Origin of the sequence: Rhizobium sp. YS-1r (assembly GCF_000757525.1) — a bacterium.
Classification (GTDB): Bacteria; Pseudomonadota; Alphaproteobacteria; order Rhizobiales; family Rhizobiaceae; genus Neorhizobium; species Neorhizobium petrolearium.
The window spans coordinates 54519-167239 of the sequence record NZ_JPYQ01000032.1 but is presented as its reverse complement, the minus strand read 5'-3'; the positions used below and the strand labels follow the sequence as shown (position 1 = coordinate 167239).

General features: G+C 61.8%; 112 protein-coding genes (2 of these 112 cut by a window edge). 42 read left to right on the top strand and 70 right to left on the bottom strand.

Annotation, left to right across the window (positions count from 1 at the left end; all coding sequences use genetic code 11):
• Window positions 1–1335, bottom strand: the 5' portion of a protein-coding gene (locus JL39_RS20975) for a methyl-accepting chemotaxis protein (protein ID WP_037155249.1). It extends 1227 nt beyond the left edge of the window; the window shows 1335 of its 2562 coding nt (coding positions 1–1335); the start codon lies at window positions 1333–1335; its stop codon lies beyond the left edge, outside the window.
• Window positions 1336–1616: 281 nt separating this feature from the next.
• Between JL39_RS20975 and JL39_RS20970 the strand changes: the two genes are divergently transcribed.
• From JL39_RS20970 to mobB, 4 genes are read left to right on the top strand one after another with little or no spacing between them, the layout of a single operon-like run.
• On the top strand, window positions 1617–2522 hold the full coding sequence (locus tag JL39_RS20970; protein WP_037155247.1) for a DMT family transporter: 906 nt from the start codon (window positions 1617–1619) through the stop codon (window positions 2520–2522).
• Window positions 2523–2560: 38 nt separating this feature from the next.
• A complete protein-coding gene (locus JL39_RS20965) occupies window positions 2561–3790 on the top strand; it encodes a multidrug effflux MFS transporter (protein WP_037155245.1) in 1230 nt (409 codons plus the stop codon).
• Complete coding sequence (gene mobA, locus JL39_RS20960) at window positions 3787–4413, top strand: molybdenum cofactor guanylyltransferase MobA (RefSeq protein WP_037155242.1); 627 nt, start codon at window positions 3787–3789, stop codon at window positions 4411–4413. The genes JL39_RS20965 and mobA overlap by 4 nt, the downstream gene beginning before the upstream one ends.
• Window positions 4410–4925: a molybdopterin-guanine dinucleotide biosynthesis protein B gene (mobB, locus tag JL39_RS20955; RefSeq protein WP_037155238.1), complete on the top strand. Its 516-nt coding sequence runs from the start codon at window positions 4410–4412 to the stop codon at window positions 4923–4925. Before mobA ends, mobB begins: the two co-directional genes overlap by 4 nt.
• A gap of 116 nt (window positions 4926–5041) precedes the next feature.
• Here the strand turns inward: mobB and JL39_RS20950 are convergent, their stop codons facing one another.
• Window positions 5042–7219, bottom strand: a complete 2178-nt coding sequence (locus JL39_RS20950; RefSeq protein ID WP_037155234.1) for an OmpA family protein — start codon at window positions 7217–7219, stop codon at window positions 5042–5044.
• 306 nt (window positions 7220–7525) lie between these two features.
• Here JL39_RS20950 and JL39_RS20945 point away from each other — a divergent pair, with 306 nt between their 5' ends.
• The 4 genes from JL39_RS20945 (at window position 7526) to JL39_RS20930 (ending at window position 10442) form a co-directional block, all read left to right on the top strand.
• Complete coding sequence (locus tag JL39_RS20945) at window positions 7526–8302, top strand: ABC transporter substrate-binding protein (protein ID WP_037155401.1); 777 nt, start codon at window positions 7526–7528, stop codon at window positions 8300–8302.
• 115 nt (window positions 8303–8417) lie between these two features.
• Complete coding sequence (locus tag JL39_RS20940; protein ID WP_037155231.1) at window positions 8418–9200, top strand: ABC transporter permease; 783 nt, start codon at window positions 8418–8420, stop codon at window positions 9198–9200.
• Window positions 9197–10027: an ABC transporter permease gene (locus tag JL39_RS20935; RefSeq protein WP_037155228.1), complete on the top strand. Its 831-nt coding sequence runs from the start codon at window positions 9197–9199 to the stop codon at window positions 10025–10027. Before JL39_RS20940 ends, JL39_RS20935 begins: the two co-directional genes overlap by 4 nt.
• Before the next feature lie 148 nt (window positions 10028–10175).
• Entirely contained in the window at window positions 10176–10442 is a 267-nt protein-coding gene (locus tag JL39_RS20930) for an aspartate-semialdehyde dehydrogenase (RefSeq protein ID WP_152601208.1), read from the top strand.
• 21 nt (window positions 10443–10463) lie between these two features.
• Here the strand turns inward: JL39_RS20930 and JL39_RS20925 are convergent, their stop codons facing one another.
• A complete protein-coding gene (locus JL39_RS20925; RefSeq protein WP_037155222.1) occupies window positions 10464–11186 on the bottom strand; it encodes a DUF2270 domain-containing protein in 723 nt (240 codons plus the stop codon).
• A gap of 122 nt (window positions 11187–11308) precedes the next feature.
• On the opposite strand from JL39_RS20925, the gene JL39_RS20920 reads away from it, so the two are divergent.
• Genes JL39_RS20920 through JL39_RS20905 form a run of 4 tightly spaced genes read left to right on the top strand, consistent with a single transcriptional unit; the run spans window position 11309 to window position 13657 of the window.
• Window positions 11309–12118 (top strand): methyltransferase domain-containing protein, encoded by an 810-nt coding sequence (locus tag JL39_RS20920; protein WP_037155218.1) that lies wholly within the window; start codon window positions 11309–11311, stop codon window positions 12116–12118.
• Window positions 12119–12147: 29 nt separating this feature from the next.
• Complete coding sequence (locus JL39_RS20915; RefSeq protein WP_037155215.1) at window positions 12148–12702, top strand: DinB family protein; 555 nt, start codon at window positions 12148–12150, stop codon at window positions 12700–12702.
• An 8-nt stretch (window positions 12703–12710) separates the two neighbouring features.
• Window positions 12711–13121 (top strand): CopD family protein, encoded by a 411-nt coding sequence (locus JL39_RS20910; protein WP_052183020.1) that lies wholly within the window; start codon window positions 12711–12713, stop codon window positions 13119–13121.
• Between the two features lie 8 nt (window positions 13122–13129).
• Window positions 13130–13657 carry a GNAT family N-acetyltransferase gene (locus tag JL39_RS20905; RefSeq protein ID WP_081952921.1) on the top strand — a complete coding sequence of 176 codons (528 nt, stop codon included), beginning with the start codon at window positions 13130–13132 and terminating at the stop codon, window positions 13655–13657.
• Window positions 13658–13660: 3 nt separating this feature from the next.
• Here the strand turns inward: JL39_RS20905 and JL39_RS20900 are convergent, their stop codons facing one another.
• Window positions 13661–15619 carry a cation:proton antiporter gene (locus tag JL39_RS20900; RefSeq protein WP_081952920.1) on the bottom strand — a complete coding sequence of 653 codons (1959 nt, stop codon included), beginning with the start codon at window positions 15617–15619 and terminating at the stop codon, window positions 13661–13663.
• Between the two features lie 77 nt (window positions 15620–15696).
• Between JL39_RS20900 and JL39_RS20895 the strand changes: the two genes are divergently transcribed.
• The 3 genes from JL39_RS20895 (at window position 15697) to JL39_RS20885 (ending at window position 17625) form a co-directional block, all read left to right on the top strand.
• Window positions 15697–15966 carry a helix-turn-helix transcriptional regulator gene (locus tag JL39_RS20895; RefSeq protein ID WP_037155213.1) on the top strand — a complete coding sequence of 90 codons (270 nt, stop codon included), beginning with the start codon at window positions 15697–15699 and terminating at the stop codon, window positions 15964–15966.
• Between the two features lie 103 nt (window positions 15967–16069).
• Entirely contained in the window at window positions 16070–16939 is an 870-nt protein-coding gene (locus JL39_RS20890; RefSeq protein WP_037155210.1) for an NAD(P)-dependent oxidoreductase, read from the top strand.
• On the top strand, window positions 16936–17625 hold the full coding sequence (locus JL39_RS20885) for a DNA alkylation repair protein (RefSeq protein WP_037155207.1): 690 nt from the start codon (window positions 16936–16938) through the stop codon (window positions 17623–17625). Before JL39_RS20890 ends, JL39_RS20885 begins: the two co-directional genes overlap by 4 nt.
• A 3-nt stretch (window positions 17626–17628) precedes the next feature.
• Here the strand turns inward: JL39_RS20885 and JL39_RS20880 are convergent, their stop codons facing one another.
• The 3 genes from JL39_RS20880 to JL39_RS20870 form a co-directional block, all read right to left on the bottom strand.
• On the bottom strand, window positions 17629–18117 hold the full coding sequence (locus tag JL39_RS20880; RefSeq protein WP_037155205.1) for an Lrp/AsnC family transcriptional regulator: 489 nt from the start codon (window positions 18115–18117) through the stop codon (window positions 17629–17631).
• A gap of 65 nt (window positions 18118–18182) precedes the next feature.
• The gene (locus JL39_RS20875) at window positions 18183–18827 is read right to left on the bottom strand and encodes a uracil-DNA glycosylase family protein (RefSeq protein ID WP_037155202.1); all 645 of its coding nucleotides are present in this window, start codon (window positions 18825–18827) and stop codon (window positions 18183–18185) included.
• Window positions 18828–18829: 2 nt separating this feature from the next.
• Window positions 18830–19396: a thermonuclease family protein gene (locus tag JL39_RS20870; protein WP_037155200.1), complete on the bottom strand. Its 567-nt coding sequence runs from the start codon at window positions 19394–19396 to the stop codon at window positions 18830–18832.
• Window positions 19397–19517: 121 nt separating this feature from the next.
• Between JL39_RS20870 and JL39_RS20865 the strand changes: the two genes are divergently transcribed.
• Both JL39_RS20865 and JL39_RS20860 read left to right on the top strand, forming a co-directional pair.
• Window positions 19518–21053, top strand: coding sequence for a HAMP domain-containing sensor histidine kinase (locus JL39_RS20865; protein WP_037155197.1), 1536 nt, complete (start codon window positions 19518–19520; stop codon window positions 21051–21053).
• Window positions 21054–21108: 55 nt separating this feature from the next.
• Window positions 21109–21336, top strand: a complete 228-nt coding sequence (locus tag JL39_RS20860; RefSeq protein WP_037155194.1) for a hypothetical protein — start codon at window positions 21109–21111, stop codon at window positions 21334–21336.
• Window positions 21337–21620: 284 nt separating this feature from the next.
• On the opposite strand, the gene JL39_RS20855 is transcribed toward JL39_RS20860, so the two are convergent.
• Both JL39_RS20855 and cobT read right to left on the bottom strand, forming a co-directional pair.
• A complete protein-coding gene (locus tag JL39_RS20855) occupies window positions 21621–22013 on the bottom strand; it encodes a diacylglycerol kinase (protein ID WP_037155192.1) in 393 nt (130 codons plus the stop codon).
• 5 nt (window positions 22014–22018) lie between these two features.
• Entirely contained in the window at window positions 22019–23038 is a 1020-nt protein-coding gene (cobT, locus tag JL39_RS20850; protein ID WP_037155188.1) for a nicotinate-nucleotide--dimethylbenzimidazole phosphoribosyltransferase, read from the bottom strand.
• Window positions 23039–23122: 84 nt separating this feature from the next.
• Between cobT and JL39_RS20845 the strand changes: the two genes are divergently transcribed.
• From JL39_RS20845 to JL39_RS20835, 3 genes are read left to right on the top strand one after another with little or no spacing between them, the layout of a single operon-like run.
• Entirely contained in the window at window positions 23123–23911 is a 789-nt protein-coding gene (locus JL39_RS20845) for an adenosylcobinamide-GDP ribazoletransferase (protein WP_037155186.1), read from the top strand.
• 19 nt (window positions 23912–23930) lie between these two features.
• Window positions 23931–24152, top strand: a complete 222-nt coding sequence (locus JL39_RS20840; protein ID WP_037155183.1) for a DUF1289 domain-containing protein — start codon at window positions 23931–23933, stop codon at window positions 24150–24152.
• Window positions 24149–24853, top strand: a complete 705-nt coding sequence (locus JL39_RS20835) for a TIGR02281 family clan AA aspartic protease (RefSeq protein WP_037155181.1) — start codon at window positions 24149–24151, stop codon at window positions 24851–24853. Before JL39_RS20840 ends, JL39_RS20835 begins: the two co-directional genes overlap by 4 nt.
• A gap of 2 nt (window positions 24854–24855) precedes the next feature.
• On the opposite strand, the gene JL39_RS20830 is transcribed toward JL39_RS20835, so the two are convergent.
• Window positions 24856–25833: an AraC family transcriptional regulator gene (locus tag JL39_RS20830; RefSeq protein ID WP_052183019.1), complete on the bottom strand. Its 978-nt coding sequence runs from the start codon at window positions 25831–25833 to the stop codon at window positions 24856–24858.
• A gap of 87 nt (window positions 25834–25920) precedes the next feature.
• On the opposite strand from JL39_RS20830, the gene JL39_RS20825 reads away from it, so the two are divergent.
• Window positions 25921–27129, top strand: coding sequence for an MFS transporter (locus JL39_RS20825; protein ID WP_037155178.1), 1209 nt, complete (start codon window positions 25921–25923; stop codon window positions 27127–27129).
• Window positions 27130–27166: 37 nt separating this feature from the next.
• On the opposite strand, the gene JL39_RS20820 is transcribed toward JL39_RS20825, so the two are convergent.
• From JL39_RS20820 to JL39_RS20795, 6 genes are all read right to left on the bottom strand, one after another.
• On the bottom strand, window positions 27167–27928 hold the full coding sequence (locus JL39_RS20820) for an ABC transporter permease (protein WP_037155175.1): 762 nt from the start codon (window positions 27926–27928) through the stop codon (window positions 27167–27169).
• Window positions 27925–28851 (bottom strand): ABC transporter ATP-binding protein, encoded by a 927-nt coding sequence (locus tag JL39_RS20815; protein WP_037155171.1) that lies wholly within the window; start codon window positions 28849–28851, stop codon window positions 27925–27927. Before JL39_RS20815 ends, JL39_RS20820 begins: the two co-directional genes overlap by 4 nt.
• Window positions 28852–28968: 117 nt before the next feature.
• Window positions 28969–29790, bottom strand: a complete 822-nt coding sequence (locus JL39_RS20810) for a sulfite exporter TauE/SafE family protein (protein ID WP_037155388.1) — start codon at window positions 29788–29790, stop codon at window positions 28969–28971.
• A gap of 575 nt (window positions 29791–30365) precedes the next feature.
• Window positions 30366–30689, bottom strand: a complete 324-nt coding sequence (locus tag JL39_RS20805) for an MmcQ/YjbR family DNA-binding protein (RefSeq protein ID WP_037155168.1) — start codon at window positions 30687–30689, stop codon at window positions 30366–30368.
• 9 nt (window positions 30690–30698) lie between these two features.
• Complete coding sequence (locus tag JL39_RS20800; RefSeq protein WP_037155166.1) at window positions 30699–32099, bottom strand: extensin family protein; 1401 nt, start codon at window positions 32097–32099, stop codon at window positions 30699–30701.
• Window positions 32100–32388: 289 nt separating this feature from the next.
• Window positions 32389–34221: a methyl-accepting chemotaxis protein gene (locus tag JL39_RS20795; protein ID WP_037155164.1), complete on the bottom strand. Its 1833-nt coding sequence runs from the start codon at window positions 34219–34221 to the stop codon at window positions 32389–32391.
• A gap of 245 nt (window positions 34222–34466) precedes the next feature.
• On the opposite strand from JL39_RS20795, the gene JL39_RS20790 reads away from it, so the two are divergent.
• Both JL39_RS20790 and JL39_RS20785 read left to right on the top strand, forming a co-directional pair.
• Entirely contained in the window at window positions 34467–34856 is a 390-nt protein-coding gene (locus tag JL39_RS20790) for an acyl-CoA thioesterase (protein WP_037155161.1), read from the top strand.
• A gap of 5 nt (window positions 34857–34861) precedes the next feature.
• A complete protein-coding gene (locus tag JL39_RS20785; protein WP_037155158.1) occupies window positions 34862–35449 on the top strand; it encodes a hypothetical protein in 588 nt (195 codons plus the stop codon).
• 15 nt (window positions 35450–35464) lie between these two features.
• Here the strand turns inward: JL39_RS20785 and JL39_RS20780 are convergent, their stop codons facing one another.
• The 3 genes from JL39_RS20780 to JL39_RS20770 all read right to left on the bottom strand — a co-directional run bounded on the left by JL39_RS20780 (window position 35465) and on the right by JL39_RS20770 (window position 39022).
• Complete coding sequence (locus JL39_RS20780) at window positions 35465–36643, bottom strand: DUF1501 domain-containing protein (RefSeq protein ID WP_037155155.1); 1179 nt, start codon at window positions 36641–36643, stop codon at window positions 35465–35467.
• A 2-nt stretch (window positions 36644–36645) separates the two neighbouring features.
• Window positions 36646–38115, bottom strand: a complete 1470-nt coding sequence (locus tag JL39_RS20775; RefSeq protein WP_037155152.1) for a DUF1800 domain-containing protein — start codon at window positions 38113–38115, stop codon at window positions 36646–36648.
• A gap of 205 nt (window positions 38116–38320) precedes the next feature.
• Window positions 38321–39022, bottom strand: a complete 702-nt coding sequence (locus JL39_RS20770) for an IMP cyclohydrolase (protein ID WP_244446934.1) — start codon at window positions 39020–39022, stop codon at window positions 38321–38323.
• Between the two features lie 270 nt (window positions 39023–39292).
• On the opposite strand from JL39_RS20770, the gene JL39_RS20765 reads away from it, so the two are divergent.
• The 3 genes from JL39_RS20765 to JL39_RS20755 all read left to right on the top strand — a co-directional run bounded on the left by JL39_RS20765 (window position 39293) and on the right by JL39_RS20755 (window position 45038).
• Window positions 39293–41287, top strand: a complete 1995-nt coding sequence (locus JL39_RS20765) for an EAL domain-containing protein (protein WP_052183018.1) — start codon at window positions 39293–39295, stop codon at window positions 41285–41287.
• A gap of 104 nt (window positions 41288–41391) precedes the next feature.
• Entirely contained in the window at window positions 41392–44586 is a 3195-nt protein-coding gene (uvrB, locus tag JL39_RS20760) for an excinuclease ABC subunit UvrB (protein WP_037155149.1), read from the top strand.
• On the top strand, window positions 44586–45038 hold the full coding sequence (locus JL39_RS20755; protein ID WP_052183017.1) for a hypothetical protein: 453 nt from the start codon (window positions 44586–44588) through the stop codon (window positions 45036–45038). Before uvrB ends, JL39_RS20755 begins: the two co-directional genes overlap by 1 nt.
• 4 nt (window positions 45039–45042) lie before the next feature.
• Here JL39_RS20755 and JL39_RS20750 read toward each other — a convergent pair whose 3' ends face one another.
• Window positions 45043–45354, bottom strand: coding sequence for an antibiotic biosynthesis monooxygenase family protein (locus JL39_RS20750; protein WP_037155146.1), 312 nt, complete (start codon window positions 45352–45354; stop codon window positions 45043–45045).
• Window positions 45355–45554: 200 nt separating this feature from the next.
• Between JL39_RS20750 and JL39_RS20745 the strand changes: the two genes are divergently transcribed.
• The 4 genes from JL39_RS20745 to JL39_RS20730 all read left to right on the top strand — a co-directional run bounded on the left by JL39_RS20745 (window position 45555) and on the right by JL39_RS20730 (window position 49207).
• Entirely contained in the window at window positions 45555–46058 is a 504-nt protein-coding gene (locus JL39_RS20745; RefSeq protein WP_037155144.1) for an SLATT domain-containing protein, read from the top strand.
• A gap of 20 nt (window positions 46059–46078) precedes the next feature.
• Window positions 46079–47791 carry an RNA-directed DNA polymerase gene (locus JL39_RS20740; protein WP_152601207.1) on the top strand — a complete coding sequence of 571 codons (1713 nt, stop codon included), beginning with the start codon at window positions 46079–46081 and terminating at the stop codon, window positions 47789–47791.
• A 245-nt stretch (window positions 47792–48036) separates the two neighbouring features.
• Complete coding sequence (locus JL39_RS20735) at window positions 48037–48240, top strand: hypothetical protein (RefSeq protein WP_037155139.1); 204 nt, start codon at window positions 48037–48039, stop codon at window positions 48238–48240.
• Window positions 48241–48817: 577 nt separating this feature from the next.
• Window positions 48818–49207: a hypothetical protein gene (locus tag JL39_RS20730; protein WP_037155135.1), complete on the top strand. Its 390-nt coding sequence runs from the start codon at window positions 48818–48820 to the stop codon at window positions 49205–49207.
• Window positions 49208–49349: 142 nt separating this feature from the next.
• Here the strand turns inward: JL39_RS20730 and JL39_RS20725 are convergent, their stop codons facing one another.
• The 5 genes from JL39_RS20725 to cysG all read right to left on the bottom strand — a co-directional run bounded on the left by JL39_RS20725 (window position 49350) and on the right by cysG (window position 54246).
• On the bottom strand, window positions 49350–50162 hold the full coding sequence (locus JL39_RS20725; RefSeq protein WP_037155132.1) for a ferredoxin--NADP reductase: 813 nt from the start codon (window positions 50160–50162) through the stop codon (window positions 49350–49352).
• Window positions 50163–50301: 139 nt separating this feature from the next.
• On the bottom strand, window positions 50302–50811 hold the full coding sequence (locus JL39_RS20720; protein ID WP_037155129.1) for a DUF934 domain-containing protein: 510 nt from the start codon (window positions 50809–50811) through the stop codon (window positions 50302–50304).
• On the bottom strand, window positions 50812–52485 hold the full coding sequence (locus JL39_RS20715; protein WP_037155126.1) for a nitrite/sulfite reductase: 1674 nt from the start codon (window positions 52483–52485) through the stop codon (window positions 50812–50814).
• Window positions 52486–52492: 7 nt separating this feature from the next.
• Window positions 52493–52807, bottom strand: coding sequence for a DUF2849 domain-containing protein (locus JL39_RS20710; RefSeq protein ID WP_037155124.1), 315 nt, complete (start codon window positions 52805–52807; stop codon window positions 52493–52495).
• Window positions 52804–54246, bottom strand: coding sequence for a siroheme synthase CysG (gene cysG / locus JL39_RS20705; protein WP_037155376.1), 1443 nt, complete (start codon window positions 54244–54246; stop codon window positions 52804–52806). Before cysG ends, JL39_RS20710 begins: the two co-directional genes overlap by 4 nt.
• 364 nt (window positions 54247–54610) lie before the next feature.
• Here cysG and JL39_RS20700 point away from each other — a divergent pair, with 364 nt between their 5' ends.
• From JL39_RS20700 to mazG, 3 genes are all read left to right on the top strand, one after another.
• Window positions 54611–55972: a GGDEF domain-containing protein gene (locus JL39_RS20700; RefSeq protein ID WP_037155373.1), complete on the top strand. Its 1362-nt coding sequence runs from the start codon at window positions 54611–54613 to the stop codon at window positions 55970–55972.
• A 104-nt stretch (window positions 55973–56076) separates the two neighbouring features.
• The gene (locus tag JL39_RS20695; protein WP_037155122.1) at window positions 56077–56664 is read left to right on the top strand and encodes a nucleoside deaminase; all 588 of its coding nucleotides are present in this window, start codon (window positions 56077–56079) and stop codon (window positions 56662–56664) included.
• Window positions 56665–56679: 15 nt separating this feature from the next.
• Entirely contained in the window at window positions 56680–57531 is an 852-nt protein-coding gene (gene mazG, locus JL39_RS20690; protein ID WP_037155119.1) for a nucleoside triphosphate pyrophosphohydrolase, read from the top strand.
• Window positions 57532–57814: 283 nt separating this feature from the next.
• On the opposite strand, the gene hflX is transcribed toward mazG, so the two are convergent.
• The 9 genes from hflX to dusB all read right to left on the bottom strand — a co-directional run bounded on the left by hflX (window position 57815) and on the right by dusB (window position 69495).
• The gene (gene hflX / locus JL39_RS20685; RefSeq protein WP_037155115.1) at window positions 57815–59167 is read right to left on the bottom strand and encodes a GTPase HflX; all 1353 of its coding nucleotides are present in this window, start codon (window positions 59165–59167) and stop codon (window positions 57815–57817) included.
• 74 nt (window positions 59168–59241) lie between these two features.
• A complete protein-coding gene (hfq, locus tag JL39_RS20680; protein ID WP_037155370.1) occupies window positions 59242–59484 on the bottom strand; it encodes an RNA chaperone Hfq in 243 nt (80 codons plus the stop codon).
• A gap of 105 nt (window positions 59485–59589) precedes the next feature.
• Window positions 59590–60453, bottom strand: a complete 864-nt coding sequence (locus tag JL39_RS20675; protein WP_037155112.1) for a D-amino-acid transaminase — start codon at window positions 60451–60453, stop codon at window positions 59590–59592.
• Window positions 60454–60483: 30 nt separating this feature from the next.
• Window positions 60484–61860 carry a Trk system potassium transporter TrkA gene (trkA, locus tag JL39_RS20670; RefSeq protein ID WP_037155109.1) on the bottom strand — a complete coding sequence of 459 codons (1377 nt, stop codon included), beginning with the start codon at window positions 61858–61860 and terminating at the stop codon, window positions 60484–60486.
• 35 nt (window positions 61861–61895) lie between these two features.
• Complete coding sequence (locus JL39_RS20665; protein ID WP_037155107.1) at window positions 61896–63260, bottom strand: sigma-54 dependent transcriptional regulator; 1365 nt, start codon at window positions 63258–63260, stop codon at window positions 61896–61898.
• Window positions 63250–65538: a PAS domain-containing sensor histidine kinase gene (locus JL39_RS20660; RefSeq protein ID WP_081952922.1), complete on the bottom strand. Its 2289-nt coding sequence runs from the start codon at window positions 65536–65538 to the stop codon at window positions 63250–63252. Before JL39_RS20660 ends, JL39_RS20665 begins: the two co-directional genes overlap by 11 nt.
• A gap of 332 nt (window positions 65539–65870) precedes the next feature.
• Complete coding sequence (gene ntrC, locus JL39_RS20655; protein WP_037155105.1) at window positions 65871–67322, bottom strand: nitrogen regulation protein NR(I); 1452 nt, start codon at window positions 67320–67322, stop codon at window positions 65871–65873.
• Window positions 67319–68479 (bottom strand): nitrogen regulation protein NR(II), encoded by a 1161-nt coding sequence (locus JL39_RS20650; RefSeq protein ID WP_037155103.1) that lies wholly within the window; start codon window positions 68477–68479, stop codon window positions 67319–67321. Before JL39_RS20650 ends, ntrC begins: the two co-directional genes overlap by 4 nt.
• Window positions 68476–69495 (bottom strand): tRNA dihydrouridine synthase DusB, encoded by a 1020-nt coding sequence (gene dusB / locus JL39_RS20645; RefSeq protein ID WP_037155100.1) that lies wholly within the window; start codon window positions 69493–69495, stop codon window positions 68476–68478. Before dusB ends, JL39_RS20650 begins: the two co-directional genes overlap by 4 nt.
• A gap of 154 nt (window positions 69496–69649) precedes the next feature.
• Here dusB and JL39_RS20640 point away from each other — a divergent pair, with 154 nt between their 5' ends.
• The gene (locus JL39_RS20640) at window positions 69650–70873 is read left to right on the top strand and encodes a bifunctional 2-C-methyl-D-erythritol 4-phosphate cytidylyltransferase/2-C-methyl-D-erythritol 2,4-cyclodiphosphate synthase (RefSeq protein WP_037155097.1); all 1224 of its coding nucleotides are present in this window, start codon (window positions 69650–69652) and stop codon (window positions 70871–70873) included.
• On the top strand, window positions 70870–71388 hold the full coding sequence (locus JL39_RS20635) for a CinA family protein (RefSeq protein WP_037155095.1): 519 nt from the start codon (window positions 70870–70872) through the stop codon (window positions 71386–71388). Before JL39_RS20640 ends, JL39_RS20635 begins: the two co-directional genes overlap by 4 nt.
• Here the strand turns inward: JL39_RS20635 and JL39_RS20630 are convergent.
• Both JL39_RS20630 and JL39_RS20625 read right to left on the bottom strand, forming a co-directional pair.
• Window positions 71379–71834, bottom strand: coding sequence for a type II toxin-antitoxin system RatA family toxin (locus JL39_RS20630; RefSeq protein ID WP_037155092.1), 456 nt, complete (start codon window positions 71832–71834; stop codon window positions 71379–71381). The two genes, JL39_RS20635 and JL39_RS20630, sit on opposite strands and share 10 nt — an antisense overlap.
• Window positions 71835–71843: 9 nt before the next feature.
• Window positions 71844–72428 (bottom strand): AAA family ATPase, encoded by a 585-nt coding sequence (locus JL39_RS20625; protein ID WP_244446936.1) that lies wholly within the window; start codon window positions 72426–72428, stop codon window positions 71844–71846.
• Window positions 72429–72714: 286 nt separating this feature from the next.
• On the opposite strand from JL39_RS20625, the gene JL39_RS20620 reads away from it, so the two are divergent.
• A complete protein-coding gene (locus tag JL39_RS20620; RefSeq protein WP_037155363.1) occupies window positions 72715–72900 on the top strand; it encodes a hypothetical protein in 186 nt (61 codons plus the stop codon).
• Window positions 72901–72923: 23 nt separating this feature from the next.
• Here the strand turns inward: JL39_RS20620 and lipA are convergent, their stop codons facing one another.
• The 12 genes from lipA to JL39_RS20560 form a co-directional block, all read right to left on the bottom strand.
• Window positions 72924–73898, bottom strand: coding sequence for a lipoyl synthase (gene lipA, locus JL39_RS20615; protein ID WP_037155086.1), 975 nt, complete (start codon window positions 73896–73898; stop codon window positions 72924–72926).
• A 28-nt stretch (window positions 73899–73926) separates the two neighbouring features.
• Window positions 73927–74172, bottom strand: coding sequence for a GlsB/YeaQ/YmgE family stress response membrane protein (locus JL39_RS20610; RefSeq protein WP_037155085.1), 246 nt, complete (start codon window positions 74170–74172; stop codon window positions 73927–73929).
• 285 nt (window positions 74173–74457) lie between these two features.
• Complete coding sequence (gene lpdA, locus JL39_RS20605; RefSeq protein WP_037155059.1) at window positions 74458–75903, bottom strand: dihydrolipoyl dehydrogenase; 1446 nt, start codon at window positions 75901–75903, stop codon at window positions 74458–74460.
• Between the two features lie 80 nt (window positions 75904–75983).
• The gene (locus tag JL39_RS20600; protein ID WP_037155035.1) at window positions 75984–76250 is read right to left on the bottom strand and encodes a DUF465 domain-containing protein; all 267 of its coding nucleotides are present in this window, start codon (window positions 76248–76250) and stop codon (window positions 75984–75986) included.
• Between the two features lie 86 nt (window positions 76251–76336).
• A complete protein-coding gene (locus tag JL39_RS20595) occupies window positions 76337–76975 on the bottom strand; it encodes an SGNH/GDSL hydrolase family protein (protein ID WP_037155032.1) in 639 nt (212 codons plus the stop codon).
• Window positions 76976–77035: 60 nt separating this feature from the next.
• Entirely contained in the window at window positions 77036–78412 is a 1377-nt protein-coding gene (locus tag JL39_RS20590; RefSeq protein ID WP_037155030.1) for a pyruvate dehydrogenase complex dihydrolipoamide acetyltransferase, read from the bottom strand.
• 15 nt (window positions 78413–78427) lie between these two features.
• Window positions 78428–79822 carry a pyruvate dehydrogenase complex E1 component subunit beta gene (locus JL39_RS20585; RefSeq protein ID WP_037155027.1) on the bottom strand — a complete coding sequence of 465 codons (1395 nt, stop codon included), beginning with the start codon at window positions 79820–79822 and terminating at the stop codon, window positions 78428–78430.
• Window positions 79823–79840: 18 nt separating this feature from the next.
• Window positions 79841–80926, bottom strand: coding sequence for a pyruvate dehydrogenase (acetyl-transferring) E1 component subunit alpha (pdhA, locus tag JL39_RS20580; RefSeq protein ID WP_037155014.1), 1086 nt, complete (start codon window positions 80924–80926; stop codon window positions 79841–79843).
• Window positions 80927–81120: 194 nt separating this feature from the next.
• The gene (locus tag JL39_RS20575) at window positions 81121–81438 is read right to left on the bottom strand and encodes a septum formation initiator family protein (RefSeq protein WP_037154994.1); all 318 of its coding nucleotides are present in this window, start codon (window positions 81436–81438) and stop codon (window positions 81121–81123) included.
• Window positions 81439–81692: 254 nt separating this feature from the next.
• Window positions 81693–82967, bottom strand: a complete 1275-nt coding sequence (gene eno / locus JL39_RS20570) for a phosphopyruvate hydratase (protein ID WP_037154991.1) — start codon at window positions 82965–82967, stop codon at window positions 81693–81695.
• A gap of 119 nt (window positions 82968–83086) precedes the next feature.
• Window positions 83087–83935, bottom strand: coding sequence for a 3-deoxy-8-phosphooctulonate synthase (gene kdsA, locus JL39_RS20565; RefSeq protein ID WP_037154987.1), 849 nt, complete (start codon window positions 83933–83935; stop codon window positions 83087–83089).
• A gap of 4 nt (window positions 83936–83939) precedes the next feature.
• Window positions 83940–84812 carry a VOC family protein gene (locus JL39_RS20560; RefSeq protein ID WP_037154984.1) on the bottom strand — a complete coding sequence of 291 codons (873 nt, stop codon included), beginning with the start codon at window positions 84810–84812 and terminating at the stop codon, window positions 83940–83942.
• A 199-nt stretch (window positions 84813–85011) separates the two neighbouring features.
• On the opposite strand from JL39_RS20560, the gene lexA reads away from it, so the two are divergent.
• Window positions 85012–85734: a transcriptional repressor LexA gene (lexA, locus tag JL39_RS20555; protein ID WP_037155360.1), complete on the top strand. Its 723-nt coding sequence runs from the start codon at window positions 85012–85014 to the stop codon at window positions 85732–85734.
• On the opposite strand, the gene JL39_RS20550 is transcribed toward lexA, so the two are convergent.
• The gene (locus tag JL39_RS20550; protein ID WP_037155358.1) at window positions 85715–87988 is read right to left on the bottom strand and encodes a ComEC/Rec2 family competence protein; all 2274 of its coding nucleotides are present in this window, start codon (window positions 87986–87988) and stop codon (window positions 85715–85717) included. The two genes, lexA and JL39_RS20550, sit on opposite strands and share 20 nt — an antisense overlap.
• Before the next feature lie 511 nt (window positions 87989–88499).
• Between JL39_RS20550 and gltA the strand changes: the two genes are divergently transcribed.
• Window positions 88500–89789, top strand: coding sequence for a citrate synthase (gltA, locus tag JL39_RS20545; RefSeq protein ID WP_037154982.1), 1290 nt, complete (start codon window positions 88500–88502; stop codon window positions 89787–89789).
• Between the two features lie 30 nt (window positions 89790–89819).
• Here gltA and lpxB read toward each other — a convergent pair whose 3' ends face one another.
• The 15 genes from lpxB to JL39_RS20470 all read right to left on the bottom strand — a co-directional run bounded on the left by lpxB (window position 89820) and on the right by JL39_RS20470 (window position 104750).
• The gene (gene lpxB / locus JL39_RS20540) at window positions 89820–90998 is read right to left on the bottom strand and encodes a lipid-A-disaccharide synthase (RefSeq protein ID WP_037154980.1); all 1179 of its coding nucleotides are present in this window, start codon (window positions 90996–90998) and stop codon (window positions 89820–89822) included.
• Entirely contained in the window at window positions 90995–91885 is an 891-nt protein-coding gene (locus JL39_RS20535) for an LpxI family protein (RefSeq protein ID WP_037154978.1), read from the bottom strand. The genes lpxB and JL39_RS20535 overlap by 4 nt, the downstream gene beginning before the upstream one ends.
• 6 nt (window positions 91886–91891) lie before the next feature.
• Window positions 91892–92707, bottom strand: coding sequence for an acyl-ACP--UDP-N-acetylglucosamine O-acyltransferase (gene lpxA, locus JL39_RS20530; RefSeq protein ID WP_037154976.1), 816 nt, complete (start codon window positions 92705–92707; stop codon window positions 91892–91894).
• On the bottom strand, window positions 92704–93168 hold the full coding sequence (fabZ, locus tag JL39_RS20525; RefSeq protein WP_037154974.1) for a 3-hydroxyacyl-ACP dehydratase FabZ: 465 nt from the start codon (window positions 93166–93168) through the stop codon (window positions 92704–92706). The genes lpxA and fabZ overlap by 4 nt, the downstream gene beginning before the upstream one ends.
• Window positions 93161–94228, bottom strand: a complete 1068-nt coding sequence (gene lpxD / locus JL39_RS20520; RefSeq protein WP_037154972.1) for a UDP-3-O-(3-hydroxymyristoyl)glucosamine N-acyltransferase — start codon at window positions 94226–94228, stop codon at window positions 93161–93163. The genes fabZ and lpxD overlap by 8 nt, the downstream gene beginning before the upstream one ends.
• 51 nt (window positions 94229–94279) lie before the next feature.
• Window positions 94280–96643, bottom strand: a complete 2364-nt coding sequence (bamA, locus tag JL39_RS20515) for an outer membrane protein assembly factor BamA (protein WP_037154970.1) — start codon at window positions 96641–96643, stop codon at window positions 94280–94282.
• Window positions 96644–96842: 199 nt separating this feature from the next.
• Window positions 96843–97964, bottom strand: coding sequence for an RIP metalloprotease RseP (rseP, locus tag JL39_RS20510; RefSeq protein ID WP_037154968.1), 1122 nt, complete (start codon window positions 97962–97964; stop codon window positions 96843–96845).
• Window positions 97965–98003: 39 nt separating this feature from the next.
• Entirely contained in the window at window positions 98004–98837 is an 834-nt protein-coding gene (locus JL39_RS20505; RefSeq protein WP_037154965.1) for a phosphatidate cytidylyltransferase, read from the bottom strand.
• Window positions 98837–99580, bottom strand: a complete 744-nt coding sequence (locus JL39_RS20500) for an isoprenyl transferase (protein WP_037154963.1) — start codon at window positions 99578–99580, stop codon at window positions 98837–98839. The genes JL39_RS20505 and JL39_RS20500 overlap by 1 nt, the downstream gene beginning before the upstream one ends.
• 36 nt (window positions 99581–99616) lie before the next feature.
• The gene (gene frr, locus JL39_RS20495) at window positions 99617–100177 is read right to left on the bottom strand and encodes a ribosome recycling factor (protein WP_037154961.1); all 561 of its coding nucleotides are present in this window, start codon (window positions 100175–100177) and stop codon (window positions 99617–99619) included.
• Window positions 100178–100225: 48 nt separating this feature from the next.
• A complete protein-coding gene (pyrH, locus tag JL39_RS20490) occupies window positions 100226–100948 on the bottom strand; it encodes a UMP kinase (protein WP_037154958.1) in 723 nt (240 codons plus the stop codon).
• A gap of 116 nt (window positions 100949–101064) precedes the next feature.
• Window positions 101065–101991, bottom strand: coding sequence for a translation elongation factor Ts (gene tsf / locus JL39_RS20485; RefSeq protein WP_037154955.1), 927 nt, complete (start codon window positions 101989–101991; stop codon window positions 101065–101067).
• Between the two features lie 168 nt (window positions 101992–102159).
• Window positions 102160–102927 carry a 30S ribosomal protein S2 gene (gene rpsB / locus JL39_RS20480; protein WP_037154952.1) on the bottom strand — a complete coding sequence of 256 codons (768 nt, stop codon included), beginning with the start codon at window positions 102925–102927 and terminating at the stop codon, window positions 102160–102162.
• Between the two features lie 214 nt (window positions 102928–103141).
• The gene (locus JL39_RS20475; RefSeq protein ID WP_244446932.1) at window positions 103142–103834 is read right to left on the bottom strand and encodes a pentapeptide repeat-containing protein; all 693 of its coding nucleotides are present in this window, start codon (window positions 103832–103834) and stop codon (window positions 103142–103144) included.
• Between the two features lie 130 nt (window positions 103835–103964).
• Window positions 103965–104750: a cell envelope integrity EipB family protein gene (locus JL39_RS20470; RefSeq protein ID WP_244446935.1), complete on the bottom strand. Its 786-nt coding sequence runs from the start codon at window positions 104748–104750 to the stop codon at window positions 103965–103967.
• Between the two features lie 157 nt (window positions 104751–104907).
• Here JL39_RS20470 and JL39_RS20465 point away from each other — a divergent pair, with 157 nt between their 5' ends.
• From JL39_RS20465 to JL39_RS20450, 4 genes are read left to right on the top strand one after another with little or no spacing between them, the layout of a single operon-like run.
• Entirely contained in the window at window positions 104908–105378 is a 471-nt protein-coding gene (locus JL39_RS20465) for a RidA family protein (protein ID WP_037154946.1), read from the top strand.
• Entirely contained in the window at window positions 105375–106112 is a 738-nt protein-coding gene (locus tag JL39_RS20460; RefSeq protein WP_037154944.1) for a glycerophosphodiester phosphodiesterase, read from the top strand. Before JL39_RS20465 ends, JL39_RS20460 begins: the two co-directional genes overlap by 4 nt.
• A 7-nt stretch (window positions 106113–106119) precedes the next feature.
• Window positions 106120–107313 (top strand): GNAT family N-acetyltransferase, encoded by a 1194-nt coding sequence (locus JL39_RS20455; protein ID WP_037154941.1) that lies wholly within the window; start codon window positions 106120–106122, stop codon window positions 107311–107313.
• 27 nt (window positions 107314–107340) lie between these two features.
• The gene (locus JL39_RS20450) at window positions 107341–107772 is read left to right on the top strand and encodes an HIT family protein (RefSeq protein ID WP_037154939.1); all 432 of its coding nucleotides are present in this window, start codon (window positions 107341–107343) and stop codon (window positions 107770–107772) included.
• Here the strand turns inward: JL39_RS20450 and JL39_RS20445 are convergent.
• From JL39_RS20445 to JL39_RS20420, 6 genes are all read right to left on the bottom strand, one after another.
• Window positions 107769–108107: an AzlD domain-containing protein gene (locus JL39_RS20445; protein ID WP_037154936.1), complete on the bottom strand. Its 339-nt coding sequence runs from the start codon at window positions 108105–108107 to the stop codon at window positions 107769–107771. The two genes, JL39_RS20450 and JL39_RS20445, sit on opposite strands and share 4 nt — an antisense overlap.
• Window positions 108104–108850, bottom strand: a complete 747-nt coding sequence (locus JL39_RS20440) for an AzlC family ABC transporter permease (RefSeq protein ID WP_037154933.1) — start codon at window positions 108848–108850, stop codon at window positions 108104–108106. The genes JL39_RS20445 and JL39_RS20440 overlap by 4 nt, the downstream gene beginning before the upstream one ends.
• Window positions 108851–108933: 83 nt before the next feature.
• Window positions 108934–111462, bottom strand: a complete 2529-nt coding sequence (clpA, locus tag JL39_RS20435) for an ATP-dependent Clp protease ATP-binding subunit ClpA (RefSeq protein ID WP_037154931.1) — start codon at window positions 111460–111462, stop codon at window positions 108934–108936.
• 10 nt (window positions 111463–111472) lie between these two features.
• Entirely contained in the window at window positions 111473–111826 is a 354-nt protein-coding gene (gene clpS / locus JL39_RS20430; RefSeq protein ID WP_037155352.1) for an ATP-dependent Clp protease adapter ClpS, read from the bottom strand.
• A gap of 255 nt (window positions 111827–112081) precedes the next feature.
• The gene (locus tag JL39_RS20425) at window positions 112082–112432 is read right to left on the bottom strand and encodes a phasin family protein (RefSeq protein WP_037154928.1); all 351 of its coding nucleotides are present in this window, start codon (window positions 112430–112432) and stop codon (window positions 112082–112084) included.
• A 277-nt stretch (window positions 112433–112709) separates the two neighbouring features.
• Window positions 112710–112721 carry the 3' end of a DUF3126 family protein gene (locus JL39_RS20420; protein ID WP_037154925.1) on the bottom strand. 192 nt of this gene lie beyond the right edge of the window, so 12 of the gene's 204 nt are visible here — the last part of the coding sequence; its start codon lies beyond the right edge, outside the window; it ends in the stop codon at window positions 112710–112712.

Below are 112721 nucleotides of genomic sequence, written 5' to 3'. Positions count from 1 at the left end.
CAGCATCAGGCCGCCGGCGATCGCAAGCAGCGTGCCAACCACCATGGCGACGACAGAAAGCTGGGCTGAACGTTCGCTGTCCTCCTTGCCGACTTCCTGGGCCTGTGCGACGAAGTTCTTGAGGCCCGCCATGCCGGCCGTCAGGGTTTCCGTCGCCGTGGCGCGGGCCTTGCTCCATTCGGCGGCGATCGCCAGAAGCTGGGCCGTCTCGTCCTCCATAGACTTCAGCCGCGGCTGCAGCATGGGCGCAAACTCGCGCATGGCGGGATTGCGGGCGAGTTCGGAAACCTCGGCGCTTGCCTGGCTCAGCTTCTCCATGACATCCAGGACGGTCTGCCGTGCCTCTTCGGTCTGGGTGGTGCGCAGACGCTCGACGTAGAGCTCCATGGCGTCGATGAGGCGCAGCGATTCTGCGCTGCGATCGAGGAGCGTGCGCAAGCTGGCAACTTCTCCCTCGATGCTGGCGAAGCGCGAAGCCGCATTGCCGGCCTTGTTCGTAACCTCGGCCTCCATCTCCGACTGATACTTCATGAATGCGCTTGCGGCGAGCCTGATCGCCTGCGCCTTCTGCGGCACTGGCTGGTCGCTCTTGAGAAGCGCGGTCATTTCGTCGATCGCGCCACGGATCGGCTTCAGCTGCTTCACGCCGTTCGGCGTCAGCATGGGCTGCACTTCCTCGAAGGTCTTGGCCAGGATGCCGAGATACATGTCGGCGGTACCGATCGTGCCGTCATCCGTGCCGGTCCCGCGAACATTGTTGCGAAGCTCGCCGATCTGTTCGGCGATCGCCTTGTAGGCATAGGCTTCGAGCACCATGCCCTTGGCGAACTTTTCCTTGCCTTCGAACTGCTTGCGGACGTTGGCAACCTGATCGGCAACCCCGGTCGCGATGGTGCGGATATCTTCGACGTTGTAATCCAGTGCCGCCGCATTCTGATCGCGTTTCTGCTTGATGGCCCAGAGAGCCTCCGTATCGGCACGCAGCTTCGGGGCAAGGCCGGACACGACGGCGACGCGCTCGCGATCGCCATCGGTGACAAGCAGGCCTTCCAGCACGTCCACGCCGCTCGCCTGCCTGTCGATGCCAGCCTGCACGGCAGCCAGGGATGCGTCGTCAGGCTTGCTTGTGAAATCCTGGAGCACTGCCTGGAGGTTTTCGAAATCGCCGATATTGTCGATTGTCGCGCGCGTCACGGTCATGTGTCCGTTCAGCATGTTCGCGGTGTAGTAACCGGCAAGCCCGATGCCGGCGATCAACAGGACCAGCGGTACCACAAAAAGAAGGACCTTGGTGACAATCCTTCGGCTCTGAAGAAGACGATCGATGAAAGACATTTTTCCCCCACGGCAACCTGGCGCCGGTTTCGCGCCAGCGGCATTCGCGAAACGGTAACGGCATGATTCCAGCCTCATGCGGGAATGATTTCGCCTACAGTCGACAAATTCAGTTGAACAAGGGTTAATTCGGCACCCTTACAAATCGCTTTGCCACATCCCATTGCATATTAGATCCCCCTCCAACTCTACTCAAAAGAGTACCGCCCGGTGCATGATCGGGCTGGCGACAGGTAAGCCGTTGCTTTAAGAGAAGCGCTCGATACCGGAGGGAATCGGGAATGGCATCGTCGGAAAACTCGCGGGGAGCGCTCTTCATGGCGCTCGCCATGGCGGCTTTCACCTGTAACGATGCCATAGTCAAATCGATCACGTCCGAACTCGGCGTCGCCCAGATCATGGCGGTACGCGGTGTCATGGCGACTGCGCTCATCTACTGTGTCGCGCGTTACCTCGGCGTCACCCTGTCTCTCAAGATGGTCATGCATCCGCTGGTGCTGCTGCGCACCTTTTTCGAGATTGGGGCCACTCTCACCTTCCTCTCGGCGCTGGCTCATATCGAATTCGCCGCCGCATCCTCAATCATGCAGTCGCTGCCGCTTGCCGTGACGTTGGGAGCGGCCCTTTTCCTGGGTGAACCGGTCGGCTGGCGGCGCTGGACGGCGATCTCCGTCGGTTTCCTCGGTGTCCTCCTGATCATTCGGCCAGGGCCGGAAGGCTTCACACCGGCTGCCCTGCTCGCCGTCGCCGCCTGCTTCTTCACGGCAAGCCGCGATCTCACGACAAGGCGGATCACCGCGGATATTCCGACACTCACCGTTACACTCTTCACGTCGTTTGCCAACACCGTCGTCGGCGTGATCCTGATCGCGCCGATGGGCGGCTGGCAGCCGATCAGCACCCCCACGCTCGGTTATCTGGCGCTTGCCTCCGTCCTCGTCTTCGCCGGATATCAGGCGGTCATCAAAGCCATGCGCGTCGGCGAAATCTCCTTCATCGCACCCTTCCGTTATACCGGCCTGCTCTGGGCATTGGTGATCGGCATCTTCCTGTTCGGAGAGCATCCCAATGCCTATATGCTCACAGGTGCTGCCATCGTCATCGGCTCCGGCCTCTACACCTTCTACCGTGAACGCAAGCGGCGGAGTCGTGTAGCGGAAAAGGCAAGCGTGGCACCGCCGGTCTGACGGACGCCGGAAAGCAGTTTGACGAGAGGAAGGACGACGTGCAGCAAAGCCGATTTCTGGACAGACAGACCCCGCCCCATATCCTGACGCTGGTCGTCTGCGCGGGCCTTGGAGCGCTATCGCTCAATGTCTTCCTTCCGTCTCTTTCGGCCATGGCGATCCATTTCGGCACAGACTATGCCGTCATGCAGCTTGCCGTTTCCGGCTATATCGCCGGCACAGCACTGCTCCAGCTCGTGCTCGGGCCGCTTTCCGATATTTTCGGCCGCCGTCGCGTGATGATCGGCAGCATCCTCATCCTGCTCGTCGGCACGCTGATCTGCCTCGCCGCACCGAATGTCACCGTCTTCATGTTCGGGAGAATGCTGCAAACGGCGGTCGTCGCCGGTTTCGTGCTGCCGCGCGCCATCATCCGCGACACGGTCCCGATGGAGAGCGCCGCCTCGATGATCGCCTATGTCACCATGGGCATGTCGCTGGTGCCGATGATCGCGCCGACGATCGGCGGTACGCTCAGCGACCTGTTCGGCTGGGAAGCGAATTTCGTCCTCATATTGGGACTCGGGCTCATCACCCTGATACTGGTCTCCGTCGACCTCGGCGAGACGAACCGCACGCCGGCGGCGAGTTTCACGGCGCAGTTTAGAAGCTGGCCGGACCTTTTCCGGTCGCGCCGCTTCTGGGGTTATACGCTCACCTCGACCTTCTCCTCCGGCGTCTTCTTCTCCTTCCTCGGCGGCGCGCCCTTCGTCGGCACGGCGATCTACCATCTCACGCCTACCATGCTCGGCGTGCAGTTCTTCCTCATTGCCGCCGGTTACATGGTCGGCAATTTCATCTCGGGACGTTACACCCGGCGCTTCGGCACAATGACCATGATGATCTCCGGCAGCGTCGTCAGCCTGATCGGCGTCTGCATTACCACCGCCATTCTTCTCGGAGATGTCGCGTCGGCAACCGCCTTCTTCGCGCCGCTGGCGCTGACCGGCGTCGGCAACGGGTTGACGCTTCCGAGCTCGAATGCCGGCATCGTCAGCGTGAGACCGCATCTTGCCGGGTCCGCCTCGGGCCTCGGCGGCGCGATCACGGTCGGCGGCGGCGCCGCTCTTTCGACGCTTGCCGCGGCGGTGCTGAAAGAGGAAGGCGGGGCGATACCGCTCCTCGTGGTAATGGGCATCTCGACACTGCTCGCGCTCGCCGCGACCGCCTATGTTCGTCGGATCGACCTTCGTGAAGGTGCGATCGAAACCCGGGATGCCGACCGATGACCGGTCCCGCGCTCCCCCCCGGCCTGATCCTCGCCGGCGGCAAATCGAGCCGCATGGGTTCCGTCAAGGCGCTTCTGGAGGTCGGCGGCGACACCATTCTCAGCCATATCGTGCGGCGCCTCTCACCCCAGGTTTCGGGGATCACGCTCAATGCGTCCGACGATTTTCCCAACCCGCTCGGGCTACGTCTCCTTCCGGACAAGCTCGCCGGCCAACTGGGACCGCTTGCAGGCGTGCTCGCCGGCCTGCGTGACCTGGAAACCCGCAGCATCCCTGCAACCCATCTCCTGAGCGTGCCGTCGGACAGCCCTTTCGTGCCGACTGATCTCGTCAGCCGCCTTCAAACCGGAACCGACGATCCGGATGCGATCGTCATCACCGCTTCGGACGGACGCAGTCACCCGGTTTTCGGGCTCTGGCCGATATCGATCGCCGAGGATCTCGAAACCTGGCTCGCCGATCCGGAAAACCGACGCATCAAGGCTTTCCTGCAGCGTCACCGGGTGGCGACCGTCGAATTTCCGCGGATCGAGACATCTCACGGCCTGCTCGATCCTTTCTTCAACATCAACACGCCTGAAGATCTCGAAGAGGCCCGGCGTTTCGCGGAGGTTCTTCAATGAGCTCTCCCCGTGTCTTCGGCATTTCCGGCTGGAAGAATTCTGGCAAGACCGGATTGACAGTGCGGCTCGTCGCCGAACTTACCCGCCGTGGCTACCGGATCTCGACGATCAAGCATGCCCACCATGATTTCGACATCGACAAGCCGGGCGCCGATTCATTCCGTCATCGCGAGGCCGGTGCGTGCGAGGTGGCGATCGTCTCCGACAGGCGCTTTGCCATCATGCACGAGCTGCGCGAGGAGTCGGAGCCGCGTCTTGACGATATCCTGGCCCGGCTGGAGCCTTGCGATCTGGTCCTGATCGAAGGCTACAAGCGGGAACCGGTTCCGAAAATCGAGACCCGGCGCCTCGAATCGAAAAGCCGCGAACCGCTTTCGTCAAACGATCCGCATATCGTCGCCATTGCCGCCGACCATGCCGTGACGGACACGGCTGTGCCGGTCTTCGACCTCGACGACACGGCGGCAATCTCCGATTTCATCGTGAAGGTGACGGGACTTCCCAGACAATGAAAAGCCTGCGTGCCGACCGCTCACTCGTCATCCTCGTCCTCGGATTGAACCCGAGGATGAGGACAAGCTGAGCCGCCGGATCGCTCCGGCGGCTTTGTCTTGGGCAGCAGAAACCCTTACTGGTTCGAGGCGACCGGCTTCACCAGCGGCGTGATGCGGCGGATGGTGACGCGGCGGTTTTCCTGGTTCGGGCCGTCGGTCCGAACCTTGAGGTAACGTTCGCCATACCCCTGGGTCGCCAGGTTTTCCGGAGGAATGCCGAAGGCATCGGTCAGCACCCGGGCGACCGATTCCGCTCGCTCGTCGGAGAGGATGAGATTGCTCTCGTCCGAGCCGACCGCATCCGTATGGCCTTCGATAAAGAACGTCTCGGACGGATCTTCCTCCAGGACCCGGTTCATCGCCTCGGCGACCCGGCGCAGCGAACTCGCCTGGTTCATCGGGATCTCGGCGCTTCCGGTCGCGAAGGTGATCGTATCGAGGTCGATGCGCGGCACCTTGTCACGGATACGGGCCGAATAGCGGACTTCATCCAGCGAATAGACGCGCTCGACCTGTTCGACCGGCGGCTGTTCGAGGAACTCGTAATAATCCCGGTCCGGCTCGCTCGAGGTGTCGATGATATAGTTCTCGATCGGCACCGTGAGCCGCATCGGCGGCAGGTCATAGCCCGGATCGCGCCAGACATAGTCGCGGTCGCGGCGCTCGTCCATCAGTTCCGGCGCATAATAGAGAACGTATTCATCCCCGCCCCGGACGATGCGCGACCGCTGGACGATCTCGCCGTAACGGTTGCGGATCGTGACGATGCGGGTGCCGTCGTCACGGATGAAGACTTCGCGTACCCGGCCGTCGCGCAGGCGCTCATATTCCGGCTCCCGGCCGTCGACGTAGAAGCGACGGCTGTCGTCATGGCGGACGAAGGTCTGGTTGTCGATCGAAATGATCGTTCGCCCGCCGTCGCGATCCCGATCGCGGTCTTCGTCGCGGCTGACGTCCTCGCGGAACTCCCAGCCGCGCGGCCGGTCGAATCGCGGACGCCGGTCGAGCCGTTCGCCGCGTTCCTCGATCATGGCGCGAACCTGCTCCTCCTGCTCACGGCTGAACTGGGTATTGGCCTGGGCTTCGGCGTCGGACTTGGGCGGGGCGAGTTGCTGCTCGGTCTGCTGAGCTGGCCGGCGGCGCGGCCGCTCGCCTTCACGGGGCGGTCGCGGCTCTTCCTTGGCGCTGTCGAGCACCGCAGCACCGTTCTCGACGGGCAGCAGGACCTGCTCGCCCTCGCGGGCCGAAGACGGGTCGCGGGCGATCTGACGGGCCCGTTCGATCTGCTCGGGTGTGCGCGGCGGTTCGGGCCGGGCCTGCTGCTGATCTTCCAGCGGCTCGCCGGGAGCGGGTCGGGCCGGGCTGGCCTGGTCGCGCGGGGTCTCTCCCCGGGGCGGCAGCAGCGGCTGGCCTTCCGTTGTCTGACGGCGCGGCTGTTCGCCCCGGGCAGGTTGCCCCTCGGTGGTCTGGCCTTCCCTTGCCGGCGGCCGGGGACGCGTGTCCTGCGCAGTACCTCTGCCGGAATCCTGATCCCGGGCATTGCGGCGGGTCGGCGCCTCCGGGGCAGCTTCAGGCGCCGCCGCACGGTCTTTCGCGCGCGGCCGGGGTGTCGGGGTTTCAGCCTGATTTTCCGTAGGGGCCGCGTTGCGATCCTGGGCATTGCGGCGCTGCTGGCGGTCACCGCCTTCCGGTGCAATCTCGCGCTGCGGCTGGGCTTCTCTCGTTGTCGGCCGCTCGGTCTCCGGAGCCGCCTGTTCACGCTGGCGGTCCCGGCGCTGCGGGCGCTCGCCGCCCTCGCCCTGTCCGGTCTGCTGTTGCTGACGACGCAGCAGACGTTCTGCGCCACCCTGGTCCTGGTCGGCCTGCTGCTGGCGGCGCTGCGGACGCTCTGCCGGTGCTTCCGCAGCCGGCCGTTCCGCCTGAGGTTCGCGGCGCGGTGCGGCTTCGCGCGGAGCTTCCGGCTCCGCCTGACGCTGGGCGCGCGGCGCCTGTCGCCGTTCGGCACCACCCTGCTCGCGGTCACCGCCCTGCTCGCGCCGCGGCCGCTGCTGTTCTCCGCCGCCTTCGCCCTCCTGCTGCTGCCGCCGCTTCCTCAACAGCAGCGGATCTTCTTCCTGGATCTTGATGATACCCGGCATCTGGCCGGCCTCGATCATGGGTTTCGGCGGCATGGCCGCCGCCGGCTGCATCATCAGCGGCAGCGAAACGAAGGGCGCTGCGACGCTGGCGAACAGTCTGAATTTCCTCGACATGGACATTTCCTCTTCTCGGGGTGCTATCCCTTTCACGCGTCCTTTATTGCCTTTTTTCAGGCGGACTTACGCTTCGGCTGAATGCTATCCAGCCGGAGATGGTTCCGTTCAAGGCTGTGCCAGCCGGTCTGAACCTCGCGTGAATGTGTTGTTCATGTTTCAGCGGCAAGTGAACGTGCACGTAAAATGCCGTTGCAATTTCGTCCGAGCCGGTATCTATAAAATCCAGAGGGGGCGAAGCGCCCCGCTCCTGACGGCAAAACAAGATGAACCATGCCGTCGGCGCTGCCAACAGAGAGGATCATCATGAATATCTCCACCCGCTTCTTCGCCGCCGCTTCGATCGCCGCGCTGTCGCTCTTCGCCGGCTCGGCGATCGCTCAGGAAAAGCTCGTGATCGGCACGGAAGGCGCCTATCCCCCCTTCAACAATCTCGAAGCCAATGGCGAGCTCACCGGCTTCGACGTCGATATCGCCAAGGCGCTCTGCGAGGAGATGAAGGTCACCTGTACTTTCGTCACCAACGACTGGGACGGCATCATTCCGGCACTGCAGTCGAAGAAATTCGACGCGATCATCGCCTCCATGTCGATCACGCCGGAGCGCGAGGAACAGGTCACCTTCTCCAAGAAATATTACAACACGCCGCCGGCGATCGCCGTGCCGAAGGATTCGCCGATCAAGGACGTGGCCGGCCTCAAGGGCAAGACGATCGGCGCACAAGGGTCGACCACCCACTCCAACTATGCCGAAAAGCACATGCCGGATTCCGAGCTGAAGCTCTATCCGACGGCTGACGAATACAAGCTCGACATTGCCAACGGCCGTATCGACGCCGTCATCGACGACATCGTCGTGCTCTCCGAATGGCTTAAGTCGGATGCCGGCAACTGCTGCAAGATCCTTTCGCCCCTGCCGATCGATCCGGAGATCAACGGCGCAGGCGCAGGCGTCGCGGTGCGCAAGGGCGAAACCGCGCTGGCCGACAAGTTCACGACTGCGATCGCCGCGATCCGCGCCAACGGCAAGTACAAGGAAATCAACGACAAATATTTCGACTTCGACGTTTACGGCGACAAGTAATCGTCTGAATAGCCCTGACAATCCGGCGGAAGGCTTGCCCTTCCGCCGTTTTTCTTTTTAATGAGACCAACATAACATCAGCGGCGCGACAGAAGCCGCGGGGGAAAACGACCTTATGAGCGGATTCTTTTCCGCCCTCTTTGGCGCGCTCGATCCGCTTTGCGGTCCTATCGGCCTTTTTTCACTGTTCGGTTCGGGCACGCTTGTCGCCTGTGGTGAAGCCGGCTGGGGCGACGAAATCGCTTTTGGCGTAAAAGTGACTATCTCATTGGCGCTTGCCACGCTTCCTGTCGGGCTCGTGATCGGCTTTCTGATCGCGCTTGCGGCGCAATCCGAGGAAAAGCTGCTGAGGCTTGCCGCCGGCATCTACACGACGATCTTCCGCGGTCTGCCGGAACTCCTCACCCTCTTCATCGTCTATTACGGCCTGCAGATCCTCATCCAGTCGGTGCTTTCCTCCCTCGGCTACGAAGGGCGTATCGAGATCAACGCCTTCCTGGCCGGCATGGCGGCGCTGGCGGTCGTCTTCTCCTCCTATTCGTCCGAGGTGCTGCTGTCGGCCTTCCGGGCGATCCCGCGCGGACAGTACGAGGCGGGCGACGCTCTCGGCCTGCGGCGCTGGCGCACCATGCGGCTTATCATCCTGCCGCAGCTCATCCGCATCGCCCTTCCGGGCCTCACAAATCTCTGGCTGATCCTTTTGAAGGATACGTCCTACGTCTCGGTCATCGGGCTTGCCGATATCCTGCGCCAGACCGGCATCGCCGCGCGCGTCAGCAAGGAGGCCTTCTTCTTCTATCTCATCGCCTGCATGCTTTACCTGATTCTGGCGATGATTTCGTCCTTTGGCCTCGGTTTCATCGAGCGCTGGGCCAAACGTTCGGAGGTCAGCCGATGACCGCCGTTACGGAACTCATCCCGCCTCAGCCTGCCCCCGCGGCCGTGAAACGAAAACTCGGCGCCGCCAGGATCGCCGGCATGGCGGTTCTTGCCGTTTGGGTGCTGCTGGCCATCGCACTCGCCGGCATGGTCATCGGCGGCTGGGATCAGGCCAAATTCCTGCGCTACGGGCCGCGCTATCTCCATGGCCTATGGGTGACCATCTCGCTGGTCGGGCTTGCCGTCATCCTCGGCGCGATCCTGTCGTTGCCGATCGCTTTTGCACGCATGTCGAAGAACCGTTTCCTGAACGGCATCGCCTATGCCTATGTCTATGTCTTCCGCAGCACGCCGCTGCTTGCCCAGCTCTTCCTGATCTATTACGGGCTCGGCAGTTTCCGCCCGCAACTGGAGGCCGTCGGTCTCTGGTGGTTCTTCCGCGAGGCCTGGTATTGCGGCCTCTTCTCGTTCGTGCTCAACACCGCCGCCTATCAGGCGGAAATCCTGCGCGGCGCGATCGAGAGCGTGCCCCGTGGCCAGCATGAGGGTGCGGCGGCACTCGGCATTTCGAAATATATCACCTTCCGCAAGATCATCCTGCCGCAGGCGCTCATCGTGGCACTCCGCCCCTATGGCAACGAGATCGTGCTGATGATGAAAGGCTCGGCGGTTGTCGCCATCGTCACCGTCTACGACCTGATGGGCGAGACGCGTTATGCCTTCTCGCGCACCTTCGACTACCAGGCCTATCTCTGGGCGGCGATCTTCTATCTTGCCATCGTCGAGGCGTTGCGGCACGTGTGGGCCTTCCTCGAAGCCCGCCTGACACGCCATCTGAAGCGTTAGCAGCACTCGCCGAAATTCGCTGCTAACATACTGAATATTTTCACGAATACCTCCTTATGAAGCAATTGTAAAGCCTCGGTTAACCGTGGCATGCTCCCCTTGTCGGGTGACGTGAAAGCGTCATCCGGAAAACAAGAAATGGGAACTGCTGATGTCTGAAATGGAAATGATGCTGAAGGGCTACGGCCTCACCACGGCGCAGATTTTCTACCGCCTGCCCGATCCCCCCGTGCTGCTGCAAAGCTATGTCTGGCAGGACTACGATCTCGCGCCCGATTTTCCCGCCATGAAGGATTTCCTGAAGTTCTGGCAGGAGAAGCTCGACGGACCGCTGCATTCGGTCCATTACGTCCACCGCAAGCTGATCTCGGCCAGCGAGTGGCGCTCGGTCAAGGGAGAGATCGTGGTCCACTGACGGAGCGTGGACGCCTACGGCCTAGACATGCACCTCGCCGTGGGCGAATTCGCCCTCATCGGGTTCGCGATGCATGGCGGCATATAGGATGGCGCCGTAGAAAAGTGCGACGACCATTGTCACGCTCCACCCCGGCAGCGGCCCAAGCGCCGCGTTCTGCACCGCCTCGGAAATCGTAGAGACGCCATCTGTCGCCGGTTGATCAGGCAGGAGCTTGGGCGTCGATATCTTCAGGAACCATGCAAACAGCAGGATGAGGTACATCCAGACGTAGTTGCGCCGGATACGCCGGAACAACGCCTCGCGATAGCTGATGATGAAGCGGGGATTGCGCAGGCTTCCGGCAATGCCCGCCGCCCAATCCGGCCTGAGATCGGCCTGCGGATCGAGCGCCTGCGCGAAATAGTGCCGCTCCAGCTTGCGCACCCTGGCGCGGTAGACATCGAAGAAGCGGTAGCGCCGCGCCTCGATCAGCAGAAGCAGCGATACCAGCAGCATGGCGAAGATCACCACGCCGTGATGCGAAGTCGGCGTCGACAGCGAGATCGACAAGAGTGCCGCCACCATTGTGATCGCCCAGTTGGAGGTGCGGTCGATGCGGTCGCGCCAGCTCGTCATCCGGCCCAGCTCGCCGCGGTAGTAGTGGATGATCATATTGGCCTTCTCACCGGACGTGATCGGCAGCATGGGCGCCCGCCGCTCGACATTCTTCTCCAGTACACTCGGCTCCTCGACCGCGGCCATGATCCTTTCCTCCCAAGGTTTTATTTGCTTTATCTTTCAACGAACGAACCGGCACGGCGTTCCGTCTCATGGACAAACGCCGGCCGGCGGCTTAAAGCCGCTGCCAAACGAGGAATGCGACCATGAAGAAGATCGACGAGGAAGCGCTGGCAGAGGCCTATAACCGGGCGCTCGCGCTGGAAAAGGCGGGCGACGTCGACGCCGCCGTGAACGCCTACAGACAGGTGCTGGAGATCGATCCGGAAGACCACGGCGGGGCTGCCGTTCGCATCGCCGCCATGGGCCGTGGCGAGACGCCGCCAAAGGCGCCGGACGCCTATGTCGAAACCCTCTTCGACCAGCATGCAGGAAGCTTCGAGGACATCCTGGTCGAACAGCTCGGTTACGCCGTGCCGGTCATGGTGCGCCAGCGCCTGCAGGCATTGGAGCTCGGGCCTTTCAAACGCATGCTCGATCTCGGCTGCGGCACGGGCTTGACCGGCGGCACGCTGCGGGACATGGTCGACGATATCACCGGCATCGACCTTTCCGAGAACATGGTCGAGATCGCCCATGAGAAGGATCTCTACGAAACGCTCTACGTCGCGGAAGTCGAGGATTTTCTCGAAGATAACGACGACGAACCGTTCGATCTCGTAACCGCCACGGACGTACTTCCCTATCTCGGCGCACTCGAACCGCTCTTCTTCGGCGCGGCGGAGAACATGGTTCCCGGCGGCATCTTCGTCTTCTCGTCCGAAACCCTGCCGGCATCCGACGGTCGGCCCTATGTCGTCGGGCCGCACCAGCGCTTCCTTCATTCGGAAGCCTATATCCGCACGCGGCTCGCCGACACCGGCTTCGAGATCGTCGAGATTTCGGAGATCAACGTACGCATGCAGGACGGGCATCCGAGCCCGGGCCATCTGGTCATTGCGCGGTTGAGGGGTTAGTTTTCCCGCCGACAGAGGGAGGAATCGCGATGAGCCCGCAGCGCTATCTTCTCGCGCAGGCCTATAACAATGCCTGGGCCAATCACCGGCTCCTGAAAGCCTGTGGCCGGCTTTCGCCGGAAGAAGTCGCCGCAAAGCGTGTCAGCTTCTTTCCGTCGATCATCCATACGCTGAACCATATCCTGACGGTCGACTGGCTTTATATCAGTGCACTCGAAGGCAACTGCATAGGTGCGGCGGCCTTCGATCCGGAAATCCCTTTCCCCTTCTTCGCTGATTTGGAACGCGAGCAGCGGGCCGCCGACCGACGCCTCATCGATCACTGTCGTGGCCTCGATACCGAGACGCTCACACAAGAGGTTCGCATCCCGCGCCAGACCCATGTGCAGGTGGAGAACACCGATCGCGTGTTGCTGCATCTCTTCCAGCACCAGATTCATCACCGCGGCCAGGTTCACGCCATGCTGTCGGGAACATCCGTCCCTCCGCCGCAGCTCGATGAATTCTTTGCCGCCGACGAGGAACAATTGCGAAAACAGGATTTTGCCGAACTCGGTTTCACCGAAGCCATGATCTGGAGTTGATCTGAACCATGCTTTATTTCGTCATCAAGGCCCTGCATCTCCTTTCCGACTTCCTGCTGATCGGCGGCATGCTGATCAATGCCTTCGTCATCGGCATGGTCCCGCCGGCGATCCGCGTGGGCGTCATCTCGGCGCTGCGCAGGTATGACCGCATCGTGACCACCGCAGCGCTGGGCGGCGCATGGATCTTCGGCCTCTGGCTCGCCTTCGGTTACGGTTTCTACACAAGCGGCTGGTTCGGCTTCAAATTCCTCATCGTCGTCGTGCTGTCGGCCCTGCACGGCATGCAGGGTGGCTGGATGCGTCGCATGGAGGCCGATCCGAAACTCGATCCGCCGGCCTTCGTACGCGCCGGCATGCCGATCATTCTCATCTCGGTCGTGCTGATCGTGGCACTGGCAGTGATCAAGCCGTTCTGATCCCGGCGATGTCTCCGCCCCGCACCGCGATCAGGACAGATCGCCTGGTCCTTCGTCCGACCTTTGCCACCGACGCGGAACGCGCATTCGAAATCCAGTCGGACTGGGAGGTCACGCGCATGTTGCGCATGGCCTCCTTTCCACCCGACCGGCAAGCAACCTTCGACTGGTTCGCCGACCATGAACGGGAATGGTCGGCCGGTGAGGCCTACCGTTTCGCCGTCGAACTTGGCGGTCGCATGGTGGGCCTTGTCGATGTCGATGAGATCAAAGATGGCGAGGGCGACCTCGGTTACTGGCTGGATCGAGCTGCCTGGGGGCGTGGCTATGCATTCGAGGCCGCGAACGCGGTGGTCCGCTTCGCCTTCGGCGAGACCGGTCTTTCGACGCTGAAATCCGGGCATGCAGCGGACAATCCCGCCTCCGGGCGTGTCCTGGCCAAGCTCGGCTTCGTCCCGGTCGACATCGTGGAACGCTTTTCCCGGCCGCGCGGCGAAACCATCCAACAATGCCGGTATGTGCTCGCGTGCCGCTAGAGGTCAGGTTTTCGGCAGTTCGGCCGGCGGTTCGACATCGGAGGGCGCTGCCGGCTCATCATGAGCCTTGTTCAGTTCAACTCCGCTCAGCTCTGAAGACACCGCAGGCTGCTCGCCTGCGCTCTCCTCGGCGGCGACCTTCTCCAGTATCTCCGCTTCCTCTGTCCGGTAATGCACTTGGTCGAGGCTGCCGAGCATGCCGTTGGCGATCTCCCGCTCGCCCATGATCGTCCTGTCGGCGCCGAGTTTTTCCAGATACTCGATCTCGGCATCGGAATTCGCGCGGCAGAGGATGAGCAGCGCCGGGTTTACCTGCCGCGCCTGCATGACCACGTTACCCGCTTCGAAGGCGTTCGGGATCGCCACGACAAGGCTTTTGGCCGCACCGAGATTGGCAAGCTCCAGCACCTTGGGTGAAGCGGCATTGCCGACGATCACCTCGATGCCCTTTTTCAACAGTTCCTGGACGCGGTTTTCGGAATCCTCGATCACCAGGAACGGAATGCCGGAGGATTTCAGGTTGGCGACGACGATGCTGCCGACCCGTCCGTAGCCGACCACGACGGCATGGCCGCTCAGTCGCGTTGCGGCCACCTCGCCATCCTCGCCGGCCGTCGTCAATACGGGCTCACTCTCCTCCAGCCTGGCGGAAGCCTCCGCCTCGGTCATCGGACCGCTCCCTTCCATAGCTACCTCGGCATCGCTCGGAGTCTCGGCCGGCGCGCGATAGATGCGCGCCTCAAGCCCCGGCCTGATCTTGTCGCAAAGATAGAACATGACCGGGTTCAGGATGATCGAGATGATCGCGCCGGCCAGGATCAGGTCGCGCCCCTCTTCCGGCAGCATGTTCAGGCCGACGCCGAGTTCTGCAAGAATGAAGGAGAATTCGCCGATCTGCGCGAGGCTTGCTGAAATCGTCAGCGCAGTGCCCGCCTTGTGGCCGAATGCCATCACGATCAGGAAAGCGGCGATCGACTTGCCGATAACGATGATGAACACCGTGCCGAGCAGGGTCAGCGGGCTGTTGAGCACGATCGACGGATCGAACAGCATGCCCACCGACACGAAGAAAAGCACCGCGAAGGCATCCCGCAAGGGCAGGCTTTCCTGTGCGGCCCGGTGCGACAGCTCGCTTTCAGACAGGATCATGCCGGCGAAGAACGCGCCGAGCGCCAGCGACACGCCGAAAAGTTTTGCCGCGCCGAAGGCAACGCCGAGCGCGATCGCCAGCACGCCCAGCCGGAAGAGTTCGCGCGAGCCGCTATGGGCGATGCGATGCAGGATCGCCGGGATGACCCGTCTTCCGACCACCAGCATCAGGCCGAGGAAGGCAGCGACCTTCAACAGCGTCACGCCGATGATGCCCGTGATCCCGAGGTCGATGTTGAGGAGTTGCGCGACGGCGATCGCCACCGGGTCCGAATGCGTCGCCTCGCCGCCGATGCTCGCCAACGCCGGGATCAGCACCAGTGCCAGAACCATGGCGAGATCCTCGACGATCAGCCAGCCGACGGCGATCTTGCCACGATCTGTCTCGACCAGGCGGCACTCCTGGAGCGCCTTCAGAAGCACCACGGTGGAGGCGACGGACAGGGCAAGGCCGAAGACGAGGCTGCCGCCGAGCGGCCACCCCAGCAGCGTTCCCATGCCCCAGCCGAGCAGCGTGGCAAAGCCGATCTGCACGATCGCCCCGGGCACGGCGATACCGCGCACGGACAAGAGGTCCTTGAGCGAAAAATGCAGGCCGACGCCGAACATCAGCAGGATGACACCGATTTCAGCCAATTCCGGCGCAAGGCTCTGGTCCGCCACGAAACCGGGCGTATGCGGACCGACAAGGATGCCCGCGAAGAGATAACCGACCAGCGGCGGCAAGCGGAAACGATTGGCGATGGCGCCGAAGATGAACGCAAGCACAAGACCGCCGACGATCGTGGAAATCAATGGCGTCTCATGCGGCATCGACGTCTCCCTCTGGAAATCTCCTGACAAACCTGCCATATATGGCTTATGTTGACCAATATGGGCAGCTTTGACACATGGGTCAAGACGCAAGGCAGATGATTTTGACGCCGGCTTTGTGCCGCGCGGCCAGAGGCCTTCTCGATTGGACGCAAAGCGATCTCGCGGAGCGTTCGGAAGTCTCCCGCAGCACGATCCGCGACTTCGAAGGCAGCCGCCACGACATTCACCGCGCGACCGCTGCGCAGCTTCGTCGCGCCTTCGAAGAAGGCGGCGTGATCTTCATGGACGTGGATGGCTGCGGCATGGGCGTCTGCCAGAGGAATGGCAGCCTGCCGCAAGCCTGATATCTCCCGGCAGCGGGCAAAAAGACAGGACTGCCGGCAGACTCTGCTTTTCGAGACGGTCGCATTGCTCTAATCCTCCCTACCGCACACAAGGAGATTCAGCATGGCGAAGGTGGCATTCATCGGTCTTGGGGTCATGGGGTTCCCGATGGCGGGGCATCTTAAGGAAAAAGGCGGCCATGACGTCACCGTCTATAACCGCACCGCGTCCAAGGCTGCCGAATGGGTCAAGAGATATGGCGGCAAGGCTGGCGCCACGCCCGCCGAAGCGGCGAAGGATGCCGATTTCGTCTTCACCTGCGTCGGCAATGACGAAGATCTCCGCTCGGTGACATTGACCGAAACGGGTGTGCTTGCCGGCATGAAGCCAGGCTCGATCCTGATCGACAATACGACCGCCAGCGCCGAAGTCGCCCGCGAACTGGAAGCCGCCGCCGGGGAAAAAGGCATCGGCTTCATCGACGCCCCCGTCTCCGGCGGCCAGGCGGGCGCAGAGAACGGCGTGCTCACCGTTATGTGCGGCGGCGATCCGGCGACCTTCGACAAGACAAAGCCGGTCATCGACGCCTACGCCCGCATGGTTGGTCTGATGGGGCCGGCAGGCAGCGGCCAGCTCACCAAGATGATGAACCAGATCTGCATTGCGGGCATCGTCCAGGGGCTGGCGGAAGCCGTCCATTTCGGCAAGCAGTCCGGCCTCGATATCGAGAAGGTCATCGAGGTGATTTCCAAGGGAGCCGCCGGCTCGTGGCAGATGGAAAACCGCTACAAGACGATGATCGCCGGCAAATATGATTTCGGCTTTGCCGTCGACTGGATGCGCAAGGATCTCGACATCGTGCTCACCGAGGCCCGCCGCAACGGCGCGAAGCTGCCGCTGACGGCGCTTGTCGACCAGTTCTACGGCGACGTACAGGCGATGGGCGGCAATCGCTGGGACACGTCCTCGCTGCTGGCAAGGCTTGAAAAATGAAGCTGGCGCCGGATTCTCCTGCCGAGGATATCGTTGCGCATCTTCAGACGCTGCGCAACGAGGCCAATATCGCCGGCATGAGCCGCTTCGGCATCGATACCGCCACTGCGCTCGGCATCACCACGCCGCAGATGAAGGCGATCGTTCGCCAGGTCAAGAAAGATCACGCCCGCGCGCTGAAGCTCTGGAATACGGGGCTTCGCGACCCCCGTATGGCTGCCATCCTCACAGCCGATCCGAAAATGCTGACCAGGGCGGAGGCCAAGCTCTGGGCGGACGATTTCAATTCGTGGGAGATCGTCGATACCGCCGCCGACCTCTTCACCAAAACGCCGTTCTGGAAGGAACTCGTCGCTGAATTCGCGGAGGACGAGCGGGAATTCGTGCGCCGCACCGCTTTTGCGATGATCGCCGGCGCGGTCGTGCACAACAAGAATGAGCCGGACGAGACGTTCATCACCTACCTGCCGCTGATCGAGGCCCATTCCGCCGATCCGCGCAATTTCGTGAAGAAGGCGGTCAACTGGGCGCTGCGCAATATCGGCAAGCGCAACCGGACCTGTCACACCCCTGCGCTTGCCTTGTCACAGAAGCTCGCCGCGGCTGCCGACAAGACTGCCCGCTGGATCGGCAAGGATGCCGTGAGAGAGCTGTCGAACGAAAAGATTCTGGCGCGGCTGAAGTAGCCTTTAATCCTCTCCCGACTTCTGGTTGTCGAGCACCATATAGTCGAGCGGCAGTTCGGTCGTGTATTTGATCTGCTCCATGGCAAACGCCGAGGAAACGTCGCGGATCTCGATCTTGGCGATCAGCCGCTTGTAGAAGGCGTCATAGGAGCCGATATCCGGCACGACGACCCGCAGAAGATAATCGACGTCGCCGCTCATGCGGTAGAATTCAACGACTTCCGGGAAATCCACGACGACTTCGGAAAAGCGCTTCAGCCATTCGATCGAGTGGCTGGCAGTGCGGATCGACACGAAGACGGTGACCTTGGTGTTGACCTTGACCGGATCGAGCAGCGCGACGCGGCGGCGGATGACGCCGTCCTCTTCCATCTTCTGAATGCGCCGCCAGCAGGGCGTGGTCGACAAGCCCACCTTCTTCGCGAGGTCCGCGACGGCGAGAGTGGAATCTTCCTGCAGAATGCGCAGGATCTTGCGGTCCAGGCGGTCCATTGACAGTCCTTTCGAAATGATTTTTCGTTATACACATAAATCATAGCAGTTAACCGAATTTTGTTTCAACGGATCAGGCTATCCACATTCTGTCGCAGAACCGGCAGCACCTCGGCCTCGAACCAGGAATTCTTCTTCAGCCAGCCGGTGTTGCGCCAGCTCGGATGCGGCAGCGGCAGAACGCGCGGCGCCTCGTTCACGAAGAAATGTTCGCGCCAGTTCCGGACCGTTTCCGTCATGCCCTTCTTTGTGCGGCTGCCGAGATGCCAGCCATGCGCATAACCGCCGACGGCGAGCACGAGCTCGATCTGCGGCATGGCGGCGATTGCTCTTTGCCTCCACAATGGCGCGCATTCCCGCCTCGGCGGCAGGTCGCTGCCCTTGTCGTCGTAGCCGGGAAAACAGAAACCCATCGGCACGATCGCGAACCGGTCGGGATCGTAGAACTCCTCGCGGCTGACGGCCATCCAGTCGCGCAGCCGATTGCCGGAGGCATCGTTGAAGGGAAGCCCGCTTTCGTGCACGCGCAGGCCCGGCGCCTGCCCGGCGATCAGCACCCGGGCCGTTCGCGAAAGCACGGCCACCGGCCGCGGCTCGTGGGCCAGGCGGTCGCCCTCGCCTTTCGCCGGCGTGTCCCGACAGACGCGGCACGCGGCGATCGCGGCCCGCAGCGTCTCGATCTCCTCATCACGATCGACAATCCGGTCCATGCCTATTCCCAATAGATCACCTGCTTCACCCAGTCCATGAACGTCTCCAAAAGGTTCGGGTCGTCCATCATGCCGCGGGATGTGCGCCAGTCCCGCGGGTCTTCGAATTGTCCGGCCCAGAGCCCCCGCCGTTCCCGCCGGGCGGCCGCCTGTTCCTCGGCATAGCGGCCGGAGGCGATCGCCAGCCCCTGCCGCACCAGCGCGGCGTTGATATTCGACGTGCCCGCATGGCAGCGCACGAGAAGCCGGCGATAACGGTCGCGCTCGCGTCCGAGGCATTCCGTCCCGGGATCGGCCGCGAGCCTCGCCAGAAGCCGCCTCGCCTCGTCTCCGCACGCCCATGTCATGCCGCGGCCGTCCTCGCAGGTCTGACGGAGTTCCGGTGCGTCGATGCCGTTCAGCCGCAGGCGTTCACTACCCGCAGACAGCGTGTCGCCGTCTATGGCGTAGAAAGGTCCGCGGACCACGCTGTCGGCCGCCTCATCCAGCTTCGTAATGATCAGCATTAGAAGGATGAAGAAGCATGCGAGCACCACGCCGTCGCGAAGAAACCTGAATATACGCGCCACAATCCGGCCTTATTGGAAAACGGAAACTTCAGAGAAATGGCAAACAAAACCTTTCCCGGCAGGACTCTCTTAAGGATTTGCCCCTAGTCTCTCAAGCACCCGGGTAAGTAGTTCAGTAGCCATGAGTAACGGCGTCAGCACCTCGACCGACAAGATCATCGTGGATCGATCGCGCAGCCATCGCAACAAGGCTGTGTCGAAAGCCGTACGCGCCACCCGGGAACGCCTGCAGTCCAGCGCCAAGGGCAACCAGATTTTCGACCGCGACATGCTCGCCATGCATGTCAACGCAGTGCTGCAGAGCGCATCCATCATGCCGCTCTTCATCGTTCTGGTGACGGCAATCGGCGTATACCTCAATCCGGATACAGGTCTTTTCGCGTGGGCGCTCCTGATGCTGAGCGTCCACGCCATCAACGTACTTCTGGCGCGGCGCGCGAGCCGCAAGGAAATCACTGCGATCGAGACCAGGAAATGGCGCAACAGGCTGCTTGCCGCGCAGGTGCTGGTCGGTTTCGGCTGGGCGCTTTTTTCGTTTCAGAGCTGCAATACCTGCGCCGGTGACAGCTATTATTTCTACAAGGGGGCTGTTCTTCTCTTCGCGATCTCGATCACGGCGATGAGCGGCTTCATGCTGCGGCTCGGCGTGCTGTTCGGCTTCCTGCCGATGATCGCGGCCCTGCTTGCCACTGCCATTCTCTCGCGACACGTGCTCGATATCGGCCTGACGGCCATATGCGCCGTCGCTGTCGTCTTCTTCCATTACATTGCCGACCGGCTCTATCGCTCCAATCTCACGCTGATGTCCTACCAGTCGGAGAAGGACGACCTGATCGCCGAGCTCGAAGTGGCAAAGTCGATGTCGGACGAGGCGCGCCGACGCGCCGAAGAGGCGAACCTCGCCAAATCCCGCTTCCTCGCCTCCATGTCGCATGAGCTGCGCACGCCGCTCAACGCCATCCTCGGTTTTTCGGAGGTGATGAATTCGGAAGTCCTCGGCCCGCTCGCCAATCCGACCTACAAGGAATATGCGGGCGACATCCACCGCTCCGGCCAGCATCTCCTGAACCTGATCAACGAGATCCTCGATCTTTCGCGCATCGAAGCCGGCCGTTACGAGCTGAGCGAGGAGGCGCTTTCGCTTCTGGAGATTGCCGAGGACTGCATCGGCATGGTGCAGCTTCGCGCCCGCGCCAAGAACATCACCATCCGCGAACAGTTCGAGCAGCAGTTGCCGCAGGTCTGGGCCGATGAGAAGGCCCTGCGCCAGGTGCTCCTGAACCTCCTCTCCAACGCGGTCAAGTTCACGCCGCAGGGGGGCGAGGTAACCGTCAAGGTCGGCTGGACAGCCGGCGGTGGCCAGTATATGGCGATCAAGGACAATGGGCCCGGCATTCCGGAAGACGAGATTCCGGTCGTTCTCTCGGCCTTCGGCCAGGGTTCGATCACGATCAAGAGCGCCGAACAGGGCACCGGTCTCGGCTTGCCGATCGTGCAGGCGATCCTCGCCAAGCACGACGGCCAGTTCATCCTGCGCTCCAAGCTGCGCGAAGGGACCGAAGCGATCGCCATCCTCCCCGCGACCCGCGTGTTGCAAAGCGTCCCCGCCGTCGCCGATGCGCCTGCGGTCGAACGGCGGCGCCGGAGCTTTGCGTGAGGTTTGAACGCAGCCGGGCCTTTTGCATGTGCACCGATTGGTGCACAATGCACACATGACAAAACTTCTCGACCGTGCCCTGAAAATCGTTAGCCAGCTTCCTGCTGAGCGGCAGGATGAGATCGCTCGCGTTGTGCTCACCCTAGCAAGCGAGGAGGAGCTGCTTTATCAGCTTACGCCTGAGGAAGAGGCTTCCTTCGCGAAATCGCTTGATCAAGCTGCAAGACGTGAGTTCGCCAGCGAGGAACAGGTCCACGCCGTCTTTTCAAAATACGCGTCGTGAAGATCCGTTTCACGCCTGAAGCGCTCGATGAACTCCAAAAAGTCCTAGACTATATTGGAGATCGATCACCACAAGGCGCTCGGAACGTAAATGCGCGTATTCAAAGAGTCTTGGCCAATCTCTCTAGCCACCCCCTCACCGGAGCGCCAACCCAGTCTTGAGGGAATGCGGCGTGTCGCGGTGCCGCCGTATTATCTGTCTCAAGATGAAGAGATTGTCGTCGTCGGCATCCGCCACGCGGTGCGAAATCCGTCGTCCATGCCGGATCAGGAGTGACGGCAAAGTCACCCCCACACGCTGCGTACCACCACATAAAGCGTAAACAGCCCGTTGGCGCAGAGCAGGCAGAAGACGGCAAAGGAGCCGAGATCCTTGGCATGCCGGCCGACGGTGGAGATTTCCGGCGAGATGCGGTCGACCAGTTCCTCGACCGCTGTGTTGAGCGATTCGACGCTGAACAGCACCAGCATCAGGACGAGATAAACGAGATAGTCGGTCAACGTGGCGCCGACGATCGCGAAAAGCACGAGACCGGCGACGAAGGCGATCACCTCATGGCGGAAGGCCTCCTCGCGCCAGAGCCGTCTCAGCCCCTGCATCGAATAGCGCGTCGCCGCGATCAGCCGGCGGATGCCGCTCGCCCTTTCGATATCGCTGTCGAGCGGCGTCTTTTCCATGAGGCTCAGTTGCCCTTGTTGCTGACGCCGGCCTGCTCGAAGGTCGCCATGCCGGAATGGCAGGCTGCTGCGGCCTTGACGATGCTCGCAGCCAGCGCCGCGCCCGTCCCCTCACCGAGCCGCATGCCGAGCGCCAGAAGCGGCGTCTTGCCGAGCCTCTCGATTGCTCTCAGATGCCCCGGTTCGCCGGAGACATGGCCGATCAGGCAATGATCGAGCGCGGAGGGATTGGCGGCCTTGAGGATCGATGCCGCCGCCGTCACCACATAACCGTCGAGCAGCACAGGAATCTTCTCGACACGGGCGGCTAGGATTGCGCCGGCGATCGCCGCGATTTCGCGGCCGCCCAGCCGCCGCAGCACTTCCAGGGGATCGGAGAGATGATCCTTGTGAAGCTCGACGGCCTGTTTCACTACGGCGATCTTGCGTTCCAGAAGCTCCCCATGCGAACCGGTGCCGGGGCCGACCCAGTCTTCCGCCTCGCCGCCATAGAGCGCAAGGTTGATCGCGGCGGCGATCGTCGTGTTGCCGATGCCCATCTCGCCGATGCAGAGAAGATCGGTGCCGCCGGCGATCGCCTCCATGCCGAAAGCCATGGTCGCCGCGCAATCGCGCTCGGAAAGTGCGGCTTCGGTGGCGATGTCACCGGTCGGGTAGTCGAGCGCCAGGTCGAAGATCTTCAGGCCGAGATCGTAGGTCACGCAGATCTGGTTGATCGCCGCGCCACCGGCCGCGAAATTCTCGACCATCTGCTGTGTCACCGACGAGGGATAGGGCGTAATTCCGTGTTTCGTCACGCCATGATTGCCCGCGAAGATCGCCACCAGCGGCCGGTTGACTGCCGGTGCTCTTCCCGTCCAGGCTGCGAGCCAGAAGGCAATCTCTTCAAGCCGTCCGAGCGAACCCGGCGGCTTCGTGAGTTGGGCGTCGCGCTCGCGGGCGGCCGCAAGCACCCGCGCATCCGGTCCCGGAAGGTTGGCCAGCAGGGTACGGAAGTCGTCGAAGGGAAGGCCGGTCACGCTCATCTGCAGTCTCTCTCGTCTTTACGCCGGTCTGCTTGTCTTTCCCGGCAAATCGCGCTTCTGTGCGCTTCTCATAGTCGGGGACTCATGGAGGGACAACTGCCAAACGCAAGCGAATTCGTCGCAGACCTCGCCCGGTCCGTGGGTTTTTTAAGCCGCCTGCCGGTGCCGGACCGTTTTTTCCGCGGCCACGACGGCTCGATTTCTCGCGCCGTGCGTGCCTTTCCGGTCGCCGGCCTCGTCATCGCGGCACTCCCCGCATTCATCCTTTTGTTCCTGGCGTCCGGTGATGCTCTGCTCGCTGCGCTGATCGCGCTTGCCCTCATGAGCTTGATGACCGGCGCTCTGCACGAGGATGGATTGGCAGATACTGCCGATGGGCTCGGCGGCGGGCGCGACAGGGACCAAGCGCTTGCGATCATGAAGGACAGCCGCACCGGCGCCTATGGTGTCGTAGCGCTGATCCTTTCCTTCGGGCTCAGGGCCGCCGCGCTTGCCGCCCTCGCCCGCCATGCCCCCCCAGCCGCCGCCCTGGCCTTGCTTGCCGCAGCCGCCGTCAGCCGCGCGGTTATGGTCGCCCATTGGCAGGCGCTTCCGCCCGCCCGCGAGAATGGCGTCGCAGCCGGCGCCGGCCTGCCGGAGGAGAGCGCCCGCAACCTCGCGCTCCTTATCGGCGGTGTCGTGGCGCTTCTCCTGCTGGTGCCGGCGCTAGGCCTGCCCAAAACGCTCCTGGCGCTGATCGTGGCGGCGCTTGCAGCGTTCGGTTTCACCCGTCTTGTCCGCAGGAAGCTTGGCGGTCACACGGGTGACACGATCGGTGCCACGCAACAGTTCTCCGAAATCGCCATGCTGGCCACCCTTGCTCTCGTCATCTGAACCCACGATATAGAACGTCATGATATCGCCCTGCATCCTCGTCTGCTCCATCGACATGAAGACCGGCTATTGTTTCGGATGCGGACGTACGCGCGACGAGATCGCCGCCTGGATGGACTATACCGACATGGAGCGCCGTATGCTGATGGAGATCCTGCCCGCCCGCCTCGATACCGTCGAACGCAGGCCGCGGCGGGAAACACGGCGCCGGCGTCTCGCCCAGGAGCGGGACAACGCATGAATCCGCTGACGATCATCCTCCTCATCCTCGGCATCGGCCTGGCGCTCCTCATCTTCAATCACGATAACGGCCAGACGTTCGGCATTGCCAACGAAGACTTCGGCCAGATCATCTATCTCCTGCCGATCGCCGGCCTGCTCTCGGTCGGCATCCTCGCCGGCCGGCGCGGCAATTCCGGCCAGGTGCTGCGCAATCTTGCCATCTGGCTGCTGATCGTGCTCGGCCTCGTTGCCGTCTATCTCTATCGCGACGACGCCCGCGGCGTCGGCGCACGCATGGTCGCAGGCCTGCTGCCCGGCACCGCCGTCGTCGTGACGACGAGCGAGGGCCGCAACGAGGTCATCATCCATAAGACGAACGGCGGCCATTTCCAGACCAATGTCCGCGTCGAGGGCCAGGTCCTGCCGATGCTGGTCGATACCGGCGCAAGCACCGTCGTGCTCTCCTATGACGACGCCCGTGCCATTGGTCTCGATCCCAAGAATCTCGCCTACACGGTCAGCGTGATGACGGCCAACGGCCGGGCCCTGGCGGCGCCTGTGCGGCTCGACGAGATCGCCATCGGCCCGATCGTGCGAAACAATATCCGGGCGATGGTGGCCGAAGACGGCCGCCTCCATGAAAGCCTGCTCGGCATGAGCTTCCTCTCCACCCTTGGTTCGCTGCAGATGCAGACGGACGAGCTCAGGCTGAGGGACTGAGATCAGCCGAAATCCTGCGCCGCCTCGCCGTCGCCCTTCTTGCGGAACTGACTGGGCGGTGCGCCGATGATGCGTTTGAAGGCGCGGCTGAAGGAGGCCTCCGCATCATAGCCCAGCCGGTCGGCGACGACGGATACCCGCATCCCGTCCTTCAGCCATTGCCGCGCCTGGTGCATGCGCACCCGCGCCACGTAGCGTGCCGGCGTCTCGCCCACCACCTTCAGGAAGCGCTCGGCAAAGCCGGACCGTGAAACCCCCATGATCCGCGCCAACGCCGCCACGCTCCAGTCCCTGTCCGGCTGCAGGTGAATGGCGGCAAGCACCCGGCCCACCTCGGGATTGCGCACCGCGGCGATCCAGCCGGTCGTGTCGCCGCAGCCGTGCTCCACCCAGGTGCGGATCAGCGTGGCGGTCAGCACGTCGGCGAGCCGGGCCAGAATGCCGCCGGCGCCGACCCGGTCCATCTCCACTTCGCGCGCCATCGCGTCGAGAAGATGCGGGATGGCCGGTTCGTTCTTCGCGAGCGCGCTGGTCAGCATCGCTTCCGGCATCATCTGCAAAAGCGGATGCAGTCTGTCGAGGTTGAAGCGCATGGAAGCGGTAAACGCCAATGTGCTGCCGGGAGCATCGGCGCATTGCACGTCGAAGACCCCCTGACAGACTTCCTTGCGGCCGAACCGATCGAAGGGCTTCGGGTCCACCCCTTGCGCGCTTGCCAGCACATGCGCATTGCCGCGCGGCAGAAGCACCGCGTCGCCCGCCTGCAGCGGCAGCCATTCGCCGCACGGCGTCTGGAGCCAGCAACTGCCGCAGCCGATGAAATGGAACCGCGCCGCCTCCTGCGCGGGAAAGAATGTCGCCCAGGGCTCGGCGAGCCGGCAGCGCCCGTATTCGACGCCGTCAAGCCTCAGCCCGCGCAGCATTTCGCTGAGCGGGTCGCTGAAAGCTTCAGATTCTTTTCTGGACGATCTGTCAAGCATATCGGATTTTCTAGCATAGAAACGACAGCCTGTCACGCCTAACTCTAAGACGATCTCCCAAGATTCCTCCCAACATAGGAAACGACCATGACAGATTACACCTTGGAACGGGACAATCCGTCGTCAGGGGCCCGCGGCAAGGCCGCGTGGGACGCGGTATTTTCGCTGTCGCTCGGCGTCTTCGGTCTCGTGACTGCGGAATTTCTGCCGGCGAGCCTGCTCACCCCCATTTCGGCCGACCTCGGCATCAGCTCGGGCACAGCGGGGCAAACCGTCACCGTGACCGCCGTGGTCGGCGCGATTGCCGGCCCTGCCGTCGTAATCGGCACGCGGAGCTTCAACCGGCGCTGGACGCTGTTCGTGCTTACGGCATTGCTCGTTATTTCCAGTGCTCTTGCGGCACTTGCGAACGGCCTCCCTCTCCTTCTCCTGTCGCGCGTCCTGCTCGGCATCGGGCTCGGCGGCTTCTGGGCCATGTCCGCGGCGCTTGCCATGCGCCTCGTGCCGATGGACCTCCTGCCGCGGGCAATGGCCGTCATCTTCACCGGCGTTTCGGTGGCGACCGTCTGCGCCGCACCGCTCGGGGCCTATATCGGCTCCACGCTCGGCTGGCGGGCGGCCTTTGTGCTGACCGCCGCGGTCGGCCTCCTGGCGCTCCTCGTCCAGGTCGTCACAATGCCCTCGCTGCCGCCCACGGGAAGCGCCGGTTTGGGCACGATGGCTGCGGTGCTGAGGAGACCGAAGGTCCGCATCGGCCTTTTCACCACGCTCCTCATCGTCGCAGGACATTTTGCGGGCTTCACCTATATCCGCCCCTATCTGGAGGAAATCCCGCGTCTTGACGTGGAAATGATCTCGCTTGTCCTGCTCGCCTACGGTATTGCCGGCTTTTTCGGAAACATCGTCGGCGGAATGATTGCCGAGCGCAGTGCGAAACTCGGCGTCGTCTTCGCATCCAGCCTGGTCGCGGTTACCGCCGTCATCCTCGTCTCCACCGGCCAGTCGTTCGCAGCCTCGGCCGTCGCCGTCACCATCTGGGGCTTTGCTTTCGGCGCACTCCCCGTCAGCATCCAGAGCTATGTGACGCGGGCCGCATCGGACGAGGCGGAAAGCGTCGGCGCCCTTTTGCTGACAACCTTCCAGATCGCGATTTCCAGCGGAGCTGTGCTCGGCGGCCTCCTGGTCGACCTGCAGGGGCCGCTCGGCGTCATGTCCTTCCTCGGCGTGGCCGCGCTGCTTGGCGGCTCGGTCATCCTCGCCCGCGGCGGCAGGCAGATGCAGCTGAGCGAAGGCTGACCGCCTTCCTGCTCCGACAATCGTACCCCGGCTGCGGTCAGCTCCGCAGCCGGTATCCCGTCTTGAAGATCCAGGCGAGAACCGACAGGCAGATCGCCAGGAACAGCCCGATCATGCCGAGGCTGATCAGCGGGTTGACGTCAGCGATCTCATAGAAGCTCCAGCGGAAGCCTGAGACAAGGTAGAGCACCGGATTGAAATGGCTGACCGCCTGCCAGAAGGGCGGCAACATGTCGATCGAATAGAAGCTGCCGCCCAGGAAGGTCAGCGGCGGCACGACCAGCATCGGCACGATGTTGAGCTGTTCGAAATTCTTCGCCCAGATGCCGATGATGAAGCCGAACAGGCTGAAGGTCACCGCCGTCAGCACCAGGAAGACGACCATCATCACCGGATGGGCGATCGAGATGTCGACGAAGAAGGAGGCCGTCGCCAATATGATCAGGCCGATGATCAGCCCCTTGGTCGCCGCGGCGCCCACATAACCGATCAGGATTTCCGTCATCGCCACCGGCGCCGACAGGATCTCGTAGATCGTGCCGGTGAATTTCGGGAAATAGATGCCGATCGAACCGTTGCCGATGCATTGCGTCAGGAGCGTCAGCATGATCAGGCCCGGCGTGATGAAGGAGCCGTAGGAAACGCCCTCGATCGTCTGGATGCGCGAGCCGATCGCGGTGCCGAAGACGATGAAATAGAGCGATGTTGTTATGACGGGCGAGATGACGCTCTGCAGAAGCGTGCGCTGCATGCGGGCCATCTCGAAGATGTAGATCGACTTGATCGCCTCGAAATTCATGCCTTTTCCCCCACCAATGCAACGAAAATGTCCTCCAACGAACTCTGCCGTGTGGAAAGATCGCGGAAATGGATGTCCTCGGCGGCGAGCGTCGCCAGAAGCGAGGCGATACTGCCCTGCCCTTCCTCGCTCTGGTATTCGTGGACCAGCGCCGCGCCGCCGTCCGCAAGCGTCAGGTTGTAGAGCGCCAGGCTGTCCGGCAGCGCCGTCAGCGGCTCGGATAGTTCAAGCCTGAGCTGTTTGCGGCCGAGCTTCTGCATCAGCGCCTTCTTCTCTTCGACCAGCAGCAGCCTGCCGCCATTGATGACGCCCACCCGGTCGGCGATCTCCTCCGCCTCCTCGATATAATGCGTCGTGAGGATGATGGTGACGCCGTTTTCGCGCAGCCTTTCCACCACCTGCCACATCTCGCGGCGCAGGTTGACGTCGACGCCGGCCGTCGGCTCGTCGAGAAAGAGAATTTTGGGCTCGTGCGCCAGCGCCTTGGCGATCAGCACGCGACGCTTCATGCCGCCCGAAAGCTCGCGCAGCGTGTTGTCCTTCTTTTCCCAGAGCGACAGGTCCTTCAAAATGCTCTCGATCAGGGCCGGGTCCGGTTTCTTGCCGTGCACGCCGCGGGAAAAGCTCACGGTGTTCCAGACCGTCTCGAACATGTCGGTCGTCAGTTCCTGCGGCACCAGCCCGATCAGCGCCCGTGTCGCGCGGAAATCCTTCACCACGTCATGACCGGCCACCATCACCTTGCCGGAACCGGGATTGACCAACCCGCAGATAATCGAGATCAGCGTCGTCTTGCCGGCGCCGTTCGGCCCGAGCAGAGCCAGTATTTCGCCCTCCTCGATGTCGAGGTCGATGCCTTTCAGGGCCTCGAACCCGTTGCCGTAGGTCTTGGTGAGTCTGTGTATGGAAACGATAGGTGCCATGTGGAAGCGGGTCTTTGCGAAATCGATTTTCGGAATTTGCCGCGAATATAGGTATCGAGGCCTGTGAAACTATCCCCGCTGGAAGAATATTGCGTTCGCTTTTTGCGACCAATCGCGTCAGATCAGGATCGTCAGGAAGAACTGCAGCGAGATGACGATGAGAAAAATGCCGAAACCGGCTTCGAGCTGGCGCTTCGACATGGCATGTGCGAGCCGGGCGCCGATCGGCGCCATGTAGAGCGTGACCGGGATCAGCAGGGCCATCGCCAGCCAGTTGATATAGCCGGTGGAAAACGGCGGCAGGCCGGGAACACTCCAGCCGCCCCAGACATAGCCCGCAAGCCCCGGCAGCGAGATCAGCACGCCGACGCCGGAAGATGTCGCGACCGCCTGGTGGATCGAACGGCCATAGAGCGTCATGAAGGTATTGTTCAACACGCCGCCGCCGATACCCATCAGGCCCGAGAGCACGCCGATGCCCGTTCCCACCATGAATTTCAGCGGATTGCCGGGCAGGTCGTCGCCGAGTTTCCAACTCGCGCGGTTGAAGATCATCCGGAAGGCGAGCGCCAGCGCGATTACCGCGAAGATCAGACGCAGCTCGACGCTGGAGGCCTTGGCGGCGATCACGGTGGCGATGAGCGTGCCGAGCGGCACGGCGACGATCCAGCCCCTGAGCAGCGCGGTATCGACCGATCCCCTCTGCCTGTGCGCCATGAAGGAACGGATCGACGTCGGCACGATGATCGCCAGCGACGTGCCGAGCGCGAGCTGCATGCGCACGTCCTCGGCAATGCCGAGCAGTCCGAAGACATGGAAGAAGATCGGCACCAGGATGGCGCCGCCGCCGATGCCGAACATGCCGGCCAGCAATCCGGCAACCATGCCGCCGGCGACAAGCGCCAGGATGAAGGGAAGAATCTCAGCGGCGAAATGCAATCTGCTCTCCACTCCGACACCGGGTCTGAAGAAGGAGAATTCATCCACTACCGCTGTCATTTTTCCGTGACGTTCTTACAGCATTGTTCCCGCCAGGCAAGCAACGGTCCCGCCTCTACGCCGCACGTAACCTTCGCGCGACCGTCATCACCAAAGCGTTTCAGCTTCTCTTATTTCCGCTTGCCTCGCATGGACTGCTTTTGAGTATGAGTTTCTCGTTTCGGAGGCCCTGGCTTCTCCCCGCGAGCCCCGCCCCCGCCCTCGCCGGCCGCAGCGCCGGCTTTCTTTTTTTCAAATCGGGCATCATATGCATGAAAACGGCCAACCCGTTCCGTCGCTGGGATGATGAACCTTCGTCAAAGCACACCTGTAGCGGAGAGCCATGCCCTTTAGAGTAAAGGTATGCGCCTTTTTTTGCCATTGCCGCATGACGCGCTTTTTGTTTTCCTTTCTGGTGAGGCGTGTGTCGTCCCTCGCCCCGCCTATCCCAACGACGATGCAGCTTCAGCGGCCGGGTCCCCTGCCCGGCCGCCTCGCGTTGATGCGGGGAGGGGCGGGCATTCGGCGACCAGCCGCTATTGCCGTCGCGTTCCAGGCTGCGCATGTTTCCAGGCCATTTCCAGCGCGTCACGAAGATCGGCCCGGTCGAGCTTCGACAGGATGCCCGTCGTCCAACCCTGCCGGCCCCAGGCGTTCTGAACAGGCGAGAAGGCTTCCGGAAGCATCATGCACTTGAACTGCTGCTCGTCGGGCGTGAACTTGAAGTTCGCCGTCAGACCGTCGGCGGCAAGTGTCACGTAGGTGCGCCTGACCTTGAAGGCCGCACGGTCGAAATGCGGCGCTTCAACTGTTCCCTCGAGGGAAAGGGCCAGGCTGCGCAGCATCTCACCTGTCGCCATCGTCAGACCTCAATCGCAGTAACGCCTGCCGCTCTTGCGCGAGCGAAGGTCGAAGTGGAAATGGTTCCAGTGTTCCGCATTGCTGCCGGGGCCGAGAACCGTGCTGAAATACTTGCAGCTATCGTTGCGCACCGATTTCAGGAGCCCGCCCTCGCGGAAGGAGAAAAGCCCCTTCTTGCGCACATCGATATCGTGGCCGTTCTTCAGCACGATCCGGCCGATATCGATCGCATTGCCGCGCGCGTGTTCCGACATCGGATTGTAGCGCTGGCGGCTGTTGTTCATGCGGCGGCAGGAATAGCCGCCCATCGGCACGATCCTGCGGACCCCGGTGAGATAGCGGGTGCGCGCCGAAACGGCGAGTTCGTTCTTGACCCATTTGGCGAAAGCGAGCGTCGTCTGGCAGTTGAGCGTAACGGCCGGTTTGACGTCGATATTGCCCGACAGGCCGGAAAGCTTGACCGGATAATCGATGCCGCAGCTCGGACCTTGGGAAATGCGCGGCCGGTCCTCGAACTCGACGCCGAGGCGGCGCAGTTCGGCGCGGCAGCTTGCTTCCGACCGGGGCATGGCGCCCCTGAGCGAGGGCTGTTCACGCTCGCTCATCGGCCCCCTGTTGTTCGCCGGATTGTCCGGACGGATCATCGCCACCTGCTGCGCGCCGGCAGCGGGCGCGCGGCCTGGCGGGATGACGCGTGATCCGTCACTCCAGGTCATGCCCTGGCCGGCCATGCTTCCGTTCGTCAGGTCCCCCTGCAGGCCGGCGCCCTGGCGCTTCGGCGGAACGATTACACGATCGTCGGAGATCGGCTGGCGGCGCGGCTGCAATGCGACGGGATTGTCGGTGCCGATGCCGTCGACCACCGGCTGGTCGCCGACACCTTCGGCGATATCGCTGTCTTCTTCCTCGGCAAGGCCGGTAACGTCGCTCTCGTCGGGACCGAAGCCGAATTCGGAATCCATGTTGACGCCCTCTTCGGGAATGGCCGTCGGCCCGGCGCCTGCCGCAGGCTGCCCCAACGACATCTGCTGCATCGCCTCGTCGCTGTCGATCATCGGCAGGCGGCCCTGGCGCGCGGCGGCAGGGGCAGTCCCGCCGAGCGGCGCGGACTGTACCGATCCCGGCGCCCTCAGATACTGCCCGGCATGACCTGCTGTGTCGGTCCCTGCAGGATTCGCGGTATTCCTGTAATCGACGGCGCTCGCCTGCGAAACGGGCGCGGGGCCGACCGGATAGGCCTGTTGGGATACCGGCTCGCGCGGCAGGGAGCGCATCGGTTCGATCGCGCCGACGCGCGTGCCGCTGTCGATCGGCGCAGGCGGAACGAGGTCCACCGCGGAACAGGCAACCAGCATTGTCGAAATCATCAGCGAGGTTACCGCCCGCCGAGAAAGGGAAGCATACGCCATACCAGTTGCCACTCTTCCGGTGCCGAAATGGCACACACGGAAAGTTTAGGCAAAGCCGGTAAACGAAAGCTTGAAGAAACAAGGCCATTTCGGGGCGTTATGGGCCTCTGATCCCGGGTTTTGCGGCTTGGGAGCCGTTGACACCGCCGATACGACAATGCCGATCAATGGAGCACGCCCGGCAAACCGGCGAGAATGACTGATCCGTGCGAATGAGGACGGGAGCGTCCGATAGAAAAGCCGCCGGGCTTGTGAAATCCGGCGGCTTTTTCCTGATGGGCGTCGATCGTTACGCGGCGCGGGAACGCGACGGAGCGCCGTACCCCGCCTGCCTGCCGCTGCCGGCGAGCTGGAACGCCGAAAGCAGGGCCTGCAGGTGCACGCTCTGTTCGGCGAGCGTCTGGCTTGCCGCCGTGGTTTCCTCCACCATCGCCGCATTCTGCTGGGTCATCTGGTCCATCTGGTTGACGGACTGGTTGATTTCCTGAAGGCCCGTCGCCTGCTCGCGGGCGGCGGTGGCAATCGTTTCCACATGCGCGTTGACCCGCTCGACCAGCGTGGCGATCTCCACCAGCGCGTCGCCGGTGGAACGCACCAGCGTGACGCCGCCTTCGACCTCACGGGCGGAATTGCCGATCAGCGTCTTGATCTCCTTGGCCGCATTGGCGGAGCGTTGCGCCAGCTCGCGCACCTCCTGCGCCACAACCGCAAAGCCGCGGCCCGCCTCTCCGGCCCGTGCCGCCTCGACGCCGGCATTCAGCGCCAGCAGGTTGGTCTGGAAGGCGATCTCGTCGATCACCGAGATGATCTGACCGATACGGTTGGACGATTCCTCAATGCGGCCCATGGCGTCGATCGCATTGCGGACGATCTCGCCCGAGCGGCTGGCGCTGTCCTTGGTTTCGTTCACCATGGCGCGCGCCTCGTGCGCCCGCTCCGATGCGGTGCGGACCGTGGCGGTGATCTCGTCGAGCGCGGCAGCCGTCTCTTCGAGGGAGGCCGCCTGCTGTTCGGTGCGCTTGGAAAGGTTGTTCGTCGCGCCGGAGATGTCGGCAGCGCTGTCGCGGACCACGAGGCCCGTTTCGGCGATCGCCTCGACCGCCCGATGCAGCGAGCCGACGGCCGCGTTGAAATCGTCGCGCAGCTTGGCGTAGTCCTCGCCGATATCGCCGAGCGAGACGGAAAGGTCGCCGCCCGCCAGCGCCTCCAGCGCCAGCCCGAGCTCGCCCATCGCCCGGGTCTGGCGTTCGGCAGCGGCGGCCATCGTCCGTTCGTTGCCGGAGCGCTCGTCGGCAAGCGCACGCGCCTGATCGGCCTCGCGGGCCTGCAAGGCGGCGCGTTCCTCGACCGAATCCCTCAGCACGGCCACCGCGCGGGCGATATCGCCGATCTCGTTCTTCTCGTCGGTGCAGGGGACGGCGCCGCCCGTCTCGCCGGCGGCGATCGACTGCAGCACCTGATTGACCTTGCCGATCGGCCCCGTGACGGTTCTCACCACGAAGGCCGCCCCGCCGACCAGCACCAGCGCGCCGATGCCGAAGATCGAGGCGAAGTTGATCAGGTTACGCCGGAACATGGCATGCAGGTCGTCCACATAGACGCCGGTGCCGATGATCCAGCCCCAGGGTGCAAAGCCGGCCACATGCGAATATTTCTCGACCGGCTCCTCGAAACCCGGCTTCGGCCAGTAGTAGTCGACGAAACCCTTGCCTTTGGCCTTCACGACATCGGCGAATTCCACGAACAGGAACTTGCCGTTGGGATCCTTGTCATTGGAAAGATCCTTGCCGTTCATCTCCGGCTTGATCGGGTGCATGACCATCCGCGGGGTCATGTCGTTGATCCAGAAATAGCCGGTCCCGTCGCCGTAGCGCATGACGGAAATGGTCGCCTTTGCCTCGGTCTGCGCCTCATCGCGGGTCATGGCGCCCGAGGCTTCGAGCGCCTGGTATTTCTTCAGCACCGTCAGTGCGGCGTCATTCATCTGCGCGAGGCCCGCCTTGCGCTCCACCTCGGACGACCGGTAGCTCTGGAACAGGCTGAAGGTCATTGCGCCGCCGAGAATGATGAGCGACAAAAGCACAAGACAATAAAGCCGCCAGGAAATGGTAAGACGTTTCATGACCCCCTCCGTTTGAAATTCGTCAAACTCTAACCGTGGATAGTTACCAGGTAGTGAAACGCCCACCCATCGCGCACAGCGCGAATTAGAACCGTCTAATTCCTTGATCGAACGACTGTTTCGGCAGCCGAGGCATGAAATTCCAGCATGAAAGCATGACGAGAACGGCATGGGCTTTTTCGGTCTTTGGCTCTAATTTCCCGTTGGGAGGAGAATCGATCCCCGGATGCAAAGGAACCCATGCGATGACCGACGAGACCAGGCCGACCGGTGAACTGACGCTGCGCACACTCGCCATGCCTGCGGATGCCAATGCCGCCGGCGACATCTTTGGCGGCTGGGTCATGGCGCAGATGGATCTTGCGAGCGGTATCCGCGCTGCCGAGCGCGCCCGCGGCCGGGTGGTCACCGCAGCGGTCAAGGAAATGGCCTTCCAACTGCCGGTAAAGATCGGCGATACGCTCAACGTCTATACGGAGATCACCCGCGTCGGGCGCACGTCGATCACGCTCTCAGTCGAAGCCTGGGCGCACCGAGCCCGACACCGGATGCTGGAAAAGGTCACGGCCGCGACCTTCATCATGGTGGCGCTGGACGAGGACGGCAAGCCGACGCCGGTTCCAGCAGAGGAGTAAGACCTGTGGAAGCCGTGACCAGTGCCGAAGCGTTTACCCATATCCGCATCGTGATGGGCATGGTGGTCAGCCTCGGCCTTGCGCGGCTGCTCAATGGCCTTGCCGGCATCGTCCAGCATCCGCAGTCGGTCCGCATTTACGCCGTCCATCTCGGTTGGGTGGCGTTCATGTTCCTCTTCCTCGTGCATTTCTGGTGGTGGGAACACCGGCTGCACGCCGTGCCGGTCATCAGTTTTGTCGCTTTCCTGTTCCTGATCGTCTTTTGTGCGCAGTTCTTTTTCCTCTGCGCCCTGCTCTTCCCCACCTCGATGCAGGATTACGATGGCTACGAGCACTATTTCCTGTCGCGGAAGACGTGGTTCTTCGGCTTTCTCGCCGGACTGCTGGTCACCGATATCGTCGATACGGCGCTGAAGGGCCGGGACTATTTCCTGTCGCTCGGCATCGAATATCCGGTGCGCACCGTACTTTATATCGTGCTCAGTCTCATCGCCGCGGTGACCACGAACCGGCGCTACCATGTGGCGCTGGTGATCTTCGCGCTCGCCTATCAGTTCTACTGGATCTTCCGCATCTACGATTTCATGACCTAGACGCTTCGGTCCCGATCATCCTTTGAGATAAACCGACGATTCGTCGAAGGTAAGCCCCGGAAAGACCTTGGCGCTCAGGTTGCCTGGCTTGATGCCGAACTGCCTGTAGAGCATGGCGGCGGCGACCTCGCGCACATCGCCGGTCGGCATCAGGTCGCGCTGCTCGAGCAGCTTGTCGTCGGCCAGCCCCGGCCATTGTCCCAGCACCTTGCCGCCGGAGATGGCGCCGCCGGCGACAATCGCAAGCCCGCCGGTTCCGTGGTCGGTGCCGTTGGTGCCGTTCTCACACGCCGTGCGGCCGAACTCCGTCATTGCCAGCACGACGGTCTTCTTCCAGGCCTCGTCGCCCAGCGCTTCCTTCAGCGTGGTGAACGCGGTCGAAAGATCGCCGACGGCCTTCCTGAACTGCGTCCGCTGGCCTACATGCGTATCCCAGCCGTTGATCGAGAAGCTGGCGATCCGGTATTCCTCGCGCAGCATGCCGCCGGCAAGCCGCGCCATGTCGGCGATGCCTGCGCCGCGCCTGGCGTCGCCATAGAGGGAATCGGCCGCCATGTCCGTCATCTTCGCCTCCTGCATCGCCTTCGCGAAGGTTTCGTCGCCGGCATAGAGCCGGTCCAGAAAGGCGATCTCGTCTTCGGCGAGCGCGAAATTGCTCTGGCTCGACCAGGAATCCGCCTCGTTCGGGCCCGTCAGGATCAGTTCCATCGACGTGTTGATATCGATCGCCTTGCGGGAGGCCGAACGCGGAATGACCGCCAGCGCCCGGTTCAGCCAGCCGGTACGCTCGCTCTTGTCGTTGCCGCCGGTCTCCAGCATGTCCTGCCCGTCGAAATGGCTGCGCTGGTTGCGATAGGGGGTCGAGACGGCATGCACGAAGGACAGTTCCCCCGCCTGCCAGAGCGGCATCAGCGCGGAGGCGGCGGGATTGAGGCCGAAGAAGCCGTCGAGATCGAGAAGACCGGTGTCTGGCATCAACGCCAGCTTGGGCCGGAGTGCCTGATAGGCCGGGTCGGCGTAAGGCTGCACGAGATCAAGCCCGTCCATGGCGCCGCGCAGGATGATCGTCACGAATCGATTGTCCCCCGGCATGGCGGCAAAAGTTACGGGGGTCAAAACCGGTGCGGCGGCTGCGCAGCAGGCCCCGGCCAGAAAACCGCGGCGCGATAACAGGATGCTTTCTGGAAAGGTCATCGTTATCTCCTGTTGAATTCGGGGGATGCGAGCACCATTGTGATGCCGTGCACCTTGTTGGGCGCCTGCGAAATGATCTGCCGTGTCTCCGGGCGGGCGGCATCGCCGAGCGCCGCCTCCAGAAATTCCGAGGGTCCCATCTTCTGCCCGAAGATCCGGGCGATCAGGCGCGACCAGGCAATCCGCTCGCTGAGCTGGCCCGGAGCCAGCCAGACCCGCGCTTCGTCGGCGAAACCGGCCGGGCTCGGCGGCCGCCAGATCGGCTCTCCCATGCGCTGCAGAGCGCCAAGCGTGATAGCATTGGCCCGCCCTGCTCTGCGTCTTGCATTCTCCCGGGCCGCAGCGCCGCCGGCCATTTCCATGGCCTTGCCGATCGGGCTTTCGTCCTCATTATCCATGTCGCTGACGAGGGTTGCGAAGCTTTTCTCCGGCAGGTCGAGCGCGCGAAAACCGGAAACCACGAATTCGAAGGGCTTCTTGATCTTCTGCCCCGGATCCGACCAGGCGCGCGGATGTTGCAGCATGGCGCGATAGACGTCCGAAAGATTGCCCTGGCTCTTCGTCCAGGCGTCCACCATCGTCTGGACGACCTCGTCCGGTGGATCGTCCGCGATGAAATGGCGGACGAGCTTGCGCGAGACATGCTGGGCGGTCTTGGGATTGGCTGCGAGATCCTCCAGCATCAGGATGTGATCCTGACCGTCGCCTTCGTCATCCTGATATGTTCGGCCTAGAAGGCTGATCGGCCCGGCCTCCGCCAGGCGCGGCCGATAGACCACCTCGAGGGCCCGGTTATCGACCGCAAGACCGGTCAGGACGAGGGCTGCGGCGCGCACGTCGTCCTGCGTGTAGCCGCTGCCGGCACCGAGTGTATGGAGTTCCAGAAGTTCGCGGCCGAGATTCTCGTTCAGTCCGCGACCGCTTCTGCGCGCAGCAATCGAATCCGGCCCGACACTCTGGTTCTGGTCGAGATAGATCAGCATGGCTGGATGCAGGATTGCAGCCTGAAGCAGCTTCGAAAAAGACCCGCCGAGATTCGGCCGTATCGCCTGCGCTTCGTAAAGCGGAACGATCGCCCGCATGGGCAACGTTTTCAGCACGCTGGTCGAAAAATGATCGACCCAGAAGCTCGCCAGCCTTTCATAGAAACCCGCCGGAGAATGCAATGCCTGAGCGATGCGCGCCATGGCATCCTGACGGTAGATGCGCTGCGCCTCGCGCTGCACTTCCTTGCGGATGTCCTCGTTCGGCTTGCCGGCCTGCCGCGCCTTCGCTTCGGCAGCGAGCACGGCCTGGATGCGCGTCGCGGTTTCGACCCGTCCGGTCAGCCCTTCGCGCGGAAAGCGAGGCTTTTCCGACACCCCTTTGTCGATTTGCGCGAGCAACGCATCAGCGTCGCCCGACACGTCTTCGCCCGGGCGAAGGCCGTAGCCAAAGCGGATTGCGGCCAAAGTCGGGGGTGAAAGAACCATTCGATCATTCCTCGTTGGACCGTCGCTAGCGTCTGCGACAATTGTGGTGGAAACGGTCGAGAAATGCGGCCATTTTGCGACATGGACAATTTGTAATAACCGGCAACGGACGGCTCTCCCCTCTCGGAATCTGGGGGGGCGGGCCCCGTAAATTGAGCCGACGCTAGATAACGGCTTCCGGGGCCGAAGCGGTCATTGCATAGACTCAACGGATAGCATTGAGGGTTGCAACTTCAACCCCGGATGGTGACGCAACCCAGGATGCCGCGCAAACCGGCTTCTCGAACTGAGAGAAGACCGATGCATCGGTTATGTGCCGGCAGACTGCTTTCGGGTCGACGGCGTCAAAGTCAGCATCGACCTGTTCAATCCGCGGAAGGGGAAATTCATAGGTCGTGATATACGCGAGTTGGCCATGCGGGACCTCTATCGGCAAAATCGATAAGCTGGTGGCGGTTATGCTGCCGAGCCAAAGCTTGTTTTCCGCAAGGTCAACCAAGCCGCAGATTCGAGGCGTATCATGCTGGTCGAATTCACGGTCCAGGCCAACCAGCACGCTTACAATGGCATCTCGCGGATGGTTACCTGCATTCAGCCGCTCGTAAATTGGTCTGGTGTGAGTGCCGTTGCTGACAACGGCAAAACGAGGACTCCAGATCAGACATTCATAGACGATATACGGGCTGTCCGATGCTGCGTCCGCACTTCCTGGCTTGGCAACGATTTGCACGGTGTTGCCCAGCTTTTCCGCGCTCCTGTTAGGAAATGATCTGCTCGAAACCCTGTAGGCAGCGACTAAATCCCCTTGTCGACTGCGACCAACTCCAACAATCCGACCAACATACATCTCGATCTTCTCCAGCCTAATATGGTTGCCAACGTAGCAATCGATCACCAGGCTGCCCATATCGCTGATCCTGAATACACACCGACTTTTCGTGCTGTCTAAATGCTCCCGGCGACGCAAACGGTCGTTGCGAAACTTTCGTTCCGGTTTGGTAAATGCGTCCTGACCAGGTCTTCAATCGCATGATTACCGTGGATCCGTTAGGCGATGCCGTGGCAGCACGGCCGCCGCGCATAACAATGCTGCAAGTATTTGCAGGCCCTTAAAGGAATTTTATAAGAGACTGAAGCATCGTTCGGCGTCTGATGACCTCGTGACCCAACGGCCTTTATGGAAGCGGATCTGAAAACCGGCAAGACGGACCCCGCGCTTGAAGTCGATGTCAAGCGGGCCCAGGCTTCGACCATGCTCGAACACCTGCCGTCGACGCTCTTCACCAATGCCGGCATCTCTGCTTCCGCGCTTTTCGTGACGACGCTCAACCGCGGCCTGACGTTCTCCGCAAGCATGTGGTTCGCCGCCGTCATCGTCAGCCTCGTCCTGCGCACCGTCATGGCCGCAATCCTGAAGCAGTGGGAAACCGTGGAGCAGGAACCGCAACAGGCGCTCAATGTCATGGCCGTCGGCGCACTGCTCAGTGGCACCGCCTGGGCCGCCCTTCCCCTGTCTGTGCCGAATTTCGAACCGCTCGGCGGAGATAGCGGGCTCTATCTCATCATGTGCGGCACGGCGACCGGCGCGGTCCTGATGGGCGTCGGGCACAGTCCTCTCTCGCTTGCCTTCGCGCTGCCCCCGCTCGCAGCCGTCATGTTTTCACTTGCCGTCAGCGGTCAGGTCAGCGGCTGGCTGCTCGCCCTCAACGTCCTGGCGCTGACCATGGTCCTGATCCGCAGCAGCCGCACGAGCGAGGCCATCTTCATCAGCAATGTGCTCGCCAAGCTGAAGGCGACGGCGCTCGCCGACTCGCTGTCGTCGGCCAATTCCGATATCCTGCGTGCCAATCAGCGGCTGGAAGTGCTCGCCAATTGCGACCCGCTGACCGGCCTTGCCAACCGCGCCGCCTTCAACACGGCGCTCTCCGCCGGCATTTCCACGGCGGTCGCGAGGGAGGAGCAACTCGCGCTCCTCATCCTCGATCTCGATCGCTTCAAGTCCATCAACGATACGCTCGGGCACGGTGCGGGCGATGCGGTGCTCGTCGAGGTCAGCGACCGGCTGCGTTCGGCGATCGACGGCAAAGGCGTCATCGCCCGGCTCGGCGGCGACGAGTTCGCCGTCATCTTCGGCGGTCGGGATGCGCACGGCCTTGCCCGCGCGCAGGCCGAACGCATTCTCGAACACAGCCGCCAGCCGGTCATGCTCGAAGGGCATCCGACAATCGTCGGGACATCGATCGGCATCGCCATCTTTCCGGACCATGCCGATACCGCTGAGGACCTGTTCAGCTCCGCAGACATGGCGCTCTACCGCGCCAAGGATGGTGGCCGCCGCCAGTGGCGCGAATTCGAACCCGCCTTCCGCTCCCAGGCCGATCGCCGGCACCAGGTGGAGCAGGCGCTCGGCGATGCGCTGGCCGCCGGCGACATCGAGGCGTGGTTTCAGCCGCAGATCGACCTTGCATCCCGGGAGATCGTCGGTTTCGAGGCGCTGGTGCGCTGGCACCATCCTTATCTCGGACCGGTCTCGCCCCCCGAAATCGTCGCTGCCGCGCAGGCCGCCAATCTCCCGGACCGGCTGACGGCCACGGTCGCCGAGGCCGCCTGCCGGCTGCTTGCCCGGCTGCCGTCGCTGGGCCTGCCGCGCGCGACCGTCGCGATCAACGTTTCGCCCCGCGAATTCGACCTCTACTGCGTTCCCAGCCTGCTCGACCGGATCACCGCGGCGCATCATATCGATCCTGCCCTGTTCGAGATCGAGATCACCGAGGAGGCGATCCTCGATACGCTGGTCTCCGGCGAGCAGCTCAAGCATATCGAGCGCTCCGGCTACAAGCTGGCGGTCGACGATTTCGGCGCCGGCCATTCCTCGCTCGCCTATCTCGTTGCGCTCAAGGTCGACCGGCTGAAGCTCGACCGCCGCTTCGTCACCGGCATCCGGGCAAGCCGGCAGAACCAGGAGATCGTCGGAGCCATGGCCGGCCTCGGCCGGGCGCTCTCCATGCAGGTGGTGATGGAAGGCGTCGAAAGCGAGGAGGAGGCCGAGGCTCTCAAGCCGCTCGGCATCGAGATCGCCCAGGGCTATTTCTTCGGCCGGCCGATGCCCGCCGAGCGCATTCCCGGCTGGATCGAAAGCCGCCGCGCGGCCCTGAAGCGCGCCGTCGCATGAGCGTTTCGCCGGCTCCCTCGCCTCCGGAAATCCGTTTCCCTTTTGTACTCGTTTTGTGACCCCGCCCCCTTCCCTTTGGCGCGATTCCTCTCCATATTCGGCGCATGGCCAGATCACCGAAAAAATCCCCGACCTCGAACCCCGGTTTTGAGGAAGCTCCGCAATCGTCCTTCGAAGGCGCGCCCCTGTCGGGCTCCGTCGCCGACTGGGTGAAGCAGCTCGAAGCGGAGGCGGAGGCCTCGTCGGTCGAGACGCAGCGCGAGATCGCCTCCAAGGCGGGCAAGCACCGCAAGAAGATCGAGATCGCGGCGCGCGAAGAGGCGATCAGGCAGGCCGCGAAGGACGCGGGCAAATCGGCGCCCAAGACCGCCAAGAACACCACCGCCTCGAAGACCGCCCGCGGCGTGTCGATCGGCGCCTCGTCGGACCCGAAGACGCGCGCCCGCGCCGGGCTCAACCCGGTCGCCGGCCTCGACGTGTCGCTCGAGGACGCGCAGGCGCTGGCCCCCGGCGCCGTCACCGCCACGGTCGATGCACTGGCGAAACTGATCGAGAGCGGCAATCCGCTGTTCAAGCACGGGCAGATCTGGACGCCGCACCGGCCCGAACGCCCGCAGAAATCCGAGGGCGGCATCGCCATCGAGATGGTCACCGAATACGCCCCCTCCGGCGACCAGCCGACCGCGATTGCCGACCTCGTCTCGGGCATCAACGACGGCGACCGCTCGCAGGTCCTGCTCGGCGTCACCGGCTCGGGCAAGACCTTCACCATGGCCAAGGTGATCGAGGCGACGCAGCGCCCGGCCGTGATCCTCGCGCCCAACAAGACGCTCGCCGCGCAGCTCTATTCCGAGTTCAGGAACTTCTTCCCGAACAACGCGGTCGAATATTTCGTCTCCTATTACGACTATTACCAGCCGGAAGCCTACGTGCCGCGCTCCGATACCTATATCGAGAAGGAATCGTCGATCAACGAGCAGATCGACCGGATGCGCCACGCCGCGACCCGCGCCATCCTGGAGCGCGACGACTGCATCATCGTCGCCTCGGTCTCCTGCATCTACGGTATCGGCTCGGTCGAGACCTATACGGCGATGACCTTCCAGATGACGGTCGGCGACCGGCTGGACCAGCGCCAGCTGCTGGCCGACCTCGTCGCCCAGCAGTACAAGCGCCAGGACATCAATTTCGTGCGCGGCTCGTTCCGCGTGCGGGGCGACACGATCGAGATCTTCCCCGCCCACCTGGAGGATGCCGCCTGGCGCATCTCGATGTTCGGCGACGAGATCGACGCGATCACCGAGTTCGACCCGCTCACCGGCGCCAAGACCGGCGACCTGAAGTCGGTGAAGATCTACGCCAACTCGCACTACGTCACCCCGCGCCCCACCCTCAACGCCGCCATCAAGGCGATCAAGGAGGAGCTGAAGTTCCGCCTCGCCGAGCTCGAAAAGGCCGGCCGCCTCTTGGAGGCCCAGCGCCTCGAACAGCGCACCCGCTACGATGTCGAAATGATGGAGGCGACCGGCTCCTGCGCCGGCATCGAGAACTATTCGCGCTACCTCACCGGCCGCCGCCCCGGCGAGCCGCCGCCGACGCTGTTCGAATACATCCCGGACAACGCGCTGATCTTCATCGACGAGAGCCATGTCACCATCCCGCAGATCGGCGGCATGTATCGCGGCGACTTCCGCCGCAAGGCGACGCTGGCCGAATACGGTTTCCGCCTGCCGTCGTGCATGGACAACCGGCCGCTGCGCTTCGAGGAATGGGACGCCATGCGGCCGCAGACCGTCGCCGTCTCGGCGACCCCCGGCAACTGGGAAATGGAACAGGCGGGCGGCGTCTTCGCCGAACAGGTGATCCGCCCGACCGGCCTCATCGACCCGCCTGTCGAGGTGCGCCCCGCCCGTTCCCAGGTGGACGACGTGCTCGGCGAGATCCGCGAGACCGCCGCCAAGGGTTACCGCACGCTCTGCACCGTGCTCACCAAGCGCATGGCCGAAGACCTCACCGAATACCTGCACGAACAGGGCATCCGCGTCCGCTACATGCACTCGGACATCGACACGCTGGAGCGCATCGAGATCATCCGCGACCTGCGTCTCGGCGCCTTCGACTGCCTTGTCGGCATCAACCTCCTGCGCGAGGGCCTCGACATTCCCGAATGCGGCTTCGTCGCCATCCTCGACGCCGACAAGGAAGGGTTCCTGCGTTCCGAAACCTCGCTCATCCAGACGATCGGCCGCGCGGCGCGAAACGTCGACGGCAAGGTCATCCTCTATGCCGACACTATCACCGGCTCGATGCAGCGCGCCATGGACGAGACCGCCCGCCGCCGCGAAAAGCAGACGGCCTACAATATCGAGCACGGCATCACGCCGGAATCGGTGAAGGCGAAGATCTCCGACATCCTCGATTCTGTCTACGAGCGCGACCACGTCCGCGCCGACATTTCCGGCGTCTCCGGCAAAGGTTTTGCCGATGGCGGCCACCTCGTCGGCAACAATCTGCAGGCGCATCTCAACGCGCTGGAAAAATCCATGCGCGACGCCGCCGCCGACCTCGACTTCGAAAAAGCCGCCCGCCTGCGCGACGAAATCAAACGCCTCAAGGCCGCGGAATTGGCGGTCATGGACGATCCGATGGCGAAAGAAGAGGCCCGCGACCAGGAACGACGGCCGAAGGGCGGGAAAGCCGCGCCTCCTTCGATCTCTCCCCTTGAGGGGGAGATGTCCGGTAGGACAGAGGGGGGTAATCCACCCTCCGACACCGCGGCAACACCCCCCTCTGCCCCTGCCGGGGCATCTCCCCCTCAAGGGGGGAGATCGACTCGCGGCTCCCTCTTCGCCAAACCCTCGCTCGACGACATGGGCCCCGGCACGGACATGCCGACGCCGCTCTTCCGCAAGCCGCAATTGGACGAAATGGGCCGCGACATCGCCGAACCCGCGAAAGCATCACTGTTCCGGAAAAACACGCTCGACGAAATGACCGTCGGCCGCACGGAAAAGCCGGTCGACAAGAGGCGTGGAGTGCCGGAGGCGCGACAGGGATCAGAAGAAGGCAAGATGATGCCCTCGAAGCCCGCGAGCGCGCAGCGCTCTACCTCTCCCCTGGCGGGAGAGGACAGTTCGCCCCAAGAGGCGAAGCCGATTGGCGAGGCGAACTTGGTGAGGGGGTCGGACGACCCTCGCCCGTTGGTCCGCGGCAAGATCGGCGCCGGCTCTTACGAAGACGCCGGCGAGCAGAAGCGCAAGAGCCGCACCAAGGGCAAGACCGGCCGGCCGGGACGGTAATGACCACACGTTATTTTCCGATCGAAGTCTCGCCTAGATTTTTATGCACGGCGTCCGAGCTTTACGACCTTCGGCACAGCTATGCTGCCGAAGGTGGCGGCAATCCCCTGGTTGCGTATTTTTCGCTACCGGACCCGCAAACGTCTTTTCTGAAAATCAGCTTTACCCATGCCGATATCGTCCGGGTATTGGATGAGACTTATCTGTCAACCGAAGAGTATGGCGTCGAAAGCGTCGGCCTTGTCCCCTTCCACTTCGCGTATCGCATCGAAGGCAGCCGGTTCTGGAATTCGCAGTCAGAGTTTTACCGAGATTCCCGGCGCGACGCCGTGCACTACCGCTTTATCACCGGCGGAGCCTGCCTTGACGTGCTGACTACCGTCGAGCCGGAATTTGAAATCATCTCGTCAGCGGCGTTCGAAGCCGCGCCTTTCGTAGAAGGGAAAGTCTGAGCCCTCACCCGAACCTTTCATCGATATGCTGCACCTGCTCGGAAATCACGTTGTCGATCACCACGTGCGAAAGCAGTGTCGGACCGACGGCCCAGAGCGCCCGCATATGGTCGGTATCCTCGTGACGCCGATGCGCCTCCTCGCTGGTGAAGGCTTCGGCCAGCAATATCCTGTCCGGATCGTCCGGCATGGGCACGAGTTCGATGTAGAGACAATCCGGATCGAGCCGGCTCTTTTCCAGATGCTCCCGCGCCGCCTCCAGATAGTCCGCCCGCTTTCCCGGCTTGGTGGTGAAGAACCCGACGATGATTTTCATGGCGTGCTCCGGAGGTTAGAATTAAAGGGAAGTGGAGCAGATGCAGGGCGAGGCAAGGGTTGAATAGACGGCAAGACAGGCCGACCAGGACGGTAATCCGCCCCACCCGCAATTCCAGGCTGCATGTCTGCGGCCCGCCTCTCGACAATTGAAATCTTCGATGAAATACTCCCGGAAGTTGATATTACGGGGGTAAGTCAATGACGGGGCAGCAGGACGCAGCAAAGTGGGAACAGATCGCCGATGATCATGCGGCAAAAGTATCGGCCACGATAAAATACTACCTCAAGGAGATCGAAGGCTGCGCGAAATGTGACAGGCGATTGTCGGTCGTGGTCATGCTTCTCGGCATTCTGACGCCTGTGCTCGTCGCGCAGGTCGCGGTGTGGGACGGTATTGTGGGGCTTGTGCTGAAGGTCGGTTCGATCGTGACCGCGACGGCGCTCGCGGTCACCGAGGGGCTAAGGAAAATCTACGCCTACGACAAACGATGGGCGGCCAGTTACACGGCTCTACTGGCTTTGCGGCGCGCACGGGCCGACTACAAGATCAAGAGGCTCGGTCTGCCGCCCGGCAGCGAGGACTGGAAAAAGAATTTCATAACCTACCAGAATCTCTATCACGACACGATCGCCAAGGAGACGCAGGACTTTTTCACGCATCTCGGAAAGGCGGAAAAGGGGACCGAAGCCGGCAAACTCTAGTCTTGGGCGAGCTTTAGCAAGTGATCAAGAACTGGCGTAAACTTGACGAGATCGCTGATTGCGGTTTCCCTCTATTTTCTGAAACATTGGGTTGGGGGGTGAACTTGGTCAAATCAGTCCGGCTGACGCGGTCTCAACGGCTGCGGCGTTTTCTTGAAGCAGGATATTTTCCCGAAGAGTTACCCCCTCCATTTGTTTCTCATCCACTAGCGCGCTTCCGCAAGGCTTTGCTGGATGAATGGAAAAACGAGCCCGACTTCCCGAAGTTTCGTTCTAGACCTGAACAGTTCACCATTCCTCGTTATGGGTCTGCTCGGCGGCGAATAACAATCCCAAATGCCATGAATTTCTTTCGGCTTGCTCAGGCCATCACTGACGGATGGATTGAGATCCGGGATCACATTTCAGACTCAAAGATCACCGAGTTCAAACCGATAATTGATGCTGAGGGGCCGCGGGCGGTATTCAAACTCGATTTCGGGATTATCGACCGGAGGACCGCTGAGATTCTTGCTGACTATGATCATGCCTTCAAGACAGACATCACCCGCTTTTATCAAAGCATTTACACCCATTCGATCGCTTGGGCTTTGCATGGCAAAAGTTGGGTAAAGCAAAACTTACACGCAGCGGCTTTTAAGCAGTCGTTGGGTAATCGGCTAGATGTCGAACTGCGTAAGGGACAGGAAGATCAATCCATGGGCCTGCCCATTGGGCCAGATACCTCCCGCATTCTTTCCGAGATCGTAGCGGTTGGTTTAGAGCGGGAGCTGCAACCGTTGCTCTCGGCTCTCGACCGACGCTCTGTCCGTTACGTGGACGACTTTCTGATCGGCTTCGACGATCGCGAAAGTGAAGAACAGATTGCAGCAGCCCTAGAAGCCGCGATGTCGCATTATGAACTGGACATAAACATCTCTAAGACGTCCACGCTAGGAAAGCGTGGCACAGCATCCATCGCTTGGGTTCCAGAGCTTCAGGCCTGCCGAGTTAGACCATATGGGATTGAAGGACAGCGAACGGATATAGAGCGCTTCTTCACTCTTGCTCTGTTTTACGCTCAAAGAAATGAAAAAGATGCAGTTCTAAAGTGGGCTATGAAGCGAGCTCGCACATTCAAAATCAGCCAGGAGAACTTGGAGCTCTATTTTGATTACATGATCAGACTGACGCGGAAATCATCTTCAACGCTGCCTATTCTGGCTCAATCTTTGATCGAGGCTCGGAGCAATGGAATGCCTGTGCCGACGGGTCGTGTAGAGAAGTTCATCCTCGACATGATACGCGTTCATGCTCCTGTGGGACATTCCTTCGAGGTAACTTGGTCTTTATTCATCGCGAAAGGGCTGCGGATTAAGCTGAAGCGAAGCAGTCTTCTTGATGTATTCAAGATCGAGAGCAGTCTTTCAGCTCTGCTTTGCATGGATTTAAGTTCTCGTGGTCTGATCGAAGACGGCATAGATGAATCGTCTTGGCTCCCTTATGCCACCGCCGACGGGTTGGCCTCTCCAATGTGGCTACTATCATATGAGGCGGTTCGTAAAGGTTGGTGGTCTGATGGTCGGCATGCCTACGTTACTGACCACCCTCTGTTCGGCCCGATGCTTAAGCGAGGCATTTACTTCTATGACGAGAGACGAAACGTACCGAGACTGCGTCACGAATTGAAACAAGCTAAGACACAACGGATTCGGGCAAGCCTAATACTCAGCCGTTGGCTCGACTATATATAAACCATCTACATTCACTCCCTCACCTCGTGCTGCTCCCGTCCCGCATCGAATACATCAGGAGGCGTTCTGGCGAGGCGGGGCCGGCGCGGGCGTTGAGGGCAAGACGCGAAACCTCATCATCCGGTCCGCGGAAGGCGGTCTCCCTCCCGGCAACCTCCCCCCTTCCGCCCAAACCCACCCCGCGTTAAACCTCCCTCAACCGGCCCGTGGCTATATCTGCGCCGCGCGAACGGAAGGGAGAACCCATGGCGATGATCGGCTTCAAGAACACCCACAACCAGGATGTCTACGTCAATCCGGCGCAGGTGCTCTATGTGACGCCCTTCGAGGACGGCGTTTCGATCATCGCTTTCGCCATCGCCGGCAGCGGCGGCAAGCCCGTCGCGCTTTATGTCCGGGGCGGCGTCGATGCCGTCCAGCAGCGGCTGAGCGGCAAGCCGTCCCGCTGAACCGCGCCACGTCTCCCGCAAAAGACCGGCTTTCCGGACGCCGTCCGCGCCCCGCGGGCGGGGACGGTCCCGCGTGCCCGTTCCAATGGGATCAACGGCTTGCGCGAAATTCCGTCCGCGCCCGTCCCCGCCCCTCGGCCCCGTGCCTACAATCTGGCCGTCCCGCATCGGATACACCGGAAGGCGTTCTGGCGAGGCGGGGCCGGCGCGGGCGGTGAGGGTAAGACGCAAAACCTCATCGTCCGGGTCCGCGGAAAATGGTCTCCCTCCGGCGACACGGGGGAAGCGACAAGGTTGCGGACCGGCCTTTCGCTTCTGATGCCCGAACAGCGTGCCGGGCGTGCCTGTGCGGCACACATGGTGGCCCGACGGATGGTTTCGCCGGATTTTTGTCCGTCGATCCAATCGAAAGCCCGGCGGCAAAAGACCGTCCGGAAGGGCCAAGGCAGAGGGACTGGAGTCGCGGGCATAAACCGCCGAACGGGGCGCTGAGAGGTGCTACCCAAAACTAAAACTTACGAGGCAGCTTTCAGCGCTCCGTCCGAAGCAAAACAACCGAGATCGCCAAGGGATTACTATGTCCGAAAAGCCGCCCATAAAGACCTGGCTCGCCGCCCGCACCGCCGAAATGCTCGCCCTGCCCCACATGGCATGCCGCCGGCGCGACTGCCGTCGCAGGAATACCTGCTACTGGCATTTCAAGTCCAACAAGGAACCCTGCTGCCTGCGAAACCTGACTGCCGAGCAGCGAAAACTGTTCGATGTGGTCTACGAGGAGGCGCGGTTCGCGGAAGGTTTTTTCGGCTCCGACAGCCATCTTTTTGATGCGCGTGATGGCGGGCGGCGGATGCTTGCCGACATGGCGATCGAGATCGCCCGCACGTCACCCCACCGATGGAGACCCGAGATCTGGGATGCGGCGAGACGCAGGCGGGCGAAGACGCTGCCGCCGGCGGAGGGCGGGTGATAATCGATGTCGAGAGTGTGGAGATGGCGTAAAGAGGCCGCGTATGACGCACCGGCGTACCGGCCGCTCGCTTTGGGCTCGCGGCGTTCCTCGCTGCAATCGATTCACTGGATCGATTGCTCGGGCTGCGCCCGACCGCTCGTCACCCCACAAACGCTCTCTCGATGACGAATTCGGCGGGCTTGCTGTTGGCGCCTTCGGTCAGCCCCGCCTTTTCGAGCAGCGCCTTGGTATCCTTCAGCATGTCGGACGAACCGCAGATCATGCCGCGGTCGGTCTGCGGGTCGAGCGGCGGGACGCCGAGGTCGGTGAACAGCTTGCCGCTCGTGATCAGGTCGGTGATGCGGCCCCTGGTCGGGAACTCTTCGCGGGTGACGGTCGGGTAATGCTTCAGCTTGCCCCCGACGATCTCGGCCAGGAACTCGTGGTTCCTGATCTCCTCCACGAGGTCGAAGCCGTATTTCAGCTCGGCCACCTCGCGGCAGGTATGGGTGAGGATCACCTCGTCGAACTTTTCGTAGGTCTCCGGATCGCGGATGAGGCTCGCGAAGGGCGCGATGCCGGTGCCGGTCGAGAACATGTAGAGGCGCTTGCCGGGGGTGAGCGCATCGAGCACCAGCGTGCCGGTCGGCTTCTTGCGCATCAGCACGATATCGCCCGGCTTTATCTTCTGGAGATGCGAGGTGAGCGGGCCATCCGGCACCTTGATCGAGAAGAATTCCAGCTCCTCGTCCCAGGCGGGGCTCGCCACCGAATAGGCGCGGTAGACCGGCTTGTCGCCGACCATCAGGCCGATCATCGCGAACTCGCCGGAGCGGAAGCGGAAACCGGCCGGCCGCGTCATGCGGAAGCGGAACAGGCGGTCGGTGTAATGCTCGACGTCAAGCACCGTCTCGGCATAGACGCCGTCGGGGATCTTGACCGCAAATTCTTCTGTCTTCGCTGGAGCGTTCATGCCTGTCCGTCTCGTCTCAGTCTGTGGCCCATCTTTCGCACTAGCGAAATATACCATAAGGCCGTTCATTTGAAGGCACCCGCGTCCTCAAGTCGCGGGGCTTCAGGGAAAATATGTGCCGGAAAATCCGCTTTTCGCCTCAGGCGGTCGCGGTGCGGCGGCGCCAGCTGTAGCCGGGTGCCTTTTCCGCAGCCCTCGCCGCCGGCTGGTAATGGACCGCGATACCCGGCAGGCGCCCCTCCTCCAGCCGCTTCAGCGCGGTCGCGTTCGTCACCGCAAAACTGTCGATGCCGACCCGCAGCATCAGCGGCACCTGGTCGATCAGCACGTCGCCCACGGCGCGCAATTCGTTGCGGTAGCCGAGCCGGTCGCGCAGCAGCGAGGCATGGCTGAACGCGCGGCCGTCGTTGAAGGCGGGAAACTCCACCGCGACGATCTCGAGCCGGTAGAGATAGGGCTCGAGCTTGTGGACATCGTCGCCGGGCCTGATCAGCACGCCGAGGCCGACATCGTTGCTGGATTCCGCCTTCTCGATCAGCGCGTCCAGCGGCAGCAGCGCCTTCTGCTCCTCGGTCGCCTTCACCTCTTCGGTCTCGATCACCCAGGGGTCGTTCTCGACGAAGCCGGTTTCTCTCCAGATCCTGGTCATTTACGCAGCCTCCGCCTTGGCATCGCCATAGAGCGCTTCCTTGAACGGCTGCGGCCCGACCCGGCGATAGGCGTCGAGGAAGGTCTCCTCCTTCGAAAGCCGCAAGGCCAGATAGGTGTCGACGATCGTCTCGATCGCATCCGTCACCTTGCTCGGCTCGAAGCCGCGGCCGATGATCTCGCCGATCGAGGTGTTCTCGTCACCGGAACCGCCGAGCGTGATCTGGTAGAGCTCAGCGCCCTTCTTCTCGACGCCCAGAAGTCCGATATGGCCGACATGGTGATGGCCGCAGGCATTGATGCAGCCGGAGATCTTGATCTTCAGCTCGCCGATTTCCGCCTGGCGTTCGGGCGCACCGAAACGGGTGGAGATTTCCTGCGCCACGGGAATGGAGCGGGCATTCGCCAGCGCGCAGTAGTCGAGCCCCGGACAGGCGATGATATCGGTGATCAGCCCGGCATTGGCGGTCGCGAGGTTCTGCGCCACCAGCGCCCGGTAAAGCGGCTCCAGATCAGCCAGAGCCACATGCGGGAAGATCACGTTCTGCTCATGGCTGATGCGGATTTCGTCATGGCCAAATTCTTCCGCCAGATCGGCGATCAGGTCCATCTGCTCGTGCGACGCATCGCCCGGAATGCCGCCGATCGGCTTCAGCGAGATCGTCACCATGCCGTAATCGGGATGCTTGTGCGGCTCAACGTTCTGGCTCACCCAGCGGGCGAAGGCCCCGTCCTGTTTCTTCCAGCCCGCAAGCTGCGCCCAGCCTTCGGCGCGATCCGGCAGAGCCGGCGGCGCGAAATAGGCGGCGATCGCCTGGATGTCGGCCTCGGGAAGCTTCAGTTCCGTTCCGGCCAAGTGAGAGAATTCTTCCTCGACCCGGCGGGTGACCTCCTCGACGCCCGTCTCGTGGACGAGGATCTTGATACGCGCCTTGAACTTGTTGTCGCGACGCCCGAACAGATTGTAGACGCGCACGATCGCCGTCACGTAGGACAAGAGGTCCGCTTCCGGCAGGAAGTCGCGGATCTTCTTGGCGATCAAAGGCGTACGCCCCTGCCCGCCGCCGACATAGACGGCGAAGCCCAGCTCGCCCTTGTCGTTCTTCTTGAGATGCAGGCCGATGTCGTGCACCTGGATCGCCGCGCGGTCGCGCTCGGCGCCGGTTACGGCAATCTTGAACTTGCGCGGCAGGTAGGAAAATTCCGGATGCACCGAGGACCACTGGCGCAGGATTTCGGCGTAGGGCCGCGGGTCGGCCACCTCGTCGGCGGCGGCGCCGGCAAAATGGTCCACCGTGACGTTGCGGATGCAGTTGCCGGAGGTCTGCAGCGCATGCATCTCGACGGTCGCAAGTTCCGCCAGGATATCCGGCGTGTCGGAGAGCTTCGGCCAGTTGAACTGGATGTTCTGGCGGGTGGTGAAATGCCCGTAACCGCGGTCATATTTGCGGGCGACATGGGCTAGCATGCGCATCTGCTTCGAATTCAGCGTGCCGTAGGGGATCGCGATGCGCAGCATATAGGCGTGGAGCTGCAGATAGACGCCGTTCATCAGGCGCAGCGGCTTGAAGGCGTCCTCTGCCAGTTCACCGGAAAGGCGGCGCGCCACCTGATCGCGGAACTGCTCCACGCGGCTCGTGACAAAAGCGTGGTCGAATTCGTCGTAACGGTACATGGTTTCCTCAGACTGCGATGAAGGCCGGATCGGCTGCGCGATAGCCGGCGGCATATTCCATGGTCGGGCCTTGAGCGCGAATGCGCTCGCGAAGGCGGATCGGCCAGAGCTTGCCGTCCTGCTCCTCGACGTCGACGACTGCGACGTCCACGACCTTGTTCTCGGCGAAATCGCGCTTGCCGATCGCCTCCAGCGAAGCAACGGCTTCCGCGTGGCGCGCGACAAGCGCATCCTGCAGGTTTTCCACCCAGCGGCCGTTCGCATCGAGCCAGACGGCGATGCCGTCGGTCAGGCGGTTGGCGGTCAGAACCTTGTCGGTCATCCTCTTATTCCTGTCGTTTCCCGAACCGCAGCCCTGAAAGCTGACAAATGCTCGGATTTTTCGAAGTTCGCGCCGGCGACAGCCTCGCCGATGATCACCATGACGGGGCCGACGAGATCGTCGCGCGCCTGAAGATCCGGCAGTTCGCCGAGGACCCCATGGAAAAGCCGGCGGTCGGCGCGGCTGGCATTCTCGACCACGGCGACCGTCGTCTCCGGCGCGAGGCCGGCGCCCATCAGACGTTCCGCCACGGAAGCGGCGACCGTGCGGCCCATATAGACGGCGATCGTCGCGCCCGAAACGGCAAGACTTGCCCAGTCCGGCAGCACGTCGCCGGTCAGATCGTGTCCCGTCGTAAAGATCAGCGAGGAGGCGACGCCGCGCAGCGTCAGCGGCAGGTCGAAATCGGCGGCGGCGGCAAAGGCGGAGGTGATGCCCGGCACGATCTCGTAGACAATGCCCGCCTCACGGAGCGCCGCCATCTCCTCGCCGGCGCGGCCATAGACGAGCGGATCGCCGGATTTCAGACGCACGACACGCTTGCCCTGGCGGCCGAGTTCGACCAGCAGACGATTGATCTCATCTTGAGATTTCGAATGGCAGTTCTTGCGCTTGCCGACCGGCAGACGCTCGGCGTCGCGGCGGCCCATGTCGACGATCGCCTGGGGCACCAGCGCGTCGTAGACGATCGCATCGGCTTCCATCAGCACGCGCTGGGCGCGCAGCGTCAGAAGGTCCTCGGCACCCGGACCGGCACCGACCAGCCAGATCTTGCCGGCTTGCCGCTCCTGCACCGAAAGCAGCGTATTGGCGGCACGGCGGGCGGCGGCGCTGTCGTTCGCGGCGACCGCATCGGCCACATCTCCGGAAAAGAAGCGGCTCCAGAAAATACGGCGCGACACGCCGCGCGGCACAAACTTCTCGGCAGCATCGCGATATTCGGCCGCAAGCCGGGCAAGCGCACCCAGCGAGGGCGACAGCATCCGGTCGATCCGGGCACGGATCATCTGGGCGAGAACCGGCCCCGCCCCTTCGGTGCCGATCGCGATGGCGACCGGGGCCCTGTTGACGATCGCCGGCGTGTAGAAATCGCAGAATTCCGGTTGGTCGACCGCATTTGCCGGTATCTTCTCGGCGCGGGCGGCCGTGACGATCACCCGGTCCAGCGCGGCATCACCGGTCGCGGCAAACACCAGCACCGCACCCTTCACCTGCTCCGGTGAAAATCGGTCGCGAACGGTCTCTATGCCCTCAGCGGCGAGCCAGGCGGCATAATCCGCTTGCGGCGCTGATGCATAGGCGACGATCCCGGCATCCGTATTGCGCAACAGCCGTGCCTTGGCGAAAGCCTCGTCGCCATTGCCGAACACCAGCACGCTCCTGCCGCTGATGCGAAAGAAGGCCGGGAAAACCGACAGGCGGTCTGGGCTTGAGAACATGCGGGCACCTTGAACCATAGCAGTGCACTATCCGCGATTGAGCATCGAAGTTGAAGGAATGGATATGCGAAGTGTGCTGCGTCGCGGTATTTCTGTTTCGCGTTCCGCGGCTTCTTGAGCAAAAGCCACCGCAGGCTGTCTTTCTCAGCCTTTTCCGAGGCTTGGAACTGGGTTCCCGTTCTGCGGCCCTTCGCTTTCCGCGAGGCGCAGCAGCAAAGGAGGACGCCGCCTTACATCCGGCAGCCCAAGGTCGGGAAGAAATACTCTGCCAAGTGACATGACAACCCGCAATTTTAATAGAATTGAAACAGAAGAATGCTCAGAAAACCGTGTCCGTCCCTCTCGAAAAGCGATGTTTCCGCACATGAGCCCGCCACCTCTGAATTTCTGGCAGTCCTGCGACAGAAACCTTCTTTCATCCGCCAGGGAGACATTGCTGGAGGTGCTCGAGCGGGACGCCGATCGACTGGTCAATCGCTTCTACGACGCTTTCCTCGCCCATGAGAAAGCCTTGCCGTTCCTCAGTCATTCGGTGGTCCATGAGCGGCTGAGCCATTCCCTGCGGAAATGGCTCCTGACGCTCATGGAGATCGAGCCCGACGGCGATCTCTCCGATTTCAACGACCGGCAGAGGCGCACCGGCGAAGTGCATGCGCGCATCAGGCTGCCGATGCACCTCGTGCTCGAAGGGGCAAGCCTGATCAAGACCGATGTGTCGAAGGCCCTGCTCGCCCAATACGGCAACCGGCAGGCAGCGATCGCCATCGTGCTGTTCAACGAGGTCATGGACTACGCCATGCTGCAGATGAGCGAGGCCTATGTCAGCGGCGCGGCGCAGCGCGCCAAGGTCGAGGAGGCCTACAGGCTGTTCACGCTCGGCCAGGATGTCGGCGTGGAACGGGAAAGCCAGCGGGCCGCGCTGATGGAATGGAGCCAGTCGGTTATTTTCGGTCTCTTTGGCGCCGCCGGCAGCAAGCCGCGGATAGAGTCGATCTCCTCATCCGAGTTCGGCCTGTGGTTCCGGCATCGCGCGAGCATCATGTTCCAGGGCTCGCTGATGCTGAAGAACATCGAAAAAGCCATGCGGGAAATCGACGACCGGCTTCTTCCGAAGATCGAAAATCGCGACGCCGCGGACGGAACGGAGATTGCGGCGGTGGTGGCGCGGCTCCAGTCGCTCGTGGAGGAGATCAAGTTCCTGCTGGCCGATCTCTTCCAGAGCCTCTCGGCCTCCGCCGGCGCGCGCGATGCCCTGACCAATGCCCTGAACCGCAAATTCCTTCCCTCGATCCTCGGCCGCGAGGTCTCGCTCTGTCTGCAGCACGGCACGCCTTTGTCGGTGCTGATGATCGATGTCGACCATTTCAAGCAGATCAACGACCGCTGGGGCCATCCGGCCGGCGACCAGGTGCTGCGGCAGGTGGCCGAGATCATCATCGAACACACCCGCGCAGCCGACATCGTCTTCCGTTACGGCGGCGAGGAATTCCTCGTGGCACTCGTCGAGACCGATCACGACAAGGCGTTCGAGGTCGCGGAGCGGGTCAGGGCCGGTTTCATGAACACGGACCTGAATGTCGCCGACGGGACGAGCATTCGGGGAACGATCTCGATCGGCGTGGCGACGCATCGCGGCCATCCAGACTTCCAGCATCTGATCGATGCCGCCGACAAGGCTCTCTACCTGGCGAAGAACGGCGGCCGCAACCAGGTGATCGCGGCCTGAGACGGCGGTAGCTGCGGATAAGCCCGGACGGCGGCGACAAAGCGCTTTTCCCGCAGGTCCGATGGCCATAGATTGGCGCCAGCCATCTTTGAAGGAAGCCCGCCTTGACCGCCAAGACCATTGCCGCCCGTCTGCTGGACGTGATCGAAACCGACATCCTGCCGCTGACGGAAAAGGGCGTCGCAGCTGGCAACAAGGTGTTCGGCGCGGCGATCCTGAAAAAATCCGACCTTTCGCTGGTCATCGCCGAAACCAACAACGAGGTTGAAAACCCGCTCTGGCACGGCGAGGTCCACACGCTGAAATGCTTTTATGAGAAAACTCTAAATCTTCCTTCCAAGGAATTGATTTTCCTGTCGACTCACGAACCGTGCACGATGTGCATGTCGGCGATCACCTGGGCCGGCTTCGACAATTTCTACTCCTTCTTCACCCATGAGGATTCGCGCGACGCCTTCGCCATTCCGCATGACCTGAAGATCCTCAAGGAAGTGTTCGGGCTGGAGCCCGGCGGCTACCGGCGCCAAAACGCCTTCTGGAACTCCTACTTCATCGCCGATCTGGTGGAGAGCGAGGACGAACTGCTGCGCGGCAGGCTCAAGGCACAGACGGCGCGCATCAAGGCGACCTATCAACGGCTTTCGGACAGTTATCAGTCCGGGAAGACCGAAAACAATATTCCGCTCGCTTGAGCGAAGGATCGCTTCATGGAACCATCGAAGGACATTTCGCGGCTGATCGAGATCATGGCGGCGCTGCGCACCCCCGTCACCGGCTGCCCCTGGGACCTCGAGCAGAATTTTTCGACCATCAAGCCCTATACGATCGAGGAAGCCTATGAGGTGGCGGACGCAATCGAGCGAAACGACATGGACGACCTCTGCGAGGAACTGGGCGACCTTTTGCTGCAGGTGGTTTTCCATGCCCGCATGGCGGAAGAGGCTGGCGAATTCTCCTTCGGCGACGTGGTCGAGGCGATCACAAAAAAGATGATCCGCCGCCATCCGCATGTTTTTGCCGTCTCGGATGCCGATACACCTGACGCGGTGAAGGTGCAGTGGGACGACATCAAGGCGGAGGAAAAACGCGAGCGCGCCGAGCGGCGGGCGAAGCGTTCCCTCGGGTCAGGCGCAAGCGTGACCGAGGATTTCAAGCAGGGCTTCCTCGGCTCCGTCCATCGCAGCCAGCCGGCGCTGACCGAAGCGCTGAAGCTGCAGCAAAGAGCCGCCAAGGTGGGTTTCGACTGGTCGGAGGCCGAGCCGATCCTCGACAAGATCGAGGAGGAAATCGGCGAGTTGCGCGAGGCGCTGCGTGAAAGGCGGCAGGACAAGGTCAGCGACGAGCTCGGCGACCTGATCTTCGCGCTCGTCAATATCGGCCGGCACGTGAAGGCCGATCCGGAAGAGGCTTTACGCGGCACGAATACGAAATTCAGGCGTCGGTTCAACCATATCGAGACAGAACTTCAGAAATCGAATGAGACTTTGGAAGCCGCCACGCTGGAGCGCATGGAAGAACTCTGGCAGGCGGCGAAGGCGATCGAGCGGGAGTTGGGATGAACGGAAGTGCCGGCCAGCAAAGCGCGAATGGTCCCTTCACTTGCGATTTCGAACACTTAGCTGAAAGCTCAGTCAGTTTGATGACAAACCCCGCCTTCTCTCTCGACGTCATCCTCGGCCTCGTGCCGAGGATCTACCCACGTCAATAAAATCAAATGTTTGCAGATGCTCGGGACAGGCCCGAGCATGACGGCGGAGTGGTTGTCCATCTTTGTCAGCAGTCTGCCTTAGCTTTAGCTAAGTCATAGATTTTGTTGGTGAGGGGAAAAGCAGCGGCAGCTGACTACCGTTCCCAATCCTCTTTCACCGGCTTCGGGGCGTTGCCGAGCCGGCGTTCCAGATCGGCTGCCTGACGCTCGGTCAGTCGCACGTCGAGCGTGACGGAGCCGTCGTCATTGTCCTTCCGATCGTCAACGACGGCATCGCCGTAGACCCAGGAGACCAGCGAAAGTCTGTCCGGCGGAATGGTGATGGTGGTTTCGGTCAGAACGCCGGAAAGGCGCCTTGCGATCTCCTCCATCAGGGCGTCGATGCCCTCGCCGGTGATCGCCGACACCGCCATGACGTTCTTGCGGCCGGCAGCGCGCTCGGCGATCGCCTCGTGCGCTTCCGGGTCGAGCCGGTCGATCTTGTTCCAGACCTCGATGATGCGCTCCGCCCCTTCCTTCTCGCCGATGCCGAGATCGGCAAGGATGCGCAGGACATCGGAGGCCTGGGCAGCATTGTCCGGGTCGGACATGTCGCGCACATGCAGGATGAGATCGGCCTCCAGTACCTCTTCCAGCGTGGCGCGGAAAGCGGCGACCAGATGGGTCGGCAGGTCGGAGATGAAGCCGACCGTATCGGACAGGATGACCGTGCGGCCATGCGGCAGCTTCATGCGGCGAAGCGTCGGGTCCAGGGTCGCGAACAGCATATCCTCGGCCAGCACGCCGGCACCGGTGATGCGGTTGAAGAGCGTCGACTTGCCGGCATTGGTGTAGCCCACCAGCGCGACGATCGGATGCGGTACCTTGCGGCGCTTGGCGCGATGAAGCTGGCGGGTGCGGACCACCTGTTCCAGTTCGCGCTCCAGCCGCACGATTCGCTCCTGCAGGAGCCGACGGTCGGCCTCGATCTGGGTTTCGCCGGGACCGCCCATGAAGCCCGCGCCGCCCCGCTGGCGCTCCAGGTGGGTCCAGCTTCGCACGAGGCGGCCCTTCTGGTAGTTGAGATGCGCCAGATCGACCTGCAGCGTGCCCTCCTTGGTGGAGGCACGGCGGCCGAAGATTTCGAGGATCAGGCCCGTGCGGTCGATGACCTTGGCGTTCCATTCCTTTTCGAGATTGCGCTGCTGCACCGGCGTCAGCGGATGATCGACGATGACGAGCCCGGCGTTCTTCGCGTCGAGCAGCGCCTTGATCTCCTCGATCTTGCCGGTGCCGATGAGGGTCGCCGGACGCGGCTGGCCGACGGGCACGATGAGGCCCTCGACCACCGTCAGGTCGATTGCCTTGGCCAGTCCGATCGCCTCGTCGAGGCGGGCCTCGCTGGACCGCTGCGGCACCGGTGCCGCGGGCGAATCACCCTGCCCGGCCCTATGTCCCGCTTGGGGCCTTGCCTGCTTGAGGACCGGCACCACCACGACCGCACGCATATCGTCCCGGAGCCTTTCGGACTCCGGAACAAGCGATTCGTTCGAAGTGTCGCGCGTTGTGATTTCGTTCGTCCTTAAGCGGCGTTCTCTTCACTTTCGAACATCTGCATGGGCTGGCCCGGCATGATGGTCGAGATCGCGTGTTTATACACGAGCTGAGAGTGGCCGTCACGACGAAGAAGGACGCAGAAGTTGTCAAAAGAAGTGACAACGCCTGTGAGCTTCACCCCGTTGATCAGGAATATCGTCAGGGAAATCTTCTGCTTGCGAACGGTATTAAGAAATAAATCCTGCAGGTTCTGAGAACGTTCCGCCATAGCGCCGCTTCTTTCTTTTTTGCCGGCAAGGGCCGGGATCATGATCAAGCTGGTGAGAGACGAACGGGAAATGCCCTCGTATTCCCTTCCCCTCACGTCTGGTTATCAAATCGGCGTCTTTTCCGCAATGTCGAAAAAGGCGTCACGGATGCTTGCCGACACGGTGCCCGGATGGCCGTTGGCGATGGGCTTCCCGTCGATCTCAACGATCGGGACGCAGATGCCGGTTGCCGACGTGAAGAAGACTTCGCGGGCCGCCATCATCTCCTCGACCTTGAACTCACGTTCCGCGACCTTGAGGTCGAGCGTCGCGGCGACATCCATCAGCGTCGTGCGGGTGATTCCCTTCAGGATTCCATGCTCCGCGGGACGCGTGACCAGTTCACCCTCAGGCGTGACGATCCAGACATTGGAGGAGGCTCCTTCCATGACAATGCCGTTGCGATCGACAAAGATGGCGTCCTGAGCACCCTGCTCTTTCGCCTGCTGCTTGGCGAGTACGTTGGGCAGAAGTCCGACGGTCTTGATGTCGACACGGTCCCAGCGGTTTTCCGGCACAGTGATAACCTTGATGCCATTGGCGTATTTCTTCGCCGCCACGGACGGGTCGGTGCTTTTGGCGGTGATCGTTATGGTCGGCGGCGTATCGGGGGCCGGGAAATAATGGTCGCGGCGGGCGGCACCGCGCGTCACCTGCAGATAAAAGATGCCATTCCTGACCCGGTTGCGGCGGAGCACCTCGCGGATCACGAAGGTCAGGGCCGCGCGGCTCATCGGGGATGCCATCTTCAGTTCGCGGAGTGACCGGTCGAGGCGGTTCAGATGCCGCGTCAGATCGACGATCATGCCCTGGCGCACTTCGCAGACCTCGTAGACACCGTCCGCGAACTGGAAACCGCGGTCTTCCACATGCACGGCGGCTTCGGGATGGCGGACATATTGTCCGTTCACATAGGCAATCCTCGACATCAAATGTCCCCTGCTCTTTCAGAATGCTGGTCAGAAATACTGGATGGAAACACGGAAAAGCTGCTCCACGTCGCGCACGGCATCGGCGGTCGCGAAGAGCACGACCCGGTCGCGCGCCTTGATCCTGGTATCGCCATCCGGGCGGATGACGGTGTCACCGCGATAGATCGCGCCGATGCGGATGCCGTCCGGCAGGTCGAGGTCGCGGAACGGCCGGCCGACCAGCGGCGAGGTTTCGAGCGCCTCGGCCTCGATCACTTCCGCCGCGCCCTTCTGCACCGCGTAGACGGAGCGGATCCGGCCCTTGCGGACATGCTGCAGAACGCGGGAAACGGTCACCGCGCGCGGATTGATCTGCGCGTCGATGCCGACAGAATCGGTGATCTGGTGGAGCGAGGTGGAATTGATCAGCACCAGGTTCGACTTGCAGCCGAGGGACTTGCTCAATACCGCGCCGAGAATATTGATCTGGTCGCTGTTGGTCAGCATCACCATCAGGTCGGTATCCTGGATATCCGCCTGCATCAGGATGTTCTGGTCGAGCGCCGAACCGTGCAGCACGATCGTGTTGCGAAGCTGTTCGGAAATCGCCACGGCCCTTTCCCGGTTGCTTTCGATGATCTTCAGCCGCGTTCTCGGCTGATGCTCTTCGATCATCTGGGCAACATAGTGCCCGATATTGCCGCCACCGGCGATGATGATGCGCCGCGCTTCCTGTTCCTCGTGGCCGAAGAGGCCAAGCGTGCGGCGGATGTGATCGCGGCAGCAGATGACATAGGCGAGGTCGCCGACCTCCAGCTGGTCGGCGGAACGAGCGGCCGTCAGCCCGCCGTTGCGGAAAATGCCGACGACCGTTGCCATCAGATCCGGAAAGAGAGCAGAGAGCTGGTGCAACGGCGTCGCGATGACCGGGCAATCCTCCATGCACTCGATCGCCACCATGACAATCTGGTCTTCGGCGAAACGGACCACGTCGGTGGCGCCGGGAAAGGAGATACGCCGCAGCACCATCTTGCCGACCTCGACCTCCGGCGAGATCGTCACGTCGATCGACATGTTCTGGCGGTTGAAGAGATCGGCATATTCCGGCTTCAGATAGTTCTGGGCACGGATACGGGCGATCTTGGTCGGGACGGAGAACAGCGCGTGCGCCACCTCGCAGGCGACGATATTGACCTCGTCATAAAGCGTCACGGCGATGATCATGTCGGCATCCTCGGCGCCCGCCTTTTCCAGCGTATCCGGATGCGCTCCGTGGCCTACATAGCCCTTCACATCGAGTGTCTCGGTGATCGCCGCAACCAGGGCTGCGGAAGTGTCGATCACGGAGACGTCGTTGTCTTCCTGCGACAGCTGTTCGGCGATGCCGTAGCCCACCTGCCCTGCGCCGCAAATGATGACTTTCATCGGTCGAGGACCTTTCCAGCGGGGACTTCCATGGATCAGACGCCAAGCGACTTGAGCTTGCGGTGAAGGGCGGAACGCTCCATGCCGACAAACTCGGCCGTGCGGGAGATGTTGCCGCCGAAACGGTTGATCTGGGCGATGAGATAATCGCGTTCGAACATCTCGCGCGCTTCACGCAGCGGCAGGGTCATGATGTGGTAATCACCCTTGCCCGCCACCTTGGGCAGCATGTCGCCCAGGTCGGTCGGCAGCATATCGGCGGAGATCTGCGTGTCGGGGCCATCGGAGCGGGCGAGAATCATCAGCCGCTCGATGTTGTTGCGGAGCTGACGGATATTGCCCGGCCAGTCATGCGCCTGCAAGACGGCCATGGCATCCTCACCGATCCTGCGCGGGCGAATGCCGGCCTGTTCGGAAATCTGCCGCATGAACATGTCGACCAAGAACGGGATATCCTCGCGGCGCTCGGCCAGCGCCGGAACCTTGACCGGAACCACGGCGAGGCGGTGATAGAGATCCTCGCGGAACGAGCCGTCGGCGATGAGATTTTCGAGATTATACGCAGTCGACGAGATGATGCGGACGTCGACCTTGACGCGCTTCGAACCGCCGACGCGTTCGAACTGCTGGTCGACCAGCACGCGCAGGATCTTGTTCTGCGTCTCGCGCGGCATTTCGCCCACTTCATCGAGATAGAGAATGCCGCGATGGGCCTCTTCCAGCGCGCCGATCTTGCGCTGCTGGCCGGGACCGCCTTCGGTGCCGAAAAGCGCCACTTCCATCCGGTCCGGGGTGATCGTGGCGGCGTTCAGCGCCACGAACGGCCCGCCGGACCGTGCCGACCTCTTGTGGATCATGCGCGCCACGAGCTCCTTGCCGGAACCCGACGGGCCAAGGATCATGATGCGGCTGTTGGTCGGCGCCACCTTCTCGATCGTCTGGCGAAGCTGCGAGACGGCAACCGATGTCCCGACCAGTTCCGCCGCATCACCAGCCCGTTTCTTGAGTTCGGTCACCTCGCGCTTCAGCTTGGAATTTTCGAGCGCCCGCTCGGCGATCAGGATCAATCGGTCCGCCTTGAACGGCTTTTCGATGAAGTCGAAGGCGCCGCGCTTGATCGCGGAAACGGCCGTCTCGATATTGCCGTGGCCGGAGATCATGACCACCGGCAGCTCCGGATGGCGGCTCTTGATCTCGTCGAGCAATGCAAGCCCGTCGAGCTTCGATCCCTGCATCCAGATGTCCAGGAAAACGAGCCGCGGCACGCGATCCGAAATCGTGGCAAGCGCGCTGTCGCTATCATGCGCGGTGCGGGTCTCATGCCCCTCATCGGACAGAATGCCGGAAACGATTTCCCGAATATCTGCCTCATCATCCACGACCAGAATATCAGACGCCATAAGCCAATTCCTTGTTTTTGTCCGTCCCGGGAACCACTGCCTTCTGTACATGCGGCAGCAGAACCCTGATCATGGCGCCCTTGCCATGATCGAAATCGGCGGGTGCGTCGTGCAATTCGAGCTGCCCGCCGTGTTCCTCAATGATCTTCTTGACGATTGCGAGCCCAAGACCCGTGCCCTTTTCGCGCATGGTCATGTAGGGTTCGAGAATGCGATGCCGGGTCTCCTTTGGCAGGCCGCTGCCGTTGTCGATGACGTCGACGACATAGGCCTCGCGCGCCGCATCGAAGACGGAGCGCACCTTGATCTTGCGGCCGTCGCGCTCATCGCCGCTCGGCACCGACTCGATCGCCTCCACAGCGTTCTTGATCAGATTGCCGAAAGCCTGGCCGAGCATGCGCGTATCGAACATGCCCCGGAGCGGCTCTTCGCCGAGTTCGCGGATGAATTCCACGTGGGAGGTGCCCATCTCCCTGAGGAAGATCGCGTCCCGCAGGATATCACGCAGATCCGCCTCCTCCTTGGTGGGCTTCGGCATGCGTGCGAAAGCGGAGAATTCGTCGACCATACGGCCAATATCACCGACCTGACGCACGATCGTATCGGTGCACTGGTCGAAGACGGCACGGTCATCCTCGGCAATCTGCTTGCCATAGCGGCGCTTCAGGCGCTCGGCCGAAAGCTGGATAGGCGTCAGCGGGTTCTTGATCTCGTGCGCGATGCGCCGCGCCACATCCGCCCAGGCGGTCGAACGCTGGGCGATGACGAGATCGGTGATGTCGTCGAGCGTGACCACGTAGGATTCATGCGCGGCGTGCTGCTCCTCGCGCGTGACCTGGACGGACAGCGTCCGCTCCTTGCCACCGCGCATCAGGTTCACCTGCTTGCGGAAATCAGCACGAGCGCGCGTCCTGGCCTCCGTCAGTACCTGGTCAACCTCGGGGGCGACATCCTGCAGCTTCTCGCCGATCAGCTTTTCGGCGGGGGCACCGAGAACATCCTCCGCGGAAGGGTTGACGATGGTGATTCGCCGGTCCTCCTCGACCCCGATCACCGCTGCGGTGACGCCCGAAAGCACGGCCTCGATGAAGCGACGGCGATCGTCGACCTCATCCTTTGCCTCGAGAATCTCGTCGCGCTGGCTGCGGATTTCCGAAATCATCTTGTTGAAGGTGCGCGACAGGTTGCCGACATCGCCATCCGCCGCCCGCACCGGCACCACGACGTTAAGATTGCCGGCCGCGACGTTATCGGCCGCACTGATCAACAGCCGGATCGGCCGCACGATACGGTCGGCCACCGCGATCGCCGTCCAGATCGCCGCAAGCAGCACGATCAGGGCGAAGCCGAGATAAAGCACCGCGAATGCTATCTGCAGCGATGTGCGTCCCGCCTCCATCTGCTGGTATTCGGCGGTATTCTCCTCCATGAGCCGCATGGCCGAGATGACCTTCGGATCAACCGCCCGGATCGTGTAGAGGAAGGAGCCCGGAATGGCATCAAGCCGGATGACGGCGCCGACGAGATTGGTGATGCCCGGCGGGATCAGTGTCGGCTGGCCTGCGGCTGCGGACTTCAGCGCGTCCTCGGGGATCGCCGGCAGCGGCTTTTCCGTCTTGATATCTGCCTGGACGATCGCCTGGCCGTCCTCCTGCACCAGAAAGGCGCCGAGCATGCCGCGACCACGCGCCTGACGCGTCATCAGCTCGACGAACCCGGTGCGATCTAGATAGAACATCGCGCGATTGCGTTCGAGGTCGTTCGACATCGAGACCGTCTGGCCCTGAAGATAGCTGGCATTCTCAAGCATGTAGGCGCGGGCGACATCCTGCGAGGACTGCACGATCGACTGGGTGCGCAGCGAGAACCAGCGGTCGAGGCCGACATTCAGGGTCAAACTGGCAAAGATCGCCACGAGCACGGCCGGCGTGATCGCCACGATCGAGAAGAGAACCACGATGCGGACGTGCAGGCGGGCAGCGGCGCGTCCGCGATTGCGGGCCTTCAGCAGCCGCGCGACCTCACGGCCGATCAGGTACATCAAGCCCAGGATGAAAAGCGAATTGACGACGGCTGAGGCGATGACGACATTGGTGGTCGGCGCAATCGGCGTCAGGCCCAGGAGCACGAAGAGCGTCAGCGTCGCACAGATCAGCGCGCCGCTCGCCAGCAGGAGACCGGGAAGCGCAAACGACGCACGCCGGTCCTGTGCCGAGGCTGCCAGTTCGATCCCTGGCGGATCGCTATCGGCCTCGGGCGCTTTCACGCCATCCGTCATCGAATCCACTCCAATCCTCGCGGGTCGATCGCTTCGGCCCGGTCAGACCGGGTGAAGCACTAACAACTTCCTGGAAAACGCCCGATTCATCTTCTCAACGGCCGCCACTCCGTCGAGGATTCACCAAGTCCTGCGTGACCTTTAAGCAACGCTTTGTGGCGAAAATGCAACGATGGGCCAAGGGTGTCAAGAAGCCGGGAACAAGGTTTGTCCGTCATTCGCCTACCGGCGCCTTTTTTCCGTTCAGACGGGGAGAAGGACGTAAGCTGCGAACTCCCGGCCCTCTCCGCGCTTGCGGCGAGGGGGCCAGGACGAGAGACAAATTCCAGGTGTCAGGCGCTGCGGGAACTGCGATAAACGGACACGCCGAGTTCGCGGATCTTCTTGCGCAGCGTGTTGCGGTTAAGGCCGAGCAGGTCCGCCGCCTTGATCTGATTGCCGCGGGTGGCGGTGAGCGCCGCGAGAATCAGCGGATATTCCATCTCTGTCAGGACGCGGTCATAGAGGCCGGGCGGGGGCAGGCCGTCGCCAAAGCTCGCGAAATAGGATCGCATGTTCTCTTCCACGGCCTGCGCGATGGTGAGCGAGCCGGTGCGGGCGCCCATCTTGTCGATCGGGCTGTCCGGCACGTCCGAGCGCAATTCCGCCTCGATAATCTCGCGAGTGATGACGTCCTGCGGATAAAGCGCCATCAGGCGGCGCACCAGGTTTTCCAACTCGCGCACGTTGCCCGGCCAGGCATAGGCCTTCATGAGGTCCAGCGCCTCGTTGTCGAAGCGCTTGGCGTCCAGCCCCTCCTTCTCGGCCATCTGCATGAAGTGGCGGACGAGGTCCGGAATATCCTCGGCGCGGTCGCGCAGCGGCGGCAGGCGCAGCGGCACGACGTTCAGGCGATAATAGAGGTCCTCGCGGAACAGACCCTGGTTGATGAGGTGCTTCAGATCCTTGTTGGTCGCCGCGACGATACGGACATCGGTGCGGATCGGGGTGCGGCCACCAACCGTCGTATATTCGCCCTGCTGCAGGACACGCAGCAGGCGCGTCTGTGCGTCCATCGGCATGTCGCCGATCTCGTCGAGAAACAGCGTGCCGCCCTCGGCCTGTTCGAAGCGGCCGGTCGAGCGGTTCTGCGCACCGGTGAAAGCGCCCTTCTCATGGCCGAAAAGCTCCGACTCGATCAGGTCGCGCGGGATCGCCGCCATGTTGATCGCCACGAACGGCCCGTTGCGGCGCTTGCCGTAATCGTGCAGCGCCCGGGCGACGAGCTCCTTGCCGGTGCCGGATTCGCCGGTGATCATCAGCGTCAGGTCCGTCTGCATGAGGCGGGCGAGGACGCGGTAGATTTCCTGCATGGCGGCGGAACGGCCGACAAGCGGCATGCCGTCCTGCATGTCGTCGTCGAGACGGGCAGGCTTGCGCTTCGGTTCGGCAAGCGCGCGGCCGATGATGGCGATGAGCTCCGTCAGGTCGAAGGGTTTCGGCAGGTAGTCGTAGGCGCCTTTCTCCGAAGCCTTGATGGCCGTCATGAAGGTGTTCTGGGCGCTCATCACGAGAACCGGCAGCTCCGGCCGTGCCTTCTTGATGCGCGGCAAAAGGTCGAAGGCGTTCTCGTCCGGCATGACGACATCGGTGACGACCAAGTCCCCCTCACCGGCCGAAATCCAGCGCCAGAGGGTCGCCGCATTGGAGGTGATGCGTACTTCGTAGCCCGCCCTGGTCAAAGCCTGGTTCAGCACGGTGCGGATCGCCGCGTCATCGTCCGCGACAAGGATCGTGGCAGTCATTTTTCACTTCCTGTGGAGTTCAAAGCGCGGCCGTCGCCGGCCTCTTCCTTATGCATGGGCATCAGAACCCGGAACGTGGTGCGGCGCGCCTGGCTGTCGCATTCGACAATGCCGCCATGCGCGCCGATGATCTTGGCGACCAGCGCAAGGCCAAGGCCGGAACCGTTCGTCTTGGTGGTGATGAAGGGATCGAAAAGATGCGGCAGCAGATCCGGGGGAACGCCGGGGCCATTGTCGATCACGCAGAATTCGAGCGGCAGCGAAATCTTCTCCCGCGTTCCCGCGACGGACAACCGGATGCCGGGACGGTAGGCCGTCGTCAGCATGATCTCGCCGTCCGGCTGGTCGCCGATCGCTTCCGCCGCATTCTTGATGAGGTTCAGGAAGACCTGCACGAGCTGGTCGCGATTGGCATAGACCGGCGGCAGCGACGGATCGTATAATTCGGTGATCTTGATTTCCCGCGCGAAACCGGCCTTGGCGACTGCCTTCACATGGTCGAGGACCGAGTGGATGTTGAGCGGCACCCGATCCACCGGGCGTTCGTCGGAGAAGACCTCCATGCGGTCGACCAATGAGACGATGCGGTCGGTCTCGTCACAGATCAAGCGGGTCAGCGCGCGGTCCTCGTCCTGCACGGACGTTTCCAGGAGCTGGGCGGCGCCGCGGATGCCGGAAAGCGGATTCTTGATCTCATGCGCCAGCATGGAGGCAAGCCCCGTCACGGACCGGGCCGCTGCACGATGGGTGAGCTGGCGGTCGATCTTGTCGGCCATGGACCGCTCCTGGAAGACGATCACCACCGAGCCGGGCTCGCTCACCACCGGTGCGACATAGAGATCGACCAGCTTGTCCTGGCCGAGACGCGGCGAAGAGAGGTCGACACGATACTCGTTGACCGGCGCCTTGCGCTCGCGCACCTGATCGATCAGCGCCAGGAGCGGACTGCCAAAAGGAATGAAGGTGGAAATCCTGTTCTTCGCCAGATGGGCGGCGCTGGAGCCGAAAAAGGCTTCCGCTTCCCAATTGGCGAAGGCGATCCGGCCTGCCGCATCGACCAGGATCACCGGGTTCTGCACCGAATTCAGGACGGCCATGGCGAGCGCATTGCCGTTCGCGGCATTCTGCCCATTGTTCGACCCTGGCGACTTCGTCATGCGGCCTCCTTGCGTGCCACGAAGGCTTCGCCGGAGAGCGCGGCAATCATCCGGCGCGAGACGTCGGCCGGGTCTTTCGAGATCATGATGGCAGCCTTTTCTTCCACGGGCAGGTCCGACGCAAAACGATCGAGATACCAGCCGAGATGTTTGCGGGCATGACGCAGCCCCGCCTCGCGGCCGTAAAGCGCCAGCATCGCCTCGTAATGCTCGATGACGAGGCCGGCCACCTCGTCCTGCGGCGGCGGCGCATGGCCGGCGAGCCAGCCCACGTGCCAGGGGCGCCCCTGCGCGCCGCGACCGACCATAACGGCATCGGCGCCGGAACGCTCCAGTATCTCGGCGGCATCTTCCGGCGATTCGACGTCACCATTGGCGATCAGCGGAATGGAGACGGCATCACGTACGAGCCGGATCGCATTCCAATCCGCGCGGCCCTCATAAAATTGCATGCGGGTGCGGCCGTGGATCGTCACGAGCCGGACCCCGGCCTCTTCGGCGCGGCGGGCAATCTCAGGCGCATTGATGGAATTTTCGTCCCAACCGAGCCGCATCTTCAGCGTCACCGGCACCTTGACGGCATTGACTGTCGCCTCGACCAGCGACAGGGCGTGATCGGGATCGCGCATCAGCGCCGAGCCGGAATAACCGCCCGTCACCTTCTTTGCCGGACAGCCCATGTTGATGTCGATGATGTCGGCGCCGTTATCGGCCGCGATTTTCGCCGCTTCTGCCATCCAGTGCGCCTCGCGGCCGGCAAGCTGAACCATATGCGGCGAAATGCCCGCGCCTTTCAGCCGCGCCCAGGATTCGCCGCGGTTCATGACGAGCTCTCGGCTTGCCACCATTTCGGTCACAACAAGGCCGGCGCCGAAACGCCAGGCAAGCTGCCTGAACGGCAGGTCGGTCACGCCGGACATCGGCGCCAGGGCGACGCGATTGCGAATGGCGACAGGCCCGATCTGGAAAGGCTTGGCAAGATCCTGGAAACGCAAGTGATGATCTTTCGGGCACATGAGAGTTTTGCACTATTTTTATTCAGTTCCTGAGCGTTTGCCAAGAGCAATTCCGGAACTGCGTTATTTTTGGGCGGGCTGCTGGAAATGGAGCTTTTGAGTCTATAGTTCTCCCGCTGTCAATCCTTGAGGAAACGCAAACGGGTTACGGCCGATGGACGACAGAACCATGACAATCGGTATCGTCATCGTCGCAGCAGGCCGTGGCGAGCGGGCCGGCTCGCTTGAGGATGGTCCGAAACAGTACCGGCGAATCGGTGGGCGGCCGGTCATCACCCATACGCTGGAACGGTTTCTCACATGGCCCCGCAGCGGCCCGATCGTGGTCGTCATCCATCGGGACGACGAGGCTCTGTTTGCCGAAGCATGCGGCAAGCTTCCGGGAGCAGAGCGGGTCATCACCACATTCGGCGGCGAGACCCGACAGCGCTCCGTCTATGAAGGCCTCCGGGCATTATCCGGCACCGATGCGACACACGTGATGATCCACGACGCGGCGCGGCCTTTCGTGGACCGGGACGTCCTCGACCGCGTGGCGCAAGCGCTCGACGAGGGGCAGGAAGGCGTGCTGCCGGCAATCCCCGTCACCGACACGCTGAAGCGTGGCGGTTCCGATGGGCTGGTGCACGAAACCGTGCCGCGCGCCGGGCTCTACGCCGCCCAGACACCCCAGAGCTTCCACCTTTCCGCAATCCGTATTGCGCATGAGAAAGCGGCGGCACTTCGCCGCGAGGATTTCACCGACGATGCCTCGATCGCCGAATGGGCCGGCCTGACCGTAACGCTGGTCGAAGGCTCGGTCGACAACATCAAGCTCACCGTCAAGCGGGATATCGCCATGGCCGACGAAAAGCTTTCGCAGAGCACCCTTCCCGCCAACTTCCTTCCCGATGTGCGCACCGGCAACGGCTACGACGTGCATCAACTGGAACCGGGCGACGGTGTGACACTCTGCGGCGTCTTCATTCCCCATGACCAGAAGCTCAGCGGCCACTCGGATGCGGATGTCGCCCTGCATGCGCTGACCGACGCGCTGCTCGCCACCTGCGGCGCCGGCGATATCGGCGACCATTTCCCACCGTCGGACATGCGGTGGCGCGGCGCGCCATCAAAGATCTTCCTGGACCATGCGGCAAAAATCGTTCGCGAACGCGGCGGCACGATCATGAACGCCGACATCTCGCTGATCGCCGAAGCGCCGAAGATCGCCCCGCATCGGCAGAAGATGCGCGAGACCCTGGCAGACATCCTCGGCATTTCGGTCGACCGCTGCTCGGTGAAGGCCACAACCAACGAGAAGATAGGGTTCATCGGCCGCCGCGAGGGCATCGCGGCGATTGCTACCGCCACTGTCGTCTATCGCGGGGAAACCGCATGAGCCTCTTTCCCGGCGATATCGAAGAGCAGGCGCGCAAGATCATTGTCGACTTCACCGCTCGAGGCCTGATGGTCGCCACCGCAGAATCCTGCACTGGAGGGCTGATCGCTGGCGCCCTGACGGAGGTTTCCGGTTCATCCGCCGTCGTCGATCGCGGCTTCGTGACCTATACGAACGAGGCGAAGAGGGACATGCTCGGCGTCACGCAGGCGACACTGCTCGCCTACGGTGCGGTTTCGAAGGAAACGGCGCTGCAGATGGTGCATGGCGCGCTGTTTCGCTCGCGCGCTTCTGTCGCCGTTGCGGTGACGGGGATTGCCGGCCCCAGCGGCGGGACACCGGAAAAGCCGGTAGGCCTCGTGCATCTCGCCGCCCAAAGCCGATCGGGAACGATCCTGCACCGGGAAGTGCGTTACGGCGATATCGGCCGGACCGAAATCAGACTCGCGACTGTCAGGACGGCACTGGAAATGCTGGTCGAGGCCGCCTTCGGCATGAAAAAGGGTCAGGCGTAGACCTTGTCCGCCCGCGTTTCGAAGGCTTCGGCGAACATTCGAAAGGCGCGGTCGAACATCGAGCCCATCAGCGCGCCTAAAATCATGCTCTTGAATTCGTAGTCGATGAAGAAATGCACCACGCAGGCGTCCGGCGAACCGTCCGCGGTTGGCTCGAAACGCCAGCGGTTTTCCAGATACTTGAACGGCCCTTCGATATATTTCACGTCGATGGCGCGCTCCGGCGGATTGAGCAGGACCTGGGTGGTGAAAGTCTCGCGGATCGCCTTGTAGCCCACCGTCATATCGGCAACGAGCAAGGTCTTGCCATCACGCTCCTTGCTGGAGCGGATGGCCAGCGCCTCGCAAAGCGGCAGGAATTGCGGATATTTCTCGATATCGGCAACGAGCGCGTACATTTCATCGGCGCTATGCTTTACGGGGCGGCGGATTTCGAACTTGGGCATGGAACGCAGTTAAGCGCGAGCCCCGACAAGATCAAGCAGTTCCCGCATTTCCCGACGCGATTTCAACATCAGGACCGGCTTTTCGCCGGCATGTTCGGCCAGCCCGGCCAGAACGCGCTGCGCAAACTTTTGCTCCCAGGTCCACACGAACCGGAAAAATTCCCAATCCACCTTTTCCGGGCAGCCGGGCGCCATGTCCGGCCGCGTGCGGCCCCAATGTTTCGCCGCGCGGCTGAGGATACCCCAGACGCAGACGAGGCGCGGCATGCGCACCCAGATGACGATATCGCTGCGCGGCACGCGGATATCGAAGGTGGAAGGATTGGTGCCATCCATGACCCAGCGATCCTGAAGGATCAGTTTCTCGATGATGCGGCGCTGCTCGCCCCTTTCCCGCTGCATCCAGCCAGGCAGCCACAGCACGTCGCGATCAATCGAGATATAGACGAGCCCGAAACGGCGGGCGATCTTCTGGGAGAGCGTCGATTTTCCGCCGCCGGAACAACCGACGACCAGGATGCGATCCGCATGCCGGACCTTGTCGGCGGCCTCTGCAATCCCCACGTAGCGGATCACATTCGAGCCCGATTTCATGTCCATGATAAGCTCCCCCCGAGAATCAGGCCCGACCCCACAGAACGCGGCATTAGCCGCCGATGATGACAGGAGGATTTCAATATCGCGCAGAGAATATTATAGAAGTCCGCCGAATACGTCACGGTAGTCTGGTCAGGCAGCCGATCCGACAATCGCCGGGCATTATTCGGATTAAGAAAATTTAATCTAGGATTCATCCGGTTGTAATGTTCCGCTGTAGCGAACACGTACAATGGAATATTCAATCAGCAGAAGACCGGACGCACCCGAAAGAGAAGCATCCATGGACGATTTCTCACAGATGATAAAGCTGCTCGAATCCGCAAAGCAGCTCGCCGACATGAACCAGCTTCCAATGCTCGTCTATCTGATTGAAATGGCAAAGGCCGAAGCGCGAGGTCACCGATTCATCCTGCGCGACCGCAGGCGCGGTCACGACAAGCACGAAAAGGTCGAGGCGGCCGAATAAAGAGCAGAAAACGTGACTGCCGCTTATTCGGCGGCAGCCAGCAGCTTCTTCTCACGTGCAGCCCTGAGGCGGGCGAAATCGTCTCCCGCATGATGCGAGGACCGGGTCAGCGGGCTCGAAGACACCATCAGGAAACCCTTGGTATAGGCGACCGTCTCGTAGGACTTGAACTCCTCCGGCGTGACGAAGCGCTCCACCTTGTGGTGCTTGCGGGTCGGCTGCAGGTACTGGCCGATCGTCAGGAAATCGACGTCCGCCGTGCGCAGGTCGTCCATGAGCTGAAGCACTTCGTTGCGCTCCTCGCCCAACCCCACCATGATGCCCGACTTGGTGAACATGGTCGGGTCCAGTTCCTTCACCCGCTGCAGCAGGCGGACGGAGTGGAAGTAGCGCGCACCCGGGCGAACCGTCAGGTAATTGCCGGGCACGGTTTCCAGGTTATGGTTGAAGACGTCCGGCTTGGCGGCGACGACGCGCTCCAGCGCGCCGGGCTTCTTCAGGAAGTCAGGCGTCAGGATCTCGATGGTCGTCATCGGAGACGCGGCGCGGATCGCGAAGATCACCTTCTCGAAATGTTCGGCACCGCCATCGTCCAGGTCGTCACGGTCGACCGAGGTGATGACGACGTGGGACAGGCCCATCTGCCGGACGGCTTTGGCGACGTTTTCCGGCTCATCCATGTCGAGCGCGTTCGGCCTGCCGGTCGCGACGTTGCAGAAGGCGCAGGCGCGGGTACAGATCTCGCCCATGATCATGAAGGTGGCGTGCTTCTTGTCCCAGCACTCGCCGATGTTGGGGCAGCCCGCTTCCTCGCAGACCGTCACCAGCTTGTTTTCCTTCACGATCGAGCGGGTTTCCGCATACCCTTTCGAAACCGGCGCACGCACACGAATCCATTCGGGCTTGCGCAGCACTTCCGTATCGGGCCGATGCGCCTTTTCCGGATGGCGGACGCGCTTTTCCTCGCTGGACCCGATCGTATCGAGAATGGTGACCATAAAAACCTGCTTTCAACCGCGTGCTTTTTCAGCGCCTGACGAGTTTGGCAACGAATAGCAAAATGCAGGCGCCCACGAAACCCTGCACCAGGTAACCCAGCCATCCGCCAGCGACATGGATATTGGCGCTCTCGAAGACGGCGTTGGCGATCACCGCGCCGACGATGCCGATCACGATGTTCATCAAGACGCCGAACCGGAGGTCCATCAGGATGCCGGCAAGCCAGCCGGCCACGCCGCCGATGATGATCGCTGCAATCCAACCCACACCCATCTCATGCTCCCCTTTCAGATCCCAGATATGGGATTGGCCAACTACACAATCCAGCCATCAGCCCAGTGTATTTGCGATACGTCAGCATCTATCCCCTCACCAACAAAATCTACGACTTAGCTAAAGCTAAGATCGTGATTTTGTAACCTCTCCCACAAGGGGAGAGGTAGGCTCGCGGCGGCGCCTCATCTCCATCTCTCCCCTTGTGGGAGAGAAAGCAATTTCAACATCTTAGCTCAGCTAAGTGTTAGAAATTGCAAGTGAGGGGATCGCCCCAGTCCTCAATCAGGCATTCAATGCCCTTCCATAGGCGTCGAGCACGCTTTCCTTCATCGTCTCCGAAATGGTGGGATGCGGGAAAATCGTGTGCATCAATTCCTCTTCCGTCGTCTCCAGGTTCATGGCGACGACGAAGCCCTGGATGAGTTCGGTCACTTCCGCGCCGACCATATGGGCACCGAGAAGTTCGCCGGTCTTCTTGTCGAAGATGGTCTTCACCAGCCCCTGGTCCTCGCCGAGCGCGATCGCCTTGCCGTTGGCGACGAAGGGGAAACGGCCGACGCGGATGTCGCGGCCCTCGGCCTTCGCCTTTGCTTCGGTCAAACCGACCGAGGCGACCTGCGGGTGGCAATAGGTGCAGCCGGGAATCTTCAACTTGTCCATCGGATGGACGTTAGGGAGGCCGGCGATCTTCTCGACGCAGATGACACCCTCGTGCTCGGCCTTGTGGGCGAGCAGCGGCGGACCGGCGACGTCACCGATGGCGTAGATGCCCGGCACGTTGGTCTTGCCGTAGCCGTCGATGACGATGAAGCCACGGTCGGTCTTCACGCCGACAGCCTCGAGGCCGATGCCTTCGATATTGGCCTGCACACCGACGGCGGAGATCATCCGGTCTGCTGTGATCTCCTGCGTCTTGCCGTCCTTGAGCTCGATCGTCGCGGTGACCGAGTTGGCGCCCTTCACGACCTTGGCGACCTTGGCTTCGAGCAGGATCTTCATGCCTGCCCGCTCGAACTGCTTCTTCGCAAGGGCGGAGATTTCCGCATCTTCCACCGGCATGACCTGGCTCATGATCTCGACGACGGTGACGTCGACGCCGAGCGTCCGGTAGAAGCTGGCGAATTCGATGCCGATCGCGCCCGAGCCCATGACCAGCAGCGATTTCGGCATTTCCTCCGGCTTCATCGCCTCGAAATAGGTCCAGATCAGCTTGCCGTCCGGCTCGATGCCGGGAAGCGCGCGCGGGCGGGCGCCGGTCGCGACGATGATATGCTTGGCGGTATAGGTGCCTTCACCGAGCGTGTTCTTCGGAATCGGGCCGATCGGCTCGACCGGTTTCTTGGCGGTCTTGGAGACGACGACCTCACCGGGCTTGGTGATCTTGGCATCGCCCCAGATGATATCGACCTTGTTTTTCTTGAAGAGGAAGCCGACGCCATTGTTCATGCGGTGCGCGATGCCGCGCGAACGGGCGACGATCGCCTTCAGGTCGGCGGTTACCGAGCCCTCGATCTTGATGCCGTAATCGCCCGGATGCTTGGCATATTCGTAAACTTCGGCCGAACGCAGCAGCGCCTTGGTCGGGATGCAGCCCCAGTTGGAGCAGATGCCGGCGAGATGCTCGCGCTCCACGACCGCGACCTTCATGCCAAGCTGTGCGGCGCGGATGGCGGCAATATATCCGCCCGGACCGGATCCGATGATGATGACGTCGTAAGCATTGGCCATAGGCGCTTCACTCCTTGTCTAGCCGGCAAAGGCTGCTGCCGCAGCCCTGCCCTTGTTCTTCCGGGAGTGAAGCTTGGCCCCTATTCGCCGAGTTTTTCGGCTGCCGGTTCGGCCCGCGTCAGCATCCCGTATATTTCATCCTTCAAGGCGAGGCGCCGCTTTCGCATTTCCTCCATGCGGATGTCGTCGCATGGCTCGATATTCGTCTCGGCCTTGTGGATCTGATGGTTCACATCCTCGTAGTCACTGCATATCCGGTGAAAATGCCCGTCCCTCTCACGCAGATGGCGCATCTGGACGGCATATTCCGGAAATTCTTCGGCGAGATGGTGTGGTGTGTTCGACATTTCCCTGACCTCCGTTGGACAATCCGGGAAATGCTAGAACCATTCCATTCCGCTACTCCTTGACCCCGATCAATCCCTCGTTTTCATCAGAGCCCCAGCATCATCCGGACGATGGGCTCCAGGCCCCGTCCGATCGCGCGGGTATTATCCGCATCGAGATGGATGCCGTCGATCGGCGTCGTTTTCGCAACCGAGCCCGCATCGAAGAAACCGCAACCCATCTCGTCGGCGAGATCACGGTAAAGCGAAGCAAGCATTGCCGACTCCTCGATGCTTCCCCTGTAGAGAGCACCGGTCAGCGGATTGGCCGTTTCGCAGAGGCTAGGTGGCGCTACGATCAGTATTTCCGGCGGCTCGCATTCCCGCGTCCAATCATGGAAACGAATGAGGCTGATGAGCTTCTTTATCCCTTGTCGCGCGCCGATCGCCGTGCCGTGGATCATCGGCTTCATGTCGTTGGTGCCGAGCATGATGATCACCAGATCCAACGGGCCATGGGTATGCAGGATCGTCGGCAACAGGCGCGCGCCGTTGCGGTCGCAATCCCCAAGCCCGTCGTCATAAGCGGTGGTGCGGCCGCCGAGCCCCTCGGCCACGACATTCACGGAGGGACCAAGAGCGGCCGCAAGCACGCTCGGCCAGCGGTCCTCAAAGGCATGGCGGCCGCCGGTTTCGGCGTCCGTGCCCCAGGTTAAAGAATCGCCATAGCAGAGAACGGTTTTCATCGACGCACTCCTGGTTTCCCCCTCACGCGGACACCCTCCCCGCAAGGGGAGGAAAGTCCATCACACCAGCATCGCCATCGGGTTTTCGATGTAGCGCTTGAACGCAGAGGCAAGCTCCGCCCCCAGCGCGCCATCGATGACGCGGTGGTCGAAGGCGAAGGTCGCCGTCATCACCGTGCCCACCTCGATCTTGCCGTTCCTGACAACCGGCTTTTCGACGCCCGCGCCGATCGAGACGATCGAGGCCTGCGGCAGGTTGACGATCGAGGTGAAGCTGGAGACGCCGAACATGCCGAGGTTGGACACCGACGTGGTGCCACCCTGGTATTCTTCCGGCTTCAACTTCTTGTCACGGGCGCGTTTGGCAAGGTCCTTCACCTCGTTGGAGATGACGGACAATGCCTTCTCCTCCGCCTTGCGAACGATCGGGGTGATCAAACCATCCGGGATCGATACGGCCACGCCGACGTCCGAATGCTTGTGCAGGACGCGGGCGGTCGAGGTCCAGGAGGCGTTCGCCATCGGCACATCGCGCAGGGCCAGCGCCATCGCCTTGATGATGAAGTCGTTGACCGACAGCTTGAAGGCCGGAACGTCGCCCTTCTCGGTCTTCTTCACCGGGGCTGAGGCGTTGATCTCGGCGCGCAGCTTCAGCATCGCGTCGAGTTCACAATCCATCGAGACGGTGTAGGACGGGACAGTCTGCGTCGACTCGGTGAGCCGAGCGGCGATCGTCTTGCGCATGCCGTCATGCGGCAGAAGCTCGTAGGAGCCTTCCGCGAACAGCTTGAGCACGGCGTCGTCCGACGGGCCTTTTGCCATGGCCGGCGCGGCAGCGGGTGCAGCTTGCGGAGCAGTTGTCGGAGCGGCCTTTCCGGTGCCAGAGGCGACGGCCTTCTCGACATCGGCCTTGACGACACGGCCATGCGGACCGGAGCCGGTAACGGCGGAAATATCGATACCGGCTTCCTTCGCGAGGCGACGGGCGAGCGGTGAGGAAAACAAGCCATTGCCGATGCCGGTGCCGCTTTGGGCCGATGCCGGGGCGGCAGCGGGTGCCGGGGCGGCAGGTGCCGGAGCGGTCTCGGAAGCCTTCGGGGCCGGAGCGGCTTCCGCCTTCGGCGCAGGGGCGGCCTCGGCCTTCGGCACAGGGGCAGCTCCACCGCCAGAAGACGCGGCAGCCGAAACATCCTCGCCTTCTCCGGCGAGGATCGCGATCAGGGCGTTGACCTTGACCGCTTCCGTGCCGGCCGGGACGACGATCTTCGCAACGGTGCCCTCATCGACGGCTTCCACTTCCATGGTCGCCTTGTCGGTTTCGATCTCGGCGATCACATCGCCGGACTTGACCTTGTCGCCTTCCTTGACCAGCCACTTGGAAAGGTTGCCCTCTTCCATGGTCGGCGAAAGGGCAGGCATGGTGATGTTGATCGGCATCGAAACGCCCTCCCCTTATTTGTAGCAGACGGTCTTCACCGCCTGGACGACTTCGCCGACATTCGGCAGCGCCAGCTTTTCCAAGTTCGCCGCGTAAGGCATCGGGACGTCCTTGCCAGCGATCGTCAGGATTGGCGCGTCGAGATAGTCGAAAGCCTGCTGCATGACGCGGGTTGCGATTTCCGTGCCGACCGACGACTGCGGATACCCTTCCTCGACGGTGACGAGGCGGCCGGTCTTCTTGACCGATTCGATGACCGTCGGCAGATCCATCGGGCGGATGGTGCGAAGGTCGATCAATTCGACTTCGATCCCTTCCTTTGAAAGCTCCTCGACCGCCTTCACGGCATAGGTCATGCCGATGCCGAAGGAGACGACGGTCGCGTCCTTGCCGGTCTTGTGGATGCGGGCCTTGCCGATCGGCAGCACGAAATCATCAAGCTTCGGCACTTCGAAATGATGGCCGTAGAGGATCTCGTTTTCCAGGAAGATGACCGGGTTCGGATCGCGGATGGCAGCCTTCAGGAGGCCCTTGGCGTCGGCTGCCGTGTAAGGCATGACGACCTTGAGGCCCGGGACATGGCTGTACCAGGCGGCATAATCCTGGCTGTGCTGGGCGGCGACGCGGGCGGCCGCACCGTTCGGACCGCGGAAGACGATCGGAGCGCCCATCTGGCCGCCGGACATGTAGAGCGTCTTGGCAGCCGAATTGATGATCTGGTCGATCGCCTGCATGGCGAAGTTGAAGGTCATGAACTCCACGATCGGCCTGAGACCGGCCATGGCGGCACCGACGCCGACGCCTGCGAAACCGTGCTCGGTGATCGGGGTATCGACCACGCGGCGGGGACCGAACTCCTGCAGCAACCCTTGCGTGATCTTGTAGGCACCCTGGTATTCGGCGACTTCCTCGCCCATGACGAAGACATCCTCGTCGCGGCGCATTTCTTCCGCCATGGCGTCACGAAGCGCTTCGCGGACGGTCATGGTCACCATTTCGGTGCCGGCCGGAATATCCGGGTCGGAGGCCGTCGGCGCGATCGGCTGGGCCGGAACAGGTGCGGATGCGGAGCCGGTTTCAGTCGGCTTTTCTTCCTGCGGTACCTGCGGAGCCGCAGCCTTCGGCGTTTCGGCGGACGCTTCAGAACCGATGTCGGCAGCGCTTTCGCCGTCGGCGAGGAGAACGGCGATCTTGGTGTTCACCTTGACGTTTTCGGTGCCGGCCGGAACGAGCAGCTTGCCGATCACGCCCTCATCGACGGCTTCCACTTCCATGGTCGCCTTGTCGGTCTCGATTTCGGCGATCACGTCACCGGAGGTAACCTTGTCACCTTCTTTTTTCAGCCATTTGCTGAGCGTGCCTTCCTCCATGGTCGGGGAAAGGGCGGGCATAAGGATATCGATAGGCATAAAACTCCCTCCCCTCGATCAGAGCAGAATGTCGGTATAGAGCTCGGACACATCCGGCTCCGGATCGGCCTGGGCGAAATCGGCGCTGTCGGCGACGATGTCGCGGACGTCCTTGTCGATCGCCTTCAATTCGTCCTCGGTCGCCCAGCCCTTTTCGAGAAGGCGAGCGCGCACCTGCTCGATCGGGTCGTGCTCGGAGCGCATCTTCTGTACCTCGTCCTTCGAGCGGTACTTGGCCGGATCCGACATGGAGTGGCCGCGATACCGGTAGGTCAGCATTTCGAGGATGATCGGGCCCTTGCCGGACCGGCAATGTTCCATCGCCTCGTCGGCGGCAGCCTTCACGGCGCGTACATCCATGCCGTCCACCTGGAAACCGGGAATGTTGAAGGAAGCGCCGCGCTGCGAGAAATTGGCCTGCGCCGTGGCCCGGGCGGTCGAGGTGCCCATGGCATAGCGGTTGTTCTCGATCACATAGACGACCGGCAGCTTCCAGAGCTCGGCCATGTTGAAGCTCTCGTAGACCTGACCCTGGTTGGCCGCGCCGTCACCGAAATAGGCGGTGCTGACCGCATTGTTGCCGCGGTATTTGTTGGCAAAGGCCAGACCGGTACCGAGCGAGACCTGGGCGCCGACGATGCCGTGACCGCCGTAAAAGTTCTTTTCCTTGGAGAACATGTGCATGGAGCCGCCCTTCCCCTTGGAATAGCCGCCCCGGCGCCCGGTGAGCTCCGCCATGACGCCACGCGCGCTCATGCCCGTCGCCAGCATGTGGCCGTGGTCACGGTAGCCGGTGATGACCTGGTCGCCTTCCTTCAGCGCCATCTGCATGCCGACGACGACTGCTTCCTGGCCGATATAGAGATGACAGAAGCCGCCGATGAAGCCCATGCCATAAAGCTGGCCGGCCTTTTCCTCGAAGCGGCGGATCAGGAGCATGTCGCGGAGGGCCTTGAGCTCCTCTTCCTTGCTGAAGTCAGCAAAGGTGCCGCCGTCGAAATTCTTCTTTGCCGGCCTGGATGCCGTCTTGGTAACAGATTTTGCCGTAGCAGACTTTGCCGCGGATTTGCGGCCGGATACAGACGCGGTTTTGGTCGGCGCCATTCATCCCTCCCTCTCGTGCTGCATGGAGAGCGGCTTTAGTGCCCGACGCTGGCCGTCGGAAACCCGCTCCGGTTTCGAGGCCGTACCATAGGCAAGAAACGAGACCCCAGCAATGCCATAAATGCATGGCTCACATTCCGCACAACACACTGAAAAGACTTGCGAAATGTTAAGTTAACCAGATTCCGGTTAACTCAGAAGTAGCTGTTGAAGATGACGATTTCGTCGTTGCGCGAAACATTGAGCTGATAGCGGGCGATCTCATCGAGCATATCTTTCTCCAGAGAGCCGTCACTCATGAGCTGCACCTGCCGCTCAAGCGCCTCGCGTCTGGCCGTCAGCCTGGCGAGCTCCTCGGCACGCGCCTGCCGCTGACGCTCGAATTCCTCGGTGGCGATCAGACCCAGATCACCATGCACAGAATGATAGCCGAAGTATGAAAGGAAGGCGACGGTAATGGCGGGGAGGACAAAACGACCGAATTTTCTTTGTCTGTGATGCTTCGTCCACATGCCCAATCAACGCCTTGTCACGCTCTACGGGGATCGCAGAAATCGATCCGAACAGAATTTCAAATTCGCAGAACTTGCTTAAGCAATCGCTAACTAGAATCGAGTCCGCCGATCTCGACATTCAGGACGTGGAAGCCCCGTACGTTCTGACGGGAGAAGAAATATGTCGCGCCGTTTTGCCCATTCACAACGCCGCGCGGAGGGACATCCCCTCTCCTCGCGTGCGGGGAGAGGGTGAGGGAGGGGCGTGGAGTTTAGGCCTTCAAAATGCCGCGGCCGGCATAAGCCGCCTGCGGACCCAGCATTTCCTCGATGCGGATGAGCTGGTTGTACTTGGCAAGGCGGTCGGAGCGCGACAGCGAGCCGGTCTTGATCTGTCCGCAATTGGTGGCGACCGCGAGGTCGGCGATGGTGGAATCCTCCGTCTCGCCCGAACGGTGCGACATGACAGCCGTGTAGCGCGCCTTGTGGGCGGTCTCGACGGCATCGAGCGTTTCCGAAAGCGAACCGATCTGGTTGACCTTGACGAGGATGGAGTTTGCGACACCCATGCGGATGCCGTCGCGCAGACGCGCGGAATTGGTGACGAAGAGGTCGTCGCCGACGAGCTGGCACGTGGCGCCGATCTTGTCGGTGAGCGCCTTCCAGCCGTCCCAGTCGTCCTCCGCCATGCCGTCCTCGATCGAAATGATCGGATACTTGCCGACGAGCTCGGCGAGGTAATCGGCCATGGCGCCGGATTCCAGCGTGCGGCCTTCGCCTTCCATCACGTATTTGCCGTCCTTGAAGAACTCCGTCGAGGCGCAGTCGAGCGCCAGGCAGACGTCGTCGCCCGGCTTGTAGCCGGCCTTCTCGACCGACTTCATGATGAAATCGAGGGCTTCCGGGGCGCTCTTCAGGCCCGGAGCGAAACCGCCCTCGTCGCCGACATTGGTGTTATGCCCCTGGGCGGCGAGTTCCTTCTTGAGGACATGGAAGATTTCCGAACCCATGCGCACCGCGTCACGCAGCGTATCGGCGCCGACCGGCATGATCATGAATTCCTGGAAGTCGATCGGGTTGTCGGCATGGGCGCCGCCGTTGATGATGTTCATCATCGGAACGGGGAGGACATGCGCGTTCGGACCGCCCACGTAGCGGTAGAGCGGCAGGCCGGCGGATTCGGCGGCGGCCTTGGCGACGGCGAGCGACACACCGAGGATGGCATTGGCGCCGAGGCGCGACTTGTTCGGCGTGCCGTCGAGCGCGATCATCGTCTTGTCGATGTGGATCTGGCTTTCGGCATCGAAACCGCCGATCGCATCGAAGATCTCGGTGTTGACCGCCTCGACAGCCTTTTCGACGCCCTTGCCGCCGTAACGCTTGCCGCCGTCACGCAGTTCGACCGCCTCGTGCGCGCCGGTCGACGCGCCGGACGGAACAGCTGCACGGCCAAAAGAACCGTCTTCCAGATAGACATCCACTTCAACCGTCGGATTACCGCGGCTGTCGAGGATTTCACGGGCGATGATATCGGTGATGGCGGTCAAAAGACTCTCCCTGGGCTTGGACGTCAGATCTATATGGTTCGTGTCACTGACCATGTCCCATGGTCAGTGACACGAAAATTACAGTGCAGCCGCTTTTCGCGCTTTTTCAGGCGGGCGCTTCAGGCAGCCTTTGCGACCGCATCGAGGGCAAGCAGCTTTTCCAGAAGCCGTGGCATATCTTTGAGATGCACCATGTTCGGACCGTCAGACGGAGCATTGTCCGGGTCCTCGTGGGTCTCGATGAAGAGGCCGGCGACACCGACGGCAACGGCCGCCCGCGCCAGCGTCTCGACGAATTCCCGCTGGCCGCCGGTGGAGCCGCCCTGCCCGCCCGGCTGCTGGACCGAATGCGTCGCGTCGAAGACGACCGGAGCGCCCATCGCCGCCATAATCGGCAGCGAGCGCATGTCGGACACCAATGTGTTGTAACCGAAAGAGACGCCGCGTTCGCAGAGCAGCACGTTCGGATTGCCGCTCTGGGTGAACTTGGCCAACACGTTCTTCATGTCCCAGGGCGCCAGGAACTGGCCCTTCTTGACATTGATGACGCGGCCGGTTTTCGCCGCAGCGACAAGCAAGTCCGTCTGGCGGCAAAGGAAGGCCGGGATCTGCAGCACGTCCACGGTCTGGGCGACGATGGCGCACTGCTCTTCCGTGTGAATGTCGGTGAGAACCGGGAAGCCGAATTCCTTCTTCAGATCGGCGAAGATTTCCATGGCGCTTTCGAGCCCGATGCCGCGCCTGCCGGAAATCGACGTGCGGTTCGCCTTGTCGAAGGATGATTTGTAGACAAGCCCGATGCCGAGCTTGTCGCAAAGCTCCCTCAGCGCACCCGCCATCATGAAGGCGTGGTCGCGGCTTTCCATCTGGCACGGGCCGGCGATCAGCGACAGGCGGGCATCCTGTGCGAAGACGACCTTGCCGTGCCCTTCACCGACGGAGACGCGCGGATTGGCGGAAACTTCCATGAGACTATTCCTCGAAACCGAACAACACACCCTGGCCGGGCGCCGCCTGGACCAGCACACGGCCTTCCCGGCGGACGAATGCGACGTCATTAGCAGCAAGGATGATCTCTGTCACGGCAAGATCGGCAGTCTTGAAGATGATCGCCCGGCCGCGCAGACCTTCGGCATTCGGCAACGGCACAAGGGCGAATTCCGATTCGAGATCTTGATCCTGCATGACGCGGATGCGTGTGTTCGAAGCGACAAGCTCCACGGCCGCAGCTTCGATCCCGGCTTTCGCGAGCAGCACCTCTTCGAGCAGGGGCGCAAAATCGTCGGGCGATGCGGCCGAAAGAACGATCTCGCTCAAGCCGGTCACCGTATTGGAATGGCGTTCCAGTTCGCCTCGATCGGCCGGCAGCGGATTGATCCGCTGTGCAGAGAACAAGAAGAAATCCGGCGCATGCTCGTTTCCCGCAAAGGCCAGCCGGAAGCTTGCCTCAGTCTCGGAACCGTCCGGCATCTTCACGCCGCGGGAGAATTCCAGGATATCGCCCGCGGAAATCCCGCGCAGCCTGAAACGCGCGTGATCGGCTGCCGCATCGCCCGTGGCAACCGCGAGGGCCGAAAAGCCCTGCCTGTTACGCGCCTTGCGGAAGGCGAGATCCCGGGCGGTGAAGACATTGCCGCGCTTGGCCGCGGCTGCCGCCTGACGCCGGTTGGCGATCGCCAGCGGCTCCAGATAGGCCCCATCCGAGAAAAACACGCAGGCATTGGCCGTGCCGAAAGGATGAAAGGCCTCCGGCGCAACTGTAAATCCGAGTTCTGCCAGTCGCGAACGCGCGACGGCAAGGTCCGCCACCGGCAGAACGAGATGATCGATTAGTCTAGCATTCACGCGAGAGCCCCCAGAATCCGGAATCGCAGCACTACATTGGCAGCGGATCGGCTTCGAGCAAGTGGTGTCGAAAGAGATATGTTGCAGACATCCATGAAGAAAAATCATCATACTTCACGAAAATTTAGGGACTTGCGGAACACATATGGAACATATAGTGTATGTTCTTGATTTGTTTCCGACTCTCAAGGTGCCAAATATGCTCACGCGCAAACAGCAGGAATTGCTTCTGTTCATTCACGAACGCATGAAGGAATCCGGCGTGCCGCCCTCCTTCGACGAAATGAAGGACGCGCTCGACCTCGCGTCGAAGTCCGGCATCCACCGGCTGATCACCGCACTGGAGGAGCGCGGCTTCATCCGCCGCCTGCCGAACCGGGCACGTGCCCTTGAAGTCATCAAGCTGCCGGAAGCCTATCAGCCGAGCCTGCAGCCACGCCGCGGCTTCTCGCCGAGTGTTATCGAGGGCAGCCTCGGCAAGCCGCAGCCGGTCGCTGCCGCTCCGGCCAAGCCCGCAGCCAACGACGATCTCTCCAACGCCACCACGGTTCCCGTCATGGGCCGCATCGCCGCCGGCGTGCCCATCTCGGCGATCCAGAACAACACGCATGATATCGCAGTGCCCGCCGAGATGCTTGGTTCCGGCGAACATTACGCGCTGGAAGTCAAGGGTGATTCGATGATCGAGGCCGGCATCCTGGACGGCGACACGGTGATCATCCGCAACAGCAACACCGCCAATCCGGGAGACATCATCGTAGCGCTGGTGGACGAGGAGGAAGCGACGCTGAAGCGCTTCCGCCGCCGTGGCGCCTCGATCGCGCTGGAAGCCGCGAACCCGGCCTACGAAACCCGGATATTCCCGCCCGACCGGGTAAAGGTCCAGGGCAAGCTGGTCGGCCTCATCCGCCGTTACCATTGATCAATTGCCGAAGCTGTTCCGGGAGCGCCGAGGCGAACATCTTGTTCCGCCAGTCATAGTGGCGATGCCTGCTCCAGGGGCGGTCATGGCCGGCCATGGCGGGGCGAATAGTCCATTGCCGGATGTCGGCTGCGCCGTGCAGGGAAATTTCGAGCGCACCAGTCTTTCGCAAAGCATTGCCGTTGATCATCAATGCGCCGGAGCGGCAGTGATCGAAACGGGCGCGCGGCGCGATGATGATATGGGCGGCATCGCAGGCCGCACCGGCATAACGGCTGTCTTCGACGGAGGCTATGATGGTGCCCCCGGAAGTTTTCACCCCGCAGAAGACACGCGGCTCGCATACGAAATGACCGGCAGGCACCTGCCTGATGCGGGACCGCGCCGTCTCGATTTCGGCCTGCGTCAGCTCGCGGCGCTCCTCAGGCTTCCCATCGGGCGGTTTATCTCTTGCTGATGACACGTCCGGTTTTATGGGATCGCCCAGGAGAAGTGCCCGTTTCCACTGGCCGTAGATGAAATCGGGCGGGCGGGTGCGGTTGGTGGCAATGCCTTCCCTGCCTATCAGGGCAATCATCGTTCCGTCCTCGGAAACGAGAATATCCGGCAGGGGCTTCGATCGTTCGTGCCAGGAGAACAACAATGCGGCTGCAACGAGCGGAATGCCGACCAGCCGAAGCCTGCTTCTCAAAAGGGTCAGCAGAAGAAAACCGGCCGTGGAGACAGGCAGGAACCAGGGATGCTGACGGCCGATACCGGCGTCGCCGCCCCAGGCCGCCACATGTCTTGCTATGGAGATCACCGCTTCCAGGCCGAGACCCATGAGCTTCAGGAAGGGCGCATCGAGCCCGAACGGTACGAGCAGCATGCCGACCAGTCCGGCCGGCATGACCACGAAAGAAATGATCGGCATGGCGGCGAGGTTTGCCGCCAGACCGCCATAGGTCGCAATCCGATGGAAATGCTCGACCGAAAAGATCGCCGTCGACGTGCTGCCGATCAGGGTCGTGGCGAGAATGCCCGCAATGAATTTCCAGGAAGCCAGTACCGGCGTCACCACAGGGTGACGAATTTGCAGCGGTTCCGGATCGTGCTTTTTCGATCGATTTTTCCAGAGCGCATAACCGGCGACCAGCGCTGCGGTCGCCGCAAAGGACATCTGGAAGCTGGGCCCCAGGATTTCCGAGGGCGAAACGGCGATAATGATCAGGGCCGAAAGCGCCACATTGCGCAAGCTGATCGACGGCCGGTCGAAGAAGACTGCGACAAGCATGACCGCCATCATGATATACGCCCGCTCGGCTGAAACACCGAAGCCGGAAATCAGGTAATAGGCGGTCGCCATCAGGAGCGCGCCGGCGGCAGCGATCTTCTTCACCGGATAGGCCTGGGCAAACCCGGGAAAAAACGAAAGGACAGTGCGGACGCCGACGAAGAAGATGCCGGCGGCAAGCGCCATGTTCAGCCCGGAGATCGCGACGATATGGGCAAGTCCGGAAAGCCGGAGCGCCTCGGTGGTCTCCTTGGAAATAGCCCGGCGTTCGTCGGTCACGATCGCGGCTGCGAAGGCGCCCGCATCGCCCGGCACCGTTTCGCGAATATGGCTTGCGATGGCGCTGCGCAGATCGAAAAGCCCGCTTTCGAATTCTGCAATCCAGGCTCGCGGCAACGCCGGGCCTGCCTCCTTATTCGGCACTCCATAGAAAAAGCCGACGGCGCCGATACCATCGAAATAAGAAGAGAAGGCGAAATCGTTAAGCCCCGGCAGTGCAGGACCCGAAGGCGGCGATATGCGTACCCGGCCACTGATCGTCTCGCCGGTTTCCGCAGATTCGTGCCGCGCCCTGGCAAGCAGCGACACCCGCTCCGGAGGGCGTCGGATCTCGGGATTGGCTGTCCGTCCGACGCGGACTAAATAGCGCCAGCGTCCATTCGCATCGATTTCCCGCCGCTCGACCACGCCGGTCAGTTCGGTCGTCACCGGCGAGTCGAGAACGACTGTACTTTGCCTCCATGTTTCCAGCTCCGCGAGCATCATGCCGCCGAGAAAGAGTGCGGCGGCGACCGGGATGATACGTGCCATGCCGAATTGGTGACGCGTTATGGCAGCAATTATGGTGCATGCGAGAAAAGCCACAAAAAACGGCAGAAAAGCCGGATCTTGCGGCAAGGAGAACCAGCATGCGGCCCCTGCACCGACGACAACGGGAACGAAGAGGAAGCCATGCCCATGCGCCTCCTCTTCCAAGATCATGGACGGCGCATTGCGCCACAGGCGCTTCAAACCCACGGATATACGATGCGGAAGCGCCCTCCCCGGATGCGCCACCGACCTTCGTTCGAACGCTGGAGAAAGCTCAGAAAGATGCCCCTGGTCCACCGATCGGGATGCGTCTTCGCCGAACGCGAAATCCATCGGCCTGGTTGCCGGCCGCCCCGTCTTGATCAGCTTCGGAAACGCAGTGTCTTCCGACATGAAACGCTAAGCCCGCCCCGTCGCCAAATCATGCGACGATGCAACCTGCGCGTTTCCAACCCTCCCGTCAACTGCCCGGGAAACCTCAGCAATCCCAGAGACCTGAACCGGGTTGCAACAACAAGTTGGAAGCCCAAGCAAAAGCGGTTGCCTAATATTCTTTCGCGCTGCACAAAATGCTACCAACGACTGCTTGGCATCAGCTTTCGGATCATATAGCAAAGCATCGGACGCTTAATTCTTGTGGCGCTTTTTGGGCGCCACGCCGCCAAAAGGTTGGAGGATCAGCATGACGGATAAAAGCGCAAACGTGGTAGTCGGCGACAGACAAGTCGATCTGCCGATCAAGTCGGGCTCCATCGGTCCGGACGTAATCGACATCGGCTCCCTCTACAAGCAGACCGGTACCTTCACCTACGATCCGGGCTTCACTTCGACAGCATCTTGCGAATCCAAGATCACCTATATCGATGGCGACGAAGGCATCCTGCTGCATCGCGGCTATCCGATCGAGCAGCTCGCCGAGCACGGCGATTTCCTGGAAACCTGCTACCTGCTTCTCTACGGCGAACTGCCGACCGCCGCCCAGAAGAAGGACTTCGACTATCGCGTCACGCATCACACGATGGTGCACGAGCAGATGAGCCGCTTCTTCACCGGCTTCCGCCGCGACGCTCATCCGATGGCCGTCATGTGTGGCTGCGTCGGCGCACTTTCCGCCTTCTACCACGACTCGACCGACATCACCGATCCGCATCAGCGCATGGTCGCTTCGCTGCGCATGATCGCCAAGATGCCGACCCTTGCCGCGATGGCCTACAAGTACCACATCGGCCAGCCCTTCGTTTATCCGCAGAACAACCTGGACTATGCGTCGAACTTCCTGCGCATGTGCTTTGCCGTTCCGTGCGAAGAATATGTCGTCAATCCGGTGCTGTCGCGCGCCATGGATCGCATCTTCATCCTGCATGCGGACCATGAACAGAACGCATCGACCTCGACGGTCCGCCTCGCAGGTTCCTCCGGCGCCAACCCGTTCGCCTGCATCGCGGCCGGCATCGCCTGCCTTTGGGGCCCGGCCCATGGCGGCGCCAACGAAGCGGCACTCAACATGCTGACGGAAATCGGCACGGTCGACCGCATCCCGGAATATATTGCCCGCGCCAAGGACAAGAACGATCCGTTCCGTCTGATGGGTTTCGGCCACCGCGTCTACAAGAACTACGATCCGCGCGCCAAGATCATGCAGAAGACGACGCACGAAGTTCTCGGCGAGCTCGGCCACAAGGACGATCCGCTGCTGCAGGTCGCCATGGAGCTGGAGCGCATCGCGCTTACCGATGAATATTTCATCGAGAAGAAGCTCTACCCGAACATCGACTTCTATTCGGGCATCACGCTGAAGGCGATGGGCTTCCCCACCACGATGTTCACCGTGCTCTTCGCGCTTGCCCGTACCGTCGGCTGGATCGCCCAGTGGGCCGAGATGATCGAAGATCCGCAGCAGCGCATCGGTCGCCCCCGCCAACTCTACACCGGCGAGCCGATGCGGGACTACCTGCCGATCTCCAAGCGCTGATCGAAGCCAAATTCGAAATGAAAAACCCGGTCAAAGATGGCCGGGTTTTTTCTTGTCCAGAATTTCGAGAACGACGCCGGCCGCTGCTTCGCCCGGCGGCACAGGCACCTGCAGGCGCTGCCAGGTGAGATCAAACCCTTCCATCATGGCATACCGCTGCGTGGTATTGCTGGACAGCCGCTCCGCCCAGCGGCAAAGGCTGCCTGGCCGCACCACTTCGTTGATATATTCCGGCACCACAGGATAATCCGCGATCAGATTCGGCAGCGCGCCGGACCAGATCTTGATCCGCTTCGACATCAGCATGATCAGCCAGTCCGCCTTGTAGGCCGAGACGACGGGCACGTTCGAGAGGGCGAGTTCGAGAATGACGGTGCCGGAGGCGGCAATCGCCGCATCGGCTTCCGCGAAGGCTGCCCATTTGCTCTCCGCGTCGACGGTGATCTCGGGCTTGACCGGAAGGGCTGCCGCTAGTTCGCGCACCAGTTTCTCCTGGCGCGGTACGGTCGGCAGCAGGAAGCGTGCCTTGCCGTTGCGCGCGACGAATTCCCGTGCCGCTTCGCCGAACACCGGCAGCAGCGCCTTGATTTCGGCCGATCGCGAGCCCGGCAGAAGCAGGATGGTTTTCTCCTCATGCTTTACCTTCGCGGGACGCTCGGCGCGAATGCCGCGCACCTTGAGCAGCGACGGATCGTCGGTCAGCCGATGGCCGACGAATGTCGTCTCGGGACCGCCGAGCCGCTTCATCGCCTCCGGTTCGAAGGGCAGAACGGCCAACACGTGGTCGACATAGGCGAGCATCGCCGTGGCGCGATATTCCTTCCACGCCCAGACGCTCGGGCAGACATAGTCGATGATCGGCAGATCGGGCAGAGCCGCCCGCACCTTCTTCGCGACTCGATGGGTGAAATCCGGGCTGTCGATGATGACCAACACATCCGGCCTGGCGGCGACGATCGACGCGGCCGTCTGGTTGATCCTTCTAATCAGGTTCGGCAGGCGGGCCAGCACCTGGGTGAGGCCCATGATCGACAGTTCGGAAAAGTCGAAAAGCGAGGCCAGGCCCTGCGCCGCCAGCGCATCACCACCGACGCCGATCAGGTCGACCGGTCCGCCATGAGCCGCCTTCAGCGCAGCAATCAGATCGCCACCCAAAAGATCGCCGGAGACTTCGCCAGCGACAACACCGACCTTCAAGGCCCTGCTCATGACAATCCTCCATTCAGCAGGCCGGAATTCGAAAGGCCAAGGTCGATGCCGAAGACGAAAATGCCTGCGGCATCCGCGGCAGCGATCATCGTCTCCTCCTCCAGTACCAACGCACGTCCGGCCTCCACAGCGATGCCTGCGAGCCCGGCCTTCACCGCATTCTCGACGGTCGAAGGGCCAATTGCGGGAAGATCTGCGCGCATATCCTGCTGCGGTTTGCAGAGTTTGACCAGCACTCCTTTTCGACGTGCTGAAATACGTCCCTCGGCGCGCAAGGTGGCGACCCGCTCCAGCATGCGATCCGTGCCCTCCACACCTTCGAGCGCAACCACGCGGCCGCCGACGCTCACCGCGCCCTGGCCGATATCGAGTTCGCCTAAGCGCCGGGCCGCCTCCGAAGCCATTTCGATATCGCGACAGTCCTCTTCGGAAGGCTTGTGGGCGCCAAGAGGCCCGGTCCTCGCCAGCAACCCGGGAGCGATCTCATGCGCGCCGATCACCCGGCAACCCTGCGCCTCGATAATACCGATCGCCGCCTGCAGCAGCGCGTCGTCGCCGCCGGATACCAGCGTGCGGACCAGTTGCGGCAGCTTGCGCAGCGCCTTCCAGTTGGGGCGAATGTCGCGCCAGTCCGGCCGCCGGGTAACCCCGCCGGAAAGCACGACGCGATCGATGCCTTTCTCGCGGAAAATCCGGTCGAAGCCGACGATGTCGGCAATGCTGGCCGTGGCAGTCTCGAAGCCGTCAAACCGTTGGTTGGACTCATTGCGCAGCGGAATGATAAAGGGATTTTCACCGGTCGCACGCGCGGCCTCCGCCAGGTGGACCGGCAGGAATCCGTTTCCGGCGACGATTGCCAGCCGGCCCTTCGGCGCAAGGCCCGGCACGGCAGATCAGCCCTTGCCGCGGAAGGGAGAAGAGAGAGCGCGGTCGCTGTCGGCCGCTATGAAATCAAGAATCTCGATCACTTCCTTGCAATCGGCATATTCATCACGGATCGCCGCCGCATTGGTGCGGATATTGCCCTCGCCTTCGAAGATCTGCTTGAAGGCGCGTCGCACCGCGTGGATGGTCGAACGCTCGATGCCGGCGCGCGTCATGCCGACCACGTTCAACCCGCCGAGCACGCCCGGATTGCCGTTCAGCATGCCATAGGGAATGACGTCGTAATTCACCGCCGAAAGCCCGCCGATAAAGGCTTGTCGGCCGATGCGGGTGAACTGGTGCACGGCGCAGCCGCCGCCGAGGATGGCGCGATCCGCCACATACACATGCCCCGCCAACATGACATTGTTGGACATGATGATATCGTTGCCGAGCCGGCAATCATGGGCGACATGGGAATTTGCGAGAAACAGGCAATTGTTGCCGACAACGGTCTTGCCGCCGCCGCCGACGGTGCCGCAGTTCATGGTGACGCCTTCGCGAATGGTGCAGTTATCGCCGACCGTCAGCGAGGAACTCTCGCCGGCCTCATGAAGACTTTGCGAGATCCCGCCAATCACCGCCATCGGAAAAATGCGGCAATTGCGGCCGATCTCCGTATTGCCGGTGACGACCGCATGGGAAATCAGCTCGACGCCATCCTTCAGCACGACGCGCGGACCGACATGCGAGAACGGGCCGACGATGACATTCTCGCCGATGACGGCGCCGTCTTCGACCACCGCAAGCGGATGGATGCGCGCGCTGGCAGCGATCTTGCTCATTCGCCGCCCTTACGCATCATCGCGCCGATATCGGCTTCCGCAACAAGCGCGCCATCGACCTTGGCGTCACAATGGAATTTCCAGATATTGCCGCGCTGCTTCTGCTTGATGACATGGTATTCGACCCGATCACCCGGCACGACCGGCTTGCGGAAACGGGCGTTGTCGATGGTCATGAAATAGACGAGGTAGCCGCCCTCGCCTTCCTTCCGCGCACATATGGCGCCGGCAGTCTGAGCCATGCCCTCGATCAGCAGCACGCCCGGCATGATCGGCCGATCAGGGAAATGGCCGGTGAAATGCGGCTCGCTGGCGGTTACGTTCTTGATGCCGATAGCGGAATTGTCGCCATCGATCTCAATGATCTTGTCGACCAGCAGGAAAGGATAGCGGTGCGGCAGCAGCTTCATGATTTCCTGAATGTCGGCCGCGCCGAGCTCCGGCTTGGTCTCATCAGTCATTCTTCTTTTCTCCTTTGCGCTTTGCCCGCTCATCCGACCGCGCCATGATCTCGGCCATGTCCCGCAAGAAATCCTTCATCGGCCGGGCCGGAATACCGCCATAGACCAGACCCGGCGGAACATTGGCGACCACACCGCTCATCGCAGCAATCTGGGCTCCATCGCCGATGGTGATATGGCCATTAATGCCAGACGCGCCGCCGATCAATACACCGTTGCCGATCTTCGTGGAGCCCGCAATGCCCGCGCCCGCGGCGATGCCGCAATGGCGACCGATGCGGACGTTATGCGCGATCTGAACCTGGTTGTCGATCTTGGTTCCTTCGCCGATCACCGTATCGTCCATCGCCCCACGATCGACGGTCGTGTTGGCGCCTATCTCCACATTGTCCTGGATGATCACGCGGCCGATCTGCACGATCTTCAGCATGCCCCTCGGGCCCGGTGCATAACCAAACCCGTCCTGCCCGATGCGGGCCCCGTTGTGAATGATGACATTATTGCCGATCAGGGCCGCGAGAACGCTCGCGCCTGCGGCAATCGTGCAATCCCGGCCGATCCTGACGTCAGCGCCGACAACGCTGCCCGCACCGATCCGCGTTCCATTGCCGATCTCCGCCCGGGCACCAATCACGGCCATAGGCTCGACTTCAACCCCCGGCTCCAGCTTTGCCGTGGGATCGACGAAAGCCGCAGGCGAAATGCCCAGCGGCGATGACGTGACCGGCGCCGGCCGCATTGCCTGCGGATGCAAGATCGCTCCGGCCTGCGCAAAGGCCGTATGCGGCGTCTTGGTCAACAAGACAGGAATATGGTCGGGAACGATCGCACTGATGGCCGACTCGCAGAGAATTGCGGACGCCCGGCAGGTCTCGAGTTCATGCCGGCTCTTGCGGGACAGGATATAACAGATCTGCCCTTCGCCCGCCCGCGCAACCGGCGACACCGAATAGATCATCCGGCCGCCGACACTCTCGTCAAGCAGCTCGGCCCCAAGACGGACAGCCAGCTCGCGCAGGCTCATGCCATCATGGGGCGGAAAGAATTCGTTGGGGTCCATAAAACCGGAACTCCAGAACAGATTTCCGCCCACTGTCGCGGGCGGAAACGATCAGAACTGGTTCGCCATGCTGAACCGGAATTCCTGGGTTTCGTCGAAGTCTTCCTTGACGACCGGCTTGGCGTAGTCGAAGCGGATATTGCCGAACGGCGATGCCCACATGACGCCGACGCCGACGGACGCACGCCAGGACATGTCCGTACCCTGCGCGGTGCTGGTACCCAGGTTGACGTCATTGCCGTAAAGCGTACCGGCATCCGCGAAGACAGCGGCGCGCAGACCGAAATCCTCCGGGAAAGCCGGCATCGGCATGGACATTTCAGCGGAGGCCGTGAAGTAAGTCGTGCCGCCCAACGGATTGCCATGATCGACCGTGCGCGGACCGATACCGTCGTTCTCGAAGCCACGAATCTGGCGGCCGCCGATGGTAAACTGATCGAAGACGTGCAGATCATCACCCGTCGAGACAACGTGACCGGCACCGACCGCGATCGAGCCGATCAGGTCCGCTTCCGTCGACAGCGTCTGGAAATAACGGGCGCGGCCGGAAATCTTGTAGAAGTCGGAATCGCCGCCAAGACCTGCATATTCATGCGTGATCGTCGCATAGATACCCTCGCGCGGCAGCGTCTGGCTATCGAGCGTGTTGTAAGTCAGCGTCTGCGAGATCGACGACTGAACGAACGTTCCCTCATCGATCATCGCGGCATAAGGATACGAAACGTTGTCGTCGGCCGTGAACGGCAGCCCATCAGCCCCGAAAGCGCCGTCGTTGTCGTATTTGATTTCCTTGTAGGTGTAGCGGAACGTCGTCGCCAGATCCTCGGTGATCGGCGCCGTGACGCGCAAGGTGACGCCCTGTTCCTCGTAGTCGTAATAATCGTTCGACGACGTGGAGCTCTTGAAGAGGTCGAAGCCCGCGGCCAGACGGTAACCCAGGAAATAGGGCTCGGTGAACGAAATGTTGTAGGTGCGGGCATCGTCGAGACCGCCACCGACCGCGACACGAATGAACTGTCCGCGCCCCAGGAAGTTCTTCTCTTCGACAGAGGCCTCCAGGATGAAGCCGTCGCCACCGGCGGAATAGCCGGCACCGATACCGAACGAGCCGGTCGGCTGATCTTCCACATCGACCACGACGACCACCCGGTCGGATGCGCTGCCCTGCGTCGTCGAGATGTTGACCTTCGTGAAGTAACCCAGCGCTTCCAAGCGACGCTTGGCGCGCGAAATCATTTCCTGGTTGAAGGCGTCGCCTTCACTGAAATCGAACTCGCGGCGGATCACGTAGTCACGAGTGCGGGTGTTGCCGCGAACCTCGATGCGCTCGACATAAGCACGCTCGCCCTGATCAACAAGATAGCTGACGCCGATCGTGTGGTTTTCCATATTACGGTCGCCGCGCGGAGTGACGCGAGCGAACGGATAACCGGCCGCGGCAACGCGCCGGGAAATCCCTTCCATGGTCTTCTGGATCTCGCGCGCATCGTAAGTGCCGCCCTGGCGGGTCTCGACCAGTCCTTCGAGGTCCTGGCCGCTGACGCCTTCTACGGTGGATTCGACCCCGATGTTACCGTACTGGTAACGCTGACCTTCCTCGACGGTGAAGGTGATGTTGTATTTGTTGGTCGACTCGTCGAGTTCGGCACTCGAGGAAATCACCCGGAAATCCGGATAGCCGTGATTGTAATAGAACTGGCGCAGCGCATCCTCGTCGGCGCGCAGCTTGTCCTCGCTATAGATATCCTTGCGGGTCAGGAAAGAGAGCGGGCCGGATTCCTTCGTGATGATCACGGATTTCAGGCGGCCGTCACCGTAAGCCTGGTTGCCGACGAAATTGATGTCGGCAATCTTCGTACGGTCTCCTTCGTTGACCACGAAGGCAAGATTGACACGGCCCTCGCCGACGGGCGCGGTCTCGGTTGTGACCTCCACATCGTCACGGCCGATCGCCCGGTAGGCCTCGCGGATACGCTCGATATCCGCATTGATCATGGTCTCGCTGTAAGGACCGAGCGGCTGCGTCTGCACCACCGTCTGCAGCTTGTCGTCCTTGATCTTGCGGTTGCCGTTGAACACGACCTGGTTGATGAGCTGATTCTCGCTCACCGTAACAACCAGCGTGCTGCCGGAAACGCTGATGCGGACATCGGAGAAGTAGCCGGTCGAATAGAGCCGGCGTACGGATTCGTCGATGTCATTGTTGGAAAAGGAGACACCGGGACGGATCGTCAGATTGGAACGAACGGCTTCCTCACCCGCCCGCTGTGCGCCCCGAACCTGGACGCTCCGGATCACCGCCGCTTCGGCAGAAGGTGCGGAAGCAAGTACCAGTACACCTGCGCCCGATGCAACAACACTAGCAGACAGCGCAACCGCCGACACTGCGTTCAAGAACTTTGAACCAGCCTTCATTTTCAATTCTTACCTTTTCCCGTTGTCCCTCACCGGGTGGGAGCCCGACTCCGGCCACGTGTGTCGTTTTACCTTCTTTTGCCCTACAAGCAAGCGATCGCGTTAATTTCTGTTTACTTCCTTCTCATGCGTGACCCAATCGCCACGCAACAGTTGGAAACATGGTGAATAAACAGTTTCCTTCATCATTTGAAGGACATCAGCCGATCAGGTTGCTGATGTCGTTGAAGGTCGCGAAAACCATCAGGCTCAGCACCATGGCAAGTCCGATGCGAAAAGCCATCTCCTGAGCACCGGCTCCCAGCGGTCTGCCACGCACTGCCTCTATGGCATAGAAAACGAGATGTCCACCGTCCAGAACCGGGACAGGCATCAGATTGAGAAGCCCGATCGATACGGAAAGAACGGCGGCAAGCTGGATCACGGCGGCAAAGCCGAGCGTCGCCATCTGTCCGGATGCCTGGGCGACGCGCACCGGCCCTCCGAGCTGATCGGCCTTCATGCGGCCGGTCACCAAGTTGCCGATATAGCGGAAAGTGCCCGTGATGATATGCCCGGTCTCCGTGACACCTTCTGCCACCGCCTGCAGCGGCGTGAAGCTCTCGACCCGGAAATTGCCGCGCTCCTCGTTGGTGACGATGCCGATCAGGCCGAGCTCGACCTTGTTGCCGAACTGGTCGGTGATTTCCGTCCGCTTGGGGACCATCGGCAGGTCAATATCCTGACCGTTGCGCTCGACCGTCACGACGATCGGGGTCTCGGGCCTGACACTGACATAACGCCGCACGTCGTCGAAGGTGCGGATGCGCGAGCCGTCAAGCGCCACCAGCCGGTCACCGGGCTCAACGCCGGCCGCCAGAGCGGCGCTGTCCGGCTGCACTTCGGCAACCACCGGATCGGCAACGACCTTGCCGTAAACGCTGAACAGGACTGCGAAGATCGCAATCGCGAGAATAAAGTTGGCGATCGGGCCAGCCGCGACAGTCGCCGCCCTCTTCCACAATTTCGCCCCGGCCAGCGTCTGAGCCTTCTCTTCCTCGGTCATCCCCTGAAGCCCGCTCGCATCCGGCAGGCTCGCCGCATCCTCATCGCCGAAGAACTTCACATACCCCCCGAGAGGGATCGCGGAGATCTTCCACCGCGTGCCACGACGATCAGTGAACCCCAAAAGTTCCGGGCCGAAACCGACCGAAAAGGCGGTGGAGCGGATGCCGCACCAGCGGCCGACGAGATAATGGCCCATCTCATGCACGAAAACGAGCAGCGACAGGACGAGTATGAAGGGGATGATGTAGCCGGTGATGAAGCTGAGGATGGCCATCAAAGTTTCCGTTTCAACATTCTATCGGTCGCAGCGCCTTCAAAAACCGAAAAGGAAGGCCGCAACCGATATACCAAGATGGCCCGTCGAGGCCGAGTAAACAAGTGTCAACAGAAACGCTGCGAAACAGGCGAAAACGAGGCCGTCGACACGGTCCATGACACCGCCATGTCCCGGAATGAGATGGCTCGAATCCTTCACGCCGAACCGGCGCTTGATGAAGGATTCAAAAAGATCGCCGATCTGGCTGGTGACGGACAGCAGGATCGAGATCGCCACGGTCCAGAGGGACAGCCGCGAAAAGACGACCAGCGCCACCGCCGAGCTCGCGATGGCAGCGGAAACGGTACCACCGATCGCACCCGACCACGTCTTTCCCGGTGAGATCCTTGGCGCCAGTTTCGGTCCCTGCAAGGCCCGACCGACAAAATAGGCGAAGATGTCGGTTGCCCAAACGACGGCAAAAATAAAGAGCGTCGCAACGAACCCGGCCTGATCGTCGGCCCGAATTGCGGCGAGCGATATCCCGCTCAGGCCCGCATAAACGATGCCGCCCGGCAACCACCAGCTTCCCTTGCGCCACAGCACGATGAGAATGGCCGTGATCGCAGCGCCGCCCAGAAGCGGGATCGCCAGATCCCTCTCACCGAAGACGATATTGTAGGCGACCAGAAGGATCGCGACCCAGCCGAAGGCATTTGCCGAAAAATCGCGTTCGCCAAGTTTGGTTATCGTCGACCATTCGTAATAGATCAGGATGGCGATCACCGCCGCCAACGCGCGGAAGGAAAAACCGCCATACCAGGTGGCCGCAAGCACGACCACCGCAAGAACCAGGCCGGAAACGATGCGGCGTTTGAGTTCCGGGCTCATCAACCGACCACTGCGGCGGTCTGGTTCGACAAGCCGCCGAAACGCCGGTCGCGCGACGCGAAAATCCTGAGGGCATCATAGAAGAGCTTGCGGTCGAAATCAGGCCAGTATTCCGGCAGGAAGACGAGTTCGGAATAGGCGGCCTGCCACAAAAGGAAGTTCGAGAGCCTCTCCTCACCGCTCGTGCGAATGATGAGATCGGGATCGGGAATGCCGGCAGTGTCCAGGCTCTCGCTGATCCGGTCGGCGTCGATATCGGCCGCCGTCAAAAGGCCAGCCTCCACGTCGCGGGCAAGCTTGGCGACCGCACGGGCGATCTCGTTTCTCGCGCCATAATTGAAGGCGATGACGAGCGTGAGAGCCGTATTGAACCGCGTCGTCTCTTCGGCCTCCACCAGCAACGGCAGAATGTCGCCCTGGAGTTCGTCGCGCTCGCCGATCACCCGGATGCGAACATTCTCGCGATGAAGTTCGGCGAGATCGCGGCGGATAAAGCGGCGCAGAAGGCCTAGAAGATCATTCACTTCGGATTCAGGGCGGCTCCAGTTCTCCGAGGAGAAGGCAAACAATGTCAGGTATTTGACGCCTGCCTCGCCTGCGGCGCGCACCGTTTCCCGGACTGCTTCCACTCCTTTGCTGTGCCCGACGGTGCGGGGAAGCCCGCGCTTGTTGGCCCAGCGGCCGTTGCCATCCATGATGATGGCAACATGTTGAGGGATGATCGCAAGTTCGGGATTCGCCATATTCTATGCGGTTCCTTTGGCGGCCAAGGTCAAGCCTTAGACCTGCATGATTTCCTTTTCTTTGTCCGCAAGCAAGCGGTCGACTTCGGAAATCGTATCATCCGTCATCTTCTGCACTTTTTCCGATTGCGCGCGGCTGTCGTCCTGGCCGATTACGCCGTCCTTTTCGGCTTTTTTCAGGCCGTCCATGCCATCGCGGCGCACATGACGGATCGCAACCTTGGCCTTTTCCGCATAATCGTGAGCAACCTTGACCAGCGACTTGCGGCGCTCTTCATTGAGTTCGGGAAGCGGGATGCGCAGATTCTGGCCATCAACAATCGGATTGAGGCCAAGATGCGATTCGCGGATCGCGCGATCCACCGCGCCCACCATCGACTTGTCCCAGACGGAGACGGAGAGCATGCGCGATTCCGGCACGGTGATGTTGGCGACCTGGTTCAGCGGCATACGCGAACCATAGGCCTCGACCGTCACCGGATCGAGAATATTGGCCGAAGCCCGGCCGGTCCTGAGCGATGCGATATCGCCCTTGAAAGCGGTAATTGCGCCGTCCATGCGACGCTTGATATCGTTGAGATCGATTGCTCCACTCATCACATCTACTCCCTTATTGTTATTTGGGCAGCCCTGAAAACTTGCGGCTCAGTTGTCCGCTACGATGGTCTTGCGGCCGCCGCCGGTCAAGATTTGGGCGAAGCCACCCTTTTCATGAATCGAGAACACGATGATCGGTATCGCATTCTCGCGAGCAAGCGCTACCGCCGCCACATCCATTACAGCCAGCCCTTTTTCGAGCACTTCGCCATGCGTCAGCGTCTCGAAACGGGTCGCGGTCGGATCCTTCTTCGGGTCGGCCGAATAGATGCCGTCCACCTGGGTGCCCTTGAAGATCGCCTCGGCACCGATCTCGGCGGCGCGCAGCGCGGCAGCCGAATCGGTCGTGAAGAAGGGGTTGCCCGTGCCGCCGGCGAAGATCACCACCCTGCCTTGCCCCAGATGATGCAGCGTGCGGAGCTGGGTGAAACTCTCGCAGATTTCCGGCATCGAGATCGCCGAAAGTACCACAGTGTCGACATTCAGCTTGCGAAGCGAGGTGGCAAGTGCAAGCGCGTTGATCACGGTGCCGAGCATGCCCATGTGGTCGCCGGTCACCCGGTCACCGCCCTTGGACGCCACCGCCACGCCGCGGAAAATGTTGCCGCCGCCGACCACCACACCGACCTCGACGCCCATGGCGCGGGCTTCTGCGATATCGGAGGCGATCCTGTCTGCAATGTTGACATCGATCCCGAAGCCCTGGCTGCCCATCAGGGCTTCTCCGGAGGCCTTGAGCAAGACACGCTTGTAGAGGGGCTGAGGCGACATGGGGGCTCCTTGGAATCGAGACTGCCTGCGGAGGGAAACGGCTTGCGGATACACGAAGGGCACCGGCTTGTCACCCGGTGCCCTTCGGTTTTGTCGGCTTTTGCTAAAGAGCTTAATCAGCCCTTGGCGGCTGCGGCAACTTCCGCCGCGAAATCCGTTTCTTCCTTCTCGACGCCTTCGCCGAGCAGCAAGCGTGCCATGCCGGTTACTTCGATCGGGGCGCCGACGTCCTTCTCGGCAGCCTTGATGGCAGCGCCGACGGTCAGGTCCGGATTGATGACGAAAGCCTGCGAAAGAAGCGCGACTTCCTCGAAGAACTTGCGCATGCGGCCTTCGACCATCTTCTCGATGATGTTGTCCGGCTTGCCGGAAGCACGGGACTGCTCGATGAAGACGTTGCGTTCACGCTCGGCAACGGCCGGATCGACTTCCTCGGCACGGATGGCCAGCGGCGCGGTTGCGGCGATGTGCATCGCGACCTGCTTGCCGATGGCGGCGAGCGCGTCCTTGTTACCGGTCGACTTCAGCGCGACGAGAACGCCGAGCTTGCCGAGACTGTCGGCAACCGCGTTGTGGATGTAGGTCGCAACGACGCCATCCTCGACGGAGAGCAGCGCAGCGCGGCGAAGATTCATGTTTTCGCCGATCGTCGCAACCGCGTCCTTGATCGTGTCGGCAACGGACTTGCCGGACGCCGGATAGGTCGCAGCACCGATCGCGTCGACAGAACCCTCGGTCGAAAGCGCCACTTCGGCAACGCCTCGGACGAGGCCCTGGAAGGCGTCGTTGCGGGCGACGAAGTCGGTTTCGGAATTGATCTCGACGGCGACGGCCCTGGTGCCAGCGCTGGCGATGCCGATCAAGCCTTCGGCTGCAGTGCGGCCGGACTTCTTGTCGGCCTTGGCAATGCCCTTGGCGCGCAGCCAGTCGATTGCCGCTTCCATGTCGCCATTGGTTTCAGCAAGCGCCTTCTTGCAGTCCATCATGCCTGCGCCGGTCTTTTCGCGCAGTTCCTTGACCATTGCGGCTGTGATTTCGGCCATTGTTTACCTCTTGTCGATTCATTTAGCGCCCAGCCGGGTTGGCGGGCGCATGGATTTCGGGACGATTATACCCGGAGTATGACAGCGTGATGTTTCGATCCACACCGCCCGGTCTCGGTTCCGGGACGGGGGAAAGAGGCGGCTTGAGCGCCGCCTCTCCATGAGAAATCAAGCTTCGGCTTCGCCTTCCAGCGCCGGCTCGATCGGGGCTTCGGCAGAAGCGCCGACGTCGCGGCCAGAAGCACCCTGCTGACGGGCAATACCGTCGATGGCAGCGCGGGCAACCAGGTCGCAATAAAGAGCGATGGCGCGCGAGGCATCGTCATTGCCCGGGATCGGGTAATCGATGAGGTCCGGATCGCAGTTCGAATCGATGATGGCGACGACCGGGATGCCCAGGCGCTTCGCTTCGTCGATGGCGATCTTTTCCTTGTTGGTATCGATGATGAACATCAGGTCCGGCGTGCCACCCATGTCGCGGATACCGCCGAGAGCCTTTTCAAGCTTCTCGCGCTCGCGCTCGAGGTTCAGGCGCTCCTTCTTGGTGAAGCCCGATGCTTCCGAAGACAGGATCTCGTCGAGCTTGCGCAGGCGCTGGATCGAGTTAGAGATCGTCTTCCAGTTCGTCATCATACCGCCGAGCCAGCGGGAGTTGACGTAATACTGGGCCGAACGCTTGGCGCTGTCGGCGATCAGTTCCGAAGCCTGGCGCTTGGTGCCGACGAAAAGAACGCGGCCGCCACGGGCGACGGTGTCGCTGATGACCTGCAGGGCGCGCGACAGCATCGGCACGGTCTGTGCGAGGTCGATGATGTGGATGTTGTTACGATCGCCGAAGATGTACGGCTTCATCTTCGGGTTCCAGCGGTGGGTCTGGTGGCCGAAGTGAACACCAGCTTCCAGAAGCTGGCGCATGCTGAAATCAGGCAATGCCATGCCTTTTTCTCCTTTTCCGGTTGAACCTCCGCAAGGCGATCAGCAAACCCTTCGGGAATGCCACCGGCGGAAAAGCCCGGATTTCTCCCGGACGATCCCATGCCCTACGTGTGGAATGCGGCTGGCCATACATTCGATTTGCCGGAAATGCAAGGGTATGGCGAAAAAAGCTTGAACCTTGCGGAACGCCGTGAGGCGGCGCGCCCGTCGGGCTTCAGTCCTTCTCGGCTTCGGCGCAAGGCCATTTCTTGGGCGTAACCAAACCGGCCGGAAGTTTGGTAGCGGCATTGCCGCAGGCTATGTCCACCTGATGCTGATCGAGACCGATCGCCGCCGAAAGATCCACGCCCTCTATCCGCGTCAGAAAAAAGAAGGCGTCCTCGAAATTGATTGCCCCCTCGAAAACGGCTGTCGTCAGATCGGCACGCGACAGATTGGAATAGGAAAAGTTCGCACCGGTGAGCACGGTCTTGTCGAAAATGGCCCGACTCAGATCGGCTTTCTGAAAATTCGCATTTTCCAGCTCAGCCCGGGAAAAATCGGCGCGTTGCAATTCTGCAGCCATAAAGGATGCGTCATTCGCACGGACGTCCTGAAATCCCGCCCGATAGGCCTCCACTCTTTGAAAATTCGCCCTGTCGGCACGCGCACCGGCGAGCGCCGCCCGAACGAGCGTCGCCTTGGTAAGATCGGCGGAAACGAAATTGGAGTTGCGCAGGTCCGTATAGCTGAAATCGACATCGACAAGATTTGCCTGGACGAAATCGCTGCCGTCCAACATGAGGTTCTTCTTGCCGCATCCATGCCAGTCCACACCCGCGAAAGGACTTGTCCGACAATCCTGGGCCTGCGCCGGGCTCGCCACGAGCCCTCCCGCTGCAGTCAGCAGCAACAAGATACCCGCCAAAACGACCAATTCGCGCGCAGTTACCAAAGCCTGTCCCCCATACCGATCAGGATCATTCAACCGTTTACGTATGATACAGGGACCACGATCGAATTTCACCTGGGAACACGCAAATCGCTGCAGCAAGACATCACGGTTTGCAATCCGTTTTACCGAGCATTTCCAGCTTTACCAAGCTTCCCGAGAGTACAAAGTCGCCATAGTCCATGGTGAGGTCGCGGGTGATGCCGTTCTCGTAGAGCTTGAACGACATGTTGTAGACCGGCATGGGATCGCCCTGCGTGGCCTCGTTGAAATAGGCGATCGTCACCGGCCAGAAGGGCGTCCTGGAAAATTCGCCGGCCTTGTCAGCATCGGCGTCATCCTTTTGCGGGGTTTGCGGCTTGCCGATCACGGTCGTCGTCAACAGCGCCTGATCGCCGTTTTCCGAACCGTCGAATACCCGTGCCTCGAAGAAATGCTTGCCTTGCTTGGCATTCCGGATGACGTCCAGCATATGGCCGGTCGGGAAATCGCTGGCAGGCAGGTCGACCTCGCGCCCGTCCGGCTGGGTGATCTCGACCTTGACGCCTTTTTCCGCGACGCTCGCATCGCCGCTCACCTGCCGGTCGAGCTGTTCATCGGTGAAGGATTTGGTCTCGAAATGGAACTGGCGAGCGGACATGTCCTCGAAGGTCGTGGTCTGCTGGTCGCTGAGGCGCGTTTCCTCGCCGGTGTCGATCCTGGTGACCAGCCGGAAATTCGTGGAGAAGCCGGTGCAGGCGGAACCGGTGAACTCATAGACCATGCGGCCGAACATGCCTTCGATGCCGGAACGTTCGGACGCATCTTTCAGCTTCAGATCGTAAATGGCCCGATGCGGCACAAGCGCCAGGGCGGCGCTGTCGGTATTTGCATCCGCGGAGGTGGCTGCCATGAGGCTCGCACCGCCGGCAAGGATCACACCGAGGCTCATTCGCAGCATGCACATTCTCCTGTTGGACTCAGTCCGGGGTGTTATAAGAACGCCATCCGGCCAAGCTATGGCTTTGATGCAGGATTTTTGAAGAATTTACAACAAACGGGAGTTGAAAATGACCGAAGCCATTGACGGCCGATTGAAGGAGCTGGGGATTACCCTCCCCGTTGCTGCAGCCCCCGCCGCCAACTACGTGCCCTATACGATCAGCGGCAATACGCTTTATCTTTCCGGCCAATTGCCCATCGAAGGGGGCAAGGTTGCCGTGACCGGACTGGTCGGGCGCGACGTGGATGTGCCTGCGGCTCAGCGCGCTGCCGAGCTTTGCGCCATCAACATTCTCGCCCAGGCGAAAGCCGCGCTCGGCGGGGATCTCGGCAGGATTCGCCGCGTGCTGAAGCTCAACGGCTTCATCGCCTCCGCGCCGGATTTCACCGAGCAGCACATCGTCATGAATGGAGCATCCAACCTCCTCGCCAATGTGCTCGGAGATGCCGGCAAGCATGCGCGTGCCGCCGTCGGCATGGCTGCCCTCCCGCTCAACGCCACCGTCGAAGTCGACGCCATCATCGAGATCGAAGCATGACCTCTGCTGCCTGGATCAAGGATGTTCCCGTCGCCCATCGAGGCTATCACGACATGAATCATCAGGTGTGGGAGAACACGCTCTCCGCCTTCGCCCGCGCCGTGGAGGCCGGTTTTGCGATCGAATGCGACGTGCAGCTCGCCGCCGACAGCGTGCCGGTGATCTTCCACGACCATGACCTCGAAAGGCTCTGCGGCATCAAGGGCGACGTGCGCGAAAAGACCGCGGCCGAACTCGGGCTGCTTGCCGTCGGAGGCACGAAGGACAAGGTGCCGACGCTGAAGCAGATGCTCGATCTTGTCGCCGGCAAGGTGCCGCTCGTCATCGAGATCAAGGGGCGGACAGGCGAAGGCGAGGACGACGGCTTTGCCGAGACGGTGCTCGAAGTGCTCGAAGGCTACCGGGGTCAGGTGGCGCTGATGAGCTTCGACCACCATATCCTGCAAGACCTGAAGAGGGCTGGCTCCCCCTACCCGCTCGGCCTCACCGCCATGGGCGACAAGCCGGAGGAATTCTTCCGGCATGACGAGGCCATGCAACTTGGCCTCGATTTCATCTCTTATCACTACCCCCACCTGCCGAACAGTTTTATCACAGCTCAGAGAGCGGCCGGAATTCCGGTCATTACCTGGACGGTAAGGGATGCAAACGGTGTCGAACATACCTATAAATATGCGGACCAGATGACCTTCGAAGGTTTCGATCCACGGGAGGCCTCCTCCCCCTCCCAGTAAAGAGAGCATGACCGGCAATCTCACGATCCGCATCGAAAAATCCTTCTGCGCGATCAGCCAGACGAGCTGGTCGCGCCTTTCGGGCACCTCCAGGGCTTCATCCGCCGAGGTGCCTTACAATCCCTTCCTTTCCCATGCCTTCCTCTCGTCGCTGGAGGAATCCGGCTCGGCTACTGCCAAGACCGGCTGGCTCGGGCACCATCTCCTGCTGGAGAACGACCAAGGCGCGTTGATCGGCGCGGTTCCGGGCTATCTCAAGAGCCACAGCCAGGGCGAATATGTCTTCGACCACGGCTGGGCCGACGCCTTCGAGCGCGCCGGCGGACGTTATTATCCGAAGCTGCAATGTTCCGTGCCGTTCACCCCCGCGGCCGGGCCGCGGCTCCTCGCCGCCTCCGGCTACGACAAGGCTTCTACGGAACTGGCGCTGGCCGCAGGTCTCCAGGAGGTGACGCGCCAGCTCGGGATATCTTCCGCGCATGTGACTTTCATCGCCGAAGACCAGCTCGCCGCATTCGAAGAGACCGACTACCTGCACCGCACCGACAAACAGTTCCACTTCATCAATGACGGCTATGCAAACCACGACGCGTTCCTGGAAACGCTGGCATCGCGCAAGCGCAAGGCCTTGAAGAAGGAACGGCGTGCGGCGGTCGAGAACGGCATCACCATCGACTGGCTGACCGGAAGCGATCTCACAGAGGATATCTGGGACCAGTTCTTCGATTTCTACATGGATACCGGCAGCCGCAAATGGGGCCGCCCTTACCTCACCCGCACATTCTATTCGCTGGTCGGCGAGCGCATGGCGGAAGACATCCTGCTGGTCATGGCGAAGCGCGGGGGAAAATACATCGCCGGAGCGATCAATTTCATCGGCGGAGATACGCTCTTCGGCCGCCACTGGGGCTGTATCGAAGACCATCCCTTCCTGCATTTCGAGGTCTGCTACCATCAGGCGATCGACTTCGCACTCGCCAAGGGGCTCAAGCGCGTCGAAGCGGGTGCGCAAGGGGAACACAAGCTGGCGCGCGGCTATATGCCTGTCACCACCCATTCCATGCACTATATCGCCCATCCTGGGCTGCGCCGCGCGGTCGCCGATTATCTGGAGCGCGAACGGGAAGAAGTGGAATATATGAACGAATATCTTTCCGAGCATGCGCCCTTCCGCAAGGGCGAGCGCCAGCAGGAAGACTGATCAGAAATTCAAGGAGAGGACATAACGATGAGCGGCCAGGCTTACGATCCCAACAACATCTTCGGCAAAATCCTGCGCGGCGAAATTCCCTGCCACCGGATTTACGAGGATGACGATACGCTCGCCTTCATGGATGTGATGCCGCAATCCCCCGGCCACCTTCTCGTCATTCCCAAGGCGCCGTCGCGCAATATCCTCGATGCCGACCCGGCGGTTCTCTCCAAACTGATGCCGGTCGTGCAGAAACTCGCTAGGGCTGCCAAGGAGGCCTTCGAGGCGGACGGCATCACCGTCATCCAGTTCAACGAGCCGGCTTCGGGCCAAACCGTCTATCACCTGCATTTTCACGTCATCCCGCGCTACGAAGGGCTGCCGCTCAAGCCTCATTCGGGACAAATGGAAGACGGTAACGTACTTGCCGCCAATGCCGAAAAGATCATCGGCGTATTGGGAAACTAAACCCCGATCCACCAGAGGCCGGCAATCAGCAGCCCCATCGGCATGGCGACACCGACTGCGACCTTGCGGCCGGTCACCAGGAAGACGGCAAAACCGATGCCGGCTGCACCCAGCCGCAGCCATAGCGGCGTGTCGGCGAGCATGCCGTTCGGGAAGACGATCAGCTTTGCAGTGACGGCCATGACCAGCGCGGTCGCCACCGCCCTCACCCAATAAAGCGCCTCGGATTCCTCGTTCAGCCGATTGCCTGCCACGACGCCCAACCAGCGCCAGATGTCGGTCGCCAGGAATCCGGCGACCGCGATGACGATGAAGGTCCAATAGTCCTCGATCATCGCATGCCTCCTGCGTCGCGGCGCTTCTTCTTCCGGCGGATCCTGTCGATGAGATAGGCGATCGTGCCGCCGCCGATGCCGGCATAAAGCACGTCGAATTCCGGTGTTATCAGCGCCAGGAGCGGGCCGAGCACGACGCCCATGACAAAAGCAAGCTTCACAACCGGCTGGCGGGCGCTCGCCCAGATCGACGCGTTGAAATAGACTGGCGTCAGGAAGAAGAGCACGCCAGCGACGACCGGCGGAAAGCTCGATGCGATGCCGTAGAAGGTCGCCACGACCAGCGTGCCGCATGTCGTGAGCGTGACGCCGAAACCGGCGAAATAGATCGCCCTATATTCGCGCGGCACGTTGCGCAGCGTGGTGATCGCAAAGACCCAGGATGTGATGGCGATGAAATGCGAGAGGATCAACAGTGCCCATGTCGGCGTGCGGCGTGTCCGTATTTCCGGAATGACCGAGGCGACCATCGGCGTCATGCGGATCGAGGAAAGCGTAACCGCCAGGAAGCAAGCAGCGATATTGGCGCCGCTCGCCATGGTGCCGACCAGGATCACCTGGGCCGGAAGCGCCCAGATCGCGAAGGACATGAACACCGCCTCCGCCCGGGTCAGCCCGGATTCGAGCGCGAAGGCGCTGAACCCGACAATGGAGGTCATGAGGATCAATGCCGGCAGGGAAATCATGCCCCGCATGCCGGTGAAGAACCAGGACAGGGCGCTACGGTCACTCTCTGGGGACATCGGGCTTCCGGCGGGGAAAAGGCGAGTCATAAAACGACGATGCCGGGACAGGCCCGGCATCGCAAGTGTTCCATCTAAAAGTCTTACTTACTCTTCGGCACACGCGGTACGATGCTGCCCTTGCGCGGCGGTGTTCTCGGCGCCTCTTCCGAAGCAATCACATCCGCTTCGGCCATGGCCCGCGCTTTGGCCGAACCGTCCTTGCCTTTGGGCGAGGACTTCTTCGAGGCCTTCGGCTTGGACGCCCTGGCTTCGGCTTCTTCGGTCGCCTCTTCCACCTCGGCTTCCGGCTTCGGCTTCACAGGCGTCGCTTCGGGGATGGCATCGAGGACCAGCTTGTCCTTGCCATCCTCGTCCTTGCCAACGGTGACGCGAACCACGCCGCCCTTGCGCAGCTTGCCGAACAGGATTTCGTTCGCCAGCGGCTTCTTGATATGCTCCTGGATGACGCGCGAGAGCGGGCGGGCGCCCATCCTCTCGTCGTAACCCTTGTCGGCCAGCCAGGCGACCGCATCCTCATGCAGATCGAAGGTGACGTTGCGCTCCGAAAGCTGCGTCTCGAGCTGCATGACGAACTTCTGCACGACCTGATGGATGACCTCCGTCGGCAGCGAGGCGAACGGGATCACCGCATCGAGGCGGTTGCGGAATTCCGGCGTGAACAGACGGTTCAGTGCCTCCTCATCCTCGCCGGTACGCTTGGACGAGCCGAAGCCGATCGCGGCCTTGGCCATTTCCGATGCGCCCGCATTGGTCGTCATGATCAGGATGACATTGCGGAAGTCGATCTTCTTGCCGTTGTGGTCGGTCAGCGAGCCATGATCCATGACCTGCAGCAGGATATTGTAGATATCCGGATGCGCCTTCTCGATCTCGTCGAGCAGGACCACGCTGTGCGGATGCTGGTCGACACTGTCGGTCAGCAAACCACCCTGATCGAAGCCCACATAGCCGGGAGGCGCACCGAGCAGCCGCGAGACCGTGTGGCGTTCCATATATTCCGACATGTCGAAACGCAGGAGTTCCACGCCGAGCGAAGCAGCAAGCTGCTTGGCGACTTCCGTCTTGCCCACACCGGTCGGGCCGGAGAAAACATAGCAGCCGATCGGCTTGTTCGGTTCACGCAGGCCCGCCCGGGCGAGCTTGATGGACGTCGACAGAGCCTCGATCGCGTTGTCCTGTCCATAGACCACCGAACGCAACTCCTTTTCCAGGTTGGCGAGAACCATCTCGTCGTCCTTGGAAACGGTTTTCGGCGGGATACGGGCCATGGTGGCGATCGTCGCTTCGATTTCCTTCTCGGTGATCAGCTTGCGCCGCTTGGAGGCCGGCAGCAGCATCTGCGCCGCACCGGTCTCATCGATCACGTCGATCGCCTTGTCCGGCAGCTTGCGGTCGGAGATGTAGCGTGCCGACAGTTCGACGGCGGACTTGATCGCCTCGTTGGTGTAGCGAAGCTTGTGATAGTCCTCGAAATAGGGTTTCAGGCCCTTCATGATCTCGATCGCATCATCGATCGACGGTTCATTGACGTCGATCTTCTGGAAGCGGCGGACCAGTGCCCGGTCCTTTTCGAAGAACTGGCGGTACTCCTTGTAAGTGGTCGAGCCGATGCAGCGGATCGCGCCCGACGACAGAGCCGGCTTCAGCAGGTTCGAGGCATCCATCGCACCGCCGGACGTGGCGCCGGCGCCGATCACGGTGTGGATCTCGTCGATGAAAAGAACCGCACCCGGGTATTCCTCAAGCTCCTTGACGACCTGCTTCAGGCGCTCCTCGAAATCACCGCGATAACGCGTGCCGGCGAGCAGCGTGCCCATGTCCAGCGAGAAGATCGTCGCGTCGGCGAGCGCCTCCGGCACTTTGCCTTCGACGATGCGCTTGGCGAGACCTTCGGCGATCGCCGTCTTGCCGACGCCGGGGTCACCCACGTAAAGCGGGTTGTTCTTGGAGCGCCGGCACAGCACCTGGATCGTGCGGTTGACCTCGGCATTGCGGCCGATCAGCGGATCGATGCGGCCGTCACGCGCCTTTTCATTGAGGTTGACACAATAGGCCTTCAGCGCATCCTGCGGCTTCTTTGCCGAGCCCTCCTCCTGTTCGCGGGACGAGGGCTTGGCGTCGGAATCCGGCTCTTCGGCGCCGCGCGGCGGACGGGCCTGGGAGGAGCCCGGACGCTTTCCGATGCCGTGGGAGATGTAGTTGACCGCGTCGTAACGGGTCATTTCCTGCTCCTGCAGGAAGAAGGCCGCATGGCTTTCCCGTTCCGCGAAGATCGCGACGAGAACGTTGGCACCGGTCACTTCCTCGCGGCCGGACGACTGGACGTGGATCACCGCGCGCTGGATTACGCGCTGGAAGCCGGAGGTCGGCTTCGAATCCTCATCGTATCCGGTGACGAGGTTGGCGAGCTCGTTATCGACATAATCCGTGACGGTCTTGCGCAGGGCTTCCAAATTGACGTTACAAGCGCCCATGACCGCCGCTGCATCGGCGTCGTCGATCAACGCCAGAAGCAGGTGCTCGAGCGTGGCATATTCGTGATGCCGCTCGTTCGCGAAGGTCAGTGCCTGATGCAGCGCCTTTTCAAGACTAGGCGAAAATGTTGGCACGTCGGGTTCCTCACTTCTTTTCCATGACACATTGCAGCGGATGCTGGTGTTGCCGGGCGAAGTCCATGACCTGGGACACCTTGGTTTCCGCTACTTCGTAAGTATATATTCCACACTCGCCCACGCCGTGGTTGTGGACATGGAGCATGATGCGTGTCGCAGCCTCCCGGTCCTTCTGGAAGAAACGCTCCAGAATGTGGATGACGAATTCCATCGGGGTATAGTCGTCATTCAACAGGAGTACGCGGTAGAGATTGGGCCGCTTGGTCTTTGGTTTCGTACGGGTGATGACCGAGGTTCCGCGGCCCGCGTTTTCTCCGTCGCCACCCTTTTCGCGTTGCATCAAGATCGGCAGTGCGATCATCTTCATTCATTCCCCAGTCGTCCGGCGATGGTTCAGCGAATGGCCGATCGACCAGACTTCAGACTTCCTAACTTAGTTCATTGAAAGCCGATTTTAAGCCCCCTGTGCGCCCGCGCAATCACTATTCCGCTAGAGAGATCGTCGAAGATGCGGAAAATTGAGGTTTTCCGCCTTGGCCTGAATCAAAAAGGCCGGCAGCATTGAATGCCGCCGGCCTTCGGTTGGAAGGTGTCGCCTCGAAAGGCCGTATTGTCCTCACGCGGCGTTTGCGGTCTTTACGGCTGTCGACTTGGCAATGGGCGCCTCGTAGGGCTTGTAGGCCGACTTCGCGAGATCGGCGTACATATCGCCCATCTTGGCCGCCTCGGCGATGAAGCCTTCATAGGCTGACTTTGCGTATTTGGTCTGAAGGTCATAGGCGGCATCGATGCTGCGGGCTGCAGCAAACGCCTCCATGAAAGCCGTCATGTCCTGGAACGACTTCTTGGAATATTCGCTGGCTTCCGTGGCAATCGCCTGAAAACCCTTGGCGGCTTCGGAATAACCCTTCAGCATTCCATCCATCGCTTCCTTGCTCTTCTTGCTGGCTTCATCGAAGTTGAACATAGCACGGTCCCCTGTTCTATTCGGATGCGCTGATAAAAGAAGGGCGGCCGACAAAAGTCAAGGATGATTTGTGCAGCGCAAAACTATCCTTGGTTGCATCGCCATATATGCAAATGCAGAGATCGATTCAGCGCAATGATTTCGCGATGATATATCAGCTTGCCACAACCACTGCGGAATGGTCGGGCTTTTATTTTCTTTTAACGACAGTGGCAAAGAGCCGCAATCGAAAAGCGGGCGCAAGGCCCGCCTTCGAGATTTTCAAGATTTCCGGCGATCACAGGTCGAC

Excerpts from the sequence above, each read along its gene's own strand:
- pyrH (WP_037154958.1), bottom strand. The coding sequence starts at position 100,948 with ATGTCGCCTCAGCCCCTCTACAAGCGTGTCTTGCTCAAGGCCTCCGGA.
- lpxD (WP_037154972.1), bottom strand. The coding sequence starts at position 94,228 with ATGGACCCCAACGAATTCTTTCCGCCCCATGATGGCATGAGCCTGCGC.
- JL39_RS20500 (WP_037154963.1), bottom strand. The coding sequence starts at position 99,580 with ATGGCGAATCCCGAACTTGCGATCATCCCTCAACATGTTGCCATCATC.
- JL39_RS20845 (WP_037155186.1), top strand. The coding sequence starts at position 23,123 with ATGGAGGGACAACTGCCAAACGCAAGCGAATTCGTCGCAGACCTCGCC.
- frr (WP_037154961.1), bottom strand. The coding sequence starts at position 100,177 with ATGAGTGGAGCAATCGATCTCAACGATATCAAGCGTCGCATGGACGGC.
- JL39_RS20860 (WP_037155194.1), top strand. The coding sequence starts at position 21,109 with ATGACAAAACTTCTCGACCGTGCCCTGAAAATCGTTAGCCAGCTTCCT.
- JL39_RS20665 (WP_037155107.1), bottom strand. The coding sequence starts at position 63,260 with ATGGCGTCTGATATTCTGGTCGTGGATGATGAGGCAGATATTCGGGAA.
- JL39_RS20460 (WP_037154944.1), top strand. The coding sequence starts at position 105,375 with ATGACCTCTGCTGCCTGGATCAAGGATGTTCCCGTCGCCCATCGAGGC.
- tsf (WP_037154955.1), bottom strand. The coding sequence starts at position 101,991 with ATGGCCGAAATCACAGCCGCAATGGTCAAGGAACTGCGCGAAAAGACC.
- lpdA (WP_037155059.1), bottom strand. The coding sequence starts at position 75,903 with ATGGCCAATGCTTACGACGTCATCATCATCGGATCCGGTCCGGGCGGA.
- JL39_RS20815 (WP_037155171.1), bottom strand. The coding sequence starts at position 28,851 with ATGGCACCTATCGTTTCCATACACAGACTCACCAAGACCTACGGCAAC.
- JL39_RS20590 (WP_037155030.1), bottom strand. The coding sequence starts at position 78,412 with ATGCCGATCAACATCACCATGCCTGCCCTTTCGCCGACCATGGAAGAG.
- hflX (WP_037155115.1), bottom strand. The coding sequence starts at position 59,167 with ATGCGTGCGGTCGTGGTGGTGCCGGTCCTCAAGCAGGCAAGGCCCCAA.
- JL39_RS20795 (WP_037155164.1), bottom strand. The coding sequence starts at position 34,221 with ATGAAACGTCTTACCATTTCCTGGCGGCTTTATTGTCTTGTGCTTTTG.
- JL39_RS20945 (WP_037155401.1), top strand. The coding sequence starts at position 7,526 with ATGAATATCTCCACCCGCTTCTTCGCCGCCGCTTCGATCGCCGCGCTG.
- JL39_RS20790 (WP_037155161.1), top strand. The coding sequence starts at position 34,467 with ATGACCGACGAGACCAGGCCGACCGGTGAACTGACGCTGCGCACACTC.
- mobB (WP_037155238.1), top strand. The coding sequence starts at position 4,410 with ATGAGCTCTCCCCGTGTCTTCGGCATTTCCGGCTGGAAGAATTCTGGC.
- clpS (WP_037155352.1), bottom strand. The coding sequence starts at position 111,826 with ATGATCGCACTGCCGATCTTGATGCAACGCGAAAAGGGTGGCGACGGA.
- JL39_RS20595 (WP_037155032.1), bottom strand. The coding sequence starts at position 76,975 with ATGAAAACCGTTCTCTGCTATGGCGATTCTTTAACCTGGGGCACGGAC.
- bamA (WP_037154970.1), bottom strand. The coding sequence starts at position 96,643 with ATGAAGGCTGGTTCAAAGTTCTTGAACGCAGTGTCGGCGGTTGCGCTG.
- lpxB (WP_037154980.1), bottom strand. The coding sequence starts at position 90,998 with ATGAGCAGGGCCTTGAAGGTCGGTGTTGTCGCTGGCGAAGTCTCCGGC.
- JL39_RS20675 (WP_037155112.1), bottom strand. The coding sequence starts at position 60,453 with ATGTCGAGGATTGCCTATGTGAACGGACAATATGTCCGCCATCCCGAA.
- JL39_RS20780 (WP_037155155.1), bottom strand. The coding sequence starts at position 36,643 with ATGACCTTTCCAGAAAGCATCCTGTTATCGCGCCGCGGTTTTCTGGCC.
- rseP (WP_037154968.1), bottom strand. The coding sequence starts at position 97,964 with ATGGCCATCCTCAGCTTCATCACCGGCTACATCATCCCCTTCATACTC.
- JL39_RS20640 (WP_037155097.1), top strand. The coding sequence starts at position 69,650 with ATGGACGACAGAACCATGACAATCGGTATCGTCATCGTCGCAGCAGGC.
- JL39_RS20910 (WP_052183020.1), top strand. The coding sequence starts at position 12,711 with ATGCTTTATTTCGTCATCAAGGCCCTGCATCTCCTTTCCGACTTCCTG.
- JL39_RS20805 (WP_037155168.1), bottom strand. The coding sequence starts at position 30,689 with ATGGCGACAGGTGAGATGCTGCGCAGCCTGGCCCTTTCCCTCGAGGGA.
- JL39_RS20585 (WP_037155027.1), bottom strand. The coding sequence starts at position 79,822 with ATGCCTATCGATATCCTTATGCCCGCCCTTTCCCCGACCATGGAGGAA.
- JL39_RS20840 (WP_037155183.1), top strand. The coding sequence starts at position 23,931 with ATGATATCGCCCTGCATCCTCGTCTGCTCCATCGACATGAAGACCGGC.
- lexA (WP_037155360.1), top strand. The coding sequence starts at position 85,012 with ATGCTCACGCGCAAACAGCAGGAATTGCTTCTGTTCATTCACGAACGC.
- ntrC (WP_037155105.1), bottom strand. The coding sequence starts at position 67,322 with ATGACTGCCACGATCCTTGTCGCGGACGATGACGCGGCGATCCGCACC.
- hfq (WP_037155370.1), bottom strand. The coding sequence starts at position 59,484 with ATGGCGGAACGTTCTCAGAACCTGCAGGATTTATTTCTTAATACCGTT.
- JL39_RS20950 (WP_037155234.1), bottom strand. The coding sequence starts at position 7,219 with ATGTCGAGGAAATTCAGACTGTTCGCCAGCGTCGCAGCGCCCTTCGTT.
- mazG (WP_037155119.1), top strand. The coding sequence starts at position 56,680 with ATGGAACCATCGAAGGACATTTCGCGGCTGATCGAGATCATGGCGGCG.
- JL39_RS20745 (WP_037155144.1), top strand. The coding sequence starts at position 45,555 with ATGACGGGGCAGCAGGACGCAGCAAAGTGGGAACAGATCGCCGATGAT.
- cobT (WP_037155188.1), bottom strand. The coding sequence starts at position 23,038 with ATGAGCGTGACCGGCCTTCCCTTCGACGACTTCCGTACCCTGCTGGCC.
- dusB (WP_037155100.1), bottom strand. The coding sequence starts at position 69,495 with ATGTGCCCGAAAGATCATCACTTGCGTTTCCAGGATCTTGCCAAGCCT.
- kdsA (WP_037154987.1), bottom strand. The coding sequence starts at position 83,935 with ATGGAAGTTTCCGCCAATCCGCGCGTCTCCGTCGGTGAAGGGCACGGC.
- JL39_RS20940 (WP_037155231.1), top strand. The coding sequence starts at position 8,418 with ATGAGCGGATTCTTTTCCGCCCTCTTTGGCGCGCTCGATCCGCTTTGC.
- JL39_RS20730 (WP_037155135.1), top strand. The coding sequence starts at position 48,818 with ATGTCCGAAAAGCCGCCCATAAAGACCTGGCTCGCCGCCCGCACCGCC.
- JL39_RS20885 (WP_037155207.1), top strand. The coding sequence starts at position 16,936 with ATGAAGCTGGCGCCGGATTCTCCTGCCGAGGATATCGTTGCGCATCTT.
- JL39_RS20880 (WP_037155205.1), bottom strand. The coding sequence starts at position 18,117 with ATGGACCGCCTGGACCGCAAGATCCTGCGCATTCTGCAGGAAGATTCC.
- JL39_RS20725 (WP_037155132.1), bottom strand. The coding sequence starts at position 50,162 with ATGAACGCTCCAGCGAAGACAGAAGAATTTGCGGTCAAGATCCCCGAC.
- JL39_RS20425 (WP_037154928.1), bottom strand. The coding sequence starts at position 112,432 with ATGTTCAACTTCGATGAAGCCAGCAAGAAGAGCAAGGAAGCGATGGAT.
- JL39_RS20445 (WP_037154936.1), bottom strand. The coding sequence starts at position 108,107 with ATGATCGAGGACTATTGGACCTTCATCGTCATCGCGGTCGCCGGATTC.
- JL39_RS20925 (WP_037155222.1), bottom strand. The coding sequence starts at position 11,186 with ATGGCCGCGGTCGAGGAGCCGAGTGTACTGGAGAAGAATGTCGAGCGG.
- gltA (WP_037154982.1), top strand. The coding sequence starts at position 88,500 with ATGACGGATAAAAGCGCAAACGTGGTAGTCGGCGACAGACAAGTCGAT.
- JL39_RS20915 (WP_037155215.1), top strand. The coding sequence starts at position 12,148 with ATGAGCCCGCAGCGCTATCTTCTCGCGCAGGCCTATAACAATGCCTGG.
- JL39_RS20890 (WP_037155210.1), top strand. The coding sequence starts at position 16,070 with ATGGCGAAGGTGGCATTCATCGGTCTTGGGGTCATGGGGTTCCCGATG.
- JL39_RS20750 (WP_037155146.1), bottom strand. The coding sequence starts at position 45,354 with ATGAAAATCATCGTCGGGTTCTTCACCACCAAGCCGGGAAAGCGGGCG.
- trkA (WP_037155109.1), bottom strand. The coding sequence starts at position 61,860 with ATGAAAGTCATCATTTGCGGCGCAGGGCAGGTGGGCTACGGCATCGCC.
- JL39_RS20825 (WP_037155178.1), top strand. The coding sequence starts at position 25,921 with ATGACAGATTACACCTTGGAACGGGACAATCCGTCGTCAGGGGCCCGC.
- JL39_RS20440 (WP_037154933.1), bottom strand. The coding sequence starts at position 108,850 with ATGTCCCCAGAGAGTGACCGTAGCGCCCTGTCCTGGTTCTTCACCGGC.
- JL39_RS20720 (WP_037155129.1), bottom strand. The coding sequence starts at position 50,811 with ATGACCAGGATCTGGAGAGAAACCGGCTTCGTCGAGAACGACCCCTGG.
- JL39_RS20865 (WP_037155197.1), top strand. The coding sequence starts at position 19,518 with ATGAGTAACGGCGTCAGCACCTCGACCGACAAGATCATCGTGGATCGA.
- JL39_RS20920 (WP_037155218.1), top strand. The coding sequence starts at position 11,309 with ATGAAGAAGATCGACGAGGAAGCGCTGGCAGAGGCCTATAACCGGGCG.
- JL39_RS20905 (WP_081952921.1), top strand. The coding sequence starts at position 13,130 with ATGTCTCCGCCCCGCACCGCGATCAGGACAGATCGCCTGGTCCTTCGT.
- rpsB (WP_037154952.1), bottom strand. The coding sequence starts at position 102,927 with ATGGCATTGCCTGATTTCAGCATGCGCCAGCTTCTGGAAGCTGGTGTT.
- fabZ (WP_037154974.1), bottom strand. The coding sequence starts at position 93,168 with ATGACTGATGAGACCAAGCCGGAGCTCGGCGCGGCCGACATTCAGGAA.
- JL39_RS20505 (WP_037154965.1), bottom strand. The coding sequence starts at position 98,837 with ATGAGCCCGGAACTCAAACGCCGCATCGTTTCCGGCCTGGTTCTTGCG.
- JL39_RS20715 (WP_037155126.1), bottom strand. The coding sequence starts at position 52,485 with ATGTACCGTTACGACGAATTCGACCACGCTTTTGTCACGAGCCGCGTG.
- JL39_RS20625 (WP_244446936.1), bottom strand. The coding sequence starts at position 72,428 with ATGAAATCGGGCTCGAATGTGATCCGCTACGTGGGGATTGCAGAGGCC.
- JL39_RS20855 (WP_037155192.1), bottom strand. The coding sequence starts at position 22,013 with ATGGAAAAGACGCCGCTCGACAGCGATATCGAAAGGGCGAGCGGCATC.
- JL39_RS20970 (WP_037155247.1), top strand. The coding sequence starts at position 1,617 with ATGGCATCGTCGGAAAACTCGCGGGGAGCGCTCTTCATGGCGCTCGCC.
- JL39_RS20550 (WP_037155358.1), bottom strand. The coding sequence starts at position 87,988 with ATGATCTTGGAAGAGGAGGCGCATGGGCATGGCTTCCTCTTCGTTCCC.
- mobA (WP_037155242.1), top strand. The coding sequence starts at position 3,787 with ATGACCGGTCCCGCGCTCCCCCCCGGCCTGATCCTCGCCGGCGGCAAA.
- JL39_RS20775 (WP_037155152.1), bottom strand. The coding sequence starts at position 38,115 with ATGGTTCTTTCACCCCCGACTTTGGCCGCAATCCGCTTTGGCTACGGC.
- JL39_RS20800 (WP_037155166.1), bottom strand. The coding sequence starts at position 32,099 with ATGGCGTATGCTTCCCTTTCTCGGCGGGCGGTAACCTCGCTGATGATT.
- lpxA (WP_037154976.1), bottom strand. The coding sequence starts at position 92,707 with ATGAGCAAGATCGCTGCCAGCGCGCGCATCCATCCGCTTGCGGTGGTC.
- JL39_RS20700 (WP_037155373.1), top strand. The coding sequence starts at position 54,611 with ATGAGCCCGCCACCTCTGAATTTCTGGCAGTCCTGCGACAGAAACCTT.
- JL39_RS20765 (WP_052183018.1), top strand. The coding sequence starts at position 39,293 with ATGGAAGCGGATCTGAAAACCGGCAAGACGGACCCCGCGCTTGAAGTC.
- JL39_RS20455 (WP_037154941.1), top strand. The coding sequence starts at position 106,120 with ATGACCGGCAATCTCACGATCCGCATCGAAAAATCCTTCTGCGCGATC.
- pdhA (WP_037155014.1), bottom strand. The coding sequence starts at position 80,926 with ATGGCGCCGACCAAAACCGCGTCTGTATCCGGCCGCAAATCCGCGGCA.
- JL39_RS20755 (WP_052183017.1), top strand. The coding sequence starts at position 44,586 with ATGACCACACGTTATTTTCCGATCGAAGTCTCGCCTAGATTTTTATGC.
- JL39_RS20770 (WP_244446934.1), bottom strand. The coding sequence starts at position 39,022 with ATGGGCAGCCTGGTGATCGATTGCTACGTTGGCAACCATATTAGGCTG.
- JL39_RS20710 (WP_037155124.1), bottom strand. The coding sequence starts at position 52,807 with ATGACCGACAAGGTTCTGACCGCCAACCGCCTGACCGACGGCATCGCC.
- JL39_RS20820 (WP_037155175.1), bottom strand. The coding sequence starts at position 27,928 with ATGAATTTCGAGGCGATCAAGTCGATCTACATCTTCGAGATGGCCCGC.
- JL39_RS20660 (WP_081952922.1), bottom strand. The coding sequence starts at position 65,538 with ATGACGGATGGCGTGAAAGCGCCCGAGGCCGATAGCGATCCGCCAGGG.
- JL39_RS20895 (WP_037155213.1), top strand. The coding sequence starts at position 15,697 with ATGGGTCAAGACGCAAGGCAGATGATTTTGACGCCGGCTTTGTGCCGC.
- JL39_RS20900 (WP_081952920.1), bottom strand. The coding sequence starts at position 15,619 with ATGCCGCATGAGACGCCATTGATTTCCACGATCGTCGGCGGTCTTGTG.
- JL39_RS20650 (WP_037155103.1), bottom strand. The coding sequence starts at position 68,479 with ATGACGAAGTCGCCAGGGTCGAACAATGGGCAGAATGCCGCGAACGGC.
- JL39_RS20465 (WP_037154946.1), top strand. The coding sequence starts at position 104,908 with ATGACCGAAGCCATTGACGGCCGATTGAAGGAGCTGGGGATTACCCTC.
- JL39_RS20450 (WP_037154939.1), top strand. The coding sequence starts at position 107,341 with ATGAGCGGCCAGGCTTACGATCCCAACAACATCTTCGGCAAAATCCTG.
- JL39_RS20935 (WP_037155228.1), top strand. The coding sequence starts at position 9,197 with ATGACCGCCGTTACGGAACTCATCCCGCCTCAGCCTGCCCCCGCGGCC.
- JL39_RS20875 (WP_037155202.1), bottom strand. The coding sequence starts at position 18,827 with ATGGACCGGATTGTCGATCGTGATGAGGAGATCGAGACGCTGCGGGCC.
- JL39_RS20635 (WP_037155095.1), top strand. The coding sequence starts at position 70,870 with ATGAGCCTCTTTCCCGGCGATATCGAAGAGCAGGCGCGCAAGATCATT.
- JL39_RS20610 (WP_037155085.1), bottom strand. The coding sequence starts at position 74,172 with ATGGGTGTGGGTTGGATTGCAGCGATCATCATCGGCGGCGTGGCCGGC.
- JL39_RS20620 (WP_037155363.1), top strand. The coding sequence starts at position 72,715 with ATGGACGATTTCTCACAGATGATAAAGCTGCTCGAATCCGCAAAGCAG.
- lipA (WP_037155086.1), bottom strand. The coding sequence starts at position 73,898 with ATGGTCACCATTCTCGATACGATCGGGTCCAGCGAGGAAAAGCGCGTC.
- JL39_RS20470 (WP_244446935.1), bottom strand. The coding sequence starts at position 104,750 with ATGGCAGCCACCTCCGCGGATGCAAATACCGACAGCGCCGCCCTGGCG.
- JL39_RS20835 (WP_037155181.1), top strand. The coding sequence starts at position 24,149 with ATGAATCCGCTGACGATCATCCTCCTCATCCTCGGCATCGGCCTGGCG.
- cysG (WP_037155376.1), bottom strand. The coding sequence starts at position 54,246 with ATGTTCTCAAGCCCAGACCGCCTGTCGGTTTTCCCGGCCTTCTTTCGC.
- JL39_RS20830 (WP_052183019.1), bottom strand. The coding sequence starts at position 25,833 with ATGCTTGACAGATCGTCCAGAAAAGAATCTGAAGCTTTCAGCGACCCG.
- JL39_RS20630 (WP_037155092.1), bottom strand. The coding sequence starts at position 71,834 with ATGCCCAAGTTCGAAATCCGCCGCCCCGTAAAGCATAGCGCCGATGAA.
- JL39_RS20735 (WP_037155139.1), top strand. The coding sequence starts at position 48,037 with ATGGCGATGATCGGCTTCAAGAACACCCACAACCAGGATGTCTACGTC.
- JL39_RS20575 (WP_037154994.1), bottom strand. The coding sequence starts at position 81,438 with ATGTGGACGAAGCATCACAGACAAAGAAAATTCGGTCGTTTTGTCCTC.
- JL39_RS20600 (WP_037155035.1), bottom strand. The coding sequence starts at position 76,250 with ATGTCGAACACACCACACCATCTCGCCGAAGAATTTCCGGAATATGCC.
- uvrB (WP_037155149.1), top strand. The coding sequence starts at position 41,392 with ATGGCCAGATCACCGAAAAAATCCCCGACCTCGAACCCCGGTTTTGAG.